The 111,241-nt window shown below is 72.2% G+C and carries 105 protein-coding genes; 55 read left to right on the top strand and 50 right to left on the bottom strand.

What is annotated here, in order from left to right; genetic code table 11:
* The first annotated feature begins 14 nt into the window (after window positions 1–14).
* Window positions 15–848 carry a PrsW family intramembrane metalloprotease gene (locus ACZ3II_RS21720; protein ID WP_465519509.1) on the top strand — a complete coding sequence of 278 codons (834 nt, stop codon included), beginning with the start codon at window positions 15–17 and terminating at the stop codon, window positions 846–848.
* Between the two features lie 58 nt (window positions 849–906).
* The gene (locus ACZ3II_RS21715; protein ID WP_465519508.1) at window positions 907–2,286 is read left to right on the top strand and encodes a pyridoxal phosphate-dependent decarboxylase family protein; all 1,380 of its coding nucleotides are present in this window, start codon (window positions 907–909) and stop codon (window positions 2,284–2,286) included.
* 188 nt (window positions 2,287–2,474) lie between these two features.
* Here the strand turns inward: ACZ3II_RS21715 and ACZ3II_RS21710 are convergent, their stop codons facing one another.
* Window positions 2,475–3,215 carry a DeoR/GlpR family DNA-binding transcription regulator gene (locus ACZ3II_RS21710; RefSeq protein WP_465519507.1) on the bottom strand — a complete coding sequence of 247 codons (741 nt, stop codon included), beginning with the start codon at window positions 3,213–3,215 and terminating at the stop codon, window positions 2,475–2,477.
* Between the two features lie 59 nt (window positions 3,216–3,274).
* Between ACZ3II_RS21710 and ACZ3II_RS21705 the strand changes: the two genes are divergently transcribed.
* The 4 genes from ACZ3II_RS21705 to ACZ3II_RS21690 are packed head-to-tail and all read left to right on the top strand — an operon-like array spanning window position 3,275 to window position 5,918.
* Window positions 3,275–3,634 carry a DUF4406 domain-containing protein gene (locus ACZ3II_RS21705; RefSeq protein ID WP_465519506.1) on the top strand — a complete coding sequence of 120 codons (360 nt, stop codon included), beginning with the start codon at window positions 3,275–3,277 and terminating at the stop codon, window positions 3,632–3,634.
* Window positions 3,631–4,227: an NUDIX domain-containing protein gene (locus tag ACZ3II_RS21700; RefSeq protein WP_465519505.1), complete on the top strand. Its 597-nt coding sequence runs from the start codon at window positions 3,631–3,633 to the stop codon at window positions 4,225–4,227. Before ACZ3II_RS21705 ends, ACZ3II_RS21700 begins: the two co-directional genes overlap by 4 nt.
* A gap of 31 nt (window positions 4,228–4,258) precedes the next feature.
* Window positions 4,259–5,614 (top strand): alpha/beta hydrolase family protein, encoded by a 1,356-nt coding sequence (locus ACZ3II_RS21695; protein ID WP_465519504.1) that lies wholly within the window; start codon window positions 4,259–4,261, stop codon window positions 5,612–5,614.
* 34 nt (window positions 5,615–5,648) lie between these two features.
* On the top strand, window positions 5,649–5,918 hold the full coding sequence (locus ACZ3II_RS21690; protein ID WP_465519503.1) for a hypothetical protein: 270 nt from the start codon (window positions 5,649–5,651) through the stop codon (window positions 5,916–5,918).
* A gap of 14 nt (window positions 5,919–5,932) precedes the next feature.
* Here the strand turns inward: ACZ3II_RS21690 and ACZ3II_RS21685 are convergent, their stop codons facing one another.
* From ACZ3II_RS21685 to ACZ3II_RS21665, 5 genes are all read right to left on the bottom strand, one after another.
* A complete protein-coding gene (locus tag ACZ3II_RS21685; RefSeq protein ID WP_465519502.1) occupies window positions 5,933–6,697 on the bottom strand; it encodes a hypothetical protein in 765 nt (254 codons plus the stop codon).
* Window positions 6,698–6,708: 11 nt separating this feature from the next.
* Complete coding sequence (locus ACZ3II_RS21680; RefSeq protein ID WP_465519501.1) at window positions 6,709–7,041, bottom strand: hypothetical protein; 333 nt, start codon at window positions 7,039–7,041, stop codon at window positions 6,709–6,711.
* 1 nt (window position 7,042) lies between these two features.
* The gene (locus ACZ3II_RS21675) at window positions 7,043–7,705 is read right to left on the bottom strand and encodes a hypothetical protein (RefSeq protein ID WP_465519500.1); all 663 of its coding nucleotides are present in this window, start codon (window positions 7,703–7,705) and stop codon (window positions 7,043–7,045) included.
* A 149-nt stretch (window positions 7,706–7,854) separates the two neighbouring features.
* Window positions 7,855–8,256, bottom strand: coding sequence for a hypothetical protein (locus ACZ3II_RS21670; RefSeq protein WP_465519499.1), 402 nt, complete (start codon window positions 8,254–8,256; stop codon window positions 7,855–7,857).
* Window positions 8,257–9,177 carry a LysR family transcriptional regulator gene (locus ACZ3II_RS21665; protein WP_465519498.1) on the bottom strand — a complete coding sequence of 307 codons (921 nt, stop codon included), beginning with the start codon at window positions 9,175–9,177 and terminating at the stop codon, window positions 8,257–8,259. It lies immediately after the preceding gene.
* Window positions 9,178–9,279: 102 nt separating this feature from the next.
* Between ACZ3II_RS21665 and ACZ3II_RS21660 the strand changes: the two genes are divergently transcribed.
* Window positions 9,280–12,627 carry a bifunctional proline dehydrogenase/L-glutamate gamma-semialdehyde dehydrogenase gene (locus ACZ3II_RS21660; RefSeq protein WP_465519497.1) on the top strand — a complete coding sequence of 1,116 codons (3,348 nt, stop codon included), beginning with the start codon at window positions 9,280–9,282 and terminating at the stop codon, window positions 12,625–12,627.
* A gap of 84 nt (window positions 12,628–12,711) precedes the next feature.
* Here the strand turns inward: ACZ3II_RS21660 and ACZ3II_RS21655 are convergent, their stop codons facing one another.
* Complete coding sequence (locus tag ACZ3II_RS21655; RefSeq protein WP_465519496.1) at window positions 12,712–13,404, bottom strand: hypothetical protein; 693 nt, start codon at window positions 13,402–13,404, stop codon at window positions 12,712–12,714.
* A gap of 199 nt (window positions 13,405–13,603) precedes the next feature.
* Window positions 13,604–14,227 (bottom strand): maleylpyruvate isomerase N-terminal domain-containing protein, encoded by a 624-nt coding sequence (locus ACZ3II_RS21650; protein ID WP_465519495.1) that lies wholly within the window; start codon window positions 14,225–14,227, stop codon window positions 13,604–13,606.
* 67 nt (window positions 14,228–14,294) lie between these two features.
* On the opposite strand from ACZ3II_RS21650, the gene ACZ3II_RS21645 reads away from it, so the two are divergent.
* Entirely contained in the window at window positions 14,295–15,200 is a 906-nt protein-coding gene (locus tag ACZ3II_RS21645; RefSeq protein WP_465519494.1) for a class I SAM-dependent methyltransferase, read from the top strand.
* Here the strand turns inward: ACZ3II_RS21645 and ACZ3II_RS21640 are convergent.
* The gene (locus ACZ3II_RS21640) at window positions 15,160–15,642 is read right to left on the bottom strand and encodes an Lrp/AsnC family transcriptional regulator (protein ID WP_465519493.1); all 483 of its coding nucleotides are present in this window, start codon (window positions 15,640–15,642) and stop codon (window positions 15,160–15,162) included. The genes ACZ3II_RS21645 and ACZ3II_RS21640 overlap by 41 nt on opposite strands.
* Window positions 15,643–15,746: 104 nt before the next feature.
* Here ACZ3II_RS21640 and ACZ3II_RS21635 point away from each other — a divergent pair, with 104 nt between their 5' ends.
* From ACZ3II_RS21635 to ACZ3II_RS21620, 4 genes are all read left to right on the top strand, one after another.
* Window positions 15,747–16,778 (top strand): Glu/Leu/Phe/Val dehydrogenase dimerization domain-containing protein, encoded by a 1,032-nt coding sequence (locus ACZ3II_RS21635; RefSeq protein ID WP_465519492.1) that lies wholly within the window; start codon window positions 15,747–15,749, stop codon window positions 16,776–16,778.
* Entirely contained in the window at window positions 16,772–17,221 is a 450-nt protein-coding gene (locus tag ACZ3II_RS21630; RefSeq protein WP_465519491.1) for a hypothetical protein, read from the top strand. Before ACZ3II_RS21635 ends, ACZ3II_RS21630 begins: the two co-directional genes overlap by 7 nt.
* 63 nt (window positions 17,222–17,284) lie before the next feature.
* Entirely contained in the window at window positions 17,285–17,899 is a 615-nt protein-coding gene (locus tag ACZ3II_RS21625) for an RraA family protein (RefSeq protein WP_465519490.1), read from the top strand.
* Window positions 17,900–17,921: 22 nt separating this feature from the next.
* Window positions 17,922–18,368: a hypothetical protein gene (locus ACZ3II_RS21620; protein ID WP_465519489.1), complete on the top strand. Its 447-nt coding sequence runs from the start codon at window positions 17,922–17,924 to the stop codon at window positions 18,366–18,368.
* A 511-nt stretch (window positions 18,369–18,879) separates the two neighbouring features.
* On the opposite strand, the gene ACZ3II_RS21615 is transcribed toward ACZ3II_RS21620, so the two are convergent.
* Together ACZ3II_RS21615 and ACZ3II_RS21610 are read right to left on the bottom strand one after the other, a co-directional pair.
* The gene (locus tag ACZ3II_RS21615) at window positions 18,880–19,113 is read right to left on the bottom strand and encodes a hypothetical protein (protein ID WP_465519488.1); all 234 of its coding nucleotides are present in this window, start codon (window positions 19,111–19,113) and stop codon (window positions 18,880–18,882) included.
* A 448-nt stretch (window positions 19,114–19,561) separates the two neighbouring features.
* Window positions 19,562–19,837 (bottom strand): hypothetical protein, encoded by a 276-nt coding sequence (locus ACZ3II_RS21610; RefSeq protein ID WP_465519487.1) that lies wholly within the window; start codon window positions 19,835–19,837, stop codon window positions 19,562–19,564.
* A 1,706-nt stretch (window positions 19,838–21,543) separates the two neighbouring features.
* On the opposite strand from ACZ3II_RS21610, the gene ACZ3II_RS21605 reads away from it, so the two are divergent.
* Window positions 21,544–22,368: an aldo/keto reductase gene (locus tag ACZ3II_RS21605; RefSeq protein ID WP_465519486.1), complete on the top strand. Its 825-nt coding sequence runs from the start codon at window positions 21,544–21,546 to the stop codon at window positions 22,366–22,368.
* 86 nt (window positions 22,369–22,454) lie between these two features.
* Window positions 22,455–22,724 carry a YggT family protein gene (locus ACZ3II_RS21600; RefSeq protein WP_465519485.1) on the top strand — a complete coding sequence of 90 codons (270 nt, stop codon included), beginning with the start codon at window positions 22,455–22,457 and terminating at the stop codon, window positions 22,722–22,724.
* Between the two features lie 43 nt (window positions 22,725–22,767).
* Here ACZ3II_RS21600 and ACZ3II_RS21595 read toward each other — a convergent pair whose 3' ends face one another.
* On the bottom strand, window positions 22,768–23,742 hold the full coding sequence (locus ACZ3II_RS21595; RefSeq protein WP_465519484.1) for an acetylxylan esterase: 975 nt from the start codon (window positions 23,740–23,742) through the stop codon (window positions 22,768–22,770).
* 50 nt (window positions 23,743–23,792) lie between these two features.
* Here ACZ3II_RS21595 and recD2 point away from each other — a divergent pair, with 50 nt between their 5' ends.
* Together recD2 and ACZ3II_RS21585 are read left to right on the top strand one after the other, a co-directional pair.
* The gene (gene recD2, locus ACZ3II_RS21590; protein ID WP_465519483.1) at window positions 23,793–25,976 is read left to right on the top strand and encodes an SF1B family DNA helicase RecD2; all 2,184 of its coding nucleotides are present in this window, start codon (window positions 23,793–23,795) and stop codon (window positions 25,974–25,976) included.
* Between the two features lie 209 nt (window positions 25,977–26,185).
* A complete protein-coding gene (locus ACZ3II_RS21585) occupies window positions 26,186–26,833 on the top strand; it encodes a DUF4360 domain-containing protein (protein WP_465519482.1) in 648 nt (215 codons plus the stop codon).
* Between the two features lie 4 nt (window positions 26,834–26,837).
* On the opposite strand, the gene ACZ3II_RS21580 is transcribed toward ACZ3II_RS21585, so the two are convergent.
* The 5 genes from ACZ3II_RS21580 to dhaK all read right to left on the bottom strand — a co-directional run bounded on the left by ACZ3II_RS21580 (window position 26,838) and on the right by dhaK (window position 32,348).
* The gene (locus ACZ3II_RS21580; RefSeq protein WP_465519481.1) at window positions 26,838–28,181 is read right to left on the bottom strand and encodes a YibE/F family protein; all 1,344 of its coding nucleotides are present in this window, start codon (window positions 28,179–28,181) and stop codon (window positions 26,838–26,840) included.
* Window positions 28,182–28,303: 122 nt separating this feature from the next.
* A complete protein-coding gene (locus tag ACZ3II_RS21575) occupies window positions 28,304–28,969 on the bottom strand; it encodes an acetoacetate decarboxylase family protein (protein WP_465519480.1) in 666 nt (221 codons plus the stop codon).
* Window positions 28,970–29,008: 39 nt separating this feature from the next.
* Window positions 29,009–30,577 (bottom strand): methyl-accepting chemotaxis protein, encoded by a 1,569-nt coding sequence (locus ACZ3II_RS21570; RefSeq protein WP_465519479.1) that lies wholly within the window; start codon window positions 30,575–30,577, stop codon window positions 29,009–29,011.
* A gap of 144 nt (window positions 30,578–30,721) precedes the next feature.
* On the bottom strand, window positions 30,722–31,348 hold the full coding sequence (gene dhaL, locus ACZ3II_RS21565) for a dihydroxyacetone kinase subunit DhaL (RefSeq protein ID WP_465519478.1): 627 nt from the start codon (window positions 31,346–31,348) through the stop codon (window positions 30,722–30,724).
* 1 nt (window position 31,349) lies between these two features.
* A complete protein-coding gene (dhaK, locus tag ACZ3II_RS21560; RefSeq protein WP_465519477.1) occupies window positions 31,350–32,348 on the bottom strand; it encodes a dihydroxyacetone kinase subunit DhaK in 999 nt (332 codons plus the stop codon).
* 80 nt (window positions 32,349–32,428) lie between these two features.
* Here dhaK and dhaM point away from each other — a divergent pair, with 80 nt between their 5' ends.
* From dhaM to ACZ3II_RS21540, 4 genes are all read left to right on the top strand, one after another.
* The gene (gene dhaM, locus ACZ3II_RS21555) at window positions 32,429–32,830 is read left to right on the top strand and encodes a dihydroxyacetone kinase phosphoryl donor subunit DhaM (protein ID WP_465519476.1); all 402 of its coding nucleotides are present in this window, start codon (window positions 32,429–32,431) and stop codon (window positions 32,828–32,830) included.
* Complete coding sequence (locus ACZ3II_RS21550) at window positions 32,814–33,077, top strand: HPr family phosphocarrier protein (RefSeq protein WP_465519475.1); 264 nt, start codon at window positions 32,814–32,816, stop codon at window positions 33,075–33,077. Before dhaM ends, ACZ3II_RS21550 begins: the two co-directional genes overlap by 17 nt.
* Before the next feature lie 115 nt (window positions 33,078–33,192).
* Window positions 33,193–34,551 (top strand): glycoside hydrolase family 10 protein, encoded by a 1,359-nt coding sequence (locus tag ACZ3II_RS21545; RefSeq protein WP_465519474.1) that lies wholly within the window; start codon window positions 33,193–33,195, stop codon window positions 34,549–34,551.
* A 319-nt stretch (window positions 34,552–34,870) separates the two neighbouring features.
* Window positions 34,871–35,161, top strand: a complete 291-nt coding sequence (locus ACZ3II_RS21540) for a hypothetical protein (protein WP_465519473.1) — start codon at window positions 34,871–34,873, stop codon at window positions 35,159–35,161.
* A gap of 62 nt (window positions 35,162–35,223) precedes the next feature.
* On the opposite strand, the gene ACZ3II_RS21535 is transcribed toward ACZ3II_RS21540, so the two are convergent.
* On the bottom strand, window positions 35,224–36,501 hold the full coding sequence (locus tag ACZ3II_RS21535; protein WP_465519472.1) for an acetyl-CoA C-acetyltransferase: 1,278 nt from the start codon (window positions 36,499–36,501) through the stop codon (window positions 35,224–35,226).
* 83 nt (window positions 36,502–36,584) lie between these two features.
* Between ACZ3II_RS21535 and ACZ3II_RS21530 the strand changes: the two genes are divergently transcribed.
* Both ACZ3II_RS21530 and ACZ3II_RS21525 read left to right on the top strand, forming a co-directional pair.
* Window positions 36,585–37,925, top strand: a complete 1,341-nt coding sequence (locus tag ACZ3II_RS21530; protein WP_465519471.1) for a 3-oxoacyl-ACP reductase — start codon at window positions 36,585–36,587, stop codon at window positions 37,923–37,925.
* Window position 37,926: 1 nt separating this feature from the next.
* Window positions 37,927–38,790 carry a MaoC/PaaZ C-terminal domain-containing protein gene (locus ACZ3II_RS21525; RefSeq protein ID WP_465519470.1) on the top strand — a complete coding sequence of 288 codons (864 nt, stop codon included), beginning with the start codon at window positions 37,927–37,929 and terminating at the stop codon, window positions 38,788–38,790.
* Window positions 38,791–38,929: 139 nt separating this feature from the next.
* Here ACZ3II_RS21525 and ACZ3II_RS21520 read toward each other — a convergent pair whose 3' ends face one another.
* On the bottom strand, window positions 38,930–40,204 hold the full coding sequence (locus tag ACZ3II_RS21520) for an HNH endonuclease signature motif containing protein (RefSeq protein ID WP_465519469.1): 1,275 nt from the start codon (window positions 40,202–40,204) through the stop codon (window positions 38,930–38,932).
* A gap of 184 nt (window positions 40,205–40,388) precedes the next feature.
* Here ACZ3II_RS21520 and ACZ3II_RS21515 point away from each other — a divergent pair, with 184 nt between their 5' ends.
* From ACZ3II_RS21515 to ACZ3II_RS21495, 5 genes are all read left to right on the top strand, one after another.
* Complete coding sequence (locus ACZ3II_RS21515) at window positions 40,389–41,000, top strand: hypothetical protein (RefSeq protein WP_465519468.1); 612 nt, start codon at window positions 40,389–40,391, stop codon at window positions 40,998–41,000.
* Window positions 41,001–41,083: 83 nt separating this feature from the next.
* Complete coding sequence (locus ACZ3II_RS21510; RefSeq protein WP_465519467.1) at window positions 41,084–42,295, top strand: acyl-CoA dehydrogenase family protein; 1,212 nt, start codon at window positions 41,084–41,086, stop codon at window positions 42,293–42,295.
* Entirely contained in the window at window positions 42,295–43,830 is a 1,536-nt protein-coding gene (locus ACZ3II_RS21505; protein ID WP_465519466.1) for an AMP-binding protein, read from the top strand. Before ACZ3II_RS21510 ends, ACZ3II_RS21505 begins: the two co-directional genes overlap by 1 nt.
* A 9-nt stretch (window positions 43,831–43,839) precedes the next feature.
* Entirely contained in the window at window positions 43,840–44,649 is an 810-nt protein-coding gene (locus tag ACZ3II_RS21500) for an SDR family oxidoreductase (RefSeq protein WP_465519465.1), read from the top strand.
* Window positions 44,650–44,715: 66 nt separating this feature from the next.
* Window positions 44,716–45,189 carry a DUF6879 family protein gene (locus ACZ3II_RS21495; protein WP_465519464.1) on the top strand — a complete coding sequence of 158 codons (474 nt, stop codon included), beginning with the start codon at window positions 44,716–44,718 and terminating at the stop codon, window positions 45,187–45,189.
* Between the two features lie 23 nt (window positions 45,190–45,212).
* On the opposite strand, the gene ACZ3II_RS21490 is transcribed toward ACZ3II_RS21495, so the two are convergent.
* Together ACZ3II_RS21490 and ACZ3II_RS21485 are read right to left on the bottom strand one after the other, a co-directional pair.
* On the bottom strand, window positions 45,213–50,474 hold the full coding sequence (locus tag ACZ3II_RS21490; protein ID WP_465519463.1) for a DUF3320 domain-containing protein: 5,262 nt from the start codon (window positions 50,472–50,474) through the stop codon (window positions 45,213–45,215).
* Window positions 50,475–50,523: 49 nt separating this feature from the next.
* Window positions 50,524–52,098, bottom strand: coding sequence for an FAD-dependent oxidoreductase (locus ACZ3II_RS21485; protein ID WP_465519462.1), 1,575 nt, complete (start codon window positions 52,096–52,098; stop codon window positions 50,524–50,526).
* A 127-nt stretch (window positions 52,099–52,225) separates the two neighbouring features.
* On the opposite strand from ACZ3II_RS21485, the gene ACZ3II_RS21480 reads away from it, so the two are divergent.
* Window positions 52,226–52,807: a helix-turn-helix domain-containing protein gene (locus tag ACZ3II_RS21480; RefSeq protein ID WP_465519461.1), complete on the top strand. Its 582-nt coding sequence runs from the start codon at window positions 52,226–52,228 to the stop codon at window positions 52,805–52,807.
* Window positions 52,808–52,905: 98 nt separating this feature from the next.
* Here the strand turns inward: ACZ3II_RS21480 and ACZ3II_RS21475 are convergent, their stop codons facing one another.
* The 4 genes from ACZ3II_RS21475 to ACZ3II_RS21460 are packed head-to-tail and all read right to left on the bottom strand — an operon-like array spanning window position 52,906 to window position 57,506.
* The gene (locus ACZ3II_RS21475) at window positions 52,906–53,847 is read right to left on the bottom strand and encodes an NAD(P)-dependent oxidoreductase (protein WP_465519460.1); all 942 of its coding nucleotides are present in this window, start codon (window positions 53,845–53,847) and stop codon (window positions 52,906–52,908) included.
* Between the two features lie 58 nt (window positions 53,848–53,905).
* On the bottom strand, window positions 53,906–54,586 hold the full coding sequence (locus ACZ3II_RS21470; RefSeq protein WP_465519459.1) for a hypothetical protein: 681 nt from the start codon (window positions 54,584–54,586) through the stop codon (window positions 53,906–53,908).
* Between the two features lie 5 nt (window positions 54,587–54,591).
* The gene (locus ACZ3II_RS21465) at window positions 54,592–55,332 is read right to left on the bottom strand and encodes a hypothetical protein (protein ID WP_465519458.1); all 741 of its coding nucleotides are present in this window, start codon (window positions 55,330–55,332) and stop codon (window positions 54,592–54,594) included.
* 56 nt (window positions 55,333–55,388) lie between these two features.
* Window positions 55,389–57,506 (bottom strand): PhoX family protein, encoded by a 2,118-nt coding sequence (locus ACZ3II_RS21460; RefSeq protein ID WP_465519457.1) that lies wholly within the window; start codon window positions 57,504–57,506, stop codon window positions 55,389–55,391.
* Between the two features lie 310 nt (window positions 57,507–57,816).
* Between ACZ3II_RS21460 and ACZ3II_RS21455 the strand changes: the two genes are divergently transcribed.
* From ACZ3II_RS21455 to ACZ3II_RS21430, 6 genes are all read left to right on the top strand, one after another.
* Window positions 57,817–60,309, top strand: coding sequence for an alpha-L-arabinofuranosidase C-terminal domain-containing protein (locus tag ACZ3II_RS21455; protein ID WP_465519456.1), 2,493 nt, complete (start codon window positions 57,817–57,819; stop codon window positions 60,307–60,309).
* Between the two features lie 11 nt (window positions 60,310–60,320).
* Window positions 60,321–61,721 carry a family 43 glycosylhydrolase gene (locus ACZ3II_RS21450; protein ID WP_465519455.1) on the top strand — a complete coding sequence of 467 codons (1,401 nt, stop codon included), beginning with the start codon at window positions 60,321–60,323 and terminating at the stop codon, window positions 61,719–61,721.
* A 90-nt stretch (window positions 61,722–61,811) separates the two neighbouring features.
* On the top strand, window positions 61,812–62,288 hold the full coding sequence (locus ACZ3II_RS21445) for an RrF2 family transcriptional regulator (RefSeq protein WP_465519454.1): 477 nt from the start codon (window positions 61,812–61,814) through the stop codon (window positions 62,286–62,288).
* A gap of 12 nt (window positions 62,289–62,300) precedes the next feature.
* Window positions 62,301–63,512, top strand: coding sequence for a globin domain-containing protein (locus ACZ3II_RS21440; protein ID WP_465519453.1), 1,212 nt, complete (start codon window positions 62,301–62,303; stop codon window positions 63,510–63,512).
* Window positions 63,513–63,549: 37 nt separating this feature from the next.
* Window positions 63,550–65,010, top strand: a complete 1,461-nt coding sequence (locus ACZ3II_RS21435; RefSeq protein WP_465519452.1) for a PAS domain-containing protein — start codon at window positions 63,550–63,552, stop codon at window positions 65,008–65,010.
* Window positions 65,007–66,680 (top strand): putative bifunctional diguanylate cyclase/phosphodiesterase, encoded by a 1,674-nt coding sequence (locus ACZ3II_RS21430; RefSeq protein ID WP_465519451.1) that lies wholly within the window; start codon window positions 65,007–65,009, stop codon window positions 66,678–66,680. The genes ACZ3II_RS21435 and ACZ3II_RS21430 overlap by 4 nt, the downstream gene beginning before the upstream one ends.
* 85 nt (window positions 66,681–66,765) lie before the next feature.
* On the opposite strand, the gene ACZ3II_RS21425 is transcribed toward ACZ3II_RS21430, so the two are convergent.
* Window positions 66,766–68,196 (bottom strand): flavin-containing monooxygenase, encoded by a 1,431-nt coding sequence (locus tag ACZ3II_RS21425; protein WP_465519450.1) that lies wholly within the window; start codon window positions 68,194–68,196, stop codon window positions 66,766–66,768.
* Entirely contained in the window at window positions 68,193–69,872 is a 1,680-nt protein-coding gene (locus ACZ3II_RS21420; protein WP_465519449.1) for a GMC oxidoreductase, read from the bottom strand. The genes ACZ3II_RS21425 and ACZ3II_RS21420 overlap by 4 nt, the downstream gene beginning before the upstream one ends.
* Before the next feature lie 88 nt (window positions 69,873–69,960).
* Between ACZ3II_RS21420 and ACZ3II_RS21415 the strand changes: the two genes are divergently transcribed.
* Entirely contained in the window at window positions 69,961–70,752 is a 792-nt protein-coding gene (locus ACZ3II_RS21415; protein ID WP_465519448.1) for an alpha/beta fold hydrolase, read from the top strand.
* Between the two features lie 55 nt (window positions 70,753–70,807).
* Here ACZ3II_RS21415 and ACZ3II_RS21410 read toward each other — a convergent pair whose 3' ends face one another.
* Window positions 70,808–71,017, bottom strand: coding sequence for a hypothetical protein (locus tag ACZ3II_RS21410; RefSeq protein ID WP_465519447.1), 210 nt, complete (start codon window positions 71,015–71,017; stop codon window positions 70,808–70,810).
* Between the two features lie 111 nt (window positions 71,018–71,128).
* On the opposite strand from ACZ3II_RS21410, the gene ACZ3II_RS21405 reads away from it, so the two are divergent.
* Window positions 71,129–71,884 (top strand): SIR2 family NAD-dependent protein deacylase, encoded by a 756-nt coding sequence (locus ACZ3II_RS21405; RefSeq protein WP_465519446.1) that lies wholly within the window; start codon window positions 71,129–71,131, stop codon window positions 71,882–71,884.
* A 175-nt stretch (window positions 71,885–72,059) separates the two neighbouring features.
* Window positions 72,060–72,371, top strand: coding sequence for a hypothetical protein (locus tag ACZ3II_RS21400; protein ID WP_465519445.1), 312 nt, complete (start codon window positions 72,060–72,062; stop codon window positions 72,369–72,371).
* On the opposite strand, the gene ACZ3II_RS21395 is transcribed toward ACZ3II_RS21400, so the two are convergent.
* Genes ACZ3II_RS21395 through ACZ3II_RS21380 form a run of 4 tightly spaced genes read right to left on the bottom strand, consistent with a single transcriptional unit; the run spans window position 72,300 to window position 75,738 of the window.
* A complete protein-coding gene (locus tag ACZ3II_RS21395) occupies window positions 72,300–73,805 on the bottom strand; it encodes an acyl-CoA synthetase (protein WP_465519444.1) in 1,506 nt (501 codons plus the stop codon). The two genes, ACZ3II_RS21400 and ACZ3II_RS21395, sit on opposite strands and share 72 nt — an antisense overlap.
* Window positions 73,806–73,817: 12 nt before the next feature.
* Window positions 73,818–74,276, bottom strand: a complete 459-nt coding sequence (locus ACZ3II_RS21390) for a MaoC family dehydratase (RefSeq protein ID WP_465519443.1) — start codon at window positions 74,274–74,276, stop codon at window positions 73,818–73,820.
* Window positions 74,273–75,145 (bottom strand): amidohydrolase family protein, encoded by an 873-nt coding sequence (locus ACZ3II_RS21385; RefSeq protein WP_465519442.1) that lies wholly within the window; start codon window positions 75,143–75,145, stop codon window positions 74,273–74,275. Before ACZ3II_RS21385 ends, ACZ3II_RS21390 begins: the two co-directional genes overlap by 4 nt.
* The gene (locus ACZ3II_RS21380; protein ID WP_465519441.1) at window positions 75,142–75,738 is read right to left on the bottom strand and encodes an SDR family NAD(P)-dependent oxidoreductase; all 597 of its coding nucleotides are present in this window, start codon (window positions 75,736–75,738) and stop codon (window positions 75,142–75,144) included. Before ACZ3II_RS21380 ends, ACZ3II_RS21385 begins: the two co-directional genes overlap by 4 nt.
* Window positions 75,739–75,805: 67 nt before the next feature.
* On the opposite strand from ACZ3II_RS21380, the gene ACZ3II_RS21375 reads away from it, so the two are divergent.
* Window positions 75,806–76,216, top strand: a complete 411-nt coding sequence (locus tag ACZ3II_RS21375; protein WP_465519440.1) for a MarR family winged helix-turn-helix transcriptional regulator — start codon at window positions 75,806–75,808, stop codon at window positions 76,214–76,216.
* Window positions 76,217–76,276: 60 nt separating this feature from the next.
* Complete coding sequence (locus tag ACZ3II_RS21370; protein ID WP_465519439.1) at window positions 76,277–78,481, top strand: putative bifunctional diguanylate cyclase/phosphodiesterase; 2,205 nt, start codon at window positions 76,277–76,279, stop codon at window positions 78,479–78,481.
* A 38-nt stretch (window positions 78,482–78,519) separates the two neighbouring features.
* Here the strand turns inward: ACZ3II_RS21370 and ACZ3II_RS21365 are convergent, their stop codons facing one another.
* From ACZ3II_RS21365 to ACZ3II_RS21340, 6 genes are all read right to left on the bottom strand, one after another.
* On the bottom strand, window positions 78,520–80,085 hold the full coding sequence (locus ACZ3II_RS21365) for a HAMP domain-containing methyl-accepting chemotaxis protein (RefSeq protein WP_465519438.1): 1,566 nt from the start codon (window positions 80,083–80,085) through the stop codon (window positions 78,520–78,522).
* A gap of 85 nt (window positions 80,086–80,170) precedes the next feature.
* On the bottom strand, window positions 80,171–81,199 hold the full coding sequence (locus tag ACZ3II_RS21360) for an aldo/keto reductase (protein ID WP_465519437.1): 1,029 nt from the start codon (window positions 81,197–81,199) through the stop codon (window positions 80,171–80,173).
* Between the two features lie 43 nt (window positions 81,200–81,242).
* Window positions 81,243–81,947 (bottom strand): lysostaphin resistance A-like protein, encoded by a 705-nt coding sequence (locus tag ACZ3II_RS21355; protein ID WP_465519436.1) that lies wholly within the window; start codon window positions 81,945–81,947, stop codon window positions 81,243–81,245.
* Window positions 81,948–82,052: 105 nt separating this feature from the next.
* Window positions 82,053–83,654 (bottom strand): ribonuclease H-like domain-containing protein, encoded by a 1,602-nt coding sequence (locus tag ACZ3II_RS21350; RefSeq protein ID WP_465519435.1) that lies wholly within the window; start codon window positions 83,652–83,654, stop codon window positions 82,053–82,055.
* A 5-nt stretch (window positions 83,655–83,659) separates the two neighbouring features.
* A complete protein-coding gene (locus tag ACZ3II_RS21345) occupies window positions 83,660–85,237 on the bottom strand; it encodes an N-6 DNA methylase (protein WP_465519434.1) in 1,578 nt (525 codons plus the stop codon).
* An 86-nt stretch (window positions 85,238–85,323) separates the two neighbouring features.
* Window positions 85,324–86,709: a protein adenylyltransferase SelO gene (locus ACZ3II_RS21340; protein ID WP_465519433.1), complete on the bottom strand. Its 1,386-nt coding sequence runs from the start codon at window positions 86,707–86,709 to the stop codon at window positions 85,324–85,326.
* A 351-nt stretch (window positions 86,710–87,060) separates the two neighbouring features.
* Between ACZ3II_RS21340 and ACZ3II_RS21335 the strand changes: the two genes are divergently transcribed.
* Complete coding sequence (locus ACZ3II_RS21335; RefSeq protein ID WP_465519432.1) at window positions 87,061–87,468, top strand: DUF2752 domain-containing protein; 408 nt, start codon at window positions 87,061–87,063, stop codon at window positions 87,466–87,468.
* Window positions 87,469–87,479: 11 nt separating this feature from the next.
* Complete coding sequence (locus tag ACZ3II_RS21330; RefSeq protein WP_465519431.1) at window positions 87,480–88,112, top strand: RDD family protein; 633 nt, start codon at window positions 87,480–87,482, stop codon at window positions 88,110–88,112.
* 51 nt (window positions 88,113–88,163) lie between these two features.
* On the opposite strand, the gene ACZ3II_RS21325 is transcribed toward ACZ3II_RS21330, so the two are convergent.
* Together ACZ3II_RS21325 and ACZ3II_RS21320 are read right to left on the bottom strand one after the other, a co-directional pair.
* Window positions 88,164–88,760 (bottom strand): hypothetical protein, encoded by a 597-nt coding sequence (locus ACZ3II_RS21325; RefSeq protein WP_465519430.1) that lies wholly within the window; start codon window positions 88,758–88,760, stop codon window positions 88,164–88,166.
* 85 nt (window positions 88,761–88,845) lie between these two features.
* Complete coding sequence (locus tag ACZ3II_RS21320; RefSeq protein ID WP_465519429.1) at window positions 88,846–89,310, bottom strand: Asp23/Gls24 family envelope stress response protein; 465 nt, start codon at window positions 89,308–89,310, stop codon at window positions 88,846–88,848.
* Window positions 89,311–89,459: 149 nt separating this feature from the next.
* Between ACZ3II_RS21320 and ACZ3II_RS21315 the strand changes: the two genes are divergently transcribed.
* The 5 genes from ACZ3II_RS21315 (at window position 89,460) to ACZ3II_RS21295 (ending at window position 93,600) form a co-directional block, all read left to right on the top strand.
* Window positions 89,460–90,053, top strand: coding sequence for a restriction endonuclease (locus ACZ3II_RS21315; RefSeq protein WP_465519428.1), 594 nt, complete (start codon window positions 89,460–89,462; stop codon window positions 90,051–90,053).
* A gap of 81 nt (window positions 90,054–90,134) precedes the next feature.
* Complete coding sequence (locus ACZ3II_RS21310) at window positions 90,135–90,494, top strand: PadR family transcriptional regulator (protein WP_465519427.1); 360 nt, start codon at window positions 90,135–90,137, stop codon at window positions 90,492–90,494.
* The gene (locus ACZ3II_RS21305) at window positions 90,491–91,477 is read left to right on the top strand and encodes a permease prefix domain 1-containing protein (RefSeq protein WP_465519426.1); all 987 of its coding nucleotides are present in this window, start codon (window positions 90,491–90,493) and stop codon (window positions 91,475–91,477) included. Before ACZ3II_RS21310 ends, ACZ3II_RS21305 begins: the two co-directional genes overlap by 4 nt.
* 163 nt (window positions 91,478–91,640) lie before the next feature.
* Window positions 91,641–92,255, top strand: coding sequence for a hypothetical protein (locus tag ACZ3II_RS21300; protein ID WP_465519425.1), 615 nt, complete (start codon window positions 91,641–91,643; stop codon window positions 92,253–92,255).
* A gap of 127 nt (window positions 92,256–92,382) precedes the next feature.
* On the top strand, window positions 92,383–93,600 hold the full coding sequence (locus tag ACZ3II_RS21295; protein WP_465519424.1) for a hypothetical protein: 1,218 nt from the start codon (window positions 92,383–92,385) through the stop codon (window positions 93,598–93,600).
* Here the strand turns inward: ACZ3II_RS21295 and ACZ3II_RS21290 are convergent.
* From ACZ3II_RS21290 to ACZ3II_RS21260, 7 genes are all read right to left on the bottom strand, one after another.
* Window positions 93,575–94,273, bottom strand: a complete 699-nt coding sequence (locus tag ACZ3II_RS21290; RefSeq protein WP_465519423.1) for a Crp/Fnr family transcriptional regulator — start codon at window positions 94,271–94,273, stop codon at window positions 93,575–93,577. The two genes, ACZ3II_RS21295 and ACZ3II_RS21290, sit on opposite strands and share 26 nt — an antisense overlap.
* Before the next feature lie 14 nt (window positions 94,274–94,287).
* The gene (locus ACZ3II_RS21285; protein WP_465519422.1) at window positions 94,288–96,084 is read right to left on the bottom strand and encodes a thiamine pyrophosphate-requiring protein; all 1,797 of its coding nucleotides are present in this window, start codon (window positions 96,082–96,084) and stop codon (window positions 94,288–94,290) included.
* On the bottom strand, window positions 96,081–96,410 hold the full coding sequence (locus ACZ3II_RS21280) for a hypothetical protein (RefSeq protein WP_465519421.1): 330 nt from the start codon (window positions 96,408–96,410) through the stop codon (window positions 96,081–96,083). The genes ACZ3II_RS21285 and ACZ3II_RS21280 overlap by 4 nt, the downstream gene beginning before the upstream one ends.
* 842 nt (window positions 96,411–97,252) lie before the next feature.
* Window positions 97,253–98,467: a S8 family serine peptidase gene (locus ACZ3II_RS21275; RefSeq protein WP_465519420.1), complete on the bottom strand. Its 1,215-nt coding sequence runs from the start codon at window positions 98,465–98,467 to the stop codon at window positions 97,253–97,255.
* 114 nt (window positions 98,468–98,581) lie between these two features.
* Window positions 98,582–99,787 (bottom strand): MFS transporter, encoded by a 1,206-nt coding sequence (locus tag ACZ3II_RS21270; protein WP_465519419.1) that lies wholly within the window; start codon window positions 99,785–99,787, stop codon window positions 98,582–98,584.
* A gap of 71 nt (window positions 99,788–99,858) precedes the next feature.
* Window positions 99,859–100,293, bottom strand: coding sequence for an acyl-CoA thioesterase (locus ACZ3II_RS21265; protein WP_465519418.1), 435 nt, complete (start codon window positions 100,291–100,293; stop codon window positions 99,859–99,861).
* Window positions 100,290–100,925 (bottom strand): TetR/AcrR family transcriptional regulator, encoded by a 636-nt coding sequence (locus ACZ3II_RS21260; protein WP_465519417.1) that lies wholly within the window; start codon window positions 100,923–100,925, stop codon window positions 100,290–100,292. Before ACZ3II_RS21260 ends, ACZ3II_RS21265 begins: the two co-directional genes overlap by 4 nt.
* 140 nt (window positions 100,926–101,065) lie before the next feature.
* Here ACZ3II_RS21260 and ACZ3II_RS21255 point away from each other — a divergent pair, with 140 nt between their 5' ends.
* Window positions 101,066–102,097 (top strand): arabinan endo-1,5-alpha-L-arabinosidase, encoded by a 1,032-nt coding sequence (locus tag ACZ3II_RS21255; protein WP_465519416.1) that lies wholly within the window; start codon window positions 101,066–101,068, stop codon window positions 102,095–102,097.
* Between the two features lie 122 nt (window positions 102,098–102,219).
* Window positions 102,220–103,152, top strand: a complete 933-nt coding sequence (locus tag ACZ3II_RS21250) for a TIGR03619 family F420-dependent LLM class oxidoreductase (protein ID WP_465519415.1) — start codon at window positions 102,220–102,222, stop codon at window positions 103,150–103,152.
* On the opposite strand, the gene ACZ3II_RS21245 is transcribed toward ACZ3II_RS21250, so the two are convergent.
* Entirely contained in the window at window positions 103,122–103,814 is a 693-nt protein-coding gene (locus tag ACZ3II_RS21245; RefSeq protein WP_465519414.1) for a hypothetical protein, read from the bottom strand. The two genes, ACZ3II_RS21250 and ACZ3II_RS21245, sit on opposite strands and share 31 nt — an antisense overlap.
* 418 nt (window positions 103,815–104,232) lie before the next feature.
* Here ACZ3II_RS21245 and ACZ3II_RS21240 point away from each other — a divergent pair, with 418 nt between their 5' ends.
* Entirely contained in the window at window positions 104,233–104,646 is a 414-nt protein-coding gene (locus ACZ3II_RS21240) for an iron chaperone (RefSeq protein ID WP_465519413.1), read from the top strand.
* 7 nt (window positions 104,647–104,653) lie between these two features.
* Here the strand turns inward: ACZ3II_RS21240 and ACZ3II_RS21235 are convergent, their stop codons facing one another.
* Window positions 104,654–104,920, bottom strand: a complete 267-nt coding sequence (locus tag ACZ3II_RS21235) for a helix-turn-helix domain-containing protein (protein ID WP_465519412.1) — start codon at window positions 104,918–104,920, stop codon at window positions 104,654–104,656.
* Window positions 104,921–104,985: 65 nt separating this feature from the next.
* Here ACZ3II_RS21235 and map point away from each other — a divergent pair, with 65 nt between their 5' ends.
* The 4 genes from map (at window position 104,986) to ACZ3II_RS21215 (ending at window position 108,013) form a co-directional block, all read left to right on the top strand.
* Complete coding sequence (map, locus tag ACZ3II_RS21230; protein WP_465519411.1) at window positions 104,986–105,804, top strand: type I methionyl aminopeptidase; 819 nt, start codon at window positions 104,986–104,988, stop codon at window positions 105,802–105,804.
* A 131-nt stretch (window positions 105,805–105,935) separates the two neighbouring features.
* Window positions 105,936–106,628 carry a S1 family peptidase gene (locus tag ACZ3II_RS21225; protein WP_465519876.1) on the top strand — a complete coding sequence of 231 codons (693 nt, stop codon included), beginning with the start codon at window positions 105,936–105,938 and terminating at the stop codon, window positions 106,626–106,628.
* Window positions 106,629–106,749: 121 nt separating this feature from the next.
* Window positions 106,750–107,331 (top strand): RNA polymerase sigma factor, encoded by a 582-nt coding sequence (locus tag ACZ3II_RS21220; protein ID WP_465519410.1) that lies wholly within the window; start codon window positions 106,750–106,752, stop codon window positions 107,329–107,331.
* Window positions 107,285–108,013, top strand: coding sequence for an anti-sigma factor (locus ACZ3II_RS21215; RefSeq protein ID WP_465519409.1), 729 nt, complete (start codon window positions 107,285–107,287; stop codon window positions 108,011–108,013). The genes ACZ3II_RS21220 and ACZ3II_RS21215 overlap by 47 nt, the downstream gene beginning before the upstream one ends.
* A gap of 60 nt (window positions 108,014–108,073) precedes the next feature.
* On the opposite strand, the gene ACZ3II_RS21210 is transcribed toward ACZ3II_RS21215, so the two are convergent.
* Window positions 108,074–108,739 (bottom strand): TetR/AcrR family transcriptional regulator, encoded by a 666-nt coding sequence (locus ACZ3II_RS21210; RefSeq protein WP_465519408.1) that lies wholly within the window; start codon window positions 108,737–108,739, stop codon window positions 108,074–108,076.
* 107 nt (window positions 108,740–108,846) lie between these two features.
* Between ACZ3II_RS21210 and ACZ3II_RS21205 the strand changes: the two genes are divergently transcribed.
* Window positions 108,847–109,788: an SDR family NAD(P)-dependent oxidoreductase gene (locus tag ACZ3II_RS21205; protein ID WP_465519407.1), complete on the top strand. Its 942-nt coding sequence runs from the start codon at window positions 108,847–108,849 to the stop codon at window positions 109,786–109,788.
* Between the two features lie 109 nt (window positions 109,789–109,897).
* Window positions 109,898–110,548: a fasciclin domain-containing protein gene (locus ACZ3II_RS21200; protein WP_465519406.1), complete on the top strand. Its 651-nt coding sequence runs from the start codon at window positions 109,898–109,900 to the stop codon at window positions 110,546–110,548.
* Window positions 110,549–111,241: the final 693 nt, after the last annotated feature.

Raw genomic sequence — 111,241 nt, 5'->3', positions numbered from 1 at the left:
GCTGGAGGCGCGGAATGAAACTGTGGCGGCGGGTCTTCCTGACCGGCTTCGGACTGTGGCTGTTGACCGTGGTGGTCACCTTCGCCACCGGCAACCCCAACCTGATCCCCACCCTGGTGCTGCTCGGCAGTTTCCTGGTGCCGGTCACCTTCGTGCTCTGGGCGTTCACCAAACGGCACAGCGGCGAGGTCACCGCCGAGCTGCTGTTCAGCACGTTCGTCACCGGCGGTGTGCTGGGTGTGCTGGCCGCGTCGCTGCTGGAGACGTACCTGCTGCACCCCAGCCCGCTGTTCTTCCTCGGCGTCGGCCTGATCGAGGAGGCCGCGAAACTCGCCGCCCTCGCCTTCCTGTGCCGCCGCCTGCACCACAAGTACGCGGTCGACGGCGTGATCCTCGGCGCCTCGGTCGGATTCGGTTTCGCCGCTTTCGAATCCGCCGGGTACGCGTTCACCGCCCTCTTCACCCAGCAGGGCCTGTCCCTGATGACCCTGGTCGAGACGGAGCTGCTGCGCGGGGTGCTGGCCCCGGTCGGTCACGGCCTGTGGACCGCGATCCTGGGTGGCGTCCTGTTCTCGGCGAGCGGCCGGAGCCACTTCGCGTTCACCGGGCGCCTGCTGGCCACGTACCTCGGCGTCTCGATCCTGCACGCCCTGTGGGACGGCTGGCAGAGCATCGCCCAGGTGATCACGGACGTGGCGCGCGAGCCGCACCTGTTCACCGTGCTGTCCTGGGGCGGCCTGGTCGGCGTCTCACTGGTCGGCATCGCCTGGCTCCTGGTCGTCCGCCGCCGCGCCGACCGGGAGATCGCCGACCCGCTCTGGCGCATCCCGATCACCCACCGGGTCTGAGGCCAGCTTCGCAGAAGTGGACCGCGACGGGCGGGGCGCCGGGTTCCTACGGTGAGGTGTGCACCCACCTCTCGCCGACGATCTGGCCGCCCTGCCCGCACTGTTGCAGGCCACCCGCGACTACGCCGTGTCCGTCCTGGCCGGCCTGGACGAACGCCCGGTCGCGCCGGCCCCGCCCGGCATCCCCGCCGCGCCGCTGCCGGTCACGGGCGCGGGCACGTCAGGTGCTCTCGCCGCGTTCCAGCGCCGCTGGGCGCCCGGTTTCTCCGGCAGCGCCGGCCCCCGCTACCTGGGTTTCGTCACCGGCGGCGCGACCCCGGCGGCGCTCGCCGGCGACTGGCTGACCGGCACGTTCGACCAGAACGGCTCCAACCGCGCCGGATCCACCGCCGCCGCTCTCGAGGACGAGACGGTCGCCTGGCTGCGCGAGATGTTCGGTCTCGGCCCGGAGCACAGCGGCGCCTTCGTCAGCGGCGCCACCATGTCCAACCTGGTCGGCCTCGCCATCGGCCGGGAGTGGATCGGCCGGCGGCTCGGCGTGGACGTCGCCCGGCAGGGCCTGGCCGCCCTCGGCGAGATCACGGTGCTGTCCGGCGCCGCCCACAGCAGCGTCTTCAAGGCCCTGTCCGTCCTGGGCCTCGGCCGTGACGCGCTGCGCCCGGTCGCCACGCTGCCGGACCGGGAGGCCGTCGACGTGTCCGCGCTGGCCGAAGCCCTGGAAGCGCTGAACGGCAGGCCGGCGATCGTCGTCGCCAACGCCGGAACGGTCAACACGGTCGACTTCGACGACCTCCGCGCCATCGCCGCGCTGCGCGACCGCTACCCGTTCTGGCTGCACGTGGACGCCGCGTTCGGCGGTTTCGCCGCCCTCTCGCCCGCGCACGCGCACCTGGTCGACGGCCTCACCGACGCCGACTCGGTCTGCGTCGACCTGCACAAATGGCTGAACGTCCCGTACGACGCCGCGGTCCAGTTCACCCGCCACCGCGACCTGCAGGTGCCGGTCTTCCAGAACGCCGCCGCCTACCTGCCCGCCGTCTCCGGCGACCCCGACCACTGCCACCTCACCCCGGAGAACTCCCGCCGGCTACGCGCCCTGGCCGCCTGGTTCACGGTGGCCGCGTACGGCGCCGACGGCCACCGAGCGATCGTCACCGGCGCGATCTCCGCTGCCCACCGGCTGGGCGAGCGCCTCACGGCCATCCCGGGCGTTCACCTGCTTGCCCCGGTACGCCTGAACGTCGTCTGCTTCACCGTCCCCGCCGACGTCCCCACCCTGGTCCAGGCCATCGCCGACTCCGGTGAGGCCTTCCTGACCCCGACCGTCCACCAGGGCCGCCCCGCGTTGCGCGCCGCCTTCTCCAACTGGCGCACTGCCCCCGCCGACGCCGACCGCGTCGCCACCCTCCTGGAGAAACTCCTCATCCCCGAACGGTGACCATGGCGACCCGGCTGGTTCTGGTGGCTGTCTCCACCCCGCAGACCGCCAGCCGTCGTTCGGACATCTCTCGGCCGCCGGGGAACCGGTCTGGCGTACGGCAGGGCGGGTCAGCCGTACGCCGGACCGGCCATGCGCAAGCCATGAGATGCCTGGGCGACGGCTGGCGGCCGGCGAGCGGCGGCCGGTCACGCCGGGATGATCGGAAGGCCGGTGAGGGCGGGATGGGCGGTGGGTGCGTCGGTGATGACGGCGGTGACCTGGTCGGCGGGGAGGACCAGGAACGGGGAGGCGGCGCCGATCTTCTCGCTGCTGGCGAGCACGTACGTCTCGGCGGCGCGGCCGGCCAGGGTTCGTTTCATCGCGGCCTCGTCGGGGTCGCCGGTGGTGAGGCCGGCCTCGTGGTGGACGCCGGTGACGCCGAGCAGGAACAGGTCGGCGGCGATCGAGCGGGCCGCCTCTGACGTTGCGGCGCCGCAGGTCACTGCCGAGTGTTTGAAGAGGCGGCCGCCGAGCACGTAGACGTCGACGGCGGGGTGACCGACGAGGGCCGCGGCGACGGTCGGGCTGTGCGTGACGATGGTGGCGGTCAGATCGGGTGGCAGGGCGGCGGTGACCGCGAGCGCCGTCGTGCCGCCGTCCAGCAGCACTGTCGCGCCGGGACGGATCAGTGCGGCGGCCGCTGCCGCGACGCGTTCCTTGCTGGAGGTCGCGACGCCGGCCCGGGTCGCGTAGTCGGCGAGCGCCGGGGAGACCGGCAGCGCTCCGCCGTAGACCCGCTGGCAGAGCCCGGCCGCGGCCATCTCGCGCAGGTCGCGGCGGATGCTGTCCTCGGCGACGCCGAGTTCGGCGGCGATCTCCTTGGCCACCAGTTTGCCGTCGGCTCGCAGCCGCTCCATGAGGAAGTCCCGACGTTCCGCCGCCAGCATTCCGTGTTTCCCCTTACTTTTATCGATTATTGCGCGTTTGCCAGTGTAGGTTACCGGCCATGATGATTCTGATCGCCGGACCCTACCGCTCCGGCACCGGTGACGACCCCGCCCTGCTCAGGGCCAACCTGCGCCGTCTCGAGGAGGCCGCCTGGCCGATCTTCCAGGCCGGCCACGTGCCGATGATCGGCGAGTGGGTGGCCCTTCCGGTGCTGCGCGGCGCCGGTGGCACGAGCGTCGCCGACCCGATCGCCGAGCACATCATGTACCCGGCGGCGGAACGTCTCCTGGAGGCGTGCGACGCGGTGCTGCGGCTGCCGGGCGCGTCGAGGGGTGCCGACCAGGACGTGGCAATCGCGCAAAAACGCGGAATTCCCGTCTATCACAGCCTGGCCGAGGTCCCGGGATACGCGGGATGAGCGGCAACCCGAACGTCGTCGTCCGCGATGTCGAGCTGATCGCGAAGGCCTGGCACACGCTGCGCCGCACCACCTTCGACTACCGCGGGCGGGACGGCAGCTGGTCGCGGCAGCAGCGGGAGACGTACGACCGGGGCGACGGCGCGACCGTCCTGCTCTACGACCCGGGTCGCCGGACGGTACTGCTGACCAGGCAGTTCCGTTATCCGGTGTACGTCAACGGCCACCCCGACGGGATGTTCCTGGAGACCGCCGCCGGCCTGCTCGACGGCGACGACCCGGCCGCCGCGATCCGCCGTGAGGCGGCCGAGGAGCTGGGCGTGACGGTCGGCGAGCTGACCGAGGTCTTCAAGGTCTGGACCAGCCCCGGCTCGGTGACCGAGCGGCTGCACTGTTTCGCCGCGCCGTACTCCGCGGCCTCCCGCACCTCCGGCGGCGGCGGGCTCGCCGAGGAGGGTGAGGACATCGAGGCGGTGGAGCTGTCGTTCGATGCCGCGCTGAAGATGATCGGGACCGGGGAGATCGCCGACGCCAAGACGATCATGCTGCTGCAGTGGGCGGCGCTGCACGGGGTCCTTGACAGGGATCGGTGACGGTCATTGGATGTTACCGGGAGGTAACGCGATGATCATTCGCCGGGCCGTACTCGTCGCCGCACTGATCGCCGGGATCCTGACCGGATCACCGGCGGCGGCAGCCGAACCCGGGTGCTCCGCCCCCACGCCGAGCACCACGAGACCCGGCTATCTGGTCGCCGATCCGGACTGCGGGCTGGACGGCGCCCCGTTCACCGCGCTGCCCGGCGCCCGCACCCACACCGGGGTCCGGGACGGCGCGGCGTACCGGATCGAGGTCCCGGACCGCTGGAACGGGCAGCTCGTCGTCTACGCCCACGGCTACCGCGGGACCGGCACGACCGTCCACGTCAGCGACCCGGACCTGCGGGCGCACTACATCGCCCGGGGTTACGCGTGGGCGGCGTCCAGCTACGCCACCAACGGGTACGACGTGGGCCAGGGCGTCCGGGACACGCACGCGCTGATCGGCGTCTTCCGGCAGGTCACCGGGAAACGGCCGCGGGACGTCTACATCACCGGCGCGTCGATGGGCGGCCACGTCACCGCGGTCGCCGTCGAGGAGTTCCCGCGGTCCTTCACCGGCGCGATGCCGTACTGCGGGGTTCTCGGCGACACCGAGCTGTTCGACTACTTCCTCGACGCCAATGTCACCGCGGCCGCTCTCGCGGACGTCGACATCGCGTTCCCGCTGCAGCCGGACGCGGGTTTCCCGGCCCGCTGGGCGCAGCAGGTGGGAGAGATCACGACCAGTTTGACCGGTACGGAGGCCGGCCGCACCTGGTCCGACGTGCTGGAACGGCGCTCCGGCGGGGAGCGGCCCGGTTTCCCGGGGGCGTTCGCCTACTGGAACGCCGCGTCGCAGGGCGGCCTGCCGTTCCTGTTCAGCGTGTACCCCGGCCTGACCGGCGGGACCGCGGGCATCGCGCCGGGCAACGTCACCGACAACCGGCGCACGCTGTACCGGGCCACCGACGGGTGGCGGCTCACCGCGACGGAACGGCGGCTGAACGCGGAGGTGCTGCGGGTGCGGCGGACCGCGTACGCCGACCCGGGCCTCTCCGGGATCCCCCGCGTCGACGGCCGCCCGCCGGTCCCGGTGCTGTCCCTGCACGGGATCGGCGACCTGTTCGTCCCGTTCTCGATGGAGCAGGAGTACGCCCGCCGCGCCGCCGCCAACGGCCGGTCCCGCCTGTTCGTGTCCCGGGCGGTTCGCGACGTCACGCACTGCGGTTTCACCCAGGACGAGCTGAAACGCGGCTTCGACGACCTGATCACCTGGACCCGTACCGGCCGCCGCCCGTCCGGCGACGCGATCCTGGACCGCCGCACGGTCGCCGCCCCGGACTTCGGCTGCCGCTTCACCACCCGTACCCGGCCGCAGTTCCCCGCCTGTCCCGAGTGATCGATCGCGGTGATCGTTGCGGCATAGTGGATCCGTGCTGCCCCGACCGCCCCGCATCTTCGCGGCCGATGAGATCCTCACCGGCCGCGTGCAACTCGACGCCTACCCGTTCCGCTACATCTACATCGTCCCGTCCGGGGCGTCGCTGCTCGCCGGCGGCGGCAGGTACCGGTTCAAGACCGGCAACAACGGCCCGCCCGACGAGATGCTGTCCGCGGTGGAGTTCCTGGAGACCCGCCACTGGGAGCTGGTGACCATCGACATCAGCGGCCACGTGTGCTGCATGCGCCGGGTACGGGTCTGAGGCTCAGGCCGCCGTCACCGGTTGACCGCCTGCGGCCAGGAGCCGCCGGGGAACACGTCGTTGTTGTTGTTGATGATCCGCGCCTCGGTCATCGCGCTCACGCTGTCCACCATGTGCCGGGTGGCACGCTTGAGGATCTCCAGGATGGCGGTGAGGGCCGAGGCGACCGCGTCGGCGACCGTGTCGATGGCCTCCAGGATGCCGAAGACGGTGCTGATCTCGATGGCCGCCTCGATGATCGACTCGACCAGGTCGATGACCGGCTGGGTGACGTCGACCAGGAAGGCGGTGTTGAGCGCGGCGACGTCGACGAGCCACTGGCCGGTGTCCTTGACGACGTTGGTGGTGCCCTGCAGCGCCTTCTCCTGGCCCCACCGCTTCTCCCGGTAGGCGTCGCCGGCCTCGCCGCCCCAGGCGTGCAGGCCGTTGGGCCGGATGTCCCGCGCGATGCTGACCGCCCCGCTGAGCTTCGGGAGCACGTCCTCGACCCAGCCCCGGCTGCGGTGGATCAGCGAGACGATCGGCGTGGACGACTCCAGGATCCGGCCGATCTCCTGGGCGACCTGCAGCAGTTGTTCGTTGAGCCGGTCGACCCGCTCCTGGACCTTGTCGCTGAAGAGCATGACCGCGACGGGCGAGATGTACGACGCCGTCCGCATGCAGTCGTTGATGTTCGCGATGAGGCCGTGGAACTCCGGCGTGATCCGGTTGACCTCGGTGTTCAGCTTGTCGATCGCCGCCTGCAGGGTCGCCTCGGCGACGGAGTGGTCGGGTGCCATCGTCGTCTCCCCTACTTGCCGTAGATCCGGACGAAGGCGGCCGCCGTCGTCCGGTCGCTGCCGTCGTACTCGTCCTGGGCGATGCGCAGCGCCCCGGCGATCTGGTCGAACTCCGCCTCGGCGTCCTTGAGCAGCGTCTGGACCAGGTTGAAGATGTCGTCGTACGCCTGGGACAGCGTGGTCGCGGTCATCGGGTCACCGCAGAAGAACGCCATCGGGCTCAGCCCGAGCCCGCCCGCGATCCCGCGCTGCTTCTCCATCAGCCCGGCGAGTTCCACCCACTTCTTCGCCTCGTCCTCGAGCGCCTCGCGGACGACACGGACCTCTCCTCGGTTCTCCGGCATCTCACTCGTCCCCCGTCTCGCGGTCGCCCGCGCTGTCGTTGCTCGCGCTGTCGTTGCCCGCGCGCAGTGCCCGCAGCGCCCGGAGCACGTCCTGCTCGATCGCCGCGGCGTCGGCCGGCCCGATGGTGTCCCGCACCGTGATCTCCCCGACGTCCCCGCCCCGGACCAGGACCGTCACGAGCCGGTGCGGGCCGTGCAGGGTGCGGTCGCCGGGCCGGGCCGCCCGGCGGCGCTCCCGGTGGTACTGCCGCTCGTACTGGCGGTCCTCGATGGCGCGCAGCCGTTCCCGCAGCTCGTCGAAGCTCGGCGCCCGGAAACTCCCGGCGGGTTCGGCCGGCGGGGAGGGCGCGGGGCCGGGCTCGGCGGCGTCCATCGCGCGGGTGAGCGATCCGACGACCTCAGTCATGGCCGCCTGGTACGCCGCGAACAGCGCCGGGCCCAGGGCCGCCGGCGACCGGCGCGGGAAGCGGTCCCGGTCCACCCGGACCGCCGTCACCCGCCCGGTCCCGTCGGCCGTCACCGTGGCCAGCCCGCCGGGATCGCTGCCGCGGAAGCGGGCGCCGGTGTCCCGCGGCGCGCTCCGCGGGAACTCTTCCATCGACGCGGCGATCCGTTCGAGAGCGGCGGCCGGGCCGGCCGCGGCGCCGTAGCTGAATTCGGTCATCGGATTCCCCCCGTTCCGCGCCACCGCGGTGTGCGGCCACGACGGCGCGCCGTCATGCTCCGGCCGCGCCGTCGGGCGGCCGGGACCACAAGATCAGACACTGACGTGGTCGGTTCGTCAATGTCTCGTCATGTTCCGAGCAGAATGTCTCAGTCGGCGGATCCCGCCGAGCCGTAGAGCCCTGGGCCGCCGATCTCGTCCTCGGGGAGCCGGGTCGGGTCGAGGCTCCACCGCCCGGATCCAGCCGTGGTGGGACCAGCCGCGCTCGTTGCCGGAGTACTGCACCTCGCCGAGCTCCCGGCCGGCCGGGCCATCCAGGCCACCAGGTCCGGGTTCTCCTCGGCGGCCAGCAGGGCGTGCATGTCGCGGCGGCCGTGCGCGAGGGTCCATCCGCGGACCGGCGGGGTCACGAAGACGCCCTCCCGGTAGGCGCGGTCGACGCCCTCGCCCCCGGGGCATTCCGCCAGGCCGGTCAGCCGCAGCGCGGCGGCGACGTCACGGGACGGGCGGTCCCGTACGGCGATCCCGCTCGCCTCGAACCCGAAGGACATTCACGCATCGTCGCAGGTGGATGCCGTACCGGAAAGAACGTTCTTCTCCAGGATGTCGCGGAAGGCGCGCGCCGCCGGTGACGCCGCGCCCGCCAGGCGTTGCGCGGTGAAGATGGTGCGCCGCGGCGATCCCTCCAGCTCCAGCAGCCGGGCCGTGCTGCCGCGCCCGGCCCAGATCAGGTCCGGGATGAGCGCGACCGCGTTGCCCGACTCGACCAGGCGCATGTGGGCCTGCAGGTCCGCGGTCTCGTAGCGGACGTCCGGCTCGAACCCGGCCCGCCGGCACAGCTGCTCGGCGAAATGCCGGGACGCGGCGCCACGCGGCTCCATCACCCACGGCATGTCCCGGGCGGTCTCCAGGGAATCGACCGGGCGCAGCGACTCGGCCTCGGACGGCAGGGCCAGCCGGATCGCGTCGGTGGTGAGGTCGCGCCGGTCCAGGCCGGGGTGGTGTGGCGCGGCATGGGCGGGGTACTGCTCGGCGATCACCATGTCGAAGTCGCGGGCCCAGGTTTCACGAAGTGCCTCTTCGGGCTCCCGCTGGATCATCTCGACCCGCACATCGGGGTAAAGGGAGGCCATGGCGCGAAGCGTGGCGGGCATGAAGGCCAGCGCCGCCGACTGGAAGACGGCCACCCGGACCCGGCCGGTGACCCGGGTCGCCGAGGCCTGCAACCGGGCCTCGGCGCGCTCCAGGGTGTCCAGGACCTCGCCGACCTCGGCGACCAGCACCTCGGCCTGCGGGGTGAGCTGGACCCGGCGGCCGGCCTTGCGCAGCAGCTGGGTGCCGGTCTCCTTCTCCAGCTGGCTGAGCTGCTGGCTGACCGCGGACGGGGTGAAGTTGAGCGCCTCGGCGACGGCCGCGATGGTCCCGCGAATGGCGAGTTCGCGCAGCAGCACGAGACGGCGGATCTCCAGCATCCGCTCACGTTAGCCGAACTTAAGAGTACTGCTCATAAAGCATCGCTTTTCCTAAGCGCTTTCAGGGCTTCAGACTGTGGCGCAGAACGGAAGGAGTTCCCGATGTCTGAGATCGCCGCAGAGACGATCGCCCTTGTCCGGCGCTGGCTGCGCGAGGCCGCGGACGTCCCGGTCGGCGGTTCGGCCGCGCAGCTCGCCGCTGTGCTGCGCGATCCGAAGGGCCTGGCGTTCACCGTCGGTTTCGTCGACGGCGTGATCCGCCCGGAGGATCTCCGGGTCAGCGCCCGGACCCTGAACTCCCTGGCCAAGGACGTGCCCGCGTTCCTGCCGCCGCACCTGCGGCTCGCGGTGAAGGCCGGCGGCGCCCTCGCCCCGATCATGCCCGGTGTGGTCGTCCCGGTGGCCCGGCGCGCGCTGCGGCACATGGTCGGCCACCTGATCGTCGACGCCACCGACGCCAGGCTCGGCAAGGCGATCAAGCGCATCCGGTCGCGGAACGTCCGGCTCAACGTCAACCTGCTCGGCGAGGCCGTCCTCGGCAAGCAGGAGGCGCGGCAGCGCCTGCGCAGCACCGAGAAGCTGCTGAGCCGCCCCGACGTCGACTACGTGTCGATCAAGGTCTCCTCCGCCGTCGCCCCGCACAACCCGTGGGCCTTCGACGAGGCCGTCGAGGAGATCACCGAGCAGCTCCTGCCCCTGTTCACCCTGGCCGCGCGGACCGGCAAGTTCGTGAACCTCGACATGGAGGAGTACAAGGACCTCGACCTCACGATCGCGGTCTTCACGAAGCTCCTCGACCGGCCCGAGCTGCTCGGCCTGGAGGCCGGCATCGTGCTCCAGGCGTACCTGCCGGACGCGCTCGGCGCGATGATCCGCCTGCAGGAGTGGTCCGCGGCCCGGCGCGAGCGCGGCGGCGCCGGCATCAAGGTCCGCCTCGTCAAGGGCGCGAACCTGCCGATGGAACGGGTCGAGGCGGAACTGCACGGCTGGCCGGTCGCGACCTGCGACAGCAAGCAGGCCACCGACACCAACTACAAGCGGGTCCTCGGTTACGCGCTGCACCCGGACCGGATCCGGAACGTGCGGCTCGGGGTGGCCGGGCACAACCTGTTCGACATCGCGTACGCGTGGCTTCTCGCCGGCGAGCGCGAGGTCCGCGACGGCATCGAGTTCGAGATGCTGCTCGGCATGGCCGAGGGCCAGGCGGAGGCGGTCCGGCGCGAGGTCGGCGGTCTGCTGCTCTACACCCCGGTGGTACGCCCGGAGCAGTTCGACGTCGCCATCGCGTACCTGATCCGCCGCCTCGAGGAGGGCGCGAGCCCGGACAACTTCATGTCCGCGGTGTTCGAGCTGCACACTCACCAGGAGCTGTTCGAGCGGGAGCAGAACCGCTTCCTGGCGTCGCTCGCCGATCTCGACGAGGTGGTCCCGCAGCCGAACCGGGTCGCCGACCGTTTCGCCGCCGTCCCGCGCAGCGTCCCGGGCCTGTTCGAGAACGTCCCGGACACCGACCCGGCGGTGGCGAGCAACCGCGACCGGGCTCGCCTCGTCCTGAAGGATCTGGACATCTCGGCGATCGAGGTGCCGCGGATCCACGACCGGGCGCACCTGGACGAGGCCGTCGAGAAGGCCGCCGCCGCGAATTGGGGCGCCGCCGACCGCCGGGCCGTCCTGCACGCCGTCGGCGACGCCCTGGAAGCCCACCGGGACACCCTGCTGCGGGTGATGGCCGCCGAGGCCGGCAAGACCGTCGACCAGGCCGACCCGGAGATCTCCGAGGCGATCGACTTCGCCCACTACTACGCCGAGCTGAGCGCCGCGCTCCAGGAGACCGACGGCGCGGTCCCGGTCCCGGCCCGGCTCACCCTGGTCACGCCGCCGTGGAACTTCCCGGTCGCGATCCCGGCCGGTTCGGTGCTGGCCGCCCTCGCCGCCGGGTCGTCGGTGGTGCTGAAGCCGGCCGGGCCGACCGAGCGCTGCGGCGCCGTGCTCGCCGGGATCGTCCGGGACGCGCTGTCCGCCGCCGGCGCCGACGCCGACCTGCTGACCCTGCTGCAGGTGGACGAGGGCACGCTGGGCCGGGAGCTGATCGCGCACCCGCTGGTCGACCGGGTGATCCTGACCGGCGCGTACGAGACCGCCGAGCTGTTCCGGTCGTTCCGTGCCGACCTGCCGCTGCTCGCCGAGACCAGCGGCAAGAACGCGATCATCGTGACCCCCAGCGCCGACCTGGACCTGGCCGTCAAGGACGTGGTGTCGTCGGCGTTCGGGCACGCGGGGCAGAAGTGCTCGGCCGCGTCGCTGGTCGTGCTGGTCGGTTCGGTGGCCCGGTCGCAGCGGTTCCGCACCCAGCTGCTGGACGCGGTGGCCTCCCTCGACGTCGGGTACCCGGCCGAGCTGCGTACCAAGATGGGCCCGCTGGTCGAGCCGGCCGCGGGCAAGCTGCTCGACGGCCTGACCACGCTCGGCGCCGGGGAACGCTGGCTGCTCGAGCCCCGCAAGCTGGACGACTCGGGCAAGCTGTGGAGCCCGGGCGTGCGGGACGGGGTGCGGCGCGGCTCGGAGTACCACCGCGTCGAGTACTTCGGCCCGATCCTCGGCATCATGACCGCGGACACCCTGGACGAGGCGATCGACATCGTCAACGAGGTCGACTTCGGGCTCACGTCGGGGCTGCACTCGCTGGACGCGGGCGAGATCCGTACCTGGCTGGACCGGGTGCAGGCGGGCAACCTGTACGTCAACCGGGGCATCACCGGCGCGATCGTACGGCGGCAGCCGTTCGGTGGCTGGAAGAAGTCCGCGGTCGGCCCCGGCACCAAGGCGGGCGGCCCGAACTACCTGGTCGGCCTCACCGGCTGGGAGCCGCGCCCGGCGACGTCCGGCGCGGAGATCAGCCACCCCGGGGTGCGGGCGCTGCTCGGCGACGCCCGGGACGTGCTGGACGCCGACGGGTACGCGAAGGTGGAGCGGGCCGCGCGCAGCGACGCCGCGTTCGGTTTCCGCACCCCGTCGGACGTGTCCGGCCTGGCCGTGGAGCGGAACGTGTTCCGGTACCTGCCGTGCCCCGTCACGGTCCGGTTCGCCGCCGGCGGATCGGTCGCCGACCTGGTCCGGGTGCTGGCCGCGGGCCTGCTCACCGGCGCCGAGGTGCGGGTCTCCAGCGCGGGGCCGCTGCCGGAGCGGCTGGCCGCCCGCTGCCCGTCGCTGACCGTCGAGGACGACGCGGCGTTCGCGGCCGGGCTGTCCGCGGGCCGGGTGCGGCTGGTCGGCGGTGACGCCACGGCGCTGGCCGAGGCCACCGGTGGGCGTCCCGACCTGGCGGTCTGGTCCGGTCCGGTGACCGAGGCGGGCCGGATCGAGCTGCTGCCGTTCCTGCGGGAGCAGGCGGTCAGCATCACCGCGCACCGGTTCGGCAATCCCCTGCCACTGGCCGCCGAGGTTCTGTAAAGGCTTTACCCCCGGGTACGCCCGGCCCGAGGTTCGCCCTCCGCGTTACTCCTCTTCCGCGGAGGGCGAACCCGTGTGCTCCGATCAGTCGAGCGACAGGCAGGTCGTGGACGTGACGGCCTTGCGGTCGGTGCGGGTGAACGTGCCGCCGCTGAACTTGTACCTGTAGGTCAGCTTCAGGTTCGGGCAGGCCTGCGGGTTGTCGCCGCCGACCCCGTGCGCGCGGACGGTCACCACGCCGCCACTGGCGCTCAGCTCCGTGACGTACGGGAAGTCGGCCTCGCCCACGTCCTTGAGCAGCACCCCGAGCCGGCGCGGCTTCTCGCCGGTGGCGCCGTCGAACACCTCGACGGTGCTCGGCCGGCGCGACGTGATCGGCTCGCAGCTGCGTGCCACCAGCGCGTCGTCCACCCCGTCGCCGGTCACGTCCCCGTACGACAGCTTCTGGACCTCGGTCTCCTGCCCGCCCTCGCACGCTGCGAGCGCGCGGAACCAGTTGCCGCCGTCACCGGGGTCGCTGGTCGGGGTGGGGTCGCCGGGGTCGCTGGTCGGCGTGGGCTTCTTGCCGCCGTTGCCGCCCTTGCCGGCCGGGGTGGTCTTCAGGCCGTTGTCCCCGGGGTCGGAGGTGGGCGTGGCGGTGGCGGCCGCGCCCGATCCGGTGGCGGATGCGGCGGGCGCGGTCGTGGTCGCCGGCGCCGCTGTCGTCGACTCGGAGCAGCCGGCGGCGAGCGCGACGGTGAGCGCGGCGGTGGTGAGCAGAGCAGCCTTCTTGAGCACGATCGTCCCCGTTGGTCACGTGGCGGCCTCCTCGGTCGGGCCGTCCCGGAGGAGACGTTAGGGGAATCGTGGGAGCGCTCCCTCACGCGTTCGTGCCATCCAGCCGTACGGGACACGAGCCCGCCTGAATTGCCCGCGATCGATGGATGCGCGCCGTCCCGCCACTGTGGCCGGGGACACTCCGGACGCACTCGTGGACCTAGACCACCGAGAAACCGGAAGGCAGGGGGTCGCGGCCGGTGAGCGCGCGCAGCGCGGGCAGGCCGTTGCCGGTGGCGGCGGCGATCCGGGCGGCGAGCGCGGCCGACTCGGCGATCGTCTCGAAGTCGAACTCCACCGGCACCCCGGCCGCGACCGCCGCGTCCGAGGCGTGCACCACCAGCTCGAACGTGCGGGTCGGCAGCCAGTCCCGCACCCGCATGCCGCCCGCCGCGGTCGCCACCAGGTCGTCGTCGGACGCCCCGGCCAGCGCCGCCGTGGCCTTGCCGATGAAGCCGCTGACCGCGGTCGCCGGCTGATCGCCGAGTTCGGCCCCGGTGCGCCGGGCATCCTCGGTGGACGCCCGGTGGGCGGCCGCGACCATCGCCGGCGGCGCGGTCCGGGCCATCCCGAAATAGGCCTCCGGCGCCGGGACCACCAGGGTCGGCGCCCGGTCCGCGAGAACGGCGGGGACCTGCCGCAGCGCCGAGCTGACGGTGTGCCCGAGCAGGTCGCGCAGGGTCCACTCGCCGAGGCCCGGGCCGTCCAGGCGCTCGAGCGGGATGCGGGACACCAGGTCGGCGAAGGCGATGGCGGCGGAACGGTACGTGCGGCGGTAGTCCATGCCACCAACCTGCCACGCCCGGGATATTCACGTGCGCCCCCACCGCGGGAACGACAGGATTCGATCCATGATTCATCAGCGCGCGCTGGAGTACCTGCTGGCGATCGAGGGCGTGGCCCTCCTCCGCTCGTTCACCGAGGACTCGGATCCGCGGTCCGGGCCCGCGCGGGTGGCCGAGATGCGCCGCCTGCTGGCCATGGACGACCTGGACACCGCGCCGGTCGCCGTCGGATGGGCGGGCACCGGGGACGGCTACCAGGTGTGGTCGCAAACCTACGACGACCCCGGCAACGGGCTGTTCGCGCCCGAGGAGGAGGTGGTCCACCGGATCCTCGGCGGGCTGCCGCCCGGGGTGGCGGTGGACGCGGCGTGCGGCACCGGGCGGCACAGCGCGTGGCTGGCCGGGCAGGGACATCAGGTCATCGGGGTGGACAGCTCCCCCGGCATGCTGGACCGGGCGCGAGTACGGGTTCCGGGCGCCGAGTTCCGCGCGGGCCCCCTGGAGAAGCTGCCGGTCCCGGACGCGCACGCCGACGTCGTGACGTGCTCGCTCGCGCTGACCCACGTGGGCGATCTGCGCCCGGTGTTCGCCGAGTTCGCCCGGGTGCTGCGGCCCGGCGGGCACCTGGTGGTGTCGGACATCTCCGCGGAGCTCAACGCGCTCGGCTCGGTGCCCCGGGTCCGGCTCGACGGCGGCCGCCCCGCGCTCATCACCAACCACCGGCACCGCGCCTCGGACTATCTCGGCGCGGCGCTGCCGGCCGGGTTCACACTGCGGTCGTGCGAGGAGCCGCGATGGGGCGCCCAGGCCGGAACCGACGCCACCCTGCCGGACACTCCCCTGGCGACCGGGCCGTGGGACCGCTGGCCGTGGTCCCTGCTGGACCTGGTCCCGCACGTCCGGGATCAGGTGTTCGCCGGCATCCCGGTCGTCATCGTCTGGCACTTCCAGCGGGATCCAGCGGGTCGATGACCCGGTTGCGGTGGTGCTGGTAGATCACCGAGCTGCGGAAACCCACCACCTCCCGGCGGCCGGAGAACCGGTCCATCAGGAACGCGTGCAGCTCCTCCACGCTCGGCACGGCCACATGCACCAGGAAGTCGTCGCCGCCGGCCAGCACGAACACCGACAGCACCTCGGGCAGGCCGGCCGCGTACGCCTTGAAGCCCTCGATCACCTCCCGGTTCAACGGGCGGACCTGGACGTTCAGCAGCGCCTCGACGTCCCGGCCGAGGGCGGTCAGGCTGACATCGGCGTGATACCCGGTGATCACCCCGCGGTCACGCAGAAGACGCACCCGCTCCAGACACGTCGACGGGGCGATGCCGACGGCACGGGCCAGGTCCCGGTTGGTCTGCCGGGCGTTCGACTGCAATTCCCGCACGATCGCCGAATCAACGTCATCCATGGCCATGATTCCGGAGGATATCCCGAACTTCCTTCGGCACAACGGTTTCGCCTCCGGCGGCCCTCCTAGTTTCAAGGCATCAATCCCTTCATCCGTACGGGAGATGCGCCATGCCCTTCAACCACCAGCACGTCGTCGTGGAACGGGGCGCCCGGACCGGGTTCCCGATCGTCGTGGCGGTGCACTCCACCGTGCTCGGGCCGGCGATCGGCGGGTGCCGCCTCGCCGTCTACGGCGACTGGCGGGACGGGCTCGACGACGCGCTCCGGCTGTCCGAGGCGATGACCGCCAAAGCCGCCCTGGCCGGCCTGCCCCACGGCGGCGGCAAGACCGTCGTCGCGCTCCCCCGCCCCGCCGGCGCGGCCGAACGGCGAACCGTGCTGCACGACGTCGGCGACGTGATCGAAGGGCTCGGCGGGATCTACGCGACCGGCCCCGACGTGGGCACCGGACCGGACGACATGGTGACCATCGGCGAACGCACCACGCACGTGCTGTGCCGGGACGGCGACTCGTCCCCGGGCACCGCGGCCGGGGTGATGGCGGCGCTGCGGGCGGTCGCCGCCGACCGGTTCGGATCACCGGAGCTGACCGGGCGCAGTTTCGCGGTGCTCGGCGTCGGCCGGGTGGGCACGCATCTGGTACGGCTGCTCACCGCGGCCGGGGCCCGGGTCGTCGCGTCGGATGTGGACGGCTCACGGCGTACCCCCGCCATCGCCGCCGGCGCGACCTGGACCGATCCGCGAACCTGTCTCACCGCGGAGGTGGACGTGCTGGTGCCCGCCGCGCTCGGCGGCGTCCTGACCCCGGCGGTGGTGCCCACGCTGCGCTGCGCGGCCGTCGCCGGGCCCGCCAACAACCAGCTCTCCACCGGCGAGGTGGCCGGCCTCCTGCACGACCGCGACATCCTGTGGGCGCCGGACGTCGTGGTCAGCGCCGGCGGCATCATCCACGCCATCGCCACCGAACTGCACCGGGAGACCCCGTCGCAGGTCGCCGCCCGGATCGACGGCATCGGCGACACCCTGTCCGGCATCCTGTCGGCGGCCCGGGAGACGGTGACCACCCCGGCGGAGGCGGCGTCCCGGCTGGCCCTGTTCCTGACCGCCACACCGATGATCAATACGATGGCGCCATGCTGACAGCGAAACGCACCGGGTTCTGGGGGAACACGTTCGATCTCGCCGAGGACGGCACACCGGTCACCGTCTGGGACACCGGCTGGTGGGCGAACGGCGGCCGGTTCGAGCTGGACGGGCGGGCCTACCACGTGCGCTCGAACACGTGGGGCACCCGCTGGTCCCTGCTCGACGACACCGGCGCGGTGGTCGCCGAAGCCGAGAAGGTCGGCCGGAAGAACTGGACCGTCCTGGCCGGCGGCCGGTCCTACACGTTCCGCCGCCCGTCGATGTTCAGCCACGACCAGCAGCTCGTCGACGGTGAGCGCGTCATCGGCGTGATCAAGCGGACCAGCGCGTGGAACCTGGACCTCGCCGCCGATCTGCCCGGCCTGCCGCTGCCGTTGCGGGTGTTCGTGGTGGGCATCCAGATCGCCCTGTACAAGGCCGCGGCCGCCGCTGCCTGACCCGGCGGCGCGGCCCGTATGGCAACCTGAACACCCGTTCGGGCCGCGCCGCTGGAGGACCTCATGACCGGATTCGCCGACATCCCGCCGACCACGCTCGCCGACGTGCTCGACCGCAGCCGCGTCATGGACATCGGGATCCGGCCGCTCTGGACGCCGGTGCCGCGGGTGGCCGGTCCGGCGTTCACGGTCCGGTGCCCGCCCGGCGACAACCTGATGCTGCACGCGGCAATCTACCGCGCCGAGCCGGGTTCGGTGGTGGTCGTCGAATCCGGCGATCTGGACCACGCCCTGGCCGGCGGCAACGTCTGCGCCGTCGCGCACCGGCGCGGCATCGCGGCGTTCGTCCTCGACGGGCTCATCCGGGACCTCGGCGAGGTACGGGAGATCGGCTTCCCGGTCTTCGCCCGCGGCGTCATCCCGATCCCCGGCACCAAGACCCGGCTCGGCGCCCACCACGAGCCGGTCCGCTGCGGCGGCGTCACCGTCGGCGCGGGCGACATCGTGGTCGCCGACGAGGAGGGCGTGGTGGTCGTCCCCGCCGCCCGGCACGACGAGGTCCTCGCCGCGGCCCGCGCCCGGCTCGCCAAGGAGGAGACGGAGACCCTCGACGACTGGGAGCGGGCCCACCGCGCCCGCATCGACAAGACCCTCGCCGAGCACGGCTTCCCCGCGTGACCGCGGTTCCTACGATGGCGGGATGCTGACAGCGGAACGCACCGGGTTCTGGGGAACCCGCTACGACATCGCCGAGGACGGCATCCCGGTCACCGTCTGGGACAACGGCTTCTGGGTCGGCGGCGGCAGCTTCGACCTGGGCGGCCACAGCTATCACGTACGGGCCAATCTGTGGGGCAGCCGCTACTCCCTGCTCGACGGCAGCGGCGCGGTGATCGCCCAGGCGGAGCAGGTCGGCCGCCGGAACTGGTCGGTGCAGGCCGCCGGCCGCACCTACACGTTCCGCCGCCCGTCCGTGTTCGGCACCGACCAGCACCTCGTCGACGGCGACCGCACGATCGGCGTCATCACCCGTACCGGGACCTGGACCGGTGGCTTCGCCGCGGACCTGCCCGGACTGCCGTTGGCGGTCCAGGTGTTCGTCGTCGGCGTGGTCATCGCCCAGTGGCAGGCGGCCAACGCGGCCTGAACCCGCCCGGGTCAGATGTGGCGCCCCGTCCGGTTGCCGGTGGATCTTGTGCGGCTGGTTCTGATGGCTGTCTCCCGCGCGGCGAGACAGCCGTCAGAACCAGCTGGGGATTCCGGCTGGTCGTCAGGGCTGTCTCGACCGGGTCGAGGCAGCACTCACGGCCAGCCGGAACCATCACCGAGCCGCGCTTCTTCAGGGATGGCCGGCCACGGTCGTTGCGGCGGGCGATTCGCGTTGCCGGTTCGGGGGCGGGACGCCGGCGGTGCAGCGCCGGCGTGGAGTGCGAATCGGGGTGTGCTTTTTCGGTCGCGGCATGGGCGCTGGCGATTTGCGATCTTGAACGATTCACCTCTGGTCTGGTGCATTTTCCGCCGGACTGAGAGGCGCACTGATTCCTGTGCATTTTCCCGCCGGATTGGGGCGCGCAAGATCGGATGTAGGGCTGAACTTGCGCGTTTGGATCCGGAAATGAGTCTTCTTCTCGGGTGCAGAATGGCGAGTAGTCAAGCCCTCACCCGAGGGCTGCCGTCACGACTACGGCCGGGGCTTCCTGGGCCAGTTCCCGATCTTGTGGACCCGACGCCGGAGCCGAGCAAACAAGATCGAATTTCTGCTCCTTCTTGTGCGCTGAGCTGCGGAAATCCAGCACTTCCCGCCCAAGATCGCGAACCTGATAGACCTTGGGCAGGAGGTGCCGGACCGAGTCGCACAAGAACGCTGGCCGCGGGTCGATCTTGAGGGTCAAGGGTGCGTACGGGCTCACTCGCTCGAGGCCTGGCGGATACGGACCTGAGTAACCGAGAAGAAGACTCAAATCCGGCACTGCCTGCCCAAGATCGCGGACTCTCTCGATCTTGGGCAGACAGTGCCGATGCGGAAGGCACCAGATCGCAGGTTAGGGCTGATCTAATGGGACAACTGCTCAAGATCGCCAGGAAAGAGCGCCTTCCCGCGTCGAGAAAGCTGACGCGGGCGTCGGCTTCGTTCAGGGCTGCGATCGCCGGGGCTCGGATGGGCGAGACCAGATCGACGGGAGCGGATCGGCGAGGCGAATTGGCAGGCCGGATTGGTGAGCCCGGATCGACTGCGGCAGATCGACAGGACGGATCAGCAGGGCGGATCGGCAGGGCGGATCGGCCTGCATCCCGGCGGGCAGGAGCTGTGGGGCGTCGGGTGGGGAGTAGGCGGAGGGATCAACCGGTGGTGATCACGGCGTAGAGGAAGGCGGCGTAAGCGGGCAGGGCCAGCAGAGCGATTCGCTGGGCGGCTCGCGGAGCACCGGATGCGGCGGTGGCGGCGGCGATCGCCAGCAGCAGCCAGGTCAGGGAATGAGCCCAGCGGAGGACGGCGTAGGTGAGGCTGGAAGCGCTTGCGGCCTGACCGGCGGGCCAAACGAACAGCCACACGACAGCCAAGGCCAGGCAGAGGGCGGACCAGACGAGGGCTGGGACGCCGAGCAGCTTGATCACAGCGGGAGGGTACAGCCGTGTCGCCAATGGCTGACTCATGGCTGTCGCGGGCGACGAGCGATGCGGGCGACAGCTTCGGGGGCGGCGGGTCACGAGGACGGCGAGTCACGGGGACGGCGGGTTTCGGGGGTGGCGGGTTTCGGGTCGGGAGTGGTTGGGGCGGTGGGAGCAGTGGCAGGTGAGAAGGGCGGTGATCACAGCGTGACAGCCCGGACGTATGGGGCGAATCGCTGTGGAGGTCACGCGCAGCTACGAGTGGTGGGGACCGCAGGGCTGCCACCGGGAGCGCAGGGTTCGGCGAGGTAGGGAGTGTGACGGTCAGTGACAGGGGGCGAGTGTGCCGGAACCGGCGAAAGTTGTTTCCGGGGCGTAACAGGCGTCGTGAGGGCCTTGCATGGGATGCACGTTCATCAATAATGAGCGCCATGAATCGAGCCGAGGCGATACCGGTTGACGGGTCCCGGAGCACGACCGAGCCCTCCGGTGGTGGTACCCCGGTGGCGCTGCCGGCGGGCTCCGGCCGCGATCCCGGCGAGGAGGCCCCTTCACCATCGGGCGGCATGTCGTGCACGTCCCTGTCGGATGACACGGCCCTGTCCGGCGGCACTTCCCTGAACGCGCGCCAGACGGTTCGTCTGAGACCGCCGGCGCCGGCGATCCCGCCGTATCGGGGGCGGGCGGCGGTGGTCGCGTACCGGGAACGACCACTCCTGCCCCAGACCGTCCCGCCGGACCGGCCCCCCGCCCGGCGGGACGAACCCGAACCGCCGGCCCGATGGGCCGGCCAGTCGCCGGAGGTACGGTCGGCGGGCTCGGTGACCCGCCGGACCGGGCGGCGCCGGGGCGCGTTCGCGGTCCGACGCGTGGTGGGCCTGTGATGACCACATCGTTGGACAGCCACCCACGGCCCCGAAGGCGCACGTCAGAAGACGGCCACGGGCGAACGGGAACGGGCGTCTCCCGGGACGGGCGGCCAGGGGTGGCGACGGTGGGCCGATCACAGCGATCCCGTCGCGGACGGCCCACGGAGCAGTTGCTGCTGGCCCGGGCACACGGACGGTCCCTGCCCGCGACGGAGCGCGGGTGGTGTCCCGCTGGGGCTCCGCAGCGCGGGACCCGCGGCGGGCGGCCCACGATCACGGAGCGGCTGCTGCTGGGCCAGGCACACGGGCGGCCTCAGCCCGGGACCCCGGAGCACGGGCGGCGCTCGGCCGGGACGATGCGGCACGGGCGGTATTCGGCCGGGACCGCGCAGCACGAGCGGCGTTCGGCCGGGACGATGCGGCACGGGCGGCGTTCGGGCGGGACCGCGCCGGGCGGGTGGTATTCGGCGGGGACGGCGCAGGGTGGGTGGGCGCCGACGGGGACGTCGAAGGAGTGTGCTGCCCGTCATGTGGGGGCGGGCGAGCGGAGTCCTCGTGGCGCCGGGCGCGCGATCGAGCGTACAACCAGGAAAGAACCTGGTGGGAAGCATGCCGTGACCGTTCGCGCGGGTCTGGCGCCGCCACCAGCCGCGGAGCCGCGGGCCCGGCCGCCACCCCGGGGGACGCCGCGAAGTGATCATCAGCTCAACTCGGCGGCATCGGCGGGGCGATGGTGGGGGCAGACGTCTCCCGCGGGGTAGAGAGGGAGACACATCGCTCGCCTCGCCGGACATCGTCGGCGGGCCGGGTGGCCGATTCCGCTGACGAGGGGGACCACTTCCCATGGGCGCAACGCCTGTCATCACGCTCAACAACGGCGTCACGATTCCGCAGATCGGTTACGGCGTCTTCCAGATCCCCGAGGCGGAGACCGCCGCCGCCGTCACCACCGCGATCGAGGCGGGTTACCGCAGCATCGACACGGCCGCGATCTACCGCAACGAGTCCGGGGTCGGCGCCGCGCTGAAGTCGGCGGGGGTGCCGCGGGACGAGCTGTTCATCACGACCAAGGTCTGGAACAACGATCAGGGGTACGACGAGACGCTGCGCGCGTTCGACGCCAGCCTCTCCCGGCTCGGGCTGGACCACCTCGACCTCTACCTGATCCACTGGCCGACCCCGAAGCGGGGGAAGTACCTGGACACCTGGCGGGCCCTGGAGTCGCTGCTGGCCGACGGCCGGGTCCGCGCGATCGGCGTGTCGAACTTCCTGCCGGAGCATCTGCGGGCGGTGGCCGATCTGGGTGGCACGGTCCCGGCGGTGAACCAGATCGAGGTGCACCCGGCGCTGCAGCAGCGGGACGCCCAGGCGGCCGGCACGGAACTCGGCGTGGTGACGGAGGCGTGGAGCCCGCTGGCGCAGGCGGGTGTGCTCGGCGACCCGGCGATCACCCGGATCGCGACGGCCCACGACCGCACGCCGGCGCAGGTGGTGCTGCGGTGGCACGTGCAGCAGGGCCGGATCGTCATCCCGAAGTCGGTGACCCCGTCGCGGATCCGGGAGAACATCGCGATCTTCGACTTCGAGCTGTCCGCGGACGACATCGCGGCGATCGACGCGCTGGAGAGCGACGGCCGGACCGGGCCGCACCCGGACCACTTCAACTGACCGGGTCGCCGTCCAGACTTCGCCAAGCGACCTCACAGGAAACCGCCGCATAGTTGGGGGGCAGGTTCCCGCCGACGGAGGTTCCGATGGTTCTCGCTCTGGTCAGTTTCGCGCTGCTGCTGGTCCAGTTGGTGCTGGTGGTTCGGGTGGTGCTGGATTGGAGCGTGACGCTGGCCGGTCCCGCGATGCCCGGGTCGTGGCGGTCCAAGGCGCTCGACGCGATCTACACGATCACCGAGCCGATGCTGGCCCCGCTGCGGAAGGTTCTGCCACCCCTGCGGGCCGGTGGCATCTCGATCGACCTGGCGTTCATCGTGCTGTTCCTGGGGATCAGCATCCTCAGGTCGCTGATCTGACGACGGTGCGGGGCGCTTGTGCGAACGGCGCCCCGCACCGGTTTCAGCTCAGGCGGTCGTCGGCGAACTCCAGGGCCGCGATGTCGAAGCGGCTCCGGCCGCCCTCGTGGCCGTCCCACTCGTAGACCTCGATCTGCTTCGGCGCCGGGATCGCGTTGTACGCGGCGAACACCCCGGACGGCGGGCAGACCGCGTCCATCAGGGCGGCCGACAGGATCGACGGGGCGGTGATCCGCCGGGCGAAGTTCACCGAGTCGACGTGGTCGAGCGTGTGCAGCGCCCGCTCGGCGACGTGCGGGTTGATCCGCAGGAACCGGACCACCTCGTGGAACGGGTCGCTGTCGGTGATGGTGATCGCCCGCCGGATGTCGCACAGGAACGGCACCTTGGACACCACTGCCGAGACCAGCTCCGGGGCCAGGCCGCCGGCCGCGAGCGCAAGCGCCCCGCCCTGGCTGCCGCCGGTCACCACGAGCCGGGACGCGTCGACGCCCGGCAGTTCGGCGGCGGTCTCCACGGCCCGGACCGCGTCGGTGATCAGCCGCCGGTAATAGAACGTCTCCGGGTCGAGCACGCCCCGGGTCATGAAGCCGGGCGTGGACGGGCCGGCGCCGGAGTCGTCCGGGTCCGGGGTGTCGCCGCCGCGCCACGAGCCGCCCTGGCCGCGGGTGTCCATGACCAGGTGCGCGTACCCGGCGCTGGCCCAGACCAGCCAGTCGATCGGCAGGCCGCGGCCGCCGCCGTAGCCGATGAACTCGACCACCACCGGCAGCGGGCCGGTCGCGGCGGACGGGCGGTTCAGCCAGGCCCGGACCGGCTGCCCGGCGAAGCCGCTGAACGTCACGTCGTACGTGGTGATGCCCGTCAGCGGGGTGGTCACCTCGTGCATCTTCGGGGGCAGGGCGGCCCGGCGCGCCTCGGCCAGGGTGCCGGACCAGAAGTCGTCGAAGCCGTCCGGTTCCGGGCGGGTGGAGCGGTACTCGCGCAGTTCGGGGAGCGGGAGGTCAAAAAGCGCCATGGTCCACACGTTAGTTGTCTCTTTCCGGCTTCGACAGGCACGATGGGCGCGTGCCGCCGGAGTCCCCGCCCCGCCCGAAACAGGTTCTCGAAGCCGTCCTGGAGCGGCTGACCTATGTGAACGAGGAGACCGGCTACACGGTGGCCCGGGTGGCCTACCAGAGCAGCTCGGATCTGCTGACCGTGGTGGGCGCGCTGCTCGGGGCGCAGCCGGGTGAGAGCCTCCGGATGTCGGGGTGGTGGTCGTCCCACCCGCAGTACGGCAGGCAGTTCGAGGTGCTGTCGTACACGACGGTGCTGCCGGCGACCGTGCAGGGGCTGCGCCGCTATCTGGGGTCGGGGCTGGTCAAGGGGATCGGGCCGGTGTTCGCCGAGCGGATCGTGGACCATTTCGGACTCGACACCCTGGAGATCATCGAGAACTCGCCGGAGCGGCTGATCGAGGTCGCCGGGCTCGGGCCGAAACGGACGAAGAAGATCACGGCGGCGTGGGCGGAGCAGAAGGCGATCAAGGAGGTGATGGTCTTCCTCCAGGGCGTCGGGGTGTCGACGTCGATCGCGGTGCGGATCTACAAGAAGTACGGGGACGCCTCCATCTCGGTGGTGAAGAACTCGCCGTACAAGCTGGCCTCGGATGTCTGGGGCATCGGGTTCAAGACGGCGGACACGATCGCGCAGGCGGTCGGTATCCCGCACGACAGCCCCGAGCGGGTGAAAGCCGGCCTGCAGTACACGCTGTCCCAGGCGACGGACAGCGGGCACTGTTTCCTGCCGGCCAACGAGCTGATGGCCGACGCTGCGAAGATCCTGGACGTTCCCGGTGTCCTGATCCCGCCGTGCCTGGACGAACTGGTCGCCGAGGAAGGCGTGGTCCGCGAGGACGATGCCGTGTATCTGGTGCCGTTCCATCGCGCCGAGCAGTCACTTTCATCAACACTCATCTCTTTGCTGCGGCACAGATCGGACAGGATGCCGCACTTCGTGGACGTCGACTGGACCAAGGCGCTTGGCTGGCTGCACCAGCGCACCGGCTCCACCCTCGCGCCCGAGCAGGAACAGGCCGTGCGGCTCGCGCTCACCTCGAAGGTCGCGGTCCTCACCGGCGGCCCGGGCTGCGGCAAGAGCTTCACCGTACGCTCGATCGTCGAACTCGCCGCCGCCAAGAAAGCCAGGATCCAGCTCGTCGCCCCGACCGGCCGCGCCGCGAAACGGCTCGCCGAGCTGACCGGCCACCCCGCCGCGACCGTGCACCGCCTGCTCAAGCTGCAGCCCGGCGGCGACGCCACGTACGACCGCGACAACCCGCTCGACGCCGACCTGATCGTCGTCGACGAAGCCTCCATGCTGGACCTGATCCTCGCCAACAAGCTGGTCAAGGCCGTCCCGCCGGGCGCGCACCTGCTGCTCGTCGGTGACGTCGACCAGTTGCCGTCGGTCGGCGCCGGCGAGGTGCTGCGTGATCTGCTGACCGCCGAGGTGATCCCCCGGGTGCGGCTGACCCAGATCTTCCGGCAGGCCGCCGAGAGCGGCGTCGTCACCAACGCGCACCGGGTCAACCAGGGCAAACCGGTGCTCCTGGCGGGCATGACGGACTTCTTCCTGTTCCCGTGCGACGACAACGAGGCGGCGGCCGCGCTCACCGTCGACGTGGCCTGCTCGCGGATGCCGCGCAAGTTCGGCCTGGACCCGCGGCGCGACATCCAGATCCTCACCCCGATGCACCGCGGCCCGGCCGGCGCCGGCGCCCTGAACACCCTGCTCCAGCAGCAGCTCACCCCGGGCCGCGAGGGCCTGCCGGAGCGACGGCTGGGCGGGCGGGTGTTCCGGGTCGGCGACAAGGTCACCCAGATCCGCAACAACTACGACAAGGGGGCCGCGGGGGTCTTCAACGGCACGGTCGGCGTCGTGACCGGGTTGAGCCCGGAGGAGCAGACCTTGACGGTACGCACGGACGAGGACGAACTGATCGACTACGACTTCGACGAGCTGGACGAGCTGGCCCACGCCTACGCGATCACCATCCACCGGTCGCAGGGCTCGGAGTACCCTGCCGTGGTCATCCCGCTCACCACCAGCGCCTGGATGATGCTGCAGCGGAACCTGCTCTACACCGCGATCACCCGCGCCAAGAAACTGGTCGTGCTGGTCGGTTCGCGCCGCGCCCTGGCCGCCGCGGTCCGCACGGTCGGCGCCGGCCGCCGCTACACCGCCCTGGCCCGCCGACTCGGCGCGTAACACACTCCGCCGGGACCGGTGCGGTGATTGCGGAAATCAGGACGAATGGCCGGGTTGTCCGCACTCTGGTACGGCTGTGGCGCGCATCGGGCCGCGCCGTTCCCGCGATCGCTAACGTGGGATCCGTAAACGATTCTTGAGGACCTTTTCCCGAGCCATTCTCGGATTTCTTCGTAAGGTTTCGAGGAAAAGGAGACGGGGGATTTCTCATGTTGCGTTCGATGACCGCCGGAACGGCTCTTCTCGGTGTTCTCGCGATGGCCGCGCCGGCCCAGGCGGCACCCGAGCACGCGCCGAAACCGGACAAGATGATGGTGATCGACGTGGTTTCGGCGAACGGCTCCGGCTGCCCCGACGGCAGCGCGGACATCCAGGTCTCGCCGGACTACACCGCGTTCACGGTGACCTACTCGAAGTACACCGCGCAGGTCGGCCCGGAGGCGTCGCCGCTGGACTTCCGGAAGAACTGCCAGATGGCCCTGGACATCAAGGTGCCGTCCGGGTTCACGTTCGCGATCGCCAGCGCCGACTACCGCGGATACGCCAGCCTGAAGCCGGGGGCGTACGGGCAGCAGATGGCGAGCTACTACTTCCAGGGCCATTCCCACACGACCCGTACCCGGCACGACTTCAAGGGCCCCATGGACGACTCGTGGCAGCGCAACGACAAGGTGGGAATCGCGTCGATGAGTTTCCTGCCGTGCGGTGAGCGGCGTTTCCTGAACATCAACACGGAATTGCGGGTGAACCGCGGGACGTCGGACACCAAGAAGCACACGAACTTCCTGTCGATGGACTCCGCCGACGCCGCGATCAACACGCTCTACCGGGTCGAGTGGAAGCAGTGCGGCAAGTAGCCCGTCACCGGTCGCGGTCCACGAACGCCGCCCACGGGTCCTCCTTCTGCGGGCCACGCCGCTCCCTCTCCCCGGCGGGGGCGGCGGAGGTGGGCGCGGCAGCGGGGGCCGTGGGTGCGGAGGCCGTGGGCGCGGGAGCCGTGGGCGCGGGAGCCGTGGGCGCAGCGTGTGCCGGGATGTGCGCGGGACGATGCCGCCGGGCCGCCAGGAACGCCGCCAGCGCCGTGGTGATCGGCACCGCGGCGACCAGGCCGATCGTGCCGACCGCGCTGCGCACCAGCTCCTGCGCGATCAGCGGCGTGGTCAGCACCTCCCCGACCGGCGTGTTCCCGGCCGCGAACAGCAACATCAACGGCAGCGAGGCGCCCGCGTACGCCAGGACGATCGTGTTGATCACCGAGGCGATGTGCGCGCGGCCGATCCGGGTGGCGGCGCGATAGAGGCGGCGGAACCCGTACGCCGGATTCGCCAGCGCCAGCTCGGTGACCGTGGCCGACTGGGTGACCGTCACGTCGTCGAGCACGCCCAGCGAGCCGATCACGATGCCGGCCAGCAGCAGGCCCTGCATGTTGACGTCGCCCTGGGTGATGGTCAGGAAGTTGGACGTCTCGTCGGCGACCCCGGTCAGGTGCACCGCCGAGGTCGCGACGGCGGCCAGCACCGCGGTGATCGCCAGGCTGGCCAGCGTGCCGGCGACGGCGATCGTCGTGGTGATCGACAATCCGTGTGTCAGGTACAGCACGATCAGCATGATCGCGGCGGCGCCGACCACCGCGACCAGCACCGGCGACCTCCCGTCCAGGATCGCCGGAACGATGAAGTACAGCAGGATGCCGAACGTGACGGCGAGCCCGGCCAGGGCGGTCAGCCCGCGCCACCGGCCGAACGCGATCACCGCGAGCGCGAACGCGGCCCCGAGGATCCACAGCTCGCTGCCGCGCTGATGGTCGGTGATCGAGTAGGCGGTGCTGCCGTCCTCCGAGTTCAGCGCCATCATCTGCACGTCGTCGCCGGCCGCCACCTCGGGCGCGCCCGGCCCGGTCGGGATCGCCGCGGCCACCGTCGCGCCGCTGTCCAGCTTCACCGCCACGGTGCCGCAGTTCTCGTCCGGCTTGTCGCCCGCGGGCACCGGCGGGCACTCCTGCCGGGTCACCGACACGACCTCGCCGGTCACCGTCACCGGGCCGTCCGCGGCCTCGGCCGCCGTCGGCGCGTCCCGCGGCCACAGCAGCAGCATGCCCAGCACGGTCAGCAGCACCGCCGGGATCAACAGCGTCAGCGTGATCCGCCGGGCGCGGGGATCGTCCGGCAGGTCGCCGTGCGCGTGGTGATGGTGGTCGGCGGTCATCGTGCTCCTCGTCGGCCGGGTGTCCTGCCGATCGACCGTACCCGGCCGGCCGCGGGTGCTGTCTCGGCGGCCGCTGTCTCGGCGGCTGCTGACTCGGCGGCGTCGGGACGGCCGGGGGGATCTCAGCGGGTGGAGCGGGACTTCGCCCGGTCCTCGGCGGAACGGCCGAACACCAGCCAGAAGTCGGTGATCGCCAGGCTCAGCACCGGACGGCGGCCGGCCAGGTAGCCGAGCGGGCCGCCGGGCTCGGGACGCCAGGCGGCGCTCGCCGTCCGCAGACCGGCCCGGCCCCGGACCGGGGTGCGCCGGACCTGCCCGGCGAGCTCCTGGGCGACCGTGAACCCGAGCGGGAACCGGCCGGGCAGGCGGCCCTTGAGCCGGATCAGCGCCGAGGCGAACGGGGCGGCCTCCTCCGGGGCGGTGATCGTGGCGTCGACCAGCGGGTCGTTCTCCGCGTCGATGCCGAACGTGGCCAGCTCCTTGGGGATGCCCCAGAGCCGGCGGCCGCCCTCACGGGAGGCGACGCTGTCCACCCAGATGTCGGTGATGCTCACCCGCGGGCGTCCGCGCTCCCGCACCAGGACGGCGCTGAGCAGCTCCTGGTAATGCAGGACGCCGCCGGGCTCGTACGACACCCAGGCCGCGCCGACCGCGACCCTGCCGCCGACCGTCAACGGGCGCACCGCCGCGCCCAGGACTCCGGGCAGCGGCGGCGCGTCACTCCTGGGGATCAGGAAGACCGAGAGGTACATCTGTCCGCGCAGCTGCCAGGGTTCGGGCGGGTACATGCCTCCACCCTGTCAGCGAACGTCGATGCGTACAACCACTCAGTACCGGAATCGGGAGACCACCGACTGCAGCTGGGCGGCCGTGGCGGTCAGCTCGTCGGCGGCGTGCCGGGTCTCGCCGACGGTGTCGGTGGTCCGGCGGGTCGCCTCGGAGACCGAGCCGATCGTCATCGCGATGTCGCCGGCGCCGTTCGCCGCCTCGGACAGGGTCCGGTTCATCTCGGCGGTGGTCGCGGTCTGCTCCTCGACGGCCGACGCGATGGTCAGCTGGATGCCGTTGATCCGCTCGATGATCTGGGTGATCTCGCCGATCGCGGTGACCGCGCCGCTGGTGTCGGCCTGGATCGCCTGCACCCGCTGGGAGATGTCCTCGGTCGCCTTGGCGGTCTCCTGGGCCAGGTCCTTGACCTCGCCGGCGACGACGGCGAAGCCCTTGCCGACCTCACCGGCGCGGGCGGCCTCGATGGTCGCGTTCAGCGCGAGGAGGTTGGTCTGCTCGGCGATGCTGGTGATCACCTTGACCACGGTGAAGATCTCCTCGGACGACGCGCCGAGCCTGCCGACGATCGCGTTGGTCTCGGCGGCGACCCGGACCGCCTGCGCGGCCACCTCGGTCGCCTCCGAGGTGGAGATGCTGATGTCACGGATCGCCGAGCCCATCTCCTGCGAGCCGGCCGAGACGACCTGGAGGTTGTGCGAGACGGCGTCGGCGGCGGTGGCGACCGTGCCGGCCTGGCCGGAGGCCTCGCTGGCGGCCGCGTCCACCGACCCGGACACCGAGCTGAGCCGGCCGGCGGCGTCCTGCAGGGTGCCGGCGCTGCCGGCCAGCTGGACCATGTCCTCCCGGAGGCGGGCCACACCCTGGTCGAGGGCGGCGGCCATCCGGCCGATCTCGTCACGGCTCTGCACCCCGGAGGTACGGGTGAGGTCGCCCTCGGCCAGCCCTTCGGCGATCCGGCCGACCGCCGTCACCGTCCTGCGGACCCGGCTCGCCACCTGGAACCCGATGAACAGGCTCAGTGCCATGCCCGCCGCGAGCAGGCCGCCGACCAGGTAGGCCGCCTCCTCGCCGGCCTTCTCCGCCTCGCTGATGCGCTGCTCGGCGAGCGTCGTCGCCTGGTCCCGCAGCGCCGTCTGGTCCTCGCCGAGCGCCTCGTGCAGGGTGTTGTACTCCTGCAGCGCCTTGGTCAGCTCGGCCTGGGAGGCCCCGGTCCGGTCGGTGCCCATGAACGTGACGAAGTCGGCCCAGTCCTGCTGCGCCCGGGCGACGCTGTCGTCGCCCGGCAGCGCCCCGTCCAGCTGCTCCAGGGCGGTCTCGATCTCGGCCTTGTTCTGCTCCATCCCGGTGCCGATCTGCTTGGCGATCGCCGGGTAGAGCTGCATGGCGGAGGCGCCACCGACGTACGCCTCGATGTTGCGGCCGAACGAGCCCACCGCGCTCTGGATCGTGATCGACTGCCGCTGCGACTCCGCGGCCTTGTCGTTCAGGTCGTAGACGGTGCTGATCGCAAAGCCTCCGACGATCAGTCCGGTGACCGTCGCCGTCATCGCCGCGGCACCGATCTTGGTGCGCAGCGACCGGTCGTCGAACAGCCCGCTCAGGCCCATTTCCGGTAGTCCCCTCTTCTGCCATCCGGCTCGTGATTGCCCGCCTGATCGGCACGGGCGGAGCGCAGTTGAGAAGCCGTTCGCCCCCAGTCTTCCGGTTGGGGCCACGGTGGCGGGCGCACTCGCCCAGAGTGACGGAAGGGATCAGGGAGCGGTCACGTCGGCCAGCGCCTGGAAGATCAGCCACGTCGAGGTGGCCCCCGGGTCCTGGTGACCGGCGCTGCGTTCGCCGAGGTAGGAGGCCCGGCCCTTGCGGGCGGTCAGCGCTGTGGTGGCCCGCGCCCCGTCACCTGCCGCCCGGGCCGCGCCGGCCGCCGCCTCGGGCAGCCCGGCGCCACCGGCCACCGCCTCCTCGAACGCGGTCAGCGCCGGCTGGTAGGCGTCCACGATGGTCTTGTCGCCGGGCTGCGCCCCGCCCAGCTTGCGGACCGCCTCCAGGCCCGCGTGCAGGGCCCCGACCAGGTCGGCGGGACCGACCCGGTCGCCGGGCGGCAGGGCCTTGCCGAACGCCCGGAAAGCGCTGCCGTACAGCGGGCCGGACGCGCCGCCGACCTTCGAGATCAGGGTGGCGCCGGCCCGGACGAACACGTCACCGACAGCGGTGAACTCGGAGCCGTCCAGGACCGTCACGACAGCGGTGAACCCGCGCCGCATGTTGACCCCGTGGTCGCCGTCGCCGATCGCGGAGTCCAGCCGGGTCAGCAGGTCCGCCTCGGCGGTGACCGACCCGGCGGCCGCGCGCAGCCAGGCGGTGGCGAGTGCGACGTCCACGTCAGGCGCCCCACCGCAGGCCGGGCGTGCGCACCGGGGCGTCCCAGAGCCGGATCATCTCGTCGGTCACCCGGGTCACGGTGATCGACATGCCGGCCATGTCGAGGCTGGTCACGTAGTTGCCGACCAGGCGGCGGCTGATCTCGACACCGCGCTCGGCCAGCACCGCGGCGACCTCGCCGTAGATCAGGTACAGCTCGATCAGCGGAGTGCCGCCCAGGCCGTTGACCAGCACGATCACGCGCTCCCCACGGTCCAGCGGCTGGGCCTCGAGGATCACGTCGAGCGCGGACCGGACCAGCTCCTTCGCCGGGCGCAGGCGCTCCCGGCGGCGGCCCGGTTCGCCGTGGATGCCGACGCCGGCCTCGATCTCGTCGTCCGGCAGGTCGAACCCGGGACGGCCGGCGGCGGGGGTGGTGCCGGCCGTCAATGCGTACGCGAAAGAAGCCGACGCCGCGTTGACCTCGCGCCCGATCGCCGCCACCTCGCCGAGCTTGCCGCCCTCCTCGGCGAGCGCCCCGGCGATCTTCTCCACCAGCAGGGTCGCGCCGGTGCCCCGGCGGCCCGCCGTCCACGTCGAGTTCTCCACCGCCACGTCGTCGTCGACGAGCACCGTCTCGACGGTGATCCCCTCGTCGCCGGCGAGCTCCGCGGCGAGCTGGAAGTTCATCACGTCGCCGGTGTAGTTCTTCACGACGTGGATCACCCCGGCGCCGCCGTCGACCGCCTTGGTGGCGGCGAGGATCTGATCCGGCACCGGGGACGTGAACACCTCGCCCGGGCAGGCGGCGTCCAGCATCCCGGCGCCGACGAACCCGCCGTGCAGCGGCTCGTGCCCGGAGCCGCCCCCGGAGACCAGGGCGACCTTGCCGGGACGGGGCGCGCCGGCGCGGGCCACGTACTGCTCGGTGGTGTCCACCCGGAGGTCGGGATGAGCGGCGGCGAGCCCCGCCAGCGCCTCGGCCACCACGTCGGCGGGATCATTGATGAACTTCTTCACGGTGGCTCCTTCCGTCGTCCCATCAGCATGGTCGCGCGGGGCGATTCGGCCAAGACTTTCCGTGACTACGATCTGCAGACATGGCGTACGTGGGAATCGTCCTGGTGTCACACAGCGCGCAACTGGCCGACGGGCTCCGCGACCTGCTGTCCCAGGTGGCGGGCGGTGACGTGCGGGTGGAGCCGGCCGGCGGCACCGGCGACGGGGATCTCGGCACCAGCGCGGACCGGATCGGGGCCGCGATCGCCCGGGCCGACGCGGGGGCCGGTGTGCTGGTCCTGGCCGACCTGGGCAGCGCTGTCCTGACCGCCCGGGCCGTCCTCGACGAGCTGCCGCCCGGTCCGGTTCCGGCCGACATCGTGCTGGCGGACGCGCCGTTGGTGGAGGGCGCGGTGGCCGCCGCGGTGCTCGCCTCCACCGGCGCCGACCTGGCCACCGTCGCCGACGCCGCCCGGGAGGCCCGCGATGTCCCCAAGTTCTGAGGTCGCGGTGGTGCTGCCGGTGGCGTTGCACGCCCGCCCGGCGGGCGAGGTGGTGCGGGCCGCCGCGGCCTTCACTTCGACCATTGCGGTACGGGTGGACGACCGTGCCGCGAACGCCCGCAGCGCCCTGCGCCTGATGTCCCTGGGCGCCACCGCCGGCGCCACGGTGACCGTGCACGCCACCGGCGACGACGCGGCCGCCGCAGCCGCCGCGCTGGCCGAGGTGCTCCGAAACTTTCGGGACTGACTGCCAGCGTATTACCGGTATCGATGGTTGAGGTTTCCGGAAGCTGTCGGTAGCTTTTCGAGATGTATCGATTTCCCCGTCGATACTTCCCCGAATCCCCTATCGGAGTTTCCCCATGAGACGATCCCTCGCGATCCTCACGGTCGTGGCCAGCGGCGTCCTGTCCGCCGGAGCGTTCGCCGTGCTCTCCCCGAGCGCGAACGCGGCCAGCACCCTCGGCTCGGCCGCCGCCGCGAAGAGCCGCTACTTCGGCACCGCGGTCGCCGCCTACAAACTGTCCGACCCCGTCTACTCCGGCATCCTGAACCGGGAGTTCAACTCGGTGACCCCGGAGAACGAGATGAAGTGGGACGCCACCGAACCCACCCAGGGCAGCTTCAGCTTCAGCTCGGCCGACACCATCGTGAACCGGGCGATCGCCAACGGGCAGAAGGTCCGCGGGCACGCCCTGGCCTGGCACTCGCAGCAGCCGTCCTGGGCGCAGAACATGAGCGGCACCGCGCTGCGCAACGCCATGGTCAACCACGTCACCCAGGTCGCCACCCACTACAAGGGCAAGATCGACTCGTGGGACGTGGTGAACGAGGCGTTCGCCGACGGCGGCAGCGGCGGCCGCCGCGACTCCAACCTGCAGCGCACCGGCAACGACTGGATCGAGGTGGCGTTCCGGACCGCGCGGGCCGCCGACCCGGGCGCCAAGCTCTGCTACAACGACTACAACACCGACGGCGTCAACGCGAAGAGCACCGCCGTCTACAACATGGTCCGTGACTTCAAGGCCCGCGGCGTGCCGATCGACTGCGTCGGCTTCCAGTCCCACCTCAACCCGCAGTCCCCGCTGCCCGCCGACTACCAGGCCAACCTGCAGCGCTTCGCCGACCTCGGCGTCGACGTGCAGATCACCGAACTCGACATCGAGGGCTCCGGCACCGCCCAGGCCAACGCGTTCGCCGCCGTCACCCGGGCCTGCCTCGCCGTGACCCGCTGCAACGGCATCACCGTCTGGGGCATCCGCGACAGCGACTCGTGGCGGGCCAGCGGCACCCCGCTGCTCTTCGACGGCAACGGCAACCCGAAGGAGGCGTACACCGCCGTCCTCACCGCCCTCGGCGGCTCCACCACATCACCGTCCGCCTCGATCTCCGCGTCGGTGTCCCCGTCCACCAGCCAGCCCACCGACACCGGGGCCTGCACGGCGACGGTCTCCGTCCAGTCCTGGACCGGCGGTTTCGTCACCACCGTCACGGTGCGGGCCGGCTCGGCAGCCGTCTCCGGCTGGACCGCCGGCGTCACCCTCCCCACCGGCGCGGCCGTCACCAACACGTGGAGCGCCACCGCGAGCGGCTCCACCGGCGCCGTCTCCTTCACCAACGTCAGCTACAACGGCTCCCTGGCCGCCGGCGCCGGCACGTCCTTCGGCTTCCAGGGCACCGGCACGGCCCCGTCCACCGCCGCCACCTGCACCGCCCGCTGATCCGCGTCAACCCCGCCGTCCGGCTCCCGTCACCCACCACGACCGGAGCCGGGCGGCGGCCCCCGTCCGCGCCGGACAAGGCCTGCCGCTGTTCACGGTGCGGGCGGCGGACCGCCCGGGCTCCGGCGATGACCAGCGCGCCCACCAGCGCCACGCCGGCGCCCAGGCGGAGACCGGTCCGGTAGCCCTCGATCGGAGCGTCCGCAACGTCGGTGGCGCCCCCCCAGCACGGCGACACCGACGGCGAGGCCGGCCTGCTCGGCGGTGTTGAGGACACCTGAGGGCCCGGCCGTCCGGGTCCAGGCCGGTGGTGGCGGCGATGGTGGCGCCGACGAACGTCACGCCGAGGCCGAGCCCGAACAGCACCAGACCCGGCAGCAGGTCGCGGGGAAAGCTGCCGCCGGCCGGCAGCCGGCCCAGCAGCATCTGGGCGGCGGCGACCGTGAGCAGACCGGCCGCGGCGCTGGTGCAGGAGTCCGGCCGGATGCTGCGCAGCGAGGGCGTGCGTTACCTCCCGGTCAGCGACGCCGACCGGGCGGTGATCTCCGCGGTGATGTGGCGGGCCGGCGACACGTCACCGGTGCTGGCCCGCTTCCTGGAGCTGCTCTGAGCGTTCCGGTGTGTCGAGTTCGGCCGTCCTACGCGCCCGAACTCAACACGCCTGATCTTGATCTAGCGCTCCAGGATCGCGACGACGCCCTGGCCGCCGGCGGCGCAGACGGAGATCAGGCCACGGCCGGAGCCCTTCGCCGCGAGCTGTTTGGCCAGCGACGCGACGATCCGGCCGCCGGTCGCGGCGAACGGGTGGCCGGCCGCCAGGGACGAGCCGTTGACGTTCAGCCTGGCCCGGTCGACGGCGCCGAGCGGCGCGTCCAGCCCCAGCTTCTCCTTGCAGAACTCCGGCGACTCCCACGCGGCCAGCGTCGCGAGCACCTGCGACGCGAACGCCTCGTGGATCTCGTAGTAGTCGAAGTCCTGCAGGGTCAGCCCGTTGCGGGCGAGCATCCGCGGCACCGCGTACGCCGGGGCCATCAGCAGCCCCTCCTCGCCGTGCACGTAGTCGACCGCCGCGTTCTCCGCGTCCACCAGATAGGCGAGCACCGGCAGCGACCGGGCGGCCGCCCACTCCTCGGAGGACAGCAGGACGGTCGAGGCGCCGTCGGTCAGCGGCGTGGAGTTGCCCGCCGTCATGGTCGCGCCCTCCTTGCCGTACACCGGCTTCAGTGTGGCCAGCTTCTCCAGGCTGGAGTCGGGGCGCAGGTTCTGGTCGCGGGTCAGCCCCAGATAGGGCGTCAGAAGATCATCGAAGAAGCCGCTGTCGTACGCCGCCGCGAGCCGCCGGTGCGAGGCGAGCGCCAGCTCGTCCTGTGCCTCCCGGGAGATGTTCCACTTCCGGGCCGTGATCGCCGCGTGCTCGCCCATCGACAGGCCGGTCCGCGGTTCGGCGTTGCGCGGCAGCTCCGGCTTGATCGCGTGCTGCGGGCGCAGTTTCGCCGCGGCCTTGAGACGCGCCCCGAGGGTCCGCGCCCGGTTGAGCTCCAGCAGCGCGCGGCGCATGTCCTCGTTGACCTGCAACGGGGCGTCCGATGTGGTGTCGGCGCCACCGGCCACGCCGACGTCGATCCGGCCCAGCGCGATCTTGTCGGCGACCAGGATCGCCGCTTCCAGACCGGTGCCGCAGGCCTGCTGGATGTCGTACGCCGGGGTGCGCGGGTCGAGCCGCGACCCGAGCACCACCTCGCGGGTCAGGTTGAAGTCACGCGAGTGCTTGAGCACCGCGCCGGCCACCACCTCGCCGAGCTGCTCCCCGGCGAGCCCGAACCGGGCGATCAGGCCGTCCAGCGCGGCGGTCAGCATGTCCTGGTTCGACGCCTCGGCGTAGCGGCTGTTGGACCGGGCGAACGGAATCCGGTTCCCGCCCAGCACTGCGACACGGCGCACGGTCCCCACGGCTATCCTCCACATCGACGCACTGCTGCGTTCCCAGCTGCTTTGTTCCCGGCTGCCCAGTTACTCACCGGTAGGCTACTCGCATGGCTGACAGGTACGCGAACTTCGCCAACTCCGGTCTCGGCCGGACCGTGGTCAAGCGCCTCGGGCTGCCTGATCCGCCCCGGCTGCGGCGGCACACGCCCGGCGATCCGCTGGTCAGCGGCCCGGTCCTGACCGGCGCGGCGCCCGGCGGGCGGCTCTCCGAGCCGGTCGGCAAACTGCTGGAGGCGGCGGGCGTCCAGGTCACTTCGCAAACCCCTGCGGGGGTACGGGTGAGCGCCCTCCTCTTCGACGCCACAGGCATCACCGACTCCGGTCAACTGCGGGCCCTGTACGACTTCTTCCACCCGTACGCCCGCTCGCTGGAGACCTCGGGCCGGGTGATCGTGCTCGGCACGCCCCCGGAGAGCACCGCATCGCCGGCCGAGGCGACCGCGCAGCGAAGCCTGGAGGGCCTGACCCGCAGCATCGGCAAGGAGTTCGGGCGCGGCACGACCGCGCAGCTCGTCTACGTCGCGCCCGGCGGGGAGAACGCCGTCGAGTCGACGCTGCGGTTCCTGCTGAGCGGCCGGTCCGCCTACGTGTCCGGGCAGGTGATCCGGGTCGGCGCCGGCAGCGCGCCCGCCACCGCCGACTGGGCGCGCCCCCTCGACGGCAGGCTCGCCCTGGTCACCGGCGCGGCCCGGGGCATCGGCGCGGCCATCGCCCGGGTGCTGGCCCGCGACGGCGCCGAGGTGATCGCCCTCGACGTGCCCGCCGCCGGCGACGCGCTCGCCGGCGTGGCCAACGAGACCCGCGGCCGTGCCCTGCAACTCGACCTGACCGCCGGCGACGCCGCGACACGGCTTGCCGGGTACCTGGCGGCCGGCCCGCACGCCGGCGTCGACATCGTCGTGCACAACGCCGGGATCACCCGCGACAAGACGATCGCCCGGATGTCCGCGGACCGGTGGGACGCGGTTCTCGGCGTCAACCTGACCGCCCCCGAGCGGGTCAACCAGGTGCTCCTGGACCGCGGGCTGATCCCGTCCGGCGGGCGGATCGTCGGTGTCGCGTCGATCGCCGGCATCGCCGGGAACCGGGGCCAGACCAACTACGCCACCAGCAAGGCCGGCGTGATCGGCCTGGTCCAGTCGTACGCGCCGCTGCTCCTCGACCGCGGCATCACGGTCAACGCGGTCGCGCCCGGCTTCATCGAGACGGCGATGACCGCGAAGATGCCGATCGGGCTGCGCGAGGCCGGCCGGCGGCTGAACAGCATGTCCCAGGGCGGCCTGCCGATCGACGTGGCCGAGACGATCGCCTGGTTCGCCTCACCCGGCTCGGCGACGATCACCGGCAACGTGGTCCGGGTCTGCGGCCAGAGCCTGCTGGGATCCTGACATGGTCGCGGTGGTCGAGCTGAGTTCCGGGCCGGGCACCACGGCGGCGTACGCCCGGGCCGCTCTCGGCCTGCTCCCCGGCCTGCGCCGGAGCGGGCCGCTGCCGGACGTCGAGGTGCTGCACCGGGGCGTCACCGTGGACCGGGGACATCTGGCGGCGTACGACCGGGTCTGCGGGTTCCGTCTCACCGACACCCTGCCGCCCACCTATCCGCAGGTGCTCGGGTTCCCGGTGACCATGCGCGTGCTGACGGCGCCGGAATTCCCGCTGCCGCTGATCGGCCTGGTCCACATCGCCAACCGGATCACCGTGCACCACCCGATCCCGTCCGGCGCCACCCTGGACCTCTCCATCCGCGCCGTGAACCTGCGCGACCACCCGCGCGGCCGCCGGTTCGACGTCGTCACCACCGTCTCGTTCGACGGCGCCGAGGCCTGGCGCGGCACCGCGACCTACCTGCGGCTCGGCCCCGCGCCCACGCCCGGCTCCGACGACTCCGGATCCGCAGGCGTCCGTGAATCAGTCGGGTTCTCGGGTCCCGGCAGCGTGTGGCGGGTTCCCGCCCGCGTGGGCACCGACTACGCCGCCGTCTCCGGCGACCGCAACCCGATCCACACGTCCTGGCTGGGCGCCCGCCTGTTCGGTTTCCCGCGCCCGATCGCCCACGGGATGTGGACCAAGGCCCGCGCCCTGGCCGCCCTGGAGGGCCGCCTCCCCGACGCCTGTACCGTCGACGTCACCTTCAAGAAGCCGCTGCTGCTCCCGTCCCGCGCCGAGTTCCACGCCGCGCACACGGCGGCCGGCTGGGACTTCAGCGTCCGTTCCGCCCACCCCCATATGGCCGGCTCGATCGTGGCTGCCTGAGTGCCGATCGCCGCCATCGACGGGGCGATGCTCTGATGACGGACTCCCGGATGCTCCTGCTCGGCGCCGGCGTTTCCTCCGGCGGCCGCCGACCGGGGCAGGGTGTCGCGTGCGCCGGATGACCTGTTCACCGAAGACCTCACGTTCGCTGGTGGTATCGGTTGCGGCGGGGTAGCCGGTTCGCATCCAGCCCAGCCGGCGGGACGAAGTCGGGTAACCCGTCGTCGCCGATGTGGATCTCCCAGCCGGTGCCGGCATGGATCAGGCGGTGATGGTGCCCGCAGAGAAGCACCAGGTTGTTCAGGTCGGTGGGGCCGTCGTCGGCCCAGCTGATCACGTGGTGGGCGTCGCACCAGCGGGCCGGGCGGTCGCACTGCGGGAAGGCGCAGCCTTTGTCGCGGACGGTGAGGGCGCGGCGTAGAGGGCCGGTGGCGGTGCGGCGGGTGCGGCCGGCGTCGAGGATCTGCCCGGCGCCGTCGAGGATGATCGGCAGGATCCGGGCGTCACAGCCCAGTCGCCGTACGGTCTCCGCGGACACGGGCTCCCCGGAATCCAGCACGCCGGTGCCGAGGGCGGCCTTCAGCGGGTCGAAGTTCACGGTGACGGCGATCTGCGGCCGGTCGCCGCCGTTGTCGGGCAGGCTGCCGCCGCCGGTCAGCACGAGTCGGCACACTTCCACGAGGGCGTCCGCGCGCCGCTGCCCGGGCGTGCGGGCCTCACCGGTCGCGGCGAGTTCGGCGGCGACGGTGTCGGGTTTGCACAGCGGGTCGAGGGCGGCGGTGACGATGGCTGCCGTCTCGCTGTCGAGGATGCCGGACAGGCGGACCCGGCCGTCACCCAGCGCGGCCAGCGTCAGATACCGCTGTTCGTGAGCGTCACGTTCGCTCTCGCGGAGGCGGCGTTCCTCGATGGCTTCGGCGATCTCGGGGGCGACGTGGTGGAGGATGCGGCGGCCCATGGTGCGCAGCCCGTCGGGGTCCAGGTGCTGTGCCCATCCGGTCATGGTGGTGGTGGCGTCGGCGCGGAGGCCGGCGTCCAGTTTCTTGGGCAGGGTGGCCAGGGCGTTGGTGATCGACGCGAGCTGCTCGGCGTTGATTTTGCCCACCGTGAGGGCTGTGTCGAGGTCGGCGTCGCGGTCGACGGCGGCGGCTTGATGGAGCAGCCGGGTGGCGGCGCGGGGACTGACCCGCAACCGGTCACGCAGCCACAGCCGTGGCGTGGAGGCGCCGTGCGCGGTGGGGATCTTGCGGGCGCGGACTTCGTGGACGGCGTGCAGGACGGCGGCGTGCAGCATCTGCTGGGCCTGGTGCACGCCGTCGAGGAAGTCCAGCAGCTCGGCGTCTGGCAGAGGGCTCGTCCGCCACGTCGCGCACTGCGCTGCGAGGTCGGTGAGCTGCCGCATCGTCTCTTGCATGCCACCATTCTCGAACAGGCGTACGACAACAACGAGGCCCCGAGACCGGCACCGACACGGATTCGCCCACATCTCACAAACGGACAAAACAACTCGCCACAGAGCCGACGACGGGCTAGCCGGTACGCCGCCACCGGGGCCGGTCAAGTGTGGGTCCGGGTGCACCATCCGTAAGCTGCCGACTGTGGAAACCGTCGATGGAACGCAGCCCTGGGACCGGGAGATCTCCGGATGGCGGTCCGCGTTCCGGCCCGCGCCGGAGCAGTTGCGCCGCCAGCGATCACGTCTGCTCGCGCTGGTGGGGCGGCGGCTGCGGGAGGGCTGGGCCGGCTGGGATCCGGAGCGGGAGGTGGGGCAGCCGGTCCTTCCCGTGGTGCTGGTGTTCGACGGCGGCATCCAGCTGGAGCTGGCGTGGCAGGGCTGGGACGACCTGTCGATCACCTGGAACACCATCGACCTGACCACCCCACCCATCCTGGCCGGCAGGCCGCACGCGTGGCGCGCGTCGAGGCCCCGCGCGCTCGCCGCCGTCGCCGGCCGTGCCCTGACCGGGTGGGCGGTGTCCGAGAAGCCGTACTTCGACGGCGCCACGGATCTCACCGGCGACCCGCCGGCGGGCGAGGTGAAGGGCTGGGCCACGTACGGCTTGTGGCTGGAGTTCGATGGTGTCGATCTGCACGGTCTCAGCGGCGCGGACACCACCCTCGTCGCGGGCGAGCTGGCGCAGCCGGACGACCCGTACCCCGCCCGCCTCGCACACCGGGGCCTTCCGGAGGATGCCGCCTACACGGCCTGAGGCATCGACGGGGGTTGTCCACGGCGGTTACCCGCTCGTAAGGTTACCGCCGAGTTAACCTGCTGGCGGAGGGGCTGTCCGACGTGGAGTTCTGGCTCGATCTCAACGATGAGCAGCGGGAGCTGCGGGACTGGGTGCACGGGTTCGCCGAGTCGGTGATCCGGCCCGCGGCGGCCGAGTGGGACGAGCGGGAGGAGACTCCCTGGCCGGTTCTGCAGGAGGCGGCGAAGATCGGGCTGTACGGGTTCGAGTTCCTCGCCAACACCTGGTCGGACCAGTCGGGGCTGAGCCTGCCGATCGCCAACGAGGAGATGTTCTGGGGTGACGGCGGGATCGGCATGGCGATCTCCGGCACGTCGCTCGCGGTGGCGGCGATCTTCGGGTCGGGGACGCCGGATCAGCTGGTCGAGTGGGTGCCGCAGTGTTTCGGGGACGCGGACGATCCGAAGGTGGGGGCGTTCTGCAGCACCGAGCCGGAGGCCGGGTCGGATGTGGCGTCGATGCGGACCCGCGCGGTCTACCACGAGGCGACCGACGAGTGGGTGATCAGCGGGCAGAAGGCGTACGCCACCAACGGCGGCATCGCGAACGTGCACGTGGTCACCGCCAGTGTGGCGCCGGAGCTGGGCTCGCGGGGGCAGGCCGCGTTCATCGTGCCGCCGGGGACGAAGGGCCTGGCCGGCACCCGCAAGCTGAAGAAGCTGGGGTTGCGCGCCTCGCACACCGCCGACGTGTTCCTCGACGACGTGCGGGTGCCGGGGAGCTGCCTGCTGGGCGGCAAGGAGGCCCTCGACAAGCGGCTGGCCCGGGCCAGAGAGGGGCAGCGCCGGTCGGGGCAGGCGGCGATGCGCACGTTCGAGCTGTCCCGGCCGGCGGTCGGCGCGCAGGCGATCGGGATCGCCCGGGCGGCGTACGAGTACGCCCTGGAGTACGCGAAGACCCGGGTCCAGTTCGGCCGGCCGATCATCGAGAACCAGGCGGTGGCGTTCGCGCTGGCGGACATGCGGATGGAGATCGACGCGGCGCGGCTGCTGGTGTGGCGGGCGGCGTGGATGGGCCGCAACGACAAGCCGTTCACGGCCGGTGAGGGGTCGATGTCGAAGCTGAAGGCCGGCGAGGTGGCGGTCGCGGTCACCGAGAAGGCGGTGCAGATCCTCGGCGGTGCGGGTTACCTGCGGGAGCATCCGGTGGAGCGGATGTTCCGGGACGCCAAGATCTACACCATCTTCGAGGGTACGTCGGAGATCCAGCGCCTGGTCATCGCCCGTGCCGTGTCCGGCGTGCAGATCCGCTGATGAGCGCGCTGTTCGTCGCCGCGACGATGGCGCGGCGGGGACTGCTGACGCCCGGCGCGCCGTGGCGGGTGGCGCGGCAGTTCGCGGCGCTGGGGCGCTGGGGGTTCGGGCTGGCCGGCGAGTTGCGGCAGGCGGCGGCCCGGAGCCCGGAACGGGTCGCGGTGATCGACGACGAGCGCGAGGTGACGTACGCCCAGCTGCTGGAACGTGCCGAACGGCTCACCATGGGCCTGCCGGTGAACCCGGGTGACCGGGTCGGGCTGCTGTGCCGCAACTCGGCCCGGATGATCGAGGCCCTGATCGGTGTGACGTCGAAGGGCGCCGACCCGGTGCTGGTCAACACCGGGCTGTCGGCGCACCAGCTGGAGACCGTGGTGAAGGAGCAGCGCCTGGCCGCGCTGATCCACGACGACGAGTTCGGTGACCGGCTGCGCCTGATCGAGGGCACGTTCGGCGAGCGGCGGGTGGCGGAGCTGATCGCGTCGGCGGCGACAACCCGGCCGGAACCTCCGGAGCGCCCCGGCCGTACCATCGTGCTGACCTCCGGGACCACCGGCATGCCGAAAGGCGCCCGCCGCCCCACGCCCGGCGGTTTCCGCCCGCTCTGCTCGATGATCGACCGGATCCCGTTGCGGGCGGGCGAGCGGATCCTGATCGCCGCGCCGCTGTTCCACACCTGGGGTTTCGCCGGGCTGCAGATCGCGCTGGCGTTGCGCGCCACGATCGTGCTGCGGCGGCGCTTCGACCCGGCGGCGGTGCACGAGACCCTGGTCCGCGACGAGATCGGCGCGCTGATCGCCGTACCGGTGATGGTCCAGCAGTTGATGGAGCTCGAACCGCAAGCGAGGCCGCACGCCTTGCGGATCGCCGCGGTGAGCGGCTCGGCGTTGCCGGGTGGGCTGGCGACCCGGTTCATGGACCGGTACGGCGACGTCCTCTACAACCTGTACGGCTCGACCGAGGCGTCGTGGGTCTCCATCGCCACCCCCGCTGACCTGCGGGAGGCTCCGGCGACGGCGGGACGGCCGCCACGCGGCACGCATCTCACGATCCTGGGCGACGACGACCAGCCGGTGAGACACGGTGAGACCGGCCGGATCGTCGTGAGCAACGAGATGCTGTTCGAGGGATACACCGGGCAGAACGCCGAGCGAAGCACACGGGTGAACCTCGGCGACCTGGGGCATCTCGACGGGAAGGGCCGGCTCTACGTCGACGGCAGGGCGGACGACATGATCGTCTCCGGTGGGGAGAACGTCTTCCCCGCCGAGGTCGAGGACCTGCTCGCCGCGCTCCCCCAGGTCCGCGAGGTGGCGGTGATCGGCGTCCCGGACCGCGCCTGGGGTCAGCGGCTGGCCGCCTACCTGGTGCTGCGCCCCGGTGAACGGCTCGATCCGGAGGCGGTCCGCGAGCACGTACGCCACCACCGGGCGCGGTTCTCCGTACCCCGCGACGTGATCTTCCTGGACGAGCTGCCCCGCAACGCCACCGGCAAGATCCTGGCCCGGGAGTTACCGAGGCCCGCGGCGGGGTAACCGCCGGTCATGCCTGAACGTTTCGACAGCTACGCCAGGGCCGCCATCGTCACCGGCTCGGACTCCGGGATCGGCGAGGCGATCGCGGTCGCGCTGGCCGGCGCCGGGTTCGACGTGGGTGTAACCTACCGGTCCGACCGGGACGGCGCCGAGCGGACCGCGGAGAAGGTACGGGCCGCCGGCCGCCGCTGCGAGGTCCGGCACCTCGACCTGTCCCGGCTCCCCGGGGCCGCGGACGTGATCGACGACCTCGCGGACGCGCTCGGCGGCCTCGGCGTGCTGGTCAACTGTGCCGGGACCGGGATCGCCACCCCGGTCGTCGACACCGGCTGGGACGACTGGCGGCAGGTCCTCTCGGTCGACCTGGACGGCCCGTTCCTGTGCGCGCAGCGCGCCGCACGCCGGATGATCGCCGCCCGCCGCGGTGGCCGGATCGTCAACATCACCAGCGTGCACGAGCACGCGCCGCGGGTCGGCTCGGGCGCCTACTGCGCGGCGAAGGGTGGCCTGGGCCTGCTCACCAAGGTGATGGCGCAGGAGCTGGCGGCGGCCGGGATCACCGTGAACGCGGTCGCGCCGGGTGAGATCGCGACGCCGATGACCGGCAACGAGGACGTGGACCCGTTCACCGTGGAGCGGCCCGGGGTCCCGGCCGGGCGGCCCGGCGACGCGAACGAGGTGGCGGCCGTGGTGGCGCTGCTGGCGTCCCCGGCGGCGGCGTACGTCACCGGCGCCTCCTGGGTGGTGGACGGCGGGATGCTGCTGATGGGCCCGCAGGCCGGCTCGCACCTGGGCACCGGCGAGTGGCGCGACGGCTGACCGGGGAGTTTTCCTGCCCGCTGCATGAAGGGTGGACCCACCGGATTCACGATGGTCTGGTGGGTCATGCGGTTGCTGGCGGCTGACGCGTTCGAACGGCTGTTCCGGTCCTTCGAACGGACCGTGTTCCACCTGGAGGTACGGGACGGCCCGGAGGCGGCGGCGCCGTTTCGGCGGCCGTGGCTGGAACTGGTCCGTGACCTCACCGACGCGGGCCGCAGCGTGCGGCGGCTGCGGGTGATCCCGGTGCCGCACCCCGATCACACCCGGTGGCTGTTGAGCGTCTCCGGCGCGAACCTGGAGGCCGGTGAGGAGATCCGCTGGCTGCCCCGGCCCGTCGACGGCGGGGACCCGGCGGTCTCCACCGACGACTTCTGGCTGTTCGACGACCGCCGGGTGGTGTTCACCCTGTTCACGGCGTCCGGCGTGTTCGCCGGCGGCGCGGCCACCGAGGATCCGGGGCTCGTCCGGCACTGCGCGCGGACCCGGTCCACCCTGTGGGCGGCCGGGATTCCGCACGAGGACTACATCAGAGCTTGACCGACATCAGAGCTTGACCGACATCAGAGCTTGACCGGGTCGTACGTGGAACGCCGCGGCAGGGTCGCCGGATCGGGCAGGTCGAGCAGGTCGTCCTCCGGCGCCGCGATCAGGCCGTTGCGGTGCGCGATCAGCCGGTCCGCCTCGACCAGGTCGTCGAGCATCGCGGCGAGCCGGGCCGCGCCGGTCCGGCTGCCGCTCCAGCCGAAGAGCCGGCCGGCCGCGGCCAGCAGGTCCTCCCCCTCGACCAGGCCGGCGTCCAGGACCAGGTATTCCAGGGCGAGCTGGAGTTCGGCGTCGGCGACCTGGTCGGGTTTGCGGGTGACCCCGTCGCCGGGCACCCGGACCGCCGGGATCGGTGCTTCGGCGGCGGTCACGAACGTGCCGTCGAAACCGGCGCGGGACGACCGGATCGCCGTCTCGATCGCGGCCTTGACCTGCTGGGTGAGGCGGCTCAGGCCCCACGCCTCGCGGATCCGCCGGGTCAGCACGCCGACGTGGACCGGGCCCTCCACCTCGGCGATCCGCTCGACGGTGCGGATCAGCAGCCGCCGCGCCACGTCGTCGTCGAAGCGGGCGGCGGCGGGCAGCGGGGCGATCTCGGCGCGTTCGTAGGGCAGCGCCCATTCGGGGAGCTGCGCCGGGCGTACGGTCAGCGTCTCGTCCGGGATCTCGGCGAACACGTCCGGGGTGGCCAGGGCGTTCTCGACGGCGACCCGGAGCCGGGCCTCCTCACCGGACCGGTCGGCGTACCAGGCGACGCTCCACACCCGGTGCAGGTGCCAGCCGAGGCCGGCGAGGACCTGGTCCTGCAAGCGGTCCCGGTCCCGGGCGTTACCGGCGCCGGCGCCGTCGAAGAGCACCCCGAGGACGTACGCGTCCTCGTTGCGCACCCCGATCCCGAACCCGACCGGCTCGGCCGGGATCCCCCACGAGTCCAGGGCCGCCAGCACCGACTGCTCGATCGGCGACAGTTCCCGGGGCTCGCCGGGCAGCACCCCGCGCTCGGCGAAGTCCAGGTAGGCGGCCAGCCGCCGTTCGCCCTCGCCGCCCGGCTCCTCCCGGTCGGCGGCGCTGATCGCGGACACCACCTCGACCCGCTGCCGGGCCCGGGTGATCGCCACGTCGAGCCGCCGGGCGCCGGTCGGCCCGCCGGCCGCGCCCAGGTCGGCGCCGGTGGACAGGATGATCACGTCGCGTTCGTCGCCCTGTGCCGCGTCGGCGCCCTCCACCACGAAGTCGCCGAGGAAGCTCTCCAGGTCGGGCCGGCCGGCGAGGGTCGCCTCGACCGCGTCGGCGATCTCGTCGGCGTGCGCGGCGGTCAGGGTGACCACGCCCAGCGACAGCGCCGGCCGGGTGGTGAGGTGGTGCAGGACCCGTTCGGCGACCGTCCGGGCCTCGTCCTCGGGTGCCGCCGTGTACAGCTGGACGCCGAGGTCCGGGCCGGCCGGGTGCGCGGTCGGGAAGGTGACCAGGCGGTTCTGGTAGAACGTCTGGTTGGCGAAGGCGATCAGGTTCTCGTGCCGGCTGCGGTAGTGGCTGGTCAGCGCGAGCCGGGTGAACGCGCCGCAGTCGTTCGCGACCACCAGCACCGACGGCTGGTCGCCGGGCGGCGGGAGCTGCGCGTCGTCGCCGACGATCACCAGCGAGGCGCCGCGGTAGGCGCAGGCGGCCGCGGCGGCCGGGGTCATCCGGGACGCCTCGTCGATCACCACGACGTCGAAGACGGCCTGGTCCGGCAGCAGGCGGCTGACCGCGGCCGGGGGCATCAGCAGGCACGGTTTGAGGGCGGCGACGGTGTCCCAGGCGGCGGCGAGCTGGTCGCGTACCGGTAGGTGCCCGTCGGGTTTGCCGCCCTCGACGCGGATCCGGGCCGGGCCGCCGCCGTCGGTGACGGCCGGGCGGCGGGCGTTGAGGGCCTCGATCACCCGGCCGGCCGCGTCGTGCAGCAGTTCGGCGTCGAGGCGGCGGAACTCGGCGGCCAGTTCGTCACGCTCGGCCGCGGCCAGGGGCTGCAGCCGTTCGTCGTCGGCCAGGATCCGGTCGGTCCAGGCCCGGTACGCGGTCCGTTCCAGGACGTCGCCGAGCCGTTCCACGTCGACGCTGTGGTCGGCGCAGTAGTCGACGACGGTGTCCAGGCCGTATTCGGCGAGGACCCCTCGGGCGGCCAGGTAGTCGAACCACTCGCGCTGCCCGGTCTCGTCGTCGAGCAGGTCGCGCAGCAGGTCACGGGCGGTCTCGTAGCGGTCCAGGGCGGTGCCGAGCCGGACCTGCCGGGCCGGGCCGAACGCGTCCAGGATCCGCTGCCGGGCGGCCTGCCAGTTCTCGATCACCGGGGTGAGGTCGGGTGCGGGGCGGCCGCCGGTCATCGCCTGGGCCTGCTCGTTGTTGAGGGCGGCGTCGGTGCCGGTGCGCAGGGTACGGGTGTGCGCGGTCCACTCGATCGCGTCCTCGAGGGCCCGCAGGTCGGTCTGCTTGCCCTGGAACACCGGGCCGAGGGTGGTCGCGTAGGAGTGGGCGGCGGTGGCGAACGCGTGCTCGGCGTCGAGCACCCCCTGCCGTACCTCGATCACCCCGGCGGCTTCGGCCACGTTGAGGTCGCGCCCGACCGCGTCGCCGAGCTGCCGCAGCACCGCGGCGGTGTCCCGCAACGGCGCGACCTGCGCGCGCATCCAGGTGACGGCGTTCTGCACCGGGCCGTGTCCGAGTTCCGGCCGGGCCGCGGCCTCGGGTTCCGGGCGCAGCGTGGACCGCCAGTGCCGGAACACGTCGCGGGCCTCGGTGACCAGCCGGTGCAGTTCGTCGGCGTTGGCGCGCTGCGGGCCGCAGACGTACTCGACGACCTGGGCGAGCGCTTCCGGCGGGGTCACCCGCAGCACTTCGGCGGCGGTCTGCAGGGCCCGCCCGATCGCCGGGAAGTCGGTGTCGAGCCGCTTCCAGTAGCGGCCGAGCAGCCCGGCGTGCTGCCGTTCGGCGGCGACCAGGCCCTCGTGGGCGCGCCGCCAGCCGACCGCGAGCGGCAGTTCGGCGATCGCCTCGTCGACGGCGACGTCCGGCTGGATCAGTGTGGCCACCGTCTCCTTGTCCCGCCGGTGCGGGGTGAGCAGCTTGCGGGCCCCGCGGTGCACCGTCGCGAACCGTTCGGCCAGTTCCTCGACCGGCTCGTGGAGCACCGCGTCGGTGAAGATGCCACCGGCGGCGGCGCGGGCGGCGTTGGTCGCGTCGACGTGCAGGCGCAGTGCCCCGGCGGCGGCGTGCACTGCCGACTGGGAGCCGGGCGCGAACCAGGCCGGTTCCGGCTTGTCCGGCCGGGCGCCAAGTTCGGCGATCAGGTGGACCAGTTCCACGTCGGAGAAGGTGATCACGTCGGGCAGGCCGAGCCGGCCGGTCGCCCGGTCCAGGTTGCGCTGCTGGTGCTCGAGTTCGTCGGCGTCCGCGGCGAACCGCCCGGAGAGGGCCTTGGCCTCGGCCGCGGTGAGTGGCCCGAGGTGCACGGCGGGCGGGTCGAGGCGCGGCGGCTCGGGCAGGGTGTCGATGTCGAGCGGGGCGGCGAGGATCTCCCAGGACACCCCGGCCCGGTGGCGGACCGCCTCGGCGGCCCGGCGGCTCACCTCGATGCGCTGGCCGAGTTCCTCGGCGGCCAGCCGGATCGGGCGCAGGCTGGCCGCGGTGAGCCAGTGGTCGGCGACGCCGGACGGGCGCTGCGCGGCGTGTTCGGAGAACTCGGCGAGCTGCCCGGCGTCGGTGGGCAGCCGCAGGTGGAAGGCGGCGGCGATGGGCGCGTTGATCGCCGCGGCGGCGGCGAGGGACTCCAGGGCGGTCTGGGCGGCGGCGAGGGCCTCGGCGAGCGGTTCCTGTTCGGCGACCTCCCGCCAGCGGAAGCCGCTGCGTTCCAGGGCCGGGCGCCAGGCGTGGGTGAGGCGGGCGGCGGCGTCGCGGATCCGGTCGATCGCCTCGTCGGTCAGCGCGTCGGCGTGCAGTGCCGGCGCGGGCGCCTCCGGCACGTCCGCGAGCCGGGCGAACCGGCCGATGATCTCGTGCAGGGTGCGGCCGAGCGGTTCGCGGGGTTCGGTCAGGGCTTCGGCGTACGCGTTGAGCTGCTCCCGCCGCTCGCGCAGCGTTGCGCGGGCCGCCTCCTCCAGGCCGGGTGCCGGGAGCGCCATCGCCTCCAGGGCCGCCGCGAGGGTGCCGGCCACCTGCTTGCGTGACGCCCGCGGCCCGTGCAGGTCGAGCAGGTAGTTGCCGAGTCCGGCGGCGGCGAGCCGCTGCGCGACGGTGTCCAGGGCGGTCGCCTTCTCGGAGACGAACAGCACCCGTTTCCCGGCGTGCGCGAGCGCCCCGATCATGTTGGCGATGGTCTGCGACTTGCCGGTGCCGGGCGGCCCGTCGACGACGAAGCTGTGGCCCTCCAGGGCGGCCGCCACGCAGGCCCGCTGGGCGGCGTCGGCGTCGAGCACCAGCGGCACCTCGTCGGGCGGCGCGAGCACGTCGATCTCGTCGTGGGCGACGGGGTGGAACGTGAACGCGCCGGGGGCGCCGTCGCTGTCGGCGAGCGCCCGGACGACCGGGTGGGCCAGGACCCGGTCCTCGTTGTCGATCAGGTCGCGGCGGATCGCCTCGGCGGCCGGATCGAACCGGGCCAGCACCGCGGTCCCGGACGTGCGCCATCCGGTCCGTCCCTCGACCGCCTGCCCGACCCGTGCGGTCAGCCCGGCGACGTCGATCCCGGCGAGGTCGCCGACTTCGGGCAGGGTGACCCCGAGGTGGCGCAGCCGGGCGGTGAGCGCCGGGTTGACCAGCGGGTCGCCGGTTCCGGCGCGCAGCCGGGGCAGGTCGCCGGGGCCGAGGGTGACGAGTTCGGCGGGGATCAGCAGGAGCGGGCTGGCGTACCCGCTGCCGTCGGTGTCCTGCCAGTGCAGCAGGCCGATCGCGACGTACAGCACGTCCACGCCCCGGTCGGCCTGTTCCTGCTGCGCGTGCCGGCGCAGCCGCCGCAGCAGCGGTTCCAGCACGCCGTCCGGCAGGTCGGCGCGGAGGGTCTTGCCGCCTTTGCGGGTGGCCCGGTCCCCCGCGCCGGTCAGTGGGCAGTCCCGGCCGTGCCGCAGCGCCTCCACCACGCCTGACGGGTCGGGGCTGACGATCTCGACCAGGTCGGAGCCGCCTCGCGGCAGGTTGATGAGGCGGTTCGCGCCGCCGGTTCCGACGATCCCCTCGCGCCAGGCCGCGAGCGCCGCCCGGGCGTCGTCGCCCGGCCCGGTGTGTCCTTCAGCATCATCCGGCCGCATGTGCCCATTCCAGCAAGGCGACCGCACCCGCGTACCCGATTTGCCCGGATCAGTGCTGCCGCTGCGCGACCAGCACCGCGTCGTGGATGGTGATCGTCCGGCCCTCCGGGTCGGTCACCGTACGGGGACGGGCCTCGGCGGTCACGACCTTCCAGCCGTCCGGCAGCAGAGCCGCGATCTCCTCCGCCGTGAACAGCATGTCCGGGAAGTGCATCCGGCCCACCGTCGTCGCCAGGTCGGACGGGTGGTGACCGGCGACCAGCAGGGTGCCACCGGGCCCGACCGCCGCCGCCAGCCGGGTGTACAGCTCCCGGCGCGCGTCCGGGGGCAGGTGCATGAACTGGGCGCTGACCAGGTCGTACCCCTCACCCGGCTCGTCCTGGCGCAGATCCGCGTGCCGGAAGGTGATCCGTTCCGCGACGCCTGCCGTGGCCGCGTGCCCGGCCGCCCGGCCCAGCGCGACCGTCGAGATGTCCACCGCCGTCACCTGCCAGCCGCGGTCCGCCAGCCACACCGCATCGGCGCCCTCACCGCAGCCGACGTCCAGCGCCCGCCCGGCCGTCATCGCGCTCACCTCGGCGACCAGCACCGGGTTCGGCCTGCCGCTCCAGACGGCGTCCCGCCCGCGGTACCGCTCCTCCCACGCGTCCTCCTCGAACATCGTGGCGATCCGCTGCCGGTACCCGGCGACCGCCTCCCGGGTGTCCTCCGCGATCAGGTCCATGTTGATCGAGGCCGCCGCGGTCTGCCCGCCGGCCATCGCGACCACCACCGTCGCGCCGAGGTTCGTCACGTTCCCGGCCACCCACACGCCCGGGACCGAGGTCGCGCCCATCTCGTTCGCCGCGATCCGGCTGCCCAGCACGAACCCGTTCATCGCGAACGGCTCCGGGGTGAGCCCCAGCGACTCGGCCACCGCCGACCGCGCGGTGAACCGGGGCGCGACGACGACCGCGTCCACGGCGACCACGTCACCGCCGGTGAGCCGTACCCCCGTCACTTCGTCGCCGGAGACCTCCAGCCCGCCGATCGGGCCCGCCACCACCGGGATGCCGCGGGCGGCCAGCTCCTCGGCCTGCTCGGCGGCCGGCGCCGGGCCACCGTTCAGCAGGAGCAGCACGTGCGGGCTGATCTGCCGCCACATGTGCGCCTGGTGCACGCTCATCGGCCCGGACGCGATCACCCCGATCCGGCGATCCCGCAGCTCCCAGCCGTGACAGTACGGGCAGTGCGCCACGTCCCGGCCCCACCGCGCGGCCAGCCCCGGGACCTCCGGCAGCTCGTCGACCAGGCCGGTCGTCAGCAGCAGCCGGCGCCCCCGGACCACCCGGCCGCCGTCCAGCACCACCCGGAACCCGGCGCCCTCCCGGACCGCCGACTCGGCCCGCGCGGCGACCTGCTCCACGCCGTACCCACGCAGCTCCGCCCACCCGTCGGCCAGCAGGTCAGCCGGCGGCACGCCGTCCCGCCCGAGCACGTTGTGCATGTGCGCGGCCGGCGCGTTCCGGGGCTCGCCACTGTCCACCACCAGCACCGACCGCCGGGACCGGCCCAGCGCCAGCGCCCCGCTCAGCCCGGCCGCGCCGCCTCCGACCACCACGACGTCGTACATCCGCTCGTCCACGGCCCACTCCTCGTCTCTCGCCCGGTCCCGCCCGCCCACCGTGCCCGCCGTTTCCGTCGGGCCCCGGCCTCGCGCTGCACCCCACCGTGCCCGCCGGTCCGGCAACCTGGCAACTATCGTTGCTGTTATGGCAAAAGACCTGGAGTCGGCGCTCGCCTCCGTCGGACCCCGGCTGCGCGAGCTGCGGCAGCGCCGTGAGATGACGCTCACCCGGCTGGCCGAGACCACCGGCATCTCGGTGAGCACCCTGTCCCGCCTCGAGTCCGGCGCCCGGCGCCCCACCCTGGAGTTGCTGCTGCCGCTGGCCGGGGCATACCAGGTGACCCTCGACGAACTGGTCGACGCCCCGGAGACCGGCGACCCCCGGGTCCGGGCCCGCCCGATCGAACGCGGCGGGCACACGTTCATCCCGCTCAGCCGCCGCCCGGGCGGTCCCCAGGCCTTCAAGCAGATCCTGCCGCCCGCCGCGCCGTCGTGCGGCACGGAACAGCAGACCCACGAGGGGTACGAGTGGCTCTACGTCCTGTCCGGCCAGGTCCGCCTGCTGCTCGGCGACCATGATCTGCTGCTCGGCCCGGGCGAGGCCGCCGAGTTCGACACCCGCCTGCCGCACGCGATCCTCAACGCCGGCCACACTCCCGCCGAGCTGATCAACATCTTCGGCCCGCAGGGCGAACGCGTCCACATCCGCGCCCGCCCTACCCGCTGAAACCCCTGTCGGCTGGTTCTCAGGGCTGTCTCGGGCGGGCTGAGACAGCCCCGAGAACCAGCCGGGGTTGAGGCCGGCCACCCGCCGGCCCGGTTGTGTCAGCGGGCGACCAGGTTGCGCAGCGGGCGGCCGGACGTGAAGGCGGCGAGATTCTCGGTGAGGAGAGCGTCCGCGCCCTCGGGACGCCCGCCGGCCGCGTGCGGGGTGATGATGACGTTCGGCTCGTCCCAGAGCGGGGAGGTGAGCGGCAGCGGCTCGGCCGCGAAGACGTCCAGGGCGGCGCCGGCGAGACGGCCGGAGCGGACGGCGTCGAGCAGGGCGGACTCGTCGAGGGTCGCGCCGCGGCCGACGTTGACCACCCAGGCGTGGGCGGGCAGCCGGTCCAGGATCGTGGCGTCGAGGACGCCGGTGGTCTCCGGGGTGGCCGGCAGGATGTCGATCAGCAGGTCGGTGCCCGGGAGCAGGCGGGGCAGTTCGGCGGCGGTGACGACCGGGAAGCCGTGCCGGTCGCCGGGGGTGCGGGCCACGCCGGTCACGTTCGCGCCGAGGGCGGCCAGCAGTGGGGCGAGCCGGGCGGCGATGCCACCGAAGCCCCAGATGACCACGTTCGCGTCGCGCAGCGTACGGAACGAGTCCCTCTGCCGGACCGGTTGCGGGCCGCCGAGCTCGCCCGCCCACCGTTTCCCGATCTGGGCCCGGATCAGCAGGTTGAGCCGGCGCGCGGCGGCCAGCACCAGCCCGAGGGTGTGTTCGGCGACGGTCCGGTCGTGCAGCCCGAGGCCGGCCGTGACCAGCACGTCCGGGGCGAAGCCGGCCTGCAGCACCGCATCGGGCCCGGCGGCGAGGGTCTGCACCCAGCGGACCGCCGTGAGCCGCCGGGCCGCGTCGGTCAGGTTGTCCGCGCTGTTCCCCCACGCGACCAGCACCTCGGCGTCGAGGTGCTGGTCCGGCAGGGGCCGGCGCGCGTCGTAGACAGCGGTCTCCACTCCGGCGGGCAGATCCGGGTCGAGCGCGATGGTGTCCGGCAGCAGAACCTTCATGGCCGTCAGCTTGCCAGTCCCGGATCGGTGGTTGTGGTGGCTGTCTCTACGGCGCGGGTCAGCCGGTGAGGCGTTTGAGTTCGGCGGCCGAGCCGATTGCGGCACGGTGCGTGGGGTCGGCGGCGTACTGCCGGATGATCGAGGCGAGACGGCCCGGCTTCGTGCTGACCATGAAGAAGCCACGGGACTGGACGCCGACTCCGCGGATCGCGAAGCGGTCGACGACGGACACGTCCTGCGGGGTGATGTCCTCCCAGCGCAGCAGCACCGGCCCGCGTGCCGCGCGGAACTCGACGCCCTCGGGGAGCAGCCGGCCGGGCGCCTTCGCCGCCCGCCACCACAGGATGCCGAGGATGGGCAGCCAGATCAGCGTGAGCGGCAGCGAATCGAGCCAGGTCTCCTCGCCGCGGAGGACCTCGCCGACGCGTTCGGGCAGCAGGAAGGCCAGCCAGAGAACCATCAGGCCGGCTGCCGAGAGCACGTTGAGCGGGACGACCGGCGTCTCGAACGACGGCCCCTCGGCGCGGACCAGCACGGCGGGCGAACCGTACCGCTCGGTGCCGGTGAGCAGACCGAAGACGACGAAGAACAGGGCGACGAGCATCGCGGCGACGACGAGCGCGGCGCCCACCCCGTCGTGGAAGAACTGGGCGATGACGCCGACCACGACCGAGGCCACGCACGTGCCGAACAGGAACGCCCGGGTGTGCCGCGTGACGATCCCCTCGAAGCTGATCATGCGGATCAGCGTATGGCCGCGCCGCCACCCCATTCGCTGACCAGGCGATTCCGTTCGGTCTCGGTGCCGATCGCGGCCCGGGCCTCCGGACGGTGCGCGTACCCGTGGATGACGCCGGCCAGGAACACGCTGTCGGTGCTGAGGCTGGAGATCATGGTGATCTCGCCGCTGCGCCGGCCGCGTCTGCGCACCAGGTCCGGGCGGGAGACGTGGAGCAGGATCCGGTGCGCGGAGCCGGCGTGCGCCGGGAACTCGACGCCGTCGAACGCCTCCCACGGGATGAACGTGGCGCCGAGCGACTGCCGGTCCTCGATGCCGTCGGGCCGCAGCCGCACCCCGAACCGGCCCAGGGCGAGCGCCCACCACCAGGCGATCAGGACCACGAACATGCCGGCGAAGAGGATCGCGATCACCCAGGCGGCGTCCCCGGCGAGGGCGTCCTGGACGATGCCGGCGCCCATCGCGGTGCCGAGGGTGGTGGCCAGCGCCGCGCCGAGCACCAGGGCGGGACTGACCGGCACGTCGAACGCCGGGACCTCGGGGCGGGCGACCAGGGCGGCCGGCCGGTAGCGGGCGCCGGCGTAGAAGGCGCCGAGGAACAGCACCAGGTTGACCAGGCCCATCCCGAGCAGGAGCAGCACCGGCACCCGGTCGGTGCGGATCACACCGGCCGCCGCGTAGAGGACGCCGATCACCAGCGCGCCGAGCAGGATGGGCAGCCGGAACCGGGTCGTCCATTCGAACATGTCGATCAGCCTAGTACGGCGGCCGCGACACCGGAGCGTCGCGGCCGCCACACACCTCAGCTGCCGATGGCGCCGCCGTCGGCCTTCCAGGTCACGACCACGGCGGGCTTGGCGAAATCGCCGTCCGGCCAGGTCGACGCCGGTTTGTCGACCGACGCGCCGGTGATCTCGCCGGGGTGCTGGACCGCGACGAAGACCGACTTGTCGTCGCCGGTGATGAACGGGCCGCAGGTCTCGGCGCCCTTGGGCACGGTGAGGAACTGCCGCAGGTGGCCCTTCTCCCTGCCCTCGATCGGCGTCGCGAACAGGCCGTCGTTGCTGCCGAGCGCGTTGCCGTCGGTGGAGATCCAGAGGTTGCCGGCGCTGTCGAAGGCGACGTTGTCCGGGCAGGAGATCGGGGAGACGGCGGTCTTGTCGTACCCGCCGAAGTAGGTGTCGGCGGACGCCGGGTCGCCGCAGACGATCGGCAGCTGCCACGTGAAGGTGGTGCCGGTGTGGTCGCCGCGGGTCTCGGTGATCTCGAAGATGTGGCCGTGCTTGTTGGCGTTGCGCGGGTTGGCCTCGTCCGCCTTGGCGTTGGTGCCGACCCCGCGGTTGGTGTTGTTGGTCATCGCCGCGTAGATCTTGCCGGTGCGCAGGCTCGGCTGGACGTCCTCGGGGCGGTCCATCTTGGTGGCGCCGACCGCGTCACCGGCGAGGCGGGTGAAGGTGAGCACCTCCTCGGCGGTCATACCGGGCACGAACGACCGGTTGCCGGAGACCAGCTTGATCCACTGGCCCTTGCCGTCGAACTTCCCGTCGGTGGGGAGCGTGCCGGTGCCGTCGATCTGGGCCGGGTCGCTGTCGCCGGTCACCTTGGCCACGTACAGCGTGCCCGACTCCAGGAGGGTCAGGTTGTGCTTGCGCGCCCACGGCGAGTCGCTCGCGATGTACTTCTTGTCCGAGACGAACTTGTACAGGTAGTCGAACCGCTCGTCGTCGCCCATGTACGCGACGACGTGGCCGTCCTTGGCGACGATGACGTTGGCGCCTTCGTGCTTGAACCGGCCCATGGCGGTGTGCTTGCGCGGGCGGCCCTCGGGGTCGAACGGGTCGACCTCGACGATCCAGCCGAAACGGTTCGCCTCGTTGGGGTGGGCGGCCAGGTCGAAGCGTTCCTGGGCCCGGTCCCACTTGCGGCTGCCGCTGGGGTAGCGGGCGGTGGTGGTGATGCCGTACCGGTTGAGCTTGGCCTTGACGTCGGCCGGGACCGCGTCGCCGCCGACGAAGTACTGGTTGAAGTTCTCCTCGCCGGACAGCACGGTGCCCCACGGGGTGACGCCGCCGGCGCAGTTGTTCAGGGTGCCGATGACGATCCGGCCGGACGGGTCGGCCTTGGTCTTGACGAGCGCGGAGCCGGCGACCGGGCCGGTCAGCTTGAACTCGGTGGACAGCGCGGTGATCCGGCGGTTGTAGGGCAGGCGACGGCTCTTGACCGGCTTCCACTGCCCGGTGCGCCCGACCTTCTCGATCTCGACGACGGACAGGCCGTGCGCCGCGATGGCGACCTTGAGCTGTTCGACGGTGAGGGCGTCCTGGCTGGTGAAGCCGCGGAACATCAGGTCCTCGTTGGTGTACTCGTGGTTGACCACGAGCAGGGCGCGGTCGCTGCAGCCCGGGATCGGGATGACGCCGACGAAGTCGTTGTTGTAGCCGAACTGCTTCGACTGGGCCGCCGCGGTCTGGTTGTCCACGTCGAACGCGGGCGCGCCGGGCACGACCGGGTCGCCCCAGCGGATCACCACGGAGGACCGGTAGCCCTCCGGGATGGTGAACGCGTCGTTCGTGTTCGGAGCGACCGGCTTGAAGCCGATCTTGCCGGCCTTCGGCTGCGGGTGGTGACCGTGGCCGTGGCCGTGGCCGCCGGGGTGCGCCGCGGGAGCGGCGGTGGCGGGGCCGGCGGCCGCGAGCGCGGAGCCGCCGAAGCCGAGCACCATGGCGCCGACGGCGCCGGCGCGGACCACGCCGCGGCGGCTCATCTCGGCGTTGACGACGTCGCCCAGGTACGGGTTGGCCGACTCGTTCGGCGCGGGGTGGTCACACGCGTTGGCGCAACGGTAAAGGCAGGTCATCGCGTCTCGGCTGCCGCCGCTGTGTCCCAGCAGCGGCAGCAGACGGCGACTGAAGTCCGGCATCGGTTTCGTTCTCCTCGGTCTCGCGCCACCCTGCGGTGACGTGCTGCCCGGACGCTAAGAACCGGAGATGTACGACAACCACCCCCGCGTGGTGGCAGGCGAGTGAACGCGGCGTGAACCTCCGTGACGGCAGCTGAAACCGGTTTCCACAGTAGTGAGCGCTAACAAGTAGGGAGCCTAACCGTTGCAGCGCTGCAAAACCATCGACGTGGAACTCTTGACAGCCCTATCGATGTTTGCGTACACATTGCTGGACCCCTCTCCAGGAAACACTTCTGAAACCGTTGCGATCCGCACCGGAGGACCCCTCATGCCCAAGATCCCCTTCCGCCTCGCGGGAGCGGCCGCCGTCCTGGTGTCGCTCCCGCTGGCGGTCTCCCCTCCGGTCGCCGCCCACGCGGTCGAGCCGGACTACACGATCACGGTGAACCCGGCCGCGACCGGCCCCGCCATCGACAAGTCCATGTACGGCGTGTTCTTCGAGGACATCAACTACGCCGCCGACGGTGGCCTCTACGCGGAGCTGGTCCGCAACCGCTCGTTCGAGTTCAACGCGACCGACGCGAACGGCTTCAACGGCCTCACCGCCTGGACCACCTCCGGGGCGGCCACGGTGACCGACGACGACCAGCGGCTCAACGAGCGCAACCGCAACTACCTCACGGTGAGCGGCGCGACGAGCCTGGTCAACGCCGGTTACAACACCGGCCTGGCCGTCGCCCGGTCGGAGCACTACAACTTCTCGGTGTGGGCCCGGGCCGGCGCGGCCACGACGCTCGAGATCGCGCTGCAGACCGCGGACGGGACCGCGCTGTCGGCCCCGCTCAAGCTCGCGGTCTCCGGCGACACCTGGAAGAAGTACACCGGCACGCTGCGGGCCACCGCCACCAGCGACGTCGCGCGGCTCTCGGTGAAGACCGCCGGGGCGGTACGCCTCGACGAGGTCTCGCTGTTCCCCCGGGACACCTACAAGGGACGCGCGAACGGGCTGCGCAAGGACCTGGCCGAGAAGGTCGCGGCGCTCAAGCCGGGCTTCGTCCGGTTCCCCGGCGGCTGCCTGGTCAACACCGGCAGCATGTACCCGTACGACGCCGCCAACAACTACCCGCGCGCCCGGTCCTACCAGTGGAAGGACACCGTCGGGCCGGTCGAGACGCGGGCCACGAACAAGAACTTCTGGGGCTACAACGCCACCTACGGCCTCGGCTACTACGAGTACTTCCAGTTCTCCGAGGACATCGGCGCGATGCCGCTGCCGGTGCTGCCGGCCCTGGTCACCGGCTGCGGGCAGAACCGCGCCACGGTCGACGAGAAGCTGCTGCAGCAGTACATCCAGGACGCCCTGGACCTGATCGAGTTCGCCAACGGCGCGACCACCACCACGTGGGGCAAGGTGCGCGCCCAGATGGGCCACCCGAAGCCGTTCAACATGACCACGATCGGCATCGGCAACGAGGAGAACCTGCCCGAGGAGTACTGGGCGAACTTCGTGAAGTTCGAGGCCGCGATCAAAGCGAAGCACCCGGACATCACGGTGGTCAGCAACTCCGGGCCGGACGACCAGGGCGCCACGTTCGAGAACCTGTGGGCGAAGAACCGCGCCCACGGGACGGACATGGTCGACGAGCACTACTACAACAGCCCGGCGTGGTTCCTGCAGAACAACAAGCGCTACGACGCGTACGACCGCAATGGCCCCAAGGTCTTCCTCGGTGAGTACGCGTCACTGGACAACAAGCTGTACAACTCGCTCGCCGAGGCCGCGTACATGACCGGCCTGGAGCGCAATGCCGACGTGGTGAAGATGGCGTCGTACGCGCCGTTGCTCGCCAACATCGACAACGTGCAGTGGAAGCCGGACATGATCTGGTTCGACAACGACGAGTCGTGGGGCTCCACCAGTTACCAGGTACAGAAGCTGTTCATGAACAACGTCGGCGATCACGTGATCCCGACGACCACGAGCGGCGGCGGCGTGCAGGCGCCCAAGCCGATCACCGGCGCGATCGGCCTGTCCACCTGGCGGACCGCGGCGACGTACGACGACGTCAAGGTCACCCGGCCGGACGGCACCACGCTGTTCAGTGACGACTTCAGCGACAACAACGCCGACGGCTGGTCCCCGGTGACCAACCGGGGCAACTGGACCGCGGCCGGTGGCGCCTACGCGCAGACCACCACGGACACCGAGGACACCATGGTCAAGGCCGCGACCATCGCGGAGACCGAGTACGACTACACCCTCAAGGCGACCAAGCAGGCCGGCGCCGAGGGCTTCCTGGTCGCGTTCGGCATCCAGGAGACCGGCAACTTCTACTGGTGGAACCTGGGCGGCTGGAACAACACCCAGGGCGCCGTGGAGAAGGGCATCACCAGCGCCAAGGAACAGATCCTGACGAAGCCGAACACGGTGCAGACGGGCAAGACCTACGACCTCAAGGTTCAGGTACGGGGGACGAAGGTCACCCTGTTCCTCGACGGGGTGGAGTGGGCGAGCTTCGACGACAACGCCGTGACCGAGCCGTTCGCGCAGGTCGTCACCGAGGACACCAAGGCCGGCGAACTCATCGTCAAGGTCGTCAACGCGCAGGACACCCCGGCGGTCACGAAGATCGACCTGGGTGGGCGCAAGGTGTCGCGTACCGCCAGGCAGACGGTCATCACCGGTGACCCGGGCGAGTTGAACACCCGCTCGGCCGAGCCGATCCAGCCGGTCACCACGACCGTCTCCGGGATCGCCTCCACGTTCACCCGCGAGTTCGCGCCGAACTCGGTCACCTTCCTGCGCATCAAGACCCGATGAGGAGCCCGCTGATGAACCGACGAACAGTGCTGACGGGCGGCGCCGTGGGTGCCCTCGCCGTCGTCCTGCCGGCGGGCGCGGACGGCGCCCCGCAGGCGAAACCGCTGCCCGGTGATGCTGAGATCTACGGTGTGCCCACCGTCGACCCGCTGATCAGCCAGCGCGCGGACCCCTGGATCACCAAGCCGGTGAACGGCACGTACTACTTCACCGGATCGGTGCCGGAGTACGACCGGCTGATCATCCGCGGCGCCCCCACCATCGAGGGCCTGGCCTCCGCCGAGGAGTCGGTGATCTGGCGCCGGCCCACGAGCGGCACGATGGGCGGCCACATCTGGGCGCCGGAGCTGCACCGGATCGGCGGGCGGTGGTACATCTACTTCGCCGCCGGTGACGCCGGTGACGTGTTCCGGATCCGCACCTACGTGCTGGAGTCCTCGCTCGACGACCCGCGCGACCCGTCCGGCTGGACCCTCAAGGGCAAGCTCGCCACCGAGTGGGACGGCTTCACCCTGGACGCGACCAGCTTCACGCACAAGGGCAAGCAGTACCTGGTGTGGGCGCAGAGCGAGCCGGAGATCGCGGTCAACACCAGCCTGTACATCGCCGAGATGGCGAACCCGTGGACCTTCAGGTCCAAGCCGACCCGGATCGCCACGCCCACGAAGAGCTGGGAGATCATCGGGTACCGGGTGAACGAGGGCCCGGCCGTGCTGATCCGCAACGGGAAGGTGTTCATCACCTTCTCGGCCAGCGCGACCGACGCGAACTACTGCATGGGCCTGCTCACGGCGTCCGCTTCCGCCGACCTTCTGAAGAGGGAGAGCTGGACGAAGAGCCCGGATCCGATCTTCGTGTCGAACGAGCAGACCCAGCGGTACGGGCCCGGGCACAACTCGTTCACGGTCGGCGCGGACGGCAAGACCGACGTGCTCGTCTACCACGCCCGGGACTACAAGCAGATCACCGGCGACCCGCTGTACGACCCCAACCGGCACACCCGGGTGCAGAAGGTCTACTGGCACGAGGACGGGACGCCGCTGTTCGGCATCCCGGTCGGTTCCGGCGGCCCGATCGTCCGGCTGTCGCCCGCCGACGCGAAGCGCTCGTTCGTCAAGCACGAGGGCGACGCGATCCGGGCCGTCCAGGCGCCGCGGGAGCTGGAGCTGACCCAGTTCCGGTTCGTCAAGGCCGCCGACGGCGCCGAGACGATCCAGTCGGTGGACCAGCCGGCGAAGTTCGTCGCGGTCAGCGGCACGACGGTGGCGCTGGGCGCGACCGGCACGCCGGTGACCCGGATCGCCGTGAAGGGCGGCGTGACCATCCGGGTCGCGCCCGGCAAGTTCCTGAAGGTCCTGAAGAACGGGGAGCTGACCGTCGCCGACAAGGCCACGGTCTTCATCCTGAGCTGACCGGCACGATCACCGAGGGGGTGTGCGCCCCCTCGGTGATCTACGGCTCAAAAGAGGACTTTCATATACCTCTTTTAGTACGGTCGACCCGTGCGACTGAACCGCTCCACCGACATCGGCCTGCGCGTCCTGATGCTCGCCGCGGCCCGCGCCGACGACCTGCTCACCATCGACGAGCTGGCGTCCGCGGTGGCCGTCCCGCGCCATCACCTCGCCAAGGTCGTCCAGCGGCTGCAGCACCTCGGCCTCCTCGACACCGTCCGCGGCCGGTCCGGCGGGGTCCGGATCGCCGGCGGGGCGGCCGGCGCGTCGATCGGCGCGCTGGTCCGTGACCTCGAGGGCGCCACCGAGGTGGTCGACTGCGACGGCGAGCCCGGGTGCCCGCTGAGCGGCGGCTGCCGGCTGCGCGGGGCGCTGCGTGCCGCACAGGAGGCGTTCTACGCCTCGCTCGACCCGATCACGGTCGGTGACCTGGCCGCACCCCCGGTCCGACAGGTCCTGCTCACCCTCGGTGTGTCGAGTTCGGGCGCGCACAGCGCCCGAACTCGACACACGAAAACGTCGTAGAGGAGACCCCTCATGCTGTCCGCATCCAGCGCCCCGATCATCGAGGCCACCCTGCCGGTCGTCGGCGCGCACCTCGACGCGATCACCGGCGAGTTCTACCAGACGATGATCGGGGAGAACCCGGATCTGCTGAACCTGTTCAGCCGCAGCGCGCAGGCGACCGGTGAGCAGCGGAGCGCGCTGTCCGGGGCGGTCGCCGCGTACGCCGCGCACCTGATCGGCGCCGGCCCCTCCCCCGCCGCGTTCGAGCACATCGTCGAGCGGATCGCGCACCGGCACTGCGCCCTCGGCATCCGCCCCGAGCAGTACACGCTGGTCGGCCGCTACCTGCTGCGCGCGGTCGGCACGGTGCTCGGCGACGCGGTCACCCCGGAGATCGCCGCCGCCTGGGACGAGGTGTACTGGCTGTTCGCGGCCCGGCTGATCGGCCGGGAGGCCCGGATCTACGCCGAGGCCGGGGTGGACGAGGACCCGTGGCGGCTCTTCACCGTCGCCCAGAGGATCACCGAGGCGCACGACACCGTGTCGTTCGTGCTGGTCCCGGCGGACGGCGGGGACGCGCCCGGCTTCCGCCCCGGGCAGTACGTGACGGTCGCCGCCGACCTGCCCGGCGCCGGCCGCCAGCTGCGGCAGTACTCGCTGTCCCAGGCCGCGACCGGCGGCACCCTGCGGATCACGGTGCGGCGGGTGCGCGGCGCCGGCAGCGCCCCGGACGGTGTGGTCTCCGGCTTCCTGCACGATCAGGTCGCGGTCGGCGACGAGCTGCGCCTGAGCCGGCCGTACGGGGATCTGACGCTCCAGCCCGGCGACGGCCCGCTCCTGCTGATCAGCGCCGGGGTCGGGATCACCCCGATGGCGGCGATCCTGGAGCACGTGGCCCGTACCCAGCCGACCCGGGAAGTGACGGCGGTGCACGCCGACCGCAACCCCGGCCGCCACCCGTTGCGCGCCGACATGTCCGGCAACGGCGCCCGGCTGCGATCGTTCCGCAGCGTCCACTTCTACGAGGAGGGCCCCGCGGAGCCGGGCGCCGTCACCGGCCGGATCGACACCGACCTCATCCCGCTGCACCCGGACGCCGAGGTGTACCTGTGCGGGCCGGCGCCGTTCATGCAGGCGGTCCGGGCCGGCCTGCACCGCCGCGGCATCGCCGACGAGCGGATCCGGTACGAGGTGTTCGGCTCCGAGCAGTGGCGCTCCGCACCCGCCCCGGTCCCCGCCTGACTCTCAAGTGCGCCGCCCGCCCGACGATAGGCGGGACGTGTTCACCGTCGAAGCCTCATCGATCAGCGCCCCGCCGGTGGCCGGCCTCCGGGATCGTGCCGTGGACGCCTCCGGGCTCGCCTACCTGCAGGTCGACAAGGCCGGCGTGATCCGGGACTGGAACCCGGCCGCCGAGAAGCTGTTCGGCTGGACCCGCGCCGAGGTGATCGGCCGGCGGCTGACCGACACGGTCATCCCGCCGGCCCTGCGCTCGGCCCACAACGCCGGATTCGCCCGGCGGCTGGTCAGCGGGGACAGCGACGGCATGGGCCACCCGGTCGAGGTGCCGGCGCTGCACCGGGACGGCGCCGAGCTGCGGATCTCGCTCACCGTCGACTCGCTCGGCGACGACGGTTTCTTCGCGTTCGTCACCGACCGGACCGACGGGCACCAGGCCCAGCAGGAGCTGCAGCGCAGCAACACGCTGATCAGCGCGATCCTGCAGCACACCACGGCGATGATCTCGGCGAAGGACCTGGACGGCCGGTACCTGTTCGTCAACGGCGAGTACGAGCGGGTCTTCCAGGTCACCGCCGCCGACATGGTCGGCCGGACCGAGGCCGACCTGCTGTCCGCCTCGGTCGCCGCGGTCGGGCGCACCCACGACCAGGCGGTCGTCGCGAGCGGCACGGCGCAGACGGTCCTCGAGGAGATCCCGTTCGGCGACCAGATCCGCCGGTACGTGGTCACCCGGGTGCCGCTGACCGACCCCGACGGCTCCGTGCACGGCGTCTGCGCGATCGCCGTCGACGACACCGTGCGCCAGCGCAGCGAGGACGCCATCGCGGCCGGCGAGCGGCGGTTCTGGACGACGGTGAACAACGCGCCCGGCATGCTCTACCAGTTCCGGATGGAACCGGACGGCAGCACCGCCTTCACCTTCGCCTCCGACGGGTGCCGCGACATCTATCAGCTGGAACCCGGCGACATCGTGGCGTCGGCGGCCCGGATCGTCGACATCATCGCCGAGGAGGACCGGCAGTCGTTCGCCGACACCGTGCTGGCGTCCGCGCGGACTCTGGAACCGTGGGACTGGCGCGGCAGCGTGGTCCGGCGCGACGGGTCCCGGCGCTGGCTGTACGGGGTGGCCCGCCCGCACCGGGAGCCCGGCGGCGCGACCGTCTGGGACGGCATGCTGCTCGACCGCACCCGGGAACGCCACACCGAACTCGACCTGGAAACCGTCCGCGGCGACCTCACCGACCTGGTCGGCCGGCTGGCCGTCCGCGCCGCCACCGTCCCGGCCACCCCCGAGCCGGACCCCGCCCTCGCCGCGCTGATCGCCGCGCCGGACCAGGAGACGCTGGCCGGCCTGTGGCGGGCCGTGCTGCGCGGCGACCGCGCCGACGCCGCCCTGACCGGCCACGACGGCCGCCTGCTGGTCCGGCTGCGCCTCCGCGGCACGGAGGTCAACGTGTCCTGCTTCCGGATCGCCGTCCCACGGGACGGCGCGGCATGACCACCCCGGCCGGGCCCCGGATGCCCCGCAAACTCGGCGAGATCGGCATCCCGATGACGCCGCTGCCGGCCGGCACCCCGGTCCGCGACATCGAGGCCGTGCTCGCCGCCGACGGCCTCGTCCCCGGCGTGATCATCGCGGCCGGCGACGGGTACCGGCTGCTCAGCCGGGCCGCGGTGGACCGGGCCCGGAACACCCCCGGGGCCGCTGCCGGCCTGACCGGCGCGGCCCCGCTGGAACTGGCTGCAGACACCGACATCGACATGGCCGCCGAGGCCGCGCTCGCCCGCCCCGCCGCCGACCGTGAGGAGCCGGTGCTGGTCAGCTGGCCTGACGGCAGGTACGGCATCGCCCCGATCGTCGACCTGCTCGCCGCCATGGCCGGCCGGTTCGCGCGGCTGTCCCGCACCGACCCGCTCACCGGGCTGCCGAACCGGGCCACCATCCAGGCCGAGGGCCGCCGCCGGCTGGAGGCCGGGAACCTGGTCGCCGTCGTACACCTGGGCCTGGACCGGTTCCAGGACGCCAACGACGTGCTCGGCCACCACGGCGCCGACATCCTGCTGCACCGGGTCGCCGCCGCGCTCGGCACCGCGCACGGCCCCGGCAACGTGGCGGCCCGGCTCGACGGCGACCAGTTCGTGGTGCTGCTGTCGGAGGTGCCGGCCGGGCAGAGCCCGTACACCGTCGGCCGCCGCCTCGCCGCCGGCATCCGCGGCCCGCACCCGGTCGACAACCTGCCGATCAGCGTCGAGGCCAGCATCGGCATCAGCCACGCCGACCATCACGACGTCACGGTGCTGATGCGGCGGGCCGCCGCCGCGATGCGCCGCGCCAAACACGAGCGCACCGGCGTCGTCGAATGGACCCCTCACCTGGACACCGACCAGCGCGTCGACCTGCGGCAGCTCACCGAGTTGCGGGCCGGTCTGCGCTCCGGTCACCTGCGGCTGCACTACCAGCCGCTGCACGACGCCGGCACCCGCCGCATGCACGGCGCCGAGGCGCTGGTCCGGTGGCAGCACCCGCAGCGCGGCCTGCTGCCGCCCGGCGTCTTCCTGCCCGACGCGGAACGCTCCGACGTCATCCTGGAACTCACCGACTGGGTGCTGGCCGAGGCCCTGCACCAGGCCGCCGTCTGGCACGGGTCCGGCCTGCACCTGCCGGTGTCGGTCAACCTGCCACCCGCGTACCTGGCCCAGGACCGCGCCGTCGACACCATCCTGACCCTGCTCGACCTGGCCGGCGTGCCCGCCTCGATGCTCACCGTCGAGATCACCGAGACCGCCGTGCTGACCCGGCAGGAACAGGTCGCCGCCCAGCTCGCCGAACTGCGCGCCCGCGGCATCCGGGTCGCCATCGACGACTTCGGCACCGGCTACACCTCGCTGGGCCTGCTGCCGGCCCTGCCCATCGACGAGCTGAAGATCGACCGTTCCTTCGTGATCCGGATGCACGACTCCCCGGCCCACGCCACCATCATCGACTCGGTCATCTCCATCGCCCGCTCGCTGGGCCTGACCGTCGTCGCCGAGGGTGTCGAGGACGAGCCGACCGCCACCTCCCTGGCCACGGCCGGCGTCGACCTGCTGCAGGGCTTCGGCCTCAATCGTCCCCATCCCCCCGACCTGATCCCCACCCTCCCCGGCCTGCCCACCGCGGTCCCCTGAGGCCGGGCGGCCACTCCCCTTCCGTCACCTCGACGGCCGAGCCGTGCACCGGCGGGGACGGCGATCACCCGCGAGGTGACGGCCGTCAGCGGGGAAGGAAGTCGGCGCGGTTCAGGGTCGCGGTGCGGCGGTGGTACTCCTTCGCCTTGCCGGGCCAGTTGGTGACGACGCGGCCGGCGGCGGTGCGGTACCAGCTCTGGCAGCTCGTCCACACGCTCGTCGCGAGGCGGGACTGCATCTCGCTGTCGTAGCCGGCCGCCACGTCCGGGCGTACCTCCAGAGCGTCGCCGGCGGCGACCAACCGCACCGCCTGCGCGATCCAGCGGGCCTGTGCCTCATGGAAATAGATCACCGAGGTGTTCCCGGTGTTCGTGTTGGGGCCGTAGACCAGGAACATGTTGGGGAAGTTCGGGACGGCGAGGCCCAGGTACGCGTGCGCCCCGTCCCGCCACTCGTCGGCGAGCCGCACCCCGTCGCGGCCGGTGACCTCGATCGGGACGAGGAACTCGGTGGCCGCGAAACCGGTGCCGTAGACGAGCACGTCGCAGGGGTGGTCGATCCCGTCAGCGGTGCGGACGCCGGAGGAGGTGACCGCGACGATCTTCTCGGTGATCAGGTCGACGTCGGGGCGGGCCAGCGCGGGCAGCCAGGCGTTGGTGAACAGCACCCGCTTGCAGCCGAGCGGCTCGTCCGGGGTGACCCGCGCGCGCAGCTCGGGGTCGCGGACCTGCAGGTGACGTTGCGCCCAGGCGTACCCGCGGACCAGGGCGTTGACCGGGCGGTTCCCGTGCAGGGCGGCGCCCGGGACCAGGGTGAGCCCCCAGGTGGCGAGGCGGGACAACTTCATCAGGGCGGGGATCCGGCGGTACGCGGCCTTGCGGAGCCTGCCGTAGCGGCGATCCGGTTTCGGCAGTGTCCACGGGGCGGTGCGCTGGAAGACGTCGATGTGGGCGGCTCTCCCGGCGATCGCGGGAACGAGCTGGATGGCGCTCGCGCCGGTGCCGACGACGGCGATCCGCTGCCCGTCGACCGGGACGCCGGGGGTCCAGTGTGCGGTGTGGACGGCGACGCCGGTGAAGGTCTCCGCGCCGGGCAGCGACGGGATGCTGGGCCGGGACAGCTGCCCGACAGCCGGGATCAGGACGTCGGCCTCCAGGGTCTCGCCGCCGGCCAGCGTGATGTCCCAGCGCGTGCCGTCCCACGCCGCGGACGCCACCTCGGCGCCGAGGCGGACCAGCGGGGTCACGCCCAGCTCGGCGGCGCAGCGCTGCAGGTACGTCAGGATCTCGTCGTGCGGCGGGTACCGGCGCGACCAGTCCGGGTTCGGCGCGAACGAGAACGAGTAGAGCGGTGCCGGCACGTCACACGCGCACCCGGGATAGGTGTTGTCCCGCCACACGCCGCCGATCCGGTCCGCCTTCTCCAGGATCACGATGTCCTGGAACCCGGCTTTGAGCAGCTCGGCAGCGGTCGCCACACCACCGAACCCGGCGCCGATGATCACGATCCGGGTCATGGCCGCCGCCCCCGCACGGTCAGGCGCAACGCCGCGGGCGCGGTCGCCGGGACGATCGGATGCCGTGGCGCCACCGGCTCCACCGCCGTGTAGGCCGCGCCGGGTGAGGGGCGCGGATCGGGTTCGCCCGCGTTGGGCCACAGGGCGACGGCCCGCTCCGCCAGCGCGGTGATCGTCAGCGACGGGTTGACCCCGAGGTTCGCCGCGACCACCGAACCGTCGATCACGTGCAACCCCGGATGACCGAAGAGGCGGTGGTACGGGTCGACGACGCCCTTCTCCGCGGACTCCCCGATCGCGCACCCGCCGATGAAATGCCCAGTCACCGGCCGTCCGATCAGTTCGGTGTACGACCCGGCGGCCACCCCGTCCACCTGGTCCGCGACCCGGCGGGCCACGTCGTGGGCGGCCGGCACCCACACCGGGTTGGGTTCGCCGATGCCGGGCCGGCTGCTGAGCCGCCGCCCGAACAGGCCGCGCCGGGTGTGCACGGTGATCGAGTTGTCCAGGGGCTGCATCGCCAGCAGCACGATGGTCTCCTTGGACCAGTTCCGTGGGGACACGTACAACCGCAGGTCACGGCCGGCTCTCGCGAGCTTCTTGACGGCTTCCCACCAGCGCGGCCGGCCCTCGTCGACGAGCACCGTGGCGAGCAGCGCGAGCAGGTTGCTGCCGGGCCCGTACCGGACCGGTTCGACGTGGGTGACCGGGTCCGGGTGGATCGACGAGGTGATCGCGACGCCATGACTGAAATCAAGATCCTTGCGGCGGGTACGGGCTCCGAGGATCGATTCGGAATTGGTCCGGCTCAGCTCCCCGAGCCTCGGCGACACGTGAGGCAGCAGTCCCCGGTCGCGCATCCGGTGCAGCAGCCGCTGGGTGCCGAGCGCCCCACCGGCGAAGACGACCTGCTCCGCGGTGAGATCCCGTTTGTACCGCCCGCCGGTACGCCGCGCCGACACCAGATAGCCGCCCCCGGCGCGAGGCCGCACCGACCGGACCGTCGTCAGCTCGTGCACCACCGCCCCGGCCCGCTCGGCCAGGTACAGGTAGTTCTTGACCAGGGTGTTCTTCGCGTTGCCCCGGCATCCGGTCATGCACGATCCACAGAGGGTGCAGGTCCGGCGCTCCGGCCCGGCCCCGCCGAAGAACGGATCCGGCACCGCCTCGCCCGGCCGGTCGCCGAACAGCACCCCGACCGGGGTGTGCCGGAACGTGTGCCCCACCCCGAGATCGTCGGCGACGGCCTTCAGCGCCCGGTCCGACGCCGTCTCCACCGGGTTCGTGGTCACTCCGAGCATGCGTTTCGCCTGCTCGTAGTACGGGCCGAGTTCGCTCTTCCAGTCGGTCACGCCGGCCCACTGCGGGTCGGCGAAGAACGCGTCCGGCGGCTCGTACAGCGTGTTGGCGTACCCCAGCGATCCCCCGCCGACCCCCGCCCCCGACATGATCAGCACGTCCTTGAGGACGGTGAGGCGCAGGATGCCGTAGCACCCGAGCGCCGGCGCGTAGACGTAGTCACGCAGCCGCCAGGAGGTCTTGGCGAACTGCTCGTCGGTGAAGCGCCGGCCCGATTCGAGGACGCCGACGCGGTAGCCCTTCTCGGTCAGGCGCAGCGCTGTCACGCTGCCACCGAACCCGGAGCCGATGACGAGGACGTCGTAGTCGTACGACATCGCCGTACCATCACACCCTTATTGGCAACATGTCAACAAGGGGCTTCCAGGTCTTGCGCGAACCGCGAATCGGTCTCATAAATAGGTGATGAGCGAGCTGGCGTACGAACGTCGCGGTTCCGGTCCCCCACTCGTGCTGATCCACGGCATCGGCAGCCGCCGTCAGGTCTGGGACCCGATCCTCGACGAGGCCGCCCGGCGCCACGACGTGATCGCCCTGGATCTGCCCGGTTTCGGGGAGTCCCCGATGTGGCCGCCCGCCCCGCGCCCCGGTTCCGTCGCCCACCTCGCCGACCGGGTCGAGTCCTTCCTGGACGATCTCGGCGTCGACGGGTTCGCGGTGGCCGGCAACTCGCTCGGCGGCGGCATCGCCCTGGAGCTCGGCCGCCGCGGCCACGCCCGCGCCGTCACCGCCTTCGCACCGGTCGGCTTCTGGTCGCCCGCCGGCCGTCGCTACTGCCAGGCCGTCGTCACCGCCGCCCGGGCCGCCGCCACCCGGCTGGACGCCCGGCTACCGCAGATCATGAACTCGACGGCGGGCCGGTCCGGGTTCTGCGCCCTGTTCTACGCCCGCCCGGGGCGCCTCGACCCGGACGACTGCGTCGCCTCGGCCCGCGCCCTCTCCGGCGCCACCGGTTTCACCGCCGCCCGCGACGCCTTCGGCGATCTGCGCCCCTGGACGAACGCTGCAACCGGCGGCCTGACCCGGATCCCGGTCACCATCGCCTGGGGTACGCGGGACGCCGTCCTGCCGCACCCCCAGTCCCGCCGGGCCCGCGCGGTCCTCCCTGACGCCCGCCACATCACCCTGCCCGGCTGCGGCCACCTGCCGTTCTCCGACGACCCCCGCGCCTGCCTGTCCGCCCTGGACCGGCGCTGACCAGCGTGTTGATTTCGGCCGCCGTCCGCACCCCAACTCCACACGCGGAACGGGGTCAGCGCACCAGCCAGATGATCAGCATGGCCAGCAGGAAGACCGCGCCGGCCACCGCCGTGACGACCCGGACCAGGGTGCTCATGCTGTCGTCGGACCAGCCGGGCCGGTCCGGCGAGCCGGGCGCGGTCCAGTCCCCCACCACGGTCAGCAGCCGATCCCCGGCCTGACCGAGACGGCGGCGGGCTTGTTCCCCGGGCTTGGACGACACCGGCACCTCCACACGACACCTGCTTCTGGAGGTCAACGAGCCGCCGGAGAAATGGGTGTCGGGACGCTCGCTCGTGCGGTTACATACGTTCATCCAGAACGGGGGGAACGAATGGACGACCTGCGCGACGCCGCGACCGCCCTGGCCAAGGCCCGCACGGTGGTGGTGTTCACCGGCGCCGGCATGTCCGCGGAGAGCGGCGTGCCCACCTTCCGGGACGCGATGACCGGCCTCTGGGAGCGGTACGACGCCCAGGCGCTCGCCACCCCGCAGGCTTTCGCCGACGATCCCGACCTGGTCTGGGGCTGGTACGAGTGGCGCCGCTCCCTGATCGAACGCGTCCACCCGAACCCCGGCCACCTGGCCGTCGCCACCATCGAGGCCCGCTCCCCGCACACCACCGTCATCACCCAGAACGTCGACGACCTGCACGAACGCGCGGGGTCCCGGGCGCCGATCCACCTGCACGGCAGTTCGTTCGCGCCGCGCTGCGCCGGGTGCGCCCAGCCGGCCCCGGTCACCCGCACCGAGGAGCCGGCCGAGGGCCGCCGCCTGGCCCCACCCCGCTGCCCCGCGTGCGGCGGCCCGATCCGTCCCGGCGTCGTCTGGTTCGGCGAGGCGCTTCCCGCGGAGGCTCTGGAAGCCGCCGTCCAGGCCGCCACCGAGTGCGACCTCCTCCTGACCGTCGGCACGTCCGCGCTGGTCCATCCCGCCGCCGAGATCCCGGTCGTGGCCGCGAAGTTCGGCGCCACCGTGATCCAGGTGAACCCGCAGCCGACTCCCCTGGACCCGGTCGCCACGTACAACCTGCACGGCACCGCCGCCACCACCCTCCCGGCCCTGGTCACCGCCGCCTGGCCGTCCTGACCCCCGGCTGGTTCTCAGGGCTGACTCGCGGCGCGGGAGACAGCACCTGAGAACCAGCCGGGGTCTTCAAGGGAAGACGTTCCCGCTCCGGTCGCTGTGCCAGGCGACCGGCGGGTTCTACTTCCCCGCGGACGAGGCCGCCGGCCGGGAGTCGCTGAACCGTCTCGGCGCGCTCATGGCCGAGCATGTGGGCGCCCCGGCCCCGCTCGCCTTCGACGGGTGGCACCAGGCGATCGACGCGCTGCTCGGTCTCGGCCGGGACAGGCGGATCCCGGTGGTGATCGACGAGTTCCCGTACCTGGTACGCGCCGACCCGCAGATCTCCTCGATCATCCAGAACGCTCTCGCGCCGCTGCGGCCGGAACGCGACCGGAGCCGTGCCGGCCTGTTCAGTGGCGCCGGGTTCACCGAGCAGTTACGCGAGGCCGCCGCCGGCGATCCGGGCATCGTGCTGATCGGGCTGGACGCGCTCTACCGGCCCGCCTGACGGGAGCGGGAGGTCGCGGAGAGGGCCTTTGCGGACCTTGTTGGAGCCGGTCCGGGGCAGCTCGGTGAGGATGTCGACGTAGACCGGGATCTTGTACGGGGCGAGGCGGCCGGTCAGGAACGCCGGGATGTCCGCCGGGGTCAGGTGGGCGCCCGGGACGGGGACGACGAAGGCGCGGCCGACCTCGCCCCACTTCGCGTCGGGCACGCCGACGACGGCGGCCTCGGCGACCGCGGGATGTGCGAAGAGGGCGGCCTCCACCTCCGCGGGGTACACGTTCTCGCCGCCGGAGATGTACATGTCCTTGGTGCGGTCGACGATGCGGAAGTGGCCGTGTTCGTCGACGACGGCCAGGTCGCCGGAGTGGAACCAGCCGTCGGTGAAGGCGGCCTCGGTGGCGGCGGGGTCGTTCCAGTAACCGGGCGTGACGTTGGGGCCGCGAACCAGGACCTCTCCGGGTTCGCCGGGCGGAGCCGTACACCGTACGTCGGCGAAGAAGACCGGAAGCCCCGCGGAGCCGATGTGCTCCCGGCTCTCCCCGGCCTCCAGGAACGTCGCCCCCGGCGACGTCTCGGTCATGCCGTAACCCTGGCAGAAGGCCAGGCCACGCTCCTGGTACGTCCTGATCAGCGCCTCCGGGACGGGTGCGCCGCCGGTCATCAGGCTGCGCACCGACGACAGGTCGGCGGTGGCCCAGCGCGGCGACTGCGACAGCCCGGCGAACATGGTGGAGACGCCGAACATCCAGGTCACGCGGTGTGCGGCGATCATGTCGAAGCAACCGTCGACGTCCCAGGCCGGCATGATCACCGAGGTGGCGCCCTTGAGGAACGTGGGCAGCAGGCACTGGTTGAGCGCGGCGACGTGGAACAGCGGCGCGCTGACCAGGGTGACCTCGTCGCTCGCGACGTCGGCGCAGACGAGCAGGTTGTAGCAGTTCCAGATGATGTTGCCGTGGGTGAGCATCGCCCCTTTGGGGTGGCCGGTCGTGCCGGAGGTGTAGAGGATGCAGGCGACGTCGTCGAGCCCGGCCGGTTCGCCGACGTGTTCACCACCGCTTCCCATACTCGAAATATCCCATTTTATCGGCACATCTGCGTGAACCGGCAGCGAGTGGATCAACGCCACGGCACCGCTGTGGCTCAGTTGATAGGCGATCTCCGGCTCGGTCAGCCGGACATTGAGCGGTACGAAGATCGCCCCGAGCATCCACGTCGCGAACATCGTCTCCACGAACGACGGGTGGTTCGGGCCGAGATAGGCCACCCGGTCGCCGGCGCGAACCCCGGCGCCGCGCAGGGCCGCGGCCAGGCGCGAGGTGCTTTCATACAGTTCGGCGTACGTCGTACGCCGTCCCTCGAAGATCATCGCCGTCCGCTCCGGCGACATGGCCGCCCGCCGTGCCGGCCACGACCCCAGCCCCGCGTTGCGCATCGGCACGCCCTCTCAGGCGTAGTGCCGGTAGACCGGGCGGGCGACACAGGCCGGCTTGTCCGAGCCCTCCACCTCGACGGTGAAGTCGAACGTGCTCTGCACCCCGTTGCCGGCCACGTCCTCGACGCTGACCACGCGCGCGGCCAGCCGGATCCGCGCGCCGACCCGCACCGGGCTCGGGAACCGCACCCTCTCCAGCCCGTAGTTGACGCCCATCGTGATGCCGTCGACCGTGAGCAGCTCACCGAACAATGGGATGACCAGCGACAACGTGAGATACCCATGGGCGATCGGCGCCCCGAACGGCCCGGTCTTCGCCCGCTCCACGTCGACGTGGATCCACTGGTGGTCGCCGGTCGCGTCGGCGAACGTGTTCACCCGCTCCTGGGTGATCTCCAGCCACGCGGAGTGGCCGAGGTCCTTGCCGGTCAGGCTCTTGAGTCCGTCGAGGCCGGTGACGGTGGTGGTCATGACTGCTCCCTGAGGATGAGACGGGCGGCGTTCTCTTTGAGGATCTTCGGGCGTACGGCGTCCTTGATGTCCAGGTCCGCGAAGTCGGCGAGCCAGCGGTCCGGGGTGATCACCGGGTAGTCGGAGCCGAACAGCACCTTGTCCTGCAGCAGCGTGTTGGCGTACCGGACCAGTTGCGGCGGGAAGTACTTCGGCGACCAGCCGGACAGGTCGATGTGCACGTGCTCCTTGTGGGTGGCGACCGCGAGGGCCTCGTCCTGCCACGGGAACGACGGGTGAGCCAGGATGATCCGCAGGTCCGGGAAGTCCACGGCCACGTCGTCGACCAGCATCGGGTTCGCGTACTTGAGGCGGATCCCGCCGCCGCCGCGCACCCGGGCGCCGATGCCGGTCTGGCCGGTGTGGAACAGCGCGATCGCGCCGAGTTCCTCGATCACCTCGTAGAGCGGGTAGGCGAGCCTGGCGTCGGGGGCGAAACCCTGGATGCTCGGGTGGAACTTGAAACCGCGTACGCCGTACGTCTCGACGAGCCGACGGGCCTCCCGGACGCCGGCCCGGCCCTTGTGCGGGTCGATGCTCCCGAACGGGATCAGCACGTCGGCGTGTTTCGCGCAGTCCTCGGCGATCTCCTCGTTGGCGATCCGCGGATGGCCGGTGGCGTGCTCGGCGTCGACGGTGAAGACGACGGCGGCCATCCTCCGTTCCCGGTAGTAGGCGGCCGTCTCGTCGATGGCCGGCTGCCGGTGGCCGTGCGCCTTGAAGTAGTCGGCGGAGGCGCCGAGCAGCTCCGGGCTCAGCGCGGTGTGGCCGTCCCGGCTGACCTCGGCGTGCGTGTGGACGTCGATGGCGACGAGTTCGGTGGCCTTCATGGCTTCGGCGCCGGGATGCCGTACGTCTCCGGCTCGAAGTCCCCGCCCGCCGCGATCGCCGCGGCCGGCCAGCCGCCGTCCGCGAGACGCACCGCCTTCTCCGCCGGATGCGACCACAGCGCCAGCCGGTCCCCGCCGATCCCGATCGCCTGGCCGGTGACGTCCTCGACCGTGCCGAGCCCCTCGTCGCGGCGCAGCCAGGCCGGGAACGGCGCGCCGGTCCGCTCCGCCTCCTCGATGACCGGTGCGAACGCCGGGATCGTCCGGGTCATCGCGGTCGCCGCGTCGAAGTCGTCGTCGGTCATCTTCCACAGCACCCGGTCGCGCAGGATCCCGGCGTTGGTGATCAGCACGTCGAGCTTCCCGAACATCTCGACCGCTGTCCCGACCAGCCGCTCCACGGTCGCGGTGTCGCCGACCGCCGCCGTCACCCCGGCCGCGCCGGGGATCGCCGCCACCGCCGCGTCCACCAGCGTCGGGTCCACGTCGTTGACGACGACGTTCGCACCGGACGCCGCGAGCGCCTCGGCATACGCCAGACCGAGCCCCCGGCCACTGCCGGTGACGATGGCGACCTTGCCGCTGACATCCATACTTCAACTTCTCACGAAACCCGCCCGGCAATCAACAGGAAACCTGTCAACCAGGTAGGGTGCCCCCATGCCCTCGATGCTCTACCTCGTCAAACAGCTCGAACTCGCGGTCCGCGCCCGCCTCGACGAGGTGGTCCGCCACCACGGCATCACCGCCCTGCAGTACACCGCCCTCACCGTCCTGGAACGCCACGACGGCCTCTCCGCCGCCCAGCTCGCCCGCGACTCGTTCGTCACCGCCCAGTCCACCGCCGACCTGGTCCGGGCCCTGGAGACCCGCGCTCTGATCCGCCGCGAACGCAACCCCGCCAACCGCCGCGAGCTGCTCATCCACCTCACCGACGGCGGCCGCGCCCTGCTCGCCGCCGTCGACGCCCCGGTCCGCGACCTGGAAGCCCGCATGATCAGCAAACTCACCGCCACGCAGTCCGCCGGCTTCCGCCAGTCCCTGATCACCGCCTGGCAGTCCCTCGCCTGACCCCGGAATCCCGCAGACCCTCCGATCCGCGCCGGCGACGCCGATCAGTGCGGTATGCGAATGAGCGGGTTCCTCCGCCACCTGTGGTGGATCTGGCTTGTGCTCGCCGCCACCGCCGCCGCGGCGTACGTCGTGCTGCCCTTCAACGCCGCCACCCGCTGGGTGTACGTGCTGCTCAACTGCCTCGCGCCGATCGCCACCTGGGTCGGCCTGGCCCGCAACGCCCCGCGCAAACGGCTCGGCTGGCAGGTCATCGTGGCCGGGCTGGCGCTCTCCGGGATCGGCGACGTCATCTTCGCCGGCTACACCGCCCGCGGCCTGACCCCGCCGTTCCCGTCCGCCGCCGACGGCCTCTACCTGCTCGCCCACCTGGCCATCGCGGCCGGCGCGGCGATCCTGGCGGCCCGTTCCGGCCGGACCGCGTTCCTCGACTCGGCGGTCCTCCTCGCCCCGTTCGCCAGCATCGCCTGGCTGCTCGTGGTGAACCCGCTCGTCACCGAGGGCGGCACCCCGCTCGCCCGGTTCGTCGCCGTCGCCGCCCCGGCCGGCACCCTCGTCGTGCTGTACTGCGCGCTCGCCCTCGCCCTCGGCGTGGAACTGCGCGCGCCCGGGGTCCGCTGGCTGCTCGGCGGGCTGATCGCCTGGTTCGTGTCGGACGCCCTCTACACCCACGAGAGCCTGACCGGGACGTACGTCGAAGGGAAGTTGATCGACCTGGGCTGGATGGCGATGCCGATCCTGATCGCCACGGCCGGCCTGCACCCGTCGATGGTCTACACCACGCCGCGGCGCTCGTCGGTCACCACCCTGACCGTGCACCGGGCGCTGCTGCTGTTCGGGGCCGCCCTGGTGCTGCCCACCCTGCACCTGCTCTGGACGCCCGCCTCCGACGGCCCGCTGGTCGTCGGCGCCTGGCTGACGGTCGCCCTGGTCGCGCTCCGGCTGATCACCCCGATCCACGACCTGGCCCGCCGGGTCGGCCACGACGCCCTCACCGGCCTGGCCAACCGGGCCCTGCTGATGGACCGGCTGGCGCTGGCCTGCGCGTCCCTGCCCGACGACGGCGAGACCCGGGTCGGGCTGCTCTTCTGCGACCTCGACCACTTCAAGAACGTCAACGACAGCCTCGGCCACGACGCCGGCGACCAGTTGCTGGTCGCCATCGCCGGACGGCTGCGCGGCGCGGTCCGCCCCGGCGACGTGGTGTGCCGGCTGGGCGGCGACGAGTTCGTCATCCTGATGCCGGCCGTCACCGAGGACGAGGCGGGCGCCGTCGCCGACCGGGTCGCCACCGACCTCGGGCAGCCGCTGCGGCTCGCCGACGGCAGCGACTTCTTCGCCTCCCTGTCGATCGGCCTGCGCACCACCGAGGCGCTCAACGCCGACCCGGAGACCCTGCTGCAGGACGCGGACACCGCGATGTACCAGGCGAAGGCGGCCGGGCGGGGCCGGACGGTGCGGTTCGACGCGCACAGCCGGACCGAGGCCGCCCTGCGGCTACGGCGGGACGCCGACTTCCGGCGCGCCCTCGCGCACCCGGGCGAGCTGTTCTGCGTCTACCAGCCGGTGTTCCGGGTCGACGACGGCGCCCTCAGCTCGGTGGAGGCGCTCGCCCGCTGGGAGCATCCCACCGACGGGATCCTGATGCCGGCCGCGTTCGTGCCGGTCGCCGAGGCCACCGGCACGGTCGCCCAGCTCTTCGCCGTCGTCCTGGACCAGTCCCTGCACGAGCAGCGGACCTGGTACCACCGGACCGGCCGCTGGGTGCCGATCGCCGTCAACCTGTCACCGCGGCAGCTCGACCCGGGCACCGCCGAGGTGGTCCTCGCCGCCCTGGCCCGGACCGGCACCCCGGCGCACGCGCTCACCCTGGAACTCACCGAGATGGGCCTGGCCATGCCGGAGACCGTCGAGGCCGCGCTCGGGCCGCTGCGCCGGGCCGGGGTACGGATCGCCGTCGACGACTTCGGCACCGGGTACTCGTCGATGGCCCGGGTGGCCGACCACGGCTGGGACGTCGTCAAGATCGACCACACGTTCGTCAACGGGATCGCCGGTGATCCGGCCCGCCGGGCGCTGGCCGACGCGATGATCGGGATGGCGCACGCGCTCGGGATGGCGTCGCTGGCCGAGGGCGTGGACGACCCGGCCGACCTGGCGGTGCTGCGGGAGCTGGGCTGCGAGTACGCGCAGGGTTACCTGCTGGCCCACCCCGTCGACGCCCCCGGGATCGCCGAGCTGCTGGCCACCCCACAGCGTGTGTAGTAAGGGCGCACATAGCGGCCAAACTCCACACGCTGGGGTCAGTGTTTGAACTCCGCGACGATGCCGGTCAGGTCGGAGGCCAGGCGGGTCAGCTCGTCGGCGGCCTGCTGCGTGGTCCGGGCGCCCTCGGCCGTCGAGGCGGCCACCCCGGCGACCCCGGAGACGGTACGGGCCACGTCCCCGCTGTTGCCCGCCGCCTCCGCCACCGACCGGCTCATCTCGGTCGTCGTCGCGGTCTGCTCCTCCACCGCCGACGCGATCGTCGTCGTGTAGTCCCCGATCATCCCGATCACCTCGGTGATCTCCCCGATCGCGGACGCCGCCGCCTCGCTGGACCGCTGGATCGCCCCGATCCGGGCGGTGATCTCCTCGGTGGCCCGGGCCGTCTGCTGCGCCAGCTCCTTCACCTCGCCGGCCACCACCGCGAACCCCTTGCCCAGCTCCCCCGCCCGGGCCGCCTCGATCGTCGCGTTCAGGGCCAGCAGGTTCGTCTGCTCGGCGATGCTGGTGATCAGCTTGACCACCTCGCCGATCTCGGCGCTGGCCGTGCCCAGCTCACCGACCTGCGCGTTGGTCCGTTCCGCCACCGACATCGCCCGGGAGGTCACCTGCGCGGCCTGGCTGGCGTTGGCGGCGATCTCGCTGATCGACGCGCTCATCTCGTCGGCGCCCGCCGCGATCGACTGCACCCCGGTGCTGACCTCCTCGGAGGCGCGGGCCGCGGTGGTCGCCTTGCTCTCGGCGTCACCGGCGCCGGCCTGCAACTGCGCGCTGACCGCGGCCAGCTCCTCGGCGGCGGCGGCCAGGCTCTGCGCGGTCTGCGACATCCGGCCGCCGATCATCTCGCGCAGCCGGGCGGTGGTCGCGTTCAGGGCGGCGGCCAGCCGGCCCAGCTCGTCCCGGCTGTCGACGTCGGCGGTGGCGGTCAGGTCGCCCTTCTCGACGCGGCGCAACGCGACCACCACCGTGGCGAGGGGCCCGCTCACCGACCGGGCCACGAACACCCCGACGGCCAGCGCCAGGGCCATCCCGGCGATCAGGATGACGATCAGCAGCGTGCGGGCCGACCGGTAGGTGTCCTCGGCCAGCGCGGCACTGGCCGTCGCCCGGGCGTCCTCCATCTCCCCGAGCTTCTGCAGCGCCGCACTGACCTCGTCGAAAGCCGGGTCGAACTGGTCGTTCTCGGCCGCGACCACCCGGTCCGTCTGCTCGGCCCGGCTGGCCGGCAGCACCACCTCGTCAGCGACCCGGTACATCTCGTCCAGAGCGCTGCGGAACTCCTGCCGGACCGCCCGCTCCTCGGCCGGCCCCGGCGCCGACGCGTACCCGGCCCAGCGGCTGTCCAGCTCGTCGCGGAAGTCGACGATCTCCTGCTCCCGTTGCGCGGTCTCCCCGGCGTCACTGGTGATGACATGCCGCAGGACGCTCGCGCGCAGCTCGTTGACCAGCCCGTCGATCTCCGCCAGCTCGCTCATCGGGACCAGGTTGCGCTCGTAGATGCCGCCGCCGGCCTCGTCGACCGCGCCGAGCTTGACGATGCCGACCCCACCGGCCACGGCCGCGGCGAGCGCGGCGACCAGCACCGCGCACAACACCTTGACCATGACCGGAAGGTCCGACCATCCGGATCTGCGTGCCATCCGTACAGCGAATACCGCGATGCCCCGGTCGCGTGCCGATTCGCCGAAATCAGGCTCCGGCCGAGTCCAGCGCGGCCAGGTCGTCCGCGCCCATCTCGAGGCCGAGTGCGGGCACCAGGTTCTCGAACTGCTCGGGGGTACGCGGTCCGATCAGCGGCAGCACCCGCGGCCGGTCCTGGTGCAGCAGCCAGGCGAGGACGAGCTGGTTGGGGGTGACGCCGAGCCGGGCCGCGTGCTCGGTGACAGCGGCGAGGCGGACGTCGGTGTCCGGTCCCGCGTACGACTCCATCATCCAGTGCTCGGCCGCCCGCGCCGGGTCGTCGTAGATCCCCTTCACGATCGGCGAGTACGCCACCAGGGACAGGCCGGGGTGCTCGGCCAGGTAGTCCAGCTGCTCGTCGTCGACGATCGAACCGTGCCGGAGGCCGGCCCGCCGGCGCAGGTAGGAGTGCTGCTGCTGGACCGCGACGGGCGCCGGCCAGCCGTGCCGCTCGCACAACTGGCGGATCCGCTCCAGCCGCCACGTCCGGACGTTGGACCAGCCCAGGTAGCGCACCTTGCCGGACGTGACGAACCCGGCGAGCGCCTCCAGGGTCTCCTCGAGGGGTGTCGACCGGTCGTCGACGTGTACGTAGTACAGGTCGACGTGGTCGGTGCCGAGCCGTCGCAGGCTGCCGTCCAGCGCGTGCCGCAGCGTCTCCGCGCCCGCCCCGGCGAACGTCTGCCGGGCCAGCTCCCAGTTCGCTTCTCCGTCGGCGTTCCACAGGTCGTCCGAGTAGACCGGCAGGGCGGTGCCCTTGGTGGCCAGGAAGATCTCGTCCCGGTTGCCGCGGTCGCGCATCCAGCGGCCGAGCAGTTCCTCGCTCTCGCCGCCCCGGCTGCCCCGCCGTGCCCACCACTCGTAGCAGTCGGCTGTGTCGAGGAACGAGCCGCCGAGGTCCCGGTAGCGGTCCAGGATCCGGACCGCCTCCGGCTCGGCCGTGGCATTGCCCATCTGCATGGCCCCGAGAGCGACACTGCTGACCCGCTCGCCGGTCTGTCCGAGTTCGATGGTTCCGATGTTCGTCTCACCGCTCATGACTCACGAACCTAGAAGCTGGAGCGCGCTCCAGGTCAAACCCTCATCGCCCCGCGGTCACCAACTCCCGGCCGCGTGGCTCCGCCATCACGGCGACCGCCGGCGCCACCTCGGCGGCCCGGGTGGCGGCGAACAGCACGGCCAGGCAGAGCGGGGCCAGCACCGCGCTCATCAGCAGGCTGGCGTCGGTGCCGTAGAGGCCGCCGGAGAGCGGGTCGGCGGCGAGCGGGGTCACCGTCATCAGCCGGTGGGTGCCGAACACGTCCGGCCCGAAGATCGCGCCGGTCGCCAGGTTCCACCCGATGTGCAGGCCGATCGGCAGCCACATCGTGCGGGTCATCAGGTAGGCCCCGGCGAACAGGACGCCGGACAGCGTCGCCGGCACGGCGAACAGCAGCGCCCCGGCCGGACCGTCCACGATCGACGCCATCCCGAAGTGCAGCAGGCCGAACAGCAGCGCGGTCGTGGCCAGCGCGACCCGGGCGCCGGCCCGCCACTCGATCAACCGGAAGATCAGATAGCGGGCCAGGATCTCCTCGACCAGCGCTGTCAGCACCACCGCGCTGACCGCCGCCGAGGCGACCGCCGGGAACGGCTCGGCCGACCGCTCCAGGGCGATCGCGTCACCGGCCAGCAGTATCAGCATCACCGTCACGGGGAGCGCGAATCCGGCGGCGAGGCCCCAGCCCAGGCTGCGGCCCATTCCGCGGCTGCGCCAGGGGCTCATCCACCACGTCGTCTCGGGCATGACTCCACTGTCGCCACTACGGCCGCCACCTGCGATGGGGCTACCACGCGGCGGTTGGTGGGGCAGGCACACTTGCCAGATCGGCCGATCAGCGGTACAAGCGGCTCAGTCGGCCGCGCGCAGCCATTCCCGGATCGCGCGGGTCGCCCGTACGTCGTCCTCGTTGTAAGCCAGCAGCCGCCCCGCCGCCGCCGCGTCGCCGTCCCGCGCCGCGCTGTGCCACTGCTGCGACTGCAGGCCGCCGGGGTCGGCGTCGCGCCACTCGTGCCCGGCCCCGTGGGACGCCACCGCCTTCAGCCCGTGTCCCGCCCGCGAGTCGACAGCGCCCCGTACCAGCGGCAGCAGGTCCACCCACGCGTTCGGGTGGGCGTCACCGGGCGGCAGCGGCGCGAACCGCAGGGCGTGCCGCGGCTCCGGCGGCGCATAGTGGTAGACCCGCAGGCTCAGGCCGCGTCCGGCGGCGTCCCGGGCGAGCCCGGCGAGATGATCCAGACACTGCCGGGCCAGGCGTTCCTCGCCGGCGGCGTCGGTCACCCCCGGGTCGAAGAACGGCGTGTAGACGTCGCCGGCCAGCACACCCCACAGGTAGACCAGCCCGTCGGCGCCCCATTCGACGTCGATGTCGACCTCCACGCCGGCACGCGGGATGTCGACCCGGGCGGTGCGCCGCACGGTCAGCCCGTCCCGGGCGAGGCCCGCGGCGATCACCGCCTTGCGCAGGCGGAACGCCCGGTTCCGCAGGTGCGTGACCTCGCCGCCGTAGGTTCCGGCGAGGAGCGACGCCGGGTCACTGTCCGCCAGATCGGTCACGGTCCGCACGCCGGAGGCCCGGAGAGCGAGATATTCCCGTACGCCCAAAGCCCCGCGCAGTGACCCACTCAGGTCGTCGCCGGGCAGGGTCGCGACGCAGACCGGCGCCCACGGGCAGGTCGCGCACTCCTCCTGGCCGACCGGCGCCACCAGCGGCGCCGCACCCCGGCGCGCGGTGTCGGCGACCCGCAGGCGGAAACCGTGCTCGTGGTCGTAGCGTTCGAGGGCGCTGCGCGTCGCCACCCCGCTGGTGCGGGAGAAGGTGCGGAAGGCGGGGCTCGCCAGGTCGTACCAGACCAGCAGCGGATCGCCGGGCCGGTCGTCGCCGCAGATCGCGCCGCGCGGCTCGGCGGCCTGATGGCCGCACGCCTCCAGCATCCGCCAGTAGTGCGCCAACTGGAGCAGGTCCTCCTCGCGATGCCGGGAGCCGCCGTCCGGCAGCAGCACCGCGTCCCGGTACGCCGGGGTCTTGAGACTGCTGGCCGGCGCGTTGTCGTAACGCCGGTCCAGCACGTGATGCGCCTTGATGTCGGCCGGGTGATATCCCCGGTCGCCGTCGTGCAGCAGGATGTCCGGCTTGCCGGTGCGCCCGCCGGCGAGGTCGTCGGGCAGCCGGCCGCCGACGATCACCGCCGCGCCGGCCCGCATCGCGCCGAGCGTCGCCCCGATGTGGGTCCGCTTGTCACCGCCGAGATCACGAAGATCGACATATCGTGGTACGGCGAGAGCCGCCCAGTGGTCGAGCACGGCGGCCTCGAACGCGACCCCGATGTCGAAGAGCGCCCGCAGTTCGGCCGGCACCGGCCCGTCCGGGCGCGGCATCGTCGCGTCGTGGGCGTTGTGGACGGCCCGCGCGCAGGACTTCGCGGCGTAACCGCTCAGCAGGATCGGTCGCACCGTCGTCAGGGGCGCAGCGTGCCGGAGGTGAGGCCGTCCCGGGCCCGGGAGATCAGTTCCAGCGTCTCCTCGGCGAGTCTCCGCACCAGTTCCTCGGCCGCGTCGAGATCCCGGAAAGCGGCGCCGTACCGCCGCTGGTCCGCGATGTCCATCTGCGGAATCCGGGAACCCCGGACATCGACGCGGTGCGTGCCGCTGCTGCTGGTGTTGCGCGACGCGTTCGGCGGGCTGTGCAGGAATCCGCGCAGATAGTCGGTGTCGAGCTGATCGCTGGCCGAGGTGACCGTCTCCCCGATGCCGACCAGCCCGGCGCGCGCCAGATCGGCGACCCGCAACGTGCCGCCCTCGATCGAGCCGGGCCCGGCCGGCAGCTCGGGCAGCAGCTCGGCGATCCGCCGGGCCGCCTCCTGGAGGCGCTGCCGGGTCTCGGCATAGTGCTCGGCCAGGTCGACGCGGGTGGCCGGCAGGTGCGCGGCCGGTGTCAGGTCGACGTTCTCGTCCAGCAGGTCGATCACCGGGACGTCCACGGCCTGCTCGCCGTCGGTGCGGTCGGTCATCCGGACGGTCGGGGCGGCCCGCTCCCCCTCGGCCAGGCGCCGCAGGATCCACAGATGCACCGGCTGCGGATGCGAGGCGACCATTCCCGGCGGCAGCGCGACGATGTGCTCGACGATTCCGGCGCGGAGCAAGGCGGCGCGGATACGTTTTCCGGCGCGGCGATAGGCGACCGACGGCGGCATCACGAAGACGACTCTCCCGCCCGGCGCGGTGTGCGCGTAACAATGCTGCAGCCAGGCGAGTTCGCTTTCCGCCTTGGTGGGGATGCCGAATTCCCAGCGGCGGTCCAGCAGGAGGCTGTCGCGGCCCCAGTCGGTCAGGCCGGCCGGCGGATCACAGACGACCAGGTCGGCCTTCAGATCCGGCCAGGCGTCCTCCTGGAAGGAGTCGCCGAGGCGCATCTCCAGGTCGGCGCCGGCGAGCCGGGCCCGGGCCTCCGCGAGCGCCACCGCCGCCGGGCTGCCGTCCTGGCCGGCCAGCCGGACCCGGCCGGACTCCGCGCAGGCCAGCAGCAGGGTGCCGGAGCCGGCCGCCGGGTCGAAGACCACTCCGCTGATCTCGCCGGCGGACCGGGCGACCTCCTCGGCGAGCCGCGGCCCGGTCATCGCCGTTCCCGACGCGACCAGCCGGTCGGTGAAGTCGGTGACCACCTGCCGCGCCGACGTCCGCTCCGCCATGTCCCGCAGGCGCCGCCGGGACGGCTCGTCGAGACGGCCGGTGGCGCCGGTGGTGAGCAGCGCGGCGAGCTCGGCGACGCCGCCGACCATGTCCTCGCCGTACAGCGCCCGCAGCTCCTGCCAGATCAGCACCTCGTCGGAGACGTCGGTGTTCTTGCGCTGCCGGTCCAGCCAGCCGGTGATCTCGGAGAGGGCGAACAGCGCGTTCCGGCCGCCGCCGACCGGCTCCGGGAAGTCGGGGTGACGGCGGCGCCAGTTGGAGACCGCGGCACGGGTGACGCCGGCCAGGCGCGCCACCTCCGCGGCGGAGATCAGCCTGCCGTCGGTACCTGAACCGGGAGCCGTCACGGCGTCGACCCTACATGTTGTGACCAGCGAATCAACACCGCTAGCAGCGGTTGACACTGCCAAACGACTCGGCGGTCCGCTGCGGGTCAGGTGCCGCAGAAGGTGCGGTAGGCGCCGAAGTCGGGTGGCGCCGGCTCAGCGAAGCGGGCCAGGCCGGGGCGCTCGGTGAACGGATCGGCGAGCGCGCCGAGGAGCGCGTGCAACGGTGTCAGGTCGCCCTCCGTGGCCGCGGCGAGAGCCTCCTCGACCAGGTGGTTGCGGGGAATGTAGATCGGGTTCACCCGGTCCATCGCGGCGGTGTCCGGGTCGAGGTCGCGCCAGCGTTTCACCCAGTCCGTGAAAGCGCCGTCGACGTCACCTTTGCTCAATGCGCGGAAGAACGAGGTGAAGTCGCTCCTCTCGGTTCTGAGCAGGCTGAGCAGGTCCTCGATGAGCGAGGTGACGGTGGCGTCGTCGACCGTGTCGTCCAGGCCCAGCTTGGCCCGGAAACCGGTGACCGTGGCCGCGGCGTAACGGCTGCGGAAACCGCCGAGCGCCGTGGTCGCCTTCTCGATCGCCCGGTCCTGGTCGTCGTCGAGGAGCGGCAGGAGCGCCTCGGCGAGCCGGGCCAGGTTCCACTGGGCGATGGTGGGCTGGTTCCCGTACGCGTACCGCCCGCCCTCGTCGATCGAACTGAAGACGGTCGCCGGATCGAACGCCTCCATGAACGCGCACGGCCCGTAGTCGATCGTCTCCCCGGAGATCGTCATGTTGTCGGTGTTCATCACCCCGTGGATGAACCCGGTCAGCATCCACCGCGCGATCAGATCCGCCTGCGCCTCGACCACCGACGTGAACAGCCCGAGGTGATCGACTCCGGGGTAGTGCCGGTCGATGGCGTGGTCGGCGAGCCGCCGCAGGAGGCCGGTGTCACCGGTCGCCCGCGCGTACTGAAAACTCCCCACCCGCAGATGGCTGGCCGCGACCCGGACCAGGACCGCACCCGGCGCGAGGTTCTCCCGCAGAATGCTCTTGCCCGTGCCGATCACGGCGAGCGACCGCGTCGTCGGGATGCTGAGCGCGTGCATGGCCTCGCTGATCACGTATTCCCGCAGCATCGGGCCGACCGCCGCGAGCCCGTCCCCACCACGGGCGAACGGGGTCCGGCCGGAGCCTTTGAGGTGCAGATCCCGCCCGCCGATCTCGCCGAGCAGCAGGGCCCGCCCGTCCCCGAGCCTCGGTGAATAGCCGCCGAACTGGTGGCCGGCGTAGGCCTGAGCCACGGGTTTCGCCCCGTCGGGAACCTCGACCCCGGTCAGGAAGCGGATCCCCGCCTCGCTGCGCAGCCACGCGACGTCGAGCCCGAGCTCGGCGGCGAGCGGTTCGTTGAGCACGAGGAGTTCCGGTTTCGGGGGCTCCGCCGCCTGCCACGAGACCCCCATCTCGGGCAGCTCGTCAGCGAATCGGGTACCAAGCGCGGGCGCATCACTCACCGGACCAACGGTACGTCGGCCCACCCCGTTCCGCCGCTTCCCGAGCCCGGCCGTGACGCCACCCACCCTTCATGCATACCGGATCGGCTGCGCTACTTTAAGTTGACGCTCTCGCCGGGTTTTTCGTAGTTTGTCATTGCTGACGCGGCTATGTCCGCGCCGCGGCCGGCGCAGAAGCCGCAGTGGCCGTGGACCGCCGGCGCGGCAGGCCGGAAGACGGAGAGGACGGCTGACCGGTGAGACGCCGGTCTCTGTTGAGGCCGAAAGGCGTCAGTCGATCGGTTAAGGGGTCGCCTGATCAGGGGTTCCACCCGTATGCTCTCCGGGTTTTCCTGATCAGAAGGTGTTTCGTTGCGTGAGTTCTCCGTGCCCGAGCGGATCGGCGGTTTCGGGTCGCTGGTCGTTGTCGCGGCCGCGGTGTGGCCGGCCCTCGTCGACGCCACCGGAGTGGGCCTGCCGTGCCCGCTGCGGACGTTGACCGGCGTGCCGTGCCCCGGTTGCGGTCTGACGACCGCGGCTGTCGCGCTGGTCCGCGGTGAGTTCGGCGCGGCGTTCCACGCGAATCCTCTGATCTTCGGCCTGGCCGCCTTCACCGTCGCCGTGGGCCCACTCGTCGCGCTGCGTGCCGCGGGTGTGCTCGGGCCGCCACGACCGTGGTCGGCGGCCGGGCGGCGCCGGACCGGCTGGATCGCTGGACTGCTCGCCGCCGCGAGCTGGATTTTCCAACTGCACCGGCTCGCACCGAGCCTCCCCTATTGAAGGAACGAAGAATGAGCTACCCGAACGCCGGTGACCCGTACGGCCAGCAGCAGCCGCAGTACGGTCAGCAGCCGCCGCAGCCCTACGGCCAGCCCCAGCAGCCGCAGTACGGCCAGCCCCAGCAGCCGTACGGCCAGGAGCAGTACGGCCAGCAGCCGCAGTACGGCCAGGAGCAGTACGGCCAGCAGCCGCAGTACGGCCAGCCCGCCTACGCCCACCAGGGTTCGTACGGCCAGGCCGGCACGGACTACGCGAGCTGGGGCGCCCGCGTCGGCTCGTACCTGGTCGACAGCGTCGTCGTCCTGCCGCTCGCCCTCCTCGGCGTCGTCCTCGGCATCGACTTCCAGACCGGCGCGATCAACCTCTTCTACCCGCTGTTCTTCCTGGCCGCGATCGTGCTCAGCGGTTACAACCGCTGGTACCTCGCCGGCAAGACCGGCCAGTCCTGGGGCCGCAAGGCGCTGGGCATCCGGCTGCTGAGCGAGCAGACCGGCCAGCCGATCGGTGGCGGCACCGCGTTCGTGCGCGACCTGGCCCACATCCTGGACAGCATCTCCTGCTACGTCGGCTGGCTGTTCCCGCTGTGGGACGCCAAGAAGCAGACCTTCGCCGACAAGGTCATGAACACCATCGTGGTGCGCTGACCCGCGGTTCCGACAAAGCCCTGCCGGTTCGCCGGCAGGGCTTTTCCCTGCTCAGGTACGGGTGGCGCAGAACCGGGCCAACTCCTCGGCGCCGTGCGGCTCCACCCATGCGAACGTGCCGCGGAGCAGGTCGGCCCGCTGGTCGACGGTGGTGACGGCGGCCGTCATCTCACCCCACGGCATGGTCACGTGCAGCAGGGTGCGTTCGATCCCGTACGGCAGGGCCGCCACGTTGTCCGCGGTGGTGGCCCGCAGCAGCAGCCCGGCGGTGGAGATGTCCTCCACCCGGCCCCGGATCGCGACCAGGTGGCGGCCGTCGATGTTCTCGATCTGCACGGTCCCGACCGCCGGATGGCTGCCGGGCCGCCGGGCCGCCGACCGCCGCTGCACCACGTCGGTCGGCGCGTCACCGATCACCGTCAGCTGGTCGTTGCGCAGCTCCGCTTCGACCCAGGTCACGCCGGAGCCGGTGACGAGTTCGACGACACCGATCCGGCGTACGCCGGGCCCGTCCAGACTCAGCACCGGGATCGGTGGCAGCTCGCTGATGAACGGCGCCGTCACCTCGGCGAGCGAGACGAGGACGATGCCCTGCGTGCCGGGGCAGCGCAGGGTCAGGCTGCTGCCCGCCGGCACGGTGATCATCATGCCTCCCGTGAGGTCACCCTGAACCGCACGTTACCGGCATCCTCCGGCCCCGTCCGCTGTTCCGCTCTTCCCCGTGCCCGCCCTCTCAGTGCTCCTGCAGGCGGATGTCGTCGACCTTGACCGTGCACTCGCTGACGTGCAGGCCGTAACGCTCGACGGCCTGGATGACGGCGGTCCGGACCGCCGCGGTCACGTCCGCGACCACCTCCCCCGCCGAGATCACCAAAATGACGGTGACCTCCACATCCGTACCGTCGACCTTCGCCCACACCCCGCGGGTGGCGTCGCCGACCTTGTCCAGGCCGATCTTGTCGAGCACCGAGTTGAAGAAGCGGGCCACGTCACCGCCGAGCTCCGCGACGCCGGGCACGGAACGAGCGGCAGCCGACGCGATCTTCTCGATCACCTCGCGCTCGAACTTCGTCTGACCGCGGAAGGCCGCGACCTCGATCACCTCGGCGCCACCGTGCTGCGGCGGCACGGCCGGAGCCACGGCCGGCAGGAAGATCTCCTGCGTACGGTCCGCGTGGAACTCGGCCTCGTCACTCATATCCGTCCCTTTGACTGTGCTTGATCGAACCGGGCCTGAGCCTACTAGTGCGCCCCCGCCGCTCCACTCACGAGATCGCGCCACGAATTCTTGTCGGACCCCTCCTCTACATTGCGTATGCGGGCGACTCCACACGGGAAGGAGAACCGGTGGCGAGACGACGCAGACGCCGCGGCGGGTCGATCAGTCCGGGCGCCGCCCTGGCGGCCCTCGCCGGCGGCTTCCTCGCCCTGTCGCTGCTGGTCGAGGCGGTCCGGCAGCATCCGGGGATCGCCGGGGCGATCACCGCCGTCGTGATCGCCGCCGGCGCGGCCTGGTTCCATCTGCGCTCCGCCGCCGACCGGCGCCTCGCCGACCACGAACGCAACATCGCAATCACCGACGGGATGAGCGGCACCGAGTTCGAGTTCTTCATCGCCCGCCTGATGCGGGCCAGCGGCTGCCGCGGCGTCCGCGTCTCGGGCGGCTCCGGCGACATGGGCGCCGACGTCACCGGCCGCGCTCCCGACGGCCGCCGGGTCGTCGTGCAGTGCAAGCGCTACACCGGCCCGCTCGGCAGCCCCCATGTGCAACGTTTCGCCGGCACGGCCCGCGACATCCACGGCGCCGACGTGGCCCTGCTGGTGACGACCGGCCACCCCACCCGGCAGGCCCGCGACGTGGCCCGCCGCTGCCGCATCACCCTGGTCGACCGCGCGGCCCTGGCCCGCTGGGTCACCACCAACGTCCCACCCCTCCCCTGACCCGCCGCGGCGGTCGAGATCAGGACGAGCACAATGCCGTAGCCGTTGCCATAGTGTGTGTCGCACAGTATTGTTTGTGGCATGACAATGGATGCGACGCTCTCCGGTCATCTGCAGGAGTTGCGCCGCGGCACGGTGGTCGTCGCGAGTCTCACGGTCCTGCGCGAGCCGGGATATGGATACTCGCTGCTCGAGACGTTGAGCGCCGCCGGGTTCGAGGTGGAGGCGAACACGCTCTACCCGCTGCTGCGGCGCCTGGAGGCGCAAGGGCTGCTGACCAGTTCGTGGAACACCGAGGAGGCCCGGCCGCGGAAGTTCTACCGCACCACCGAGCAGGGCGACGCGATCGCGGCCGCGCTGCGGGACGAGTGGGGGCGGCTGGACAAGGCGATCGGAGACCTGGACATCCCCGCCGGCACCGACACCGGGAGCGAGCAATGACGACACTCATCGACCGTTATGTGTTCACCGTGCTGCGCCGGGTTCCCGAGCAGCAGCGCACCGACATCGAGCGTGAGCTGCGCACCTCCATCGACGACGCGGTCGACGCCCGGACGGGCGGGGGCGAGCCGCACGACACCGCGGTGGAGCAGGCGCTGCTGGAGCTGGGCGATCCCGACCGGCTGGCCGACGGTTACGCGGGACGGCCGCGCTATCTGATCGGGCCGGAGTTCTATCCGGTGTGGAGCCGACTCCTGGTCCTGCTGCTGTCGATCGTGGTGCCGGCGGCGGTGACGGTCGGCGTGGTGGTGCGGGTCCTCGAGGACGCGTCGTTCGGGGACCTGGTCGGCGGGGCGGTCGGGACGACCCTGACGGTCGGGGTGAACCTGATCTTCTGGACGACGGCCACCTTCGCGATCCTGGAGCGCAGCGGGGTGGCGCGGGTCGAGCTCGGCGGCCGGGAGTGGACGCCGGCCGACCTGCCGCGGTACGACCCGGGGTTCATGGGCCCGGGACAGCTGGCGGCGGCCGTGCTGTGGCCGGTCCTGCTGATCGCGGGGCTGGTGCTGCAGCAGTTCGCGTTCACCGAGGCGCCCGTGCTGGATCCGGCGAACTGGGCGTTCTGGTGGCCGTACCTCATCGTGGTCCTGATCCTGGAAGTGGTCTATGCGGTGTGGCTGTTCCGGCGCGGGGCGTGGACGCACACGGCGACCATCGCCAACGCCGTGCTCGCCGTGCTGTTCGCCGGGCCGGTGGTGTGGCTGGCGGCGACCGGGCGGTTCTTCAACCCGGAGTTCCTCGCCACCCTCGACGGGAGCGGGGCCGATCCGGAGCGCTGGCTGTCCGGCATGGTGATCGTCGTGCTGGTGGTGGGCACGATCTACGACGTGGTCGACGTGGCGGTGCGGGCCGAGCGGGCCCGGCGCGGACTGGCCACGGCCGTGCCGGGGACGGGCCGGGAGTACAGCGCGCCGCTCTCCTGATCACCGGGCTGGAGGCGTACCGCAGGCTCGCTTGGATTTGATCTCAAGTCCAGGTGGGGGATGCCGATTCTCGCGGCACTGCCGGAGAACACTCGGCCCACAAGGCCGGTCGCATGTCCGGAATTCCGCACACGGACGAGCGGGAAGGACTCGATATCCCCCTATGAGCAAGCAATCGCTACGCACCGTCCCGGTGCGGGTGGACCGGTGGAAGCCGGAGAACCCGCTCCTGGACAGCGTCATCAACAAGTACCTCGACGAGGCGAGACAGGACGCCTGCGAAACCACCGGCAGCACCGGGACACTCACCGGCGGGGCCCTGGTACTCATCGCGTTCGGGGTCATCCTGTCGGCGGGCAGCGGTAACCCGATCCTGGCGATCGTCGTCGTGGTGACGCTCGCCGTGCTCGGGCTGGCGTTCACCGGGGTGCAGTCGCCTCCGCTGAAACTGGACGCGCTGCAGATCCTCGCGCCGATGGGTGGGCCGGGCAACCTGCCCGCCGGGTACCTGGTGCACCCGCTCGCATGGAAGGCGGGGATGCCGGAGTACCTGGCCGGGGTTCCGGAGCGGCGGCTGCGGATCGCGGTCCACCTGTGCCGGGCGCACCCCGGCGCGGTCACCGACCTGCTGCGGCTGATCGAGCGGGCGGAGAAGCACGTCGCCGAGTTCAAGCCGGGCAAGGACTTCAGCCCGGAGGGGCGGCAGGCGGAGGTGCTGCGGCTGTCCACCAGGCTGGTCGAGCACCAGGTTCGCAACACGGTCCTGGCGAAGCGCTGACGTTCCACACCAGAAGAGCAACCGAGAACGCCTCCGGCATCCTGCCGGAGGCGTTCTTCGTTCCCACAAGAGCAGCCGCTTGAGTTGATCGACGGCGGTCGAAAGAATCGGCGGCCGGAGGGTGGCCATGTGGAGCGATGACGAGTTGACCGCCGACGAGGTTCTCGGACGGCACGCCTGGACGGGCGTCAGCGGGCGGGGGGACACCGGCGAGGGCCCGCCCGGCGGGGTGCGGTGCGGGCATCCGCTGATCTATCCGGTGCCGCCGGAGGAGCTCCCGGCGCCGTTGCGGGGCCGCGGCGCGATGGGACACCGGTATGTCGGCGCGCTGTTCGCGTTCGACCTGGACCCGGTGCCGGGGGCCACCGGCGTCCGGTTCGACGTGGCACTGACCGGGCCGGGTTGCCGTGCGGTGCGGCTGGACGCGGACGGGGACGCGTTCGGTCTGGTGCCGTCGGGGCCGGGGTCGGCGGTGGCGGCGCGGACGGCGGCGGTGGCGCGGCCGGGTCTGCTGCGGCGGCTGGCGATGCGGCGTGGCGGGCCGCGGGTGTGGACGTCGGGGGCGCAGAGCGCCACGTTCGGGTGGGGGTACGCGGACCGCCGCGCCCGCCTGCCCCGGACGTACGCGATGCACGCGCTGCTGGAGATCCCGGCCGCCGCGACCGAGGTGGGCGGCCTGCTGTCGGTACGGGTCGAGGGCGCGGGCGAGGTGTCCGGGGTCCCGTTCCACGAGCCGCTGCAGCCGGACGCCGGCGACACGGCGGCGGTCCGGTTGTGCATGGCCGCGGACGTGGTCGGTTACAGCCGCCGCGGTAACGCCGAGACCGAGCTGCTGCAGCACGACCTGGTCCGGGTCCTGCAGGACGCGCGGCAGGCGGCGGGCATCGACGACGGCCGGGTGCGCCCGCAGCCGGCCGGGGACGGCCAGTTCACCGTGCTGCCGGTCGGGATCGACGAGTCGGCGGTGATCCCGGTGCTGCTGCGGGAGCTGGGTGAGCGGCTGGCCGACCGGGACCGGGGCCGGGACGCCGCGGAGACGATGCGGTTGCGGGTGGCGTTGCACCGGGGGCTGGTGAAGGAGGCGCCGAACGGCTGGGTGGGCGCGGCGGCGATCGCCGTGCACCGGCTGCTGGACAGTCCGCCGCTGCGGGCGGCGGTCGGTGACAACCCCGCGGCGACGTACGTGCTGGGGCTGCCGGACGTGCTGTACCGGGATGTGATCGTGCCCGGCGTACACCCACCGGCGGCGGACTTCCGGGAGATGACGGTGGACCTGCCGGAGAAGGGTTACCGGGAACGCGGCTGGATCTACATCGGCCCTACAGCCATTCCGCCTTCTCCGTGAGCGCGCGCAGCCCGGCCGCGTCGAGGACGGTGATCCGGCGGTAACCGGTGCGGACCAGGCCCTCGCGGCGCAGGTCGCGCAGCGCCCGCTGGACGGTGTCCTCCCGGGCGCCGACGAGGGAGGCGAGTTCGGTCTGGCTCAGCTCGACCCGGATCAGCACGCCGTCGCCGACGGCGTCGCCGCAGCTGGTGGCGATCTCCAGGAGCACCCGGCCGAGGCGTACGTGCACCGGGAACGCGGAGAACTCGGAGCGCCGCTCGTTGGCCCAGCGCAGCCGCCGGCCGACGGTGGCGGTGATCTGCGCGGCGACGTGCGGGTGCCGGCCGACGAAGTGCAGGAACTCGGCCTGCCGGATCACCGTGGCGACCACGTCGCCGCAGGTGGTGACGGTGGCGATGCGGCCGTTGCCGGTGAGGGCGGCGAGTTCGCCGACGAGGTCGCCGGGCAGCCGGATGGCGAGCAGCCGGGACGTGCCGCCGACCGAGGTGGTGATCTTGACGTGGCCCTGCCGGATCACCTCGACCTGGGTGTCCTGCCGGCCCTCGATCAGCAGGTGGCGGCCGCCGGGCACGCGCCGGGTGGTGCCGAGCGCCAGCAGCTCCTCCCGTTCGCCGGCGGTGAGCCTGGTCAGGAACGATCCCGGTGCCCAGGCGGGCTCGCCGTCACGATTCACACCTCATTGGAACTTCATCGATGCGCCGGGGGCAAGACCGGGTCGTCGAATCCCTCGTCGGCCCGTTCCCGCCGCAGGTGCGCCTCCGCTCCCGGATGGCCCTCGGAACGAAGTCCCTCGTACATCCCCTTGATCTGCTCGTAGGTCCGGCCCGGTGGCAGCAGTGGGATCGCGGGGTCGACGACCGCCTGGATCACGGTGGGCCGGTCGGCGGCGAACGCCTCCGCCCAGGCCGCGTCCATCGACGCCGCGGAGGTGACCCGGACGCCGCGCAGGCCGAGCAGGTCGGCGTACGCCGCGTACGGCACGGCGGGCAGGTCCTGGGAGTCCGGGAACCGGGGCTCACCCTCGGTCTCCCGCTGCTCCCAGCTCACCTCGGCCAGGTCGCGGTTGTCGAGCACGCAGATCACGAACCGCGGGTCGGCCCAGTCGCGCCAGCGGGCGGCGACGGTGACGAGTTCGGCCAGGCCGCTCATCTGCATGGCGCCGTCGCCGGTGAGCACGACGACCGGGCGGTCCGGGGCGGCGAGTTTCGCGGCCAGCCCGTACGGCAGGCCGCACCCCATCGACGCGAGCGTGCTGGACAGGTGTGCCGGGACGCCGGTGGGCAGGCGCAGGTGCCGGGCGTACCAGTAGACGACCGACCCGACATCCACCGCCACCCGCGCGTCGGCCGGCAGCCGCGGATTCAGCGACCGGACGGCGAGCTGCGGGTTCAGCGGTTCGGCCGGGGCCTGCGCCCGGGACTCGGCGATCGTGTGCCAGCGCGCCGTCCACTCCTCGACCCGGCCGGCCCACGGCCTCGGCTCCTGCGACGGCACAAGATCAAGGAGTTGGCGTACGGTCTCCGCCGCGTCCCCGAGCAACGGCACCTCCACGGGGTACCGCACGCCGAGCCGCCGCCCGTCGATGTCGATCTGCACGGCCCGCGCCTGCCCCGGCTTCGGGTAGAACTCGGTCCACGGGTCGTTCGTGCCGATCAGCAGCAGCGTGTCGCAGTGACGGAGCAGCTGGTCGCTGGCGGTCGTGCCGAGGTGCCCCATGACCCCGGTGTGATATGGCAGGGTCTCGTCGAGGACCGGCTTGCCGAGCAGCGACGCGGTCACCCCGGCGCCGAGACGTTCCGCGAGCTCCCGGATCTCCGGCGCGGCCCCGTACGCCCCCTGCCCCACCATGATCGCAACCCGCTCGCCCGCCGTGAGCAGCGACGCCGCCTCACGCAGATCCTCGTCCCGCGGCACCAGCCGGGCCGGGCGCAGCCCCGGGCTGGTCACCAGCACCCCGTGCTCCTGCGCGTGCGGGTCGGGCGCATCCGCGGACTGCACGTCGTGCGGCAGGATCACGCAGGTGGGGCTGCGGGTGGCGACCGCCGTCCGGAACGCCCGGTCGATCAGCATCGGCACCTGCTCCGGTGTGGACGCGGCCTGCACGAACTGGGCGCACACATCACCGAACAGCCGGACCAGGTCGATCTCCTGCTGGTACGCGCTGCCGAGCACACTGGACACCTGCTGCCCGACGATCGCGACCACCGGCTGGGAGTCGAGCCGGGCGTCGTAGAGCCCGTTGAGCAGGTGCACCGCGCCGGGCCCCTGGGTGGACAGGCAGACGCCCACCGCGCCGGTGTACTTGGCGTGCCCGACAGCCATGAACGCCGCCGCCTCCTCGTGCCGGGCCTGCACGAACGCGGGTCCCCCGGCCCGGCGCAGCGCCCCGAGGACCGGGTCGATGCCGTCGCCGGAGTACCCGAACACGCGGTCCACACCCCAGGCGGCGAGCCGCTGCACGACCACGTCGGCGACGGTGCTCATCGCAGCGACCGGACGGTCGGCCGGCACACGGTCCGGGCGGCGGCCCCGCGGGCGACGTCGAGCTGCTGGTGCGCGGGCAGCCGGGTGCCGTGCGCCGACAGATGCACGGTGGTGACGACGGTGAGCGTCTCCACGGTGTCACCGGCCGGCAGGGTGATCCGGGTGCCGGGCGGCGCGATCGTATCGGGCGGGCACAGCACGGTCGTGGCGCCGTCATGGTGGGCGATCACGCACGGGCCGACCGGGACCGGTCGCCGGCCGGGCGCCTCCACCCGGACGGTGACCGGCTCGTCGACGTGCAACAAGGCGAATTCGAGCCAGTTCACCCTCTCAAGATTGCCCCGCCGCGAAAGATCTAATCCGCCATGCGGGCGGCCCACGGTCCTTCCCGGATTTCGTACGCCGTACGCCGCCCTACGCCGGAGCGACCCGTCCCGTGAGTCCCGCGCGAGGCCGGCGGTGGTCCGGACCGCAGCGCGTCCACCGGGCCGAATGCGATGGTCACCGCTACCCCGAACCGTCCCACCCGGCGATCTCGAGGATCCGGGCCGCCTCTCGCTCGGCCTCCTCACGAGGTCCGGGCTGCACGCGAGACCTTCACTTGCCCGGCTGTCCCCCTTACCGCGATCTTGGACGGCTGGCCCTCATCCGGGGCCTTCTTCTCGGTGGCTCACGCCCGCACCCGCGATCCCGCGACGGGGCACCCGGGAGGCCCTCGAAGTCAGGTGCACGAGTCGCGATCTTGGGTAGCGGACATCCGGGACTGCCCGCCGCCCGCGATCTTGGGTAGCGGACATTCGGAACCGCCCGCCGCCCGCGATCTTGTACGGCGCACATCGGTCTTCCCGGCCCAAGATCGACAAGGCTCGCGATCTTGGATGCGGGGCACCGGCTTTCCGGAGCAAAAGGCACAACATCGGGCGCGAAGCCGATCTTGTTCGCCTCGACCCGGTCCCGGATCCCCAAGATCGAACCGTCGGCCGCCGCGCCCGGTCGACGGCCTCACCCCGGCACACCAGGGAGCCGGCACCGGGCTCCATTCCGGACCCTCACGCCCCGAGCTCGGTTCCGGACCAGCACGCCCCGAGCTCCGTTCGGAACTGCACGCCTCGAACTCCGGTCCGGACTCGTACGCCGCAGGCATCCCGGCCCGTCTGAACGGAGTCGTCTACCAGTCTCCGGCCGGGCCCGTGGGTGGACGACCGGCGACCGGCCCGGCCTGGTGCTGCACCTGTGGGGCGGGTGGCCACGGCGGCGACCGGCGGGCGGACGCGCGCGCCGCCAGCAGCACCCCGCCGGCCAGGACCGACAGCAGGACGGCGCCGATCGCCAGGACCAGCCCGAACCGTCCCCACGGCGTGTCCAGCAAGCCGTTGTCCCCGTTCGCGCCGCCGTCGGATGGGGCTGCCGCCGCCGGTGACGGCGCCGGGGACGCCGGGGTGGCCTGGAACGGGGGGACCTGGGCGGTGAGGGCACGTTCGGCGTCGACCACGCCGAAGCCGTAGCGGTCGTCGCGGCCGGCCGGACCCCGGTCGGCGGCGGTGCGCATCAGCCGGTTGGCGACGTCGGCGGCACGCATGCGCGGGAACCTGGCCCGGATCAGGGCCGCGACGCCGCTGACGATCGCTGTCGCGTTGGCGGCCGAGGTGGCGGTGGAGTAGCCGTCGGCGTCGGCCTGCCGGGCCGTGGTGCTCAGGACGGCCTCGGCGGGGGCGGCCAGCGCGACCTGGGGGCCGCTCGCGGAACCGGTCCAGACCGCGCCGGCGCGGGTGATCCCGGAGACCGCGACGACACCGGGGATCCGGACCGGCTCGCCGCCGGCCCGATCGGCGCCGGTGACCACGACGACGTCCTTGGCCAGGGCGTACGCGATCGCCGCGGCCTCGTCCGCAGGCACCCGCGGCCCGGGGACGGTGATGCTGACGACCTTGGCGCCGTGGTCGACGGCCCAGCGGATCGGCTGGGCCAGCGAGACGGTGGGTGTGCCGACCGCCACCGGCAGGATCCTGGATCGTGGGGCGATGCCGAGGGCCTGGTCGCCGCCACCGCGGGCCGCGATGATCCCGGCCGCGCGGGTGCCGGCGCCGTCCGGGTCGGTACGCCCGGTCCGGTTCGCCGCACCTCCGATTCCGGGCAGCACCGCGCCGGCCAGGTCGGGGTGTCCCGCGTCGACGCCGCTGCCGATCACCGCGACGATCACCCCGGCGCCCTTGGTGATCTTGTGCGCGTTCCGGGCCTTGACCGCCGCGAGGAACCATTGGCGCTGGCTGACAGGTTCGGCCGCGACGGCGGGCGGGGCGGACGCGACCATGACGGCGACCGCCGCACAGGCCGCGAGCGCACGGTTGCGGAGACCCCGCCGTCGGCGGGGGTGGTTCGACATGGCGAGGATGATACGAGTCGCCGTCCATGTTCCGCGACGAACCCGGGCTGCCACGGTGCCGCCGACGAGCGAGACGGTCGGGAAACGCCCGCCGCGGAGGATCCGGATCCCGGGCTATACGGCCGCCTCGGCGAGGACCCGGGCGGGGAACCGGTGCCGCAGCCAGAGGACGGCGGGCAGGACACCGAGCACGACCGCGGCGGCGGTGCCCCACATCAGCGCGTTGCCGACCGCGAGCAGGGTGGTGTAGAGCAGCGGCCCGCACACGTCGGCGAGGCCCCACGCGGTCTGGAAGAGGCCGCTGTACCGGCCTTTCTGCCCGTCCGGGGCCACCTCGTTGGCGGCGGCGATCATCAGGGGGAAGCAGAACGCCTCACCGACGGCGCCGAGCACGGCGGCGGTCAGGACGATCGGGACGACCAGGTCCGGGCCGATCTCCGCGGCCGGTGTCATGAGCAGGAGCCCGGCGGCGTAGAAGAAGACGGCGAGGATCAGGAAGCGGGCCCGCGGCACCCGCCCGACCCAGCGCAGCACCGGGGCCTGCGCGAGGGCGAGGACCAGGTTGCCGGCGACGATCGCGGCGCCGGGCAGCCACAGCGGGCCGTCCATCACGTCCAGGACGACGACCGGCAGGATCAGCACGAAGGTGGAGCCGGCCAGCACGTACAGCACCTGGATGCCGCACAGCACGAGGTAGGGACGGTCGCGCCAGACGGAGGCGGCGGGTTCGCCGCGGTCGGCCGCCGGGGCGGGGACGCGGAACATCATCCGGCCGAGGGCCAGCGTGATCAGGACGGCGGCGACCGCGAACGACAGGCCGTTGAGCACGGCGAGGGAGCGCAGGCCGGTCGCGGTGCCGGCGAGGAACCCGGCGAGACCCGCGCCGGCGCCGAGGCCGAGGACCCGGGCGACGGCGGCGAGGCTGAGGAAGCGGTCGAGCTGGCGGCCCTGGAACAGGGTGCCGATCATCGGGGCGTTGGCGGTCCAGTACATCCGGTCGGCGGCCGCTGTCACGCAGACCACCAGCATCAGCTGCCAGGTGGAGTGCACCAGCGGATACAGGCAGTACGAGCAGGTCCGCAGCACGTTGCTGAGCACCGCGGCGAACCCGGCGCCCCGCCGGTCCACCAGGTGCCCGCTGCGGTAGCCGACGACCAGCCCGGCCAGCGCGCCCACGGTCAGCGCGGTCCCGGCGGTGGTCAGCGGGATGCCCTGGCCGCGGCTGAAGAAGATCAGGCTGAACGGCACCCAGATGCCGCTGCCCAGCGCGTCGATCATCGCCGCGGTGATGAGCAGGACCTGCCGCGACCGCTGGGTCACGTCCGTACCTCCGCCGTCCGGCGCCGGACCCCCGTGATCCAGCGACGGACGTCAGTCTTACAGGCGGCCGGTCACGGCTTGACGAGGGCGGCGGCGATGCCGCGGGCGTGCTCGGTCCACGGGGCCGGGCGCATCGTCGCCGGGTCGAGGCGGACGTTGACCCGGCGGCCCTCCGCGTACACCGCGCCGCCGTCGAGCGAGGTCACCCGGAACCGGTAGTCGGCGCTGGTGGTGCCGAGTTTCTCCAGCCAGAAGTGCACGGCGATGTCGCCGACGCTGTTCACCGGCCGGTGGAAGGTGATCGCGTACTCCCGGACGGCGTTGAACGCGTCGGGCGACGTCGGCTGCCCGCCGGCGAACGCGATGCCCCGGTCGGCCCACCACTTGCTGACGGCCCGCTCGACGAGGACCGCGTACCGCGAGTTGTGCAGGATCCCCATGGCGTCGAGGTCGTCGAAGTGGACGGCGGTGTGAACCACATCGCCGAAGGTCAGAACGCTCGTCATGTCAGCTCCGGGAGGATCGTCGGGTCGGTGGCGATGGCACGCAGGTGCTCGTGCAGGGCACGGCGGGCCTGGCCGCAGGTGGTCTCGGTGCCGAGCACGGGCGCCTGCATCACGGCGCAGATGCCGAGGGACTCGGTGAGGTAGGCGAGGCCGTCCGGGCTGACGTCGGGCCGCAGCTCGCCGAGTTCGACGGCCTCGGCGGCGAGCCCGGTCAGGAACGCCATCCAGTCGGCGAGTTCGGCGGCGAGCCGGTCCCGGATGGCGCCGGGGCGGGCGTTGAACTCGAAGTGGGCGTTGGCGAAGAAACAGCCGCCGGGCAGAACCTTCGCCTCGTAGAAGGCGAGCCGGCTGTCGTGCACCGCCCACAGCCGGCGGACTCCGGCGGGCGCGGTGCGGGCCGGGCGGATGACCCGGTCGGTCCACTGGGCGCGGGCCTGGTCGACGACGGCGAGTTGCAGGGCCTCCTTGGAGCGCCAGTGCGCGAAGAGGCCGGACTTGCTGACGCCGAGCGCGTCGGCGACCTGGCTGAGCGACAGGCCGTCCAGGCCGGAGACGGTGGCCAGCAGCAATGCCTGCTCGAGCACCGCGCTGCGGGTCCGCTCGCCGCGGATCAGCCTGCCGTCCTGGGTCATACCGACGAACCTACAAAACGACCGACCGTTCGTAAATATAAGTACCGTCACAGCCCGCGTTCCATCATGTGGGGCGGCCCGGTCCGCCCGTTTCCGGGAGGGATCTTGACGCGCGCGTTGTGATCGTTAACATCTTGGCGATGTTCGTGAGTTCGCGCCCCGTACGCCGCACCGCCTTTGTCGTTGCCGCGCTGGTCATCGCCGTGATCGCGGGCATCGTCGTGCTGCGGGCGCGCAACGGGGGTGCGCCCGCAGCAGTCACCACACCGGCGGTGGCGCCGAGCGCGTACCCGGAGCCACGGTTCGTCCTGGGCGACAGCGGCGTCCACGACCCCACGATCGTCGCGAAGCCGGACGGCGGGTACCTCCTCGCGCACACCGGCGACAACCTGAGGCTGCTGACCTCCACCGACCTGGAGACGTTCACCGAGGCCGGCCCGGTCTTCCCGGGCGGCGCGCCGTGGACCACCGGTTACACCAAGGGCAGCACCGCCCTGTGGGCCCCGGACGTCTCCTACCACGACGGTCGCTACCACCTGTACTACTCGGCCTCCACGTTCGGCTCCAACCACTCGGCGATCTTCCTGGCCACCAGCGCCACCGGCGCGTCCGGCAGCTGGCAGAACCGGGGCCTGGTCATCGAGAGCGGCACGGATTCCGACTTCAACGCCATCGACCCGAATCTGTACGTGGACGGCTCCGGCGCCTGGTGGATGACGTTCGGCTCGTTCTGGACCGGCATCAAGCAGATCCCCCTGGACCCGGCCACCGGCCTGCGCGCGCCCGGCGACGCCACCCCGGCTGCCCTGGCCACCCGGGGCGACACCGCCATCGAGGCCCCGCACCTGGTCAAGCACGGCGACTACTACTACCTGTGGGTCTCGTTCGACGCGTGCTGCAAGGGCGCCGCCAGCACGTACCGCACGATGGTCGGCCGTTCGGCCAGCCCGCGGGGCCCGTTCGCCGACCGGGACGGCACCCCGATGACCGCGGGCGGCGGCACCGAGATCCTGTCCGCGCACGGCAGCGTCCACGGCCCGGGTCATCCCGCCGTCCTCACCACCAGCAGCGGCGACCTGCTGGTCTACCACTACTACACCGAGACCGGCGGTTCCGCCCTCGGCCTGAACGCCATCGGTTACGACGCCGACGGCTGGCCCTTCGCCTACTGACACACCCCTCGGCTGGTTCTCCGGGCTGTCTCGACGGCCTGGAGACAACCCGGAGAGCCAGCTGAGGGGTGTGACCGGAAGTGGACAGCCCGCCGACCGTCTCCTGTGGAATGGTGGCGGGCATGGTGAAACTCGGTGTCAGCCTGCCCCAGTTCCAGCAGTTCACGCCCGGCCTGGATGTGGTCGCCGCGGCGCGGGCCCTGGAGGAGATCGGTTTCGACAGTCTGTGGGCGTTCGAGCGCCTGCTCGTGCCCGAGGACCAGAGCGGGCCGCACGGGCTCTACAACGTGCCGGGGCTGCCCTGGCCGGACCTCTACCGCGGGGTGACCGACGCGCTGGTCACGCTGTCGATGGCGGCGGCGGTGACCGAGCGGATCAGCCTGGGGACCGGGGTGCTGGTGGTGCCGTTGCATGTGCCGCTGCGGCTGGCGAAGCAGCTGGCGACCCTCGACTCGGCGAGTGGCGGGCGGCTGATCGCGGGGCTCGGGTCGGGCTGGTCGATCGACGAGTTCGCGGCGGGCGGGGCGGTGCCGATCACCGAGCGCGGGCGGGCGCTGGACGACTTCCTGGACATCGCGGAGGCGGCCTGGGGGCCGAATCCGGTCAGTTTCACCACCACGCGGTTCAGTGTGGACGCCGCGGACATCGGGCCGAAGCCGGCCCGGCGGATCCCGATCCTGCTGGGCGCGGCCACCGACCGGGCGCTGGCCCGGGTGGCGCGGCGGGCGGACGGCTGGGTGGCCAGCGGGGCGACGCCGGAACAGGTGGCGGAGAAGCTGGGCCTGGTCCGGCGCCTGGCCGAGGAGGCCGGCCGGGATCCGGCGACCATCGGCTGCACGGTGCAGATCGCCACCCTGGATCTGTCCGAGGCGACGGCGCAGCCCCGTCCGCCGTACGCGGGGAACGTCGCCCAGCTGGCCGAGGACGTGGCGGCGCTGGCCGAGGCGGGCGCCGACCACGTCTACATCACCTTGCCCGCGGCGGTGAAGGACGTGACCGAGCTGATCGACCGGTCCGCCGAGTTCTACGAGGCGGTCCGCGGGGCGGGCGTCTGAGAAGTGTGTTGAGTTCGGCCGCTATGCGCGCCCGAACTCAACACACGGTCGCGGGCGGCGCGGGCCAGCCGGGCGGCCTCGTCCGGCCGGCCGAGATCACGCAAGGCGAACCCGGTCCGCAGCACGAGCGCGGCGTCCGGGCCCGCCACGGCGGCCGCCTCGTAGGCCTGGAACGCGCGGGTGAGCCGTCCCGCCGCGGCGAGGGCGAACCCGAGGTCGCTGAGCAGCGCGGACCGCTGCCGATCCCGGCCGAGACGCCCGGCGGCCTCGGCGGCGGCTTCGAGCAGCCGTACGTGATCATCGGTCCCGCGATGCCGGAAGAACCAGGCCCGCAGGGCGTCCGGCAGGTCGGCGACCACCTCGTCGTCCCCGAGCCGGACGGCGGTGCCGAACGCGGCGACCAGGTTGACGTACTCCAGGTCGAGCCATTCCAGGGAAGCGCCGGACGCCCGTGCGAGATAGTGCCGCGGCACCCGGCGCAGCGCGTCGTCCGAGGGAGCAGAGGCGGCGAGTTCGGCCGCGACCTCCGCGTCGAAATCCCCCCCGGGCAGCATCCCGAGCAGCCGGAACACGTGCCGCTGCCGGTCGTCGAGCTGCCGCAGCGACATCCCGAACGCGGCCCCGAACCGGTTCGTGGTGTCGCGCAGCCGTTCGGCCAGCACCGCGACCGTCCAGCCGGGACGGTGCCGCAGCCGGGCAGCAGCGGCCGGACCCGGTCGGCGTCGGCGCCGGTGGCGGGCAGGTCGGTGACGTCGAGGGCAGCGAGCAGGCGGCCGAGCGCGGCCTGCAGTTCGAGGGGTTCCTGGCCGGGGGTGAAGCCGTGCAGGTCGAGGTAGAGCCCACCGTCCGGGTAGGCGGTGGCGAGCCGGTGCGCGACGTGCACGGCTGGTTCACCAGTCGTTCCTGGGGGCCGGCCACGTGCAACACCGTACCGTCCCGTCCCACGGCTACCGATCTTGAGCAGATACGCCCTGGCCAGGCCGACGGTCGGTGTCCCACGGCGTCCCACGGCAGGCGCGGGCCGGGCGGCGCCGGTGGCCGGATGAATCCCGAGGCCGTCCCCCGACGAAAGGAACTGCCATGACCAGCACCAAGACGTACGACGGGTTCACCGAGGCCGAGCGCGGTGCGATGAAGGAGCGGGCGAAGGAGCTGAAGGCCGGCACGAAGGAGGCCGAGGTGCTCGCGAAGATCGCCGAGATGGCCGGGGCCGACCGGGAGATCGGCGCGCGGGTGCACGCCCTGATCAAGGCGGCCGCGCCGGGCCTCACCCCGAAGCTCTGGTACGGGATGCCGGCGTACGCCCGGGACGGCAAGGTGGTCTGCTTCTTCCAGCCGGCCGCCAAGTTCGAATCCCGGTACGCGATGCTCGGGTTCAGCGACGAGGCCCGGCTCGACGACGGCGAGATCTGGTCCACCTACTTCGCGGTGACCGGCCTCTCCGCCACCACCGAGGAGAGGATCACCGATCTGGTACGCCGCGCCGCCGGCTGACTCCCCGTCAGGAGGCCTGCCGGATCCGGGTGTCGGCCAGCCACACCTCGGCGAGGTCGCTGAGCGGGACGTCGAGGGCCTCGCTGAGGCAGACGACGGTGCCGAAGGCGGGCGCGGGCAGCCGCCCGCCTTCGATCTTGCGGAGCGTCTCGGGGGAGATGCCGGCCGCCGCGGCCACGTCGACGAGGCTGCGGCCGGCCCGGGCGACGCGCAGGGCGGCCCCGAGGCGCCGGCCGGCGGCGATCTGTTCGGCGGTCAGTGGTTGGCGAACCATGTCCGCAGGATAGTCTCCCCGAAGGGCGTGGTATAAAAATACCGCATCCGTAAGGGGAGGTTGTCGTGATCGAGCTCAAGTCGTCCGCGGAGATCGACCGCATGGCGGTGACCGGGCAGTTCGTCGGCGAGTTGCTGGCCGAGCTGAGCGCGTCCGCCGCCGTCGGCATGAACCTGATGGACCTCGAGCACCACGCCCGGGGCCGGATCAAGGAGCGCGGCGCCGAGTCCTGCTACTGGGACTACGCACCGTCGTTCGGCCGCGGCCCGTTCCGCAACGTGCTGTGCCTGTCGGTCAACGACGCGGTGCTGCACGGACTGCCGCACGACTACGTGCTGCGCGACGGCGACCTGCTCAGCCTGGACATGGCGGTCGGCATCGACGGCTGGGTCGCCGACTCCGCGGTGTCGGTGATCGTCGGCTCCCCCGACCCGGCGGACCTGCAGTTGATCGAGGCCACCGAGGTCGCCCTGGAGGCAGGCATCGACGCGGCCCGGCCGGGCGGCCACCTCGGCGACATCTCGGCCGCGATCGGCGCGGTCGCCCGCCACTACGGGTACGGCGTGAACCTCGAGTTCGGCGGCCACGGCCTGGGCCGCACCATGCACGAGGGCCCGCACCTGCCCAACGACGGCCGCGCCAAGCGGGGCATGAGACTGCAGCCCGGCCTGACGATCGCGATCGAGCCGTGGTTCTGCAAGTCCACCGACAAGATCAAGTTCGATGAGGACGGCTGGACGATCCGTTCGGCCGACGGCTCCCGGACCGCCCACTCCGAGCACACCATCGCGATCACCGAGAACGGCCCGCGTGTCCTGACCCGCCGCCCGGGCGAGGAGTCCGGCCAGCCGGCCACCATCACCCCGATCAGAGGAACAGCCTGATATGTATCGATGAGCGTCACTTTCTGGAAACCTTCGGACGCAGGTAGAGACCCGTTCCCCGAAGGCAGAAGGACGTTCTCATGCGCACCTCAGCCAAACTGCTGCTCGCCGCGGCGGTCGCCGTCACCGGTATGTTCGCCCCCACCGCCGCCTCCGCCGCACCGCCCGACCCCGAGCCGGGCCCCGGCACGTACGTCGTCGGCGGCACCCCGGCCAGCCAGAACTACTCGTTCATGGTCTACGTGTCCGGCTGCACCGGCTCCCTGATCAAGGCCAACTGGGCGGTCACCGCGAAACACTGCCCCACCCCCGCTTCGGTACGGGTGGGCAGCACCGACCGCTCCAGCGGCGGCACCGTCGTGTCCGTCCGCCGGGCCGTCAACCACCCGCGGATCGACGTCAAGCTCCTCGAACTGGCGTCCTCGGTCACGTACGCCCCGGCGCCGATCCCGACCACGTCCGGCGCGGTCGGCACCGCGACCCGCATCATCGGCTGGGGCCAGACCTGCCCGACCCGCGGCTGCGGCTCCGCCCCGCGCATCGCCAACGAGCTCAACACCTCGATCGTCGCCGACAGCCGCTGCTCCGGCATCGACGCCGCGTACGAGATCTGCACCAACAACACCAACGGCAACGCGGGCGCCTGCTACGGCGACTCCGGCGGCCCGCAGGTGCGCCAGGTCAGCGGCCGCTGGGCGCTGATCGGCGTGACCAGCCGGGCCGGCAACAACAGCTCGACCTGCGCCACCGCCCCGTCCATCTACGGCGACCTGCCCTCCATCCGCGCCTGGGTGAACACGCAGGTCGGCGGTCTCCCCGCCTGACGATTCCGGGAAAGGGCCGGCGAGTGACTTCGCCGGCCCTTTTTTCGTGTCCGGGTGCATCCGCCGGGCCACCCCGCAGCGAACCCTTGGAGAATCACTGCGTGGAAACGGAAGGAGGTCGATGAGCTCCGACGACGAACTCGCCGAGCGGTTACGCGCCGGCGACGAGAAAGCACTGCGTACGGCGTACGACAGGCATGGCGCCGCCGTGCTGTACCTGGCCCAGCGTCTGCTGGGCAACCGGGCCGACGCCGAGGACGTCACCCAGCTGACGTTCGTGGCAGCCTGGACCGGCCGGGACGGTTTCGATCCGGCGCGCGGCACGATCCTGGGCTGGCTTCTGGGCATCGCGCGGCGCAAGGCCGTCGACCGCTTGCGGTCCGCGGAACGCGACGTCCGGACCACCGAGACGGTACGGGCCCAGCTCACGCCACCCTCCGACGAGCCGGAGTCACCCGAGCGGGTCGTGGACCGTCTCGTCGTCGCCGACGAGCTGGGCCGGCTGCCCGATGAACAACGACGAACCCTGGAGCTTGCCTTCTTCGACGATCTCACCCACCCACAGATAGCCGCCGTGACCGGGCTCCCGCTCGGTACGGTCAAGAGCCATATCCGCCGTGGAATGGCGAACCTGCGACGTCGTTGGGAGGTGGACGGTGCAGCATTTGGATCCCGACAGGCTGGTCCTTCTCGCGCTCTCTGAAGAACAACAGGAGGCCGGCGAGTCGGATCACCTCGACCAGTGCGCCGGCTGCCGGCATGAACTCGGCGCGTTGCGTGAGGTCGCCGATCTCGGCGCCGAATGCGGAGACCTCCGTGATCTCCCCGCCCCGCCGGAACACGTCTGGGCCGCCATCGAGGCGAACATCAGCGTCCCCCCGGCCCCGGCAGCGGGCCTCGCGACGGTCACCGACCTGTCGGGCCACCGTGCCCGGCCCGGCCGGCGGCGGTCCCGCTGGCTGGCCCCGGTCCTGTCCGCGGCGGCCGCCGCGATCGTCGCGGTGGCGGGCACCGTCGCCGTCATCGGGCTGCCCGACCGCACTCCGGCCAAGACGGTGACCGCGCAGGCCACCCTCGCGCCGTTGCCGACGGTTCCGGCTTCCGCGAGCGGCAGCGTCGTGGTGCTGTCCGACGGGCGCATGCGGATCGACGTCCGCGGCCTGCCGCTGACCACCGGTTTCCACGAGGTGTGGCTGCTCGACCCGGACAGCCCCGGCAAGATGGTGTCGATCGGCAACCTGCCCGACGGGCCGACCGTGGAACTGCCGGTGCCCGCCGGCACCGACATGAACCGTTATCGCCTCGTCGACGTCAGCGACGAGCCGCACGACGGCCAACCCACCCACTCCGGGAGCAGCCTCCTCCGCGGAACCCTCACCTCCTGACCGATGGCGTGTGGAGTTCAGCCCGTATCCGGGCCCGAACTCCACACGCTGTTCTCCGCGTCAGGGGCGGGGCAGCACGCCCAGGAGGGTCGCGGTCAGCCCCTGCTCCAAGGCGTCGCCGAGGCTGGCATGCAGGCGAGCCAGCTCGGGCTCGGCCTGGTACGCCGCCAGCAGGCTGGGCGGCGGCGTGCTGTACGCCGACAGCGCGCCGGCCAGGACCATGGTCTGCAGACTGAACAGCGTCGCGTTCTCCCCCAGCTCCGGCAGATGCTTCCGGACCAGATCGGTCATGGTCGCCAGACGTTCCAGGGACGCGCGCTTGTAGCGGGCCACGACCTCCACCGACACGTTGTGCTCCAGGACGCTGCCCTGCGCGCCGAAGAGCTCACAGAGCACGGCCCGGCCGGACAGTGACCGGCTGAGGATCCCGGCCACCGCCGCCGCCCGCTCGGCCATCGGCAGATCGGCGCCGACCCCATCGGCCAGCTCATCGGCCAGCTCGATCAGCCACTCCCGCAGGAAGCGGTCCAGCAGCTCCAGCAACACCGCCTCGCGGGACTCGAAATAGCGCAGCACGTTCGGCTTGGCCAGGCCCACCCGGCGGCTGAGCTCGTTCAGGGTGACCGCGGCCACGGGCATCTCGCCGAGCATCGTCGATGCCATGTCGAGAATCGCCCGCCGACGGATCTCCCGCTGCTCCTCGGTCCGCGCCCGCTGGAAAGTCACGACCACCACTCTAACTTAAGTACCTCCGGTACGTTGACATCGTACCGGAGGTACTTTAACGTCTCTCCCATCAAAGTACCGCCGGTACTTAAATGACGGGAGTCGACATGGACCAGAAGTGGACGACGGCGAGCATTCCGGATCAGCGCGGGCGGGTCGCCGTGGTCACCGGGGCCAACACCGGTTTGGGGTACGAGACCGCCAGGGCGCTCTCCGAACGCGGCGCGTCCGTGGTGCTCGCCGTCCGCGACGTCGCGAAGGGCGAGCGGGCCGCGGCCCGGATGACCGGCGACGTGACGGTGCAGGCGCTGGACCTGACCTCGCTCGACTCGGTCCGGACCGCCGCGGCGGCGCTGCGGTCCCGGCGGGACCGGATCGACCTGCTGATCAACAACGCCGGCGTGATGTACACCCCGAAGCAGGTCACCCCGGACGGCTACGAGATGCAGTTCGGCACCAACCACCTCGGGCACTTCGCGTTCACCGGGCTGCTGCTGGACCTGATGCTGCCGGTCCCCGGCTCCCGCGTGGTGACGGTCAGCAGCACCGGCCACCGGATCCGGGCCGCGATCCACTTCGACGACCTGCAGTGGGAACGGTCGTACAGCCGGGTCGCCGCCTACGGCCAGTCGAAACTCGCCAACCTGATGTTCACCTACGAGCTGCAGCGCCGCATCGCCTCGCACGGCACCACCGTCGCGGTGGCCGCGCACCCCGGCGTGTCCAGCACCGAACTCGCCCGGAACACCCCGGCGCCCCTCCGTCTCCCCCTGAACTGGCTCGCGCCGCTGATCACCCAGACCCCGGCGATGGGCGCGCTGCCGACCCTGCGCGCCGCCACCGACCCCGCCGTGCTCGGCGGCCAGTACTACGGTCCCGGCGGCCGCTACCAGGTCAAGGGCCACCCCCGGCTGGTCACTTCGAGCCCCGGGTCGTACGACGTCGCCGTCCAGCAGCGCCTCTGGTCCGTCTCCGAGGCCCTCACCGGCGTGACGTTCCCGGCCACCTCGCCCATCAGCACTTCACCCGGCCCGTCCATCACGATCTAGCCCACGCCGGCCGGAGAACTTTCGATCCGGTGCATCCATGACCGGGACACCGAGCGAAGTACGGGTGGTGGCGCCGAAGCCACCGCACACTTCGAAAGGACGAAAGACAATGAGGATCACCCGCGCCGCCGCTGTGGCGACCGCCGCGCTCGTCGTCTCCGCCCTCGCCGCTTCCCCGGCCGCCGCACACGGCAAGACCACCAAGCCCAAGCCGCTGGGCACCCGTTCGCTGGCCACGGTCCTGACCGCCGACAAGAGCGGCTTCGACCGCAACGGCCACGACTACGACATCCTGACCGCCGCCGTGCAGGCCGTCCTGAAGGCCAAGCCGTCCAGCCCCGTCAAGGTCCTCGCCGACGGCAAGACGCCACTGACCGCCTTCCTGCCGAACGACCGCGCCTTCCAGCTCCTGGTCGCCGACATCCAGAAGACCAGGAAGCTGTCCGGCGAGAAGCAGGCTTTCACCGCCGTCGCCGGCCTGGGCATCAACACCGTCGAGTCGGTCCTGCTCTACCACGTGATCCCCGGCGCCACGATCACCAAACAGGCCGCCCTCAAGTCCGACAACGCCACCCTGAAGACCGCCGCCGGCGCCACCGTCAAGGTCGACGTCCAGGGCCACTTCTGGAAGCGCATCAAGCTGGTCGACGCCGACCGCAACGACCTCGACCCCCAGATCGTCCGCTTCAACCTGAACAGCGGCAACCGCCAGATCGCCCACGGCCTCGACCGCGTCCTCCGCCCCACCAACCTCCCCTGACCCACCGCCAGCCAGCTCGCCCGAGCAACGACCAAACTCCTCAGCCGTCCCCCACCCCGCCTACCGCCACCCACAAACCAGCCCGACCAACGGCCGGACTCCTCAGCCGTCGCTCATCCCGCGTAAACCCGTCCGCCGCCCGCAATGCGGGCTGAGCGACGGCCGAACTCCTCAGCCGTCGCCCGGGCCGCTCGTCGGTGCTTGCATAGGGCATCTCAGCGACGGCTCGAGGGGTCGGCCGTTGCTGAGGTGCCCTATGGGACCTGGGTAGCGGGTCTCGGCGACGGCTGGCGATCTGGAAGCGTTGCGGGCCGGGTCGCGGGCCTGGCGTTCGGCTGGGGGGCCTTGCTGTCAGTAGCGACGTCCGCATTTCTATCCGCAGCCAGCGCACCTGCCGCAGCCACGGTTCGGGCCTCTGGGGGGGGTCGGGATTGGCGTGGGCCGCCAGCCACGCCCGGGTGGTTGTGGCCTAGGTTTTGCCGGCGGTGGTGCCCACGAAGGGATCAAGCCTGACCGCCCTGAGTGGGCACCACCGCCGGCAAAACCGACCCCACACCAAACCGTCACGGAAACGCAGAAAAGGCCCACCCGGATACCCGGGTGGGCCTTTCTGTCACGTTGAGTCCGGCGGCGTCCTACTCTCCCACACCCTCCCGAGTGCAGTACCATCGGCGCTGGAGGGCTTAGCTACCG

It is taken from the genome of Actinoplanes sp. NPDC019969 (assembly GCF_055562375.1).
Note: the sequence above shows the minus strand (reverse complement) of the source record. Positions and strands in the feature narration are given on the sequence as shown.

What these genes read in the sequence shown, in the direction of transcription:
- ACZ3II_RS21720 (WP_465519509.1), top strand. Translation starts at nt 15, where the DNA reads ATGAAACTGTGGCGGCGGGTCTTCCTGACCGGCTTCGGACTGTGGCTG.
- ACZ3II_RS21710 (WP_465519507.1), bottom strand. Translation starts at nt 3,215, where the DNA reads ATGCTGGCGGCGGAACGTCGGGACTTCCTCATGGAGCGGCTGCGAGCC.
- ACZ3II_RS21705 (WP_465519506.1), top strand. Translation starts at nt 3,275, where the DNA reads ATGATGATTCTGATCGCCGGACCCTACCGCTCCGGCACCGGTGACGAC.
- ACZ3II_RS21700 (WP_465519505.1), top strand. Translation starts at nt 3,631, where the DNA reads ATGAGCGGCAACCCGAACGTCGTCGTCCGCGATGTCGAGCTGATCGCG.
- ACZ3II_RS21695 (WP_465519504.1), top strand. Translation starts at nt 4,259, where the DNA reads ATGATCATTCGCCGGGCCGTACTCGTCGCCGCACTGATCGCCGGGATC.
- ACZ3II_RS21685 (WP_465519502.1), bottom strand. Translation starts at nt 6,697, where the DNA reads ATGGCACCCGACCACTCCGTCGCCGAGGCGACCCTGCAGGCGGCGATC.
- ACZ3II_RS21680 (WP_465519501.1), bottom strand. Translation starts at nt 7,041, where the DNA reads ATGCCGGAGAACCGAGGAGAGGTCCGTGTCGTCCGCGAGGCGCTCGAG.
- ACZ3II_RS21675 (WP_465519500.1), bottom strand. Translation starts at nt 7,705, where the DNA reads ATGACCGAATTCAGCTACGGCGCCGCGGCCGGCCCGGCCGCCGCTCTC.
- ACZ3II_RS21670 (WP_465519499.1), bottom strand. Translation starts at nt 8,256, where the DNA reads ATGTCCTTCGGGTTCGAGGCGAGCGGGATCGCCGTACGGGACCGCCCG.
- ACZ3II_RS21665 (WP_465519498.1), bottom strand. Translation starts at nt 9,177, where the DNA reads ATGCTGGAGATCCGCCGTCTCGTGCTGCTGCGCGAACTCGCCATTCGC.
- ACZ3II_RS21660 (WP_465519497.1), top strand. Translation starts at nt 9,280, where the DNA reads ATGTCTGAGATCGCCGCAGAGACGATCGCCCTTGTCCGGCGCTGGCTG.
- ACZ3II_RS21650 (WP_465519495.1), bottom strand. Translation starts at nt 14,227, where the DNA reads ATGGACTACCGCCGCACGTACCGTTCCGCCGCCATCGCCTTCGCCGAC.
- ACZ3II_RS21645 (WP_465519494.1), top strand. Translation starts at nt 14,295, where the DNA reads ATGATTCATCAGCGCGCGCTGGAGTACCTGCTGGCGATCGAGGGCGTG.
- ACZ3II_RS21640 (WP_465519493.1), bottom strand. Translation starts at nt 15,642, where the DNA reads ATGGCCATGGATGACGTTGATTCGGCGATCGTGCGGGAATTGCAGTCG.
- ACZ3II_RS21635 (WP_465519492.1), top strand. Translation starts at nt 15,747, where the DNA reads ATGCCCTTCAACCACCAGCACGTCGTCGTGGAACGGGGCGCCCGGACC.
- ACZ3II_RS21630 (WP_465519491.1), top strand. Translation starts at nt 16,772, where the DNA reads ATGCTGACAGCGAAACGCACCGGGTTCTGGGGGAACACGTTCGATCTC.
- ACZ3II_RS21625 (WP_465519490.1), top strand. Translation starts at nt 17,285, where the DNA reads ATGACCGGATTCGCCGACATCCCGCCGACCACGCTCGCCGACGTGCTC.
- ACZ3II_RS21620 (WP_465519489.1), top strand. Translation starts at nt 17,922, where the DNA reads ATGCTGACAGCGGAACGCACCGGGTTCTGGGGAACCCGCTACGACATC.
- ACZ3II_RS21605 (WP_465519486.1), top strand. Translation starts at nt 21,544, where the DNA reads ATGGGCGCAACGCCTGTCATCACGCTCAACAACGGCGTCACGATTCCG.
- ACZ3II_RS21600 (WP_465519485.1), top strand. Translation starts at nt 22,455, where the DNA reads ATGGTTCTCGCTCTGGTCAGTTTCGCGCTGCTGCTGGTCCAGTTGGTG.
- ACZ3II_RS21595 (WP_465519484.1), bottom strand. Translation starts at nt 23,742, where the DNA reads ATGGCGCTTTTTGACCTCCCGCTCCCCGAACTGCGCGAGTACCGCTCC.
- ACZ3II_RS21585 (WP_465519482.1), top strand. Translation starts at nt 26,186, where the DNA reads ATGTTGCGTTCGATGACCGCCGGAACGGCTCTTCTCGGTGTTCTCGCG.
- ACZ3II_RS21580 (WP_465519481.1), bottom strand. Translation starts at nt 28,181, where the DNA reads ATGACCGCCGACCACCATCACCACGCGCACGGCGACCTGCCGGACGAT.
- ACZ3II_RS21575 (WP_465519480.1), bottom strand. Translation starts at nt 28,969, where the DNA reads ATGTACCCGCCCGAACCCTGGCAGCTGCGCGGACAGATGTACCTCTCG.
- ACZ3II_RS21570 (WP_465519479.1), bottom strand. Translation starts at nt 30,577, where the DNA reads ATGGGCCTGAGCGGGCTGTTCGACGACCGGTCGCTGCGCACCAAGATC.
- dhaM (WP_465519476.1), top strand. Translation starts at nt 32,429, where the DNA reads ATGGCGTACGTGGGAATCGTCCTGGTGTCACACAGCGCGCAACTGGCC.
- ACZ3II_RS21550 (WP_465519475.1), top strand. Translation starts at nt 32,814, where the DNA reads ATGTCCCCAAGTTCTGAGGTCGCGGTGGTGCTGCCGGTGGCGTTGCAC.
- ACZ3II_RS21545 (WP_465519474.1), top strand. Translation starts at nt 33,193, where the DNA reads ATGAGACGATCCCTCGCGATCCTCACGGTCGTGGCCAGCGGCGTCCTG.
- ACZ3II_RS21540 (WP_465519473.1), top strand. Translation starts at nt 34,871, where the DNA reads ATGGTGGCGCCGACGAACGTCACGCCGAGGCCGAGCCCGAACAGCACC.
- ACZ3II_RS21530 (WP_465519471.1), top strand. Translation starts at nt 36,585, where the DNA reads ATGGCTGACAGGTACGCGAACTTCGCCAACTCCGGTCTCGGCCGGACC.
- ACZ3II_RS21525 (WP_465519470.1), top strand. Translation starts at nt 37,927, where the DNA reads ATGGTCGCGGTGGTCGAGCTGAGTTCCGGGCCGGGCACCACGGCGGCG.
- ACZ3II_RS21520 (WP_465519469.1), bottom strand. Translation starts at nt 40,204, where the DNA reads ATGCAAGAGACGATGCGGCAGCTCACCGACCTCGCAGCGCAGTGCGCG.
- ACZ3II_RS21505 (WP_465519466.1), top strand. Translation starts at nt 42,295, where the DNA reads ATGAGCGCGCTGTTCGTCGCCGCGACGATGGCGCGGCGGGGACTGCTG.
- ACZ3II_RS21500 (WP_465519465.1), top strand. Translation starts at nt 43,840, where the DNA reads ATGCCTGAACGTTTCGACAGCTACGCCAGGGCCGCCATCGTCACCGGC.
- ACZ3II_RS21495 (WP_465519464.1), top strand. Translation starts at nt 44,716, where the DNA reads ATGCGGTTGCTGGCGGCTGACGCGTTCGAACGGCTGTTCCGGTCCTTC.
- ACZ3II_RS21490 (WP_465519463.1), bottom strand. Translation starts at nt 50,474, where the DNA reads ATGCGGCCGGATGATGCTGAAGGACACACCGGGCCGGGCGACGACGCC.
- ACZ3II_RS21480 (WP_465519461.1), top strand. Translation starts at nt 52,226, where the DNA reads ATGGCAAAAGACCTGGAGTCGGCGCTCGCCTCCGTCGGACCCCGGCTG.
- ACZ3II_RS21475 (WP_465519460.1), bottom strand. Translation starts at nt 53,847, where the DNA reads ATGAAGGTTCTGCTGCCGGACACCATCGCGCTCGACCCGGATCTGCCC.
- ACZ3II_RS21470 (WP_465519459.1), bottom strand. Translation starts at nt 54,586, where the DNA reads ATGATCAGCTTCGAGGGGATCGTCACGCGGCACACCCGGGCGTTCCTG.
- ACZ3II_RS21465 (WP_465519458.1), bottom strand. Translation starts at nt 55,332, where the DNA reads ATGTTCGAATGGACGACCCGGTTCCGGCTGCCCATCCTGCTCGGCGCG.
- ACZ3II_RS21460 (WP_465519457.1), bottom strand. Translation starts at nt 57,506, where the DNA reads ATGCCGGACTTCAGTCGCCGTCTGCTGCCGCTGCTGGGACACAGCGGC.
- ACZ3II_RS21455 (WP_465519456.1), top strand. Translation starts at nt 57,817, where the DNA reads ATGCCCAAGATCCCCTTCCGCCTCGCGGGAGCGGCCGCCGTCCTGGTG.
- ACZ3II_RS21450 (WP_465519455.1), top strand. Translation starts at nt 60,321, where the DNA reads ATGAACCGACGAACAGTGCTGACGGGCGGCGCCGTGGGTGCCCTCGCC.
- ACZ3II_RS21440 (WP_465519453.1), top strand. Translation starts at nt 62,301, where the DNA reads ATGCTGTCCGCATCCAGCGCCCCGATCATCGAGGCCACCCTGCCGGTC.
- ACZ3II_RS21430 (WP_465519451.1), top strand. Translation starts at nt 65,007, where the DNA reads ATGACCACCCCGGCCGGGCCCCGGATGCCCCGCAAACTCGGCGAGATC.
- ACZ3II_RS21425 (WP_465519450.1), bottom strand. Translation starts at nt 68,196, where the DNA reads ATGACCCGGATCGTGATCATCGGCGCCGGGTTCGGTGGTGTGGCGACC.
- ACZ3II_RS21420 (WP_465519449.1), bottom strand. Translation starts at nt 69,872, where the DNA reads ATGTCGTACGACTACGACGTCCTCGTCATCGGCTCCGGGTTCGGTGGC.
- ACZ3II_RS21415 (WP_465519448.1), top strand. Translation starts at nt 69,961, where the DNA reads ATGAGCGAGCTGGCGTACGAACGTCGCGGTTCCGGTCCCCCACTCGTG.
- ACZ3II_RS21405 (WP_465519446.1), top strand. Translation starts at nt 71,129, where the DNA reads ATGGACGACCTGCGCGACGCCGCGACCGCCCTGGCCAAGGCCCGCACG.
- ACZ3II_RS21400 (WP_465519445.1), top strand. Translation starts at nt 72,060, where the DNA reads ATGGCCGAGCATGTGGGCGCCCCGGCCCCGCTCGCCTTCGACGGGTGG.
- ACZ3II_RS21395 (WP_465519444.1), bottom strand. Translation starts at nt 73,805, where the DNA reads ATGCGCAACGCGGGGCTGGGGTCGTGGCCGGCACGGCGGGCGGCCATG.
- ACZ3II_RS21390 (WP_465519443.1), bottom strand. Translation starts at nt 74,276, where the DNA reads ATGACCACCACCGTCACCGGCCTCGACGGACTCAAGAGCCTGACCGGC.
- ACZ3II_RS21385 (WP_465519442.1), bottom strand. Translation starts at nt 75,145, where the DNA reads ATGAAGGCCACCGAACTCGTCGCCATCGACGTCCACACGCACGCCGAG.
- ACZ3II_RS21380 (WP_465519441.1), bottom strand. Translation starts at nt 75,738, where the DNA reads ATGGATGTCAGCGGCAAGGTCGCCATCGTCACCGGCAGTGGCCGGGGG.
- ACZ3II_RS21375 (WP_465519440.1), top strand. Translation starts at nt 75,806, where the DNA reads ATGCCCTCGATGCTCTACCTCGTCAAACAGCTCGAACTCGCGGTCCGC.
- ACZ3II_RS21370 (WP_465519439.1), top strand. Translation starts at nt 76,277, where the DNA reads ATGAGCGGGTTCCTCCGCCACCTGTGGTGGATCTGGCTTGTGCTCGCC.
- ACZ3II_RS21365 (WP_465519438.1), bottom strand. Translation starts at nt 80,085, where the DNA reads ATGGTCAAGGTGTTGTGCGCGGTGCTGGTCGCCGCGCTCGCCGCGGCC.
- ACZ3II_RS21360 (WP_465519437.1), bottom strand. Translation starts at nt 81,199, where the DNA reads ATGAGCGGTGAGACGAACATCGGAACCATCGAACTCGGACAGACCGGC.
- ACZ3II_RS21355 (WP_465519436.1), bottom strand. Translation starts at nt 81,947, where the DNA reads ATGCCCGAGACGACGTGGTGGATGAGCCCCTGGCGCAGCCGCGGAATG.
- ACZ3II_RS21330 (WP_465519431.1), top strand. Translation starts at nt 87,480, where the DNA reads ATGAGCTACCCGAACGCCGGTGACCCGTACGGCCAGCAGCAGCCGCAG.
- ACZ3II_RS21325 (WP_465519430.1), bottom strand. Translation starts at nt 88,760, where the DNA reads ATGATGATCACCGTGCCGGCGGGCAGCAGCCTGACCCTGCGCTGCCCC.
- ACZ3II_RS21320 (WP_465519429.1), bottom strand. Translation starts at nt 89,310, where the DNA reads ATGAGTGACGAGGCCGAGTTCCACGCGGACCGTACGCAGGAGATCTTC.
- ACZ3II_RS21310 (WP_465519427.1), top strand. Translation starts at nt 90,135, where the DNA reads ATGACAATGGATGCGACGCTCTCCGGTCATCTGCAGGAGTTGCGCCGC.
- ACZ3II_RS21305 (WP_465519426.1), top strand. Translation starts at nt 90,491, where the DNA reads ATGACGACACTCATCGACCGTTATGTGTTCACCGTGCTGCGCCGGGTT.
- ACZ3II_RS21300 (WP_465519425.1), top strand. Translation starts at nt 91,641, where the DNA reads ATGAGCAAGCAATCGCTACGCACCGTCCCGGTGCGGGTGGACCGGTGG.
- ACZ3II_RS21295 (WP_465519424.1), top strand. Translation starts at nt 92,383, where the DNA reads ATGTGGAGCGATGACGAGTTGACCGCCGACGAGGTTCTCGGACGGCAC.
- ACZ3II_RS21285 (WP_465519422.1), bottom strand. Translation starts at nt 96,084, where the DNA reads ATGAGCACCGTCGCCGACGTGGTCGTGCAGCGGCTCGCCGCCTGGGGT.
- ACZ3II_RS21275 (WP_465519420.1), bottom strand. Translation starts at nt 98,467, where the DNA reads ATGTCGAACCACCCCCGCCGACGGCGGGGTCTCCGCAACCGTGCGCTC.
- ACZ3II_RS21265 (WP_465519418.1), bottom strand. Translation starts at nt 100,293, where the DNA reads ATGACGAGCGTTCTGACCTTCGGCGATGTGGTTCACACCGCCGTCCAC.
- ACZ3II_RS21260 (WP_465519417.1), bottom strand. Translation starts at nt 100,925, where the DNA reads ATGACCCAGGACGGCAGGCTGATCCGCGGCGAGCGGACCCGCAGCGCG.
- ACZ3II_RS21255 (WP_465519416.1), top strand. Translation starts at nt 101,066, where the DNA reads ATGTTCGTGAGTTCGCGCCCCGTACGCCGCACCGCCTTTGTCGTTGCC.
- ACZ3II_RS21250 (WP_465519415.1), top strand. Translation starts at nt 102,220, where the DNA reads ATGGTGAAACTCGGTGTCAGCCTGCCCCAGTTCCAGCAGTTCACGCCC.
- ACZ3II_RS21240 (WP_465519413.1), top strand. Translation starts at nt 104,233, where the DNA reads ATGACCAGCACCAAGACGTACGACGGGTTCACCGAGGCCGAGCGCGGT.
- ACZ3II_RS21235 (WP_465519412.1), bottom strand. Translation starts at nt 104,920, where the DNA reads ATGGTTCGCCAACCACTGACCGCCGAACAGATCGCCGCCGGCCGGCGC.
- ACZ3II_RS21225 (WP_465519876.1), top strand. Translation starts at nt 105,936, where the DNA reads ATGTTCGCCCCCACCGCCGCCTCCGCCGCACCGCCCGACCCCGAGCCG.
- ACZ3II_RS21220 (WP_465519410.1), top strand. Translation starts at nt 106,750, where the DNA reads ATGAGCTCCGACGACGAACTCGCCGAGCGGTTACGCGCCGGCGACGAG.
- ACZ3II_RS21205 (WP_465519407.1), top strand. Translation starts at nt 108,847, where the DNA reads ATGGACCAGAAGTGGACGACGGCGAGCATTCCGGATCAGCGCGGGCGG.
- ACZ3II_RS21200 (WP_465519406.1), top strand. Translation starts at nt 109,898, where the DNA reads ATGAGGATCACCCGCGCCGCCGCTGTGGCGACCGCCGCGCTCGTCGTC.